Raw genomic sequence first — 86052 nt, forward strand, 5'->3', positions numbered from 1 at the left:
CAGCAGACCTTCGTATACCTTGCGGACATCCTTCTCTTCCATGCATTCTTCTTGCGCCAGAAACCTCTCCCACTGGGACAGCAGCTCCAGGAAGCGCTCGTTCGCCTCCTCCCTGAGGGCAGACTTCATCTGGCTTAAATAGGCATCGGCCTGTCTATAGACGTGCTCACCCTTCTGTTTCAGATGCTGATAATAAAAGATCGACGTATCCGGGTGGTAGAATCGATGGGACAGCGCTTTGCCCGCCTGCTCGTAGCCCGTCCGAATGCCGTCGAAATCGGCAAACCAGTCGCTGATGCCCAGCACGATGTCGATATTGACAAACCGCTTGAGCGCCGAACTGATCATTTGCACCATTTTATTGACGCGCGTCAACGAGGCCAGCAGGCTTTTCAGCTCGCTGTTGCTGATGAATACGGCACTGCACTGTTCATCCAGCTGAAGATATTCGACTTCCTTCTCCGTGGACAGAATCTCGCTGACGACGTTCTGCACCGTATTCGGCAGGATCGACTCGGTTTCCTTGGCGTACCTTTTGATAACCGTGTGATAATCTTTGATTCTGAAAAGGACGACGTACATATTGCCCTCTTTGAGCTCCGTTTCATGCAGATCATGAACATGGCCTCGGAGAGCGTCAAATAATATCTGCTCCTTCCGGTTGCCCGCCGTAGCCGGCCCGACTTGAGCCGGAATCCCCCGGCTCCCAAACTGCTCCCGGACGCTCTTCAGCATCGCAGTCAGCTCGCGTTCATTCATGTCGGGTTTGTGGAAATAATCAAAAGCCCCCAGTTTCAACGCTTCCTTCACGTAGGCAATATCATCGAAGCTGCTCAACACGACCGTTTGAACCGGGATCTGCCGGTCCTTAATCGTCCGGAGCACCTCGAGCCCGTCCATCTTCGGCATTTTGATATCCAGCAGAACCACGTCCGGCACCGTTTCCGTTATCAGACGCAGCGCTTCTTCGCCGTCGCCCGCTTCACCGACAATGTCCACGCCCTGAGCTTCCCAGTCAATCGCCGATTTGATCCCGATCCGAACGAGCGGCTCGTCATCTACTATAAGTATTCGCACTTTCTATCACCCTGCTTCTTCTGTGATGATCGGAACCCGAAGCCATGCGACCGTTCCGCCCTGTTCTCCCCTTTGGATACACAGGCCGTACTCGGGCCCGAAATGAAGGGATATCCGGTTCCGTATATTGTTCAGTCCGATCGAGTTGAAGGTATCCTGCGGACCTTCCTGCTCCACCTTCGCCTGTCCGCCCTCCGGAAAACCGCGCCCGTTATCGCATACCTTCATGATCAGCGCATCCGATTCCTCATAAATCGATATGACAAGGCTGCCCTTGTAATCGATGCCTTCAAAGCCATGGAAAACCGCGTTCTCCACAAGGGGCTGAAGCAGAAACTTCAAGGTCCTATGATTCATTACGGCCGGATCCACCTCGTACGTGACATCAAATTTATTAAAATAGCGGAAATCGAGAATTTTCGTATAGTTCTCCATGAATTCGACTTCCTCTGCAATGGTCACGTAGTCGCCTTCCTTCTTCACCGTAAACTTGATGACCGAAGAGAAAGCCTGCAGCGCTTCTTCAATGCCCGTTGCCCCCTGAATCTTGGCCATCCACTTGATCACGTTCAGCGTGTTGTAGATAAAATGCGGACGAATCTGCGATTGCAGCGCATTCATCTCCAGGTTCCGCTTCTCCTCTTCCTCCACGTAAATCCGCTCGATTAAATCGCGAATTTCGTGCAGCATCTGGTCCACGGTATGACTAATCACCCCGATTTCGCCGTGCTGCTTCGTATCAAAGCTTACGTCAAGCTGACCTTGGGAGACAAGCTTCATTTTGCTGTTCAGCACCGCCAGCGGCTTCATGATCGTGGTGGCGATCCGGGCCGAGATCAGGATGGACAGCACGAGCAGCAGGATCAACGCACCGATCAGAATAGCCACCATCAGGTACACGATCGAGAACAAATCCTTCTTCGGGATGACCGTGACCGCCTTCCAATTCGCCATGGAAGAGGAAGAAGAAATCATGTAGGTATCCCGACTGATCTGCGTGTTGACCTGGCCGTCCGCGTTATATTGAAAGTCGCTTCCCAATACCTCGGACGCCGCCAGTCCGATTTCCTCGGGGTGAACGCTGTGCACGATATGATCGGTTTCGTCGATCAAGTAAAAATTCGTATTCTCGGAAAATGCCGACTCGCTCCACAGCGTCTTGAGTTTATCCACCGAAATATTAAAAAGGATAAACCCGAGATCCTCCTTCGTGTACGGATCCAAGATGGCCCTGCCCACTGACACGACCGGAATTCCCTTCGTTGACAGCAGTCGCTCCTGATGAATCCCTACCGGGACAAAGCCGCCATATGCTTCCCTGATCTTCCGGACAAAAGGCTCGCGGGTAAACTGCTCCTTGAAATAAGCGAAGTTCATATATTCCCGGTTGCTTCGGCCGATGATGGACCGGCTGTTCTCGTGGTAGATAACCACGGAGTCAATCAAGTCCGAATACAGCATGATCCCGCTCTGGATCAAGCCGTTCACTTTATCGAAATCCTGCCCCCGCTCCAGCAATGGATACGTCACCTTGCCGTAATCCTTCCGCATAATGGGGTACACCGTGGAGTCCTGGATCGGGAACATGGACAGCCGGAGCAGCGGCTGCAGGGAGGTATCGATATTTTTCATGATTTGTTTGTTGTTCTCCACGGCGGCATCAATCATCGTGCTCCGATTATTCTCCACGTAGACCCAGGATACGATGCCGCCGATCAGAAGGAGGGGAACGATGATGAAGGCGGAGAACGCCGCAATCAGTTTCTTCTCCAGACTTAAGTGAAGCATTTTCTGCTTTAGTTTCTTCATGGGCCGCGTCTCTCTTTTCTCGTTGTTCGATAGGATCGTCCTTTACCGCGCCGTTCCGCTTATTCGGAATTTTCTCGGCGTCATTCCCGTAAAATTCTTGAATAATTGCGTATAATAACTCTGGCTGCAGAACTTGAACGTAAACGCGATTTCGGATATCGACTGGTTCGTATTAGCCAGCAAATGCTTGGATTCCTCAATCTTCCGCCGATTAATAAAGGTGGTTATGGCTTCGCCTGTCTCCCGCTTGAAACGATCGGACAGGTAGCTCGGGTGAACCTTCAAATATTCCGCGACCCTCTGCAGGGTCAGCTCCTCGAAAATATGCTCCCGGATGTAATAGATCGCCAGGTTCACAATGTGAGAGAACGACACGTCTTCCTTCTCGGAGCGGATCATCGACACAAACTGCACCAGCATCTCATATTCAAAATGAACCAGCCGCTCCACATCGCTCATTCGCTCGATCTCGAGGATCAGCGTGTCGCTTAAATGAAAGGCGATCTCGGGATCCACGCCGCCTTTGATAATGGCCCGGGTAAATAAGGTGCAGGAGGCAATCAAGGCATTCTTCTTCGATCGAAGCGGATACGTCGCCAGCACGGCCGCTTCCAGCTCGTTAATTTTGCGCAGCATGTCCATGGCTCTATTCTCATCGCCGAAGCGGATCGCTTCCAGCAGCTCGTGCTCATAGTCGAACGGGGGATGGATAAAATTCTCGCGCAAATAATGCATGCGGGAAGAAAGGTAAAAGGGTTGGTTTCCAGAACGTGAAGGCTCTTTCATTATTTCCCCACCACCTAAAAATATTGATAAAAACCTTGATATTTTAGTATAACATAACTCCGATTGGCTCTAAAATTCAAGCATAACCATGCTAGGAAGGAAGTGTAGACCATGACCTGGAATATATCAAATCCTGATTTGTCGCAGCAAGCCCTGCTGAATATGGAAAGTATTTTTGCACTCGGCAACGGTTACCTGGGTGTGCGCGGCAACTTCGAAGAAGGCTACGGAGATCGCCTGTCCACCATTCGCGGCACCTACCTGAACGCTTTCCACGACGTGATTGAAATCCCTTACGGCGAGAAGCTCTTCGCCTTTCCCGATACACAGCAAAAGCTCGTTAACAATATTGATGCCCAAACGGTCCTGATCTATTTAGGCGACGAGAAAGAACCCTTCCGCCTGGATCACGGAACGATCACTGCCCATGAACGCCGCTTGCATATGGACAAGGGGTACTCCGAACGAATCGTGCAGTGGAAATCGCCCGAGGGCAAAGAGATCAAGCTGACCTTCCGCCGTCTGGTGTCCTTCTCGCACCGGGAGCTGTTCGCCATCGACGTTCGGATGGAGCCGGTCAATTTCAACGGCCAGGTTCGCATCGTTTCCACCGTGAACGGCAAAGTGAAGAACTACACCAATGCCAACGATCCCCGGGTAGGCGCAGGGCATGCGGAACGGATGACCGTCATCGATGCCGGCGTCAAGGGCAGCGATGCCTATGTCGTAGACGAGACGATGGCGTCCATGCTGCGTGCCGCTTGCGTGACCCGTCATCGCTTGAATGCCGATGCGGACATTCAGCTCGAAGCCGGAACCGGAGAGGTTACGTTCACGGCTGTCCTTCCATTGACCGGACCGATCCACTTTACGAAATACAATCTGTATACCGACAGTCTTCGTCACGGGCAAGAGATGATCGAGCGCAGCATTCAGCTGCAGGAGGAGTTGAAGGATACTTCGTTCGAGCAGTTGCTTGCCGAGCAGGGCGAGTATCTGAACGACTACTGGAAATCGGCCGACGTCGTGATTCAGAACGATGACCAGCTCCAGGAAGGCATCCGCTTCAATCTATTCCAGCTGCTGCAATCCGCCGGACGGGACAAGCACAGCAACATTTCCGCCAAAGGACTGAGCGGCGAAGGTTATGAAGGCCATTATTTCTGGGACACGGAGATTTACATGTTCCCTGTATTTCTGATGACGCAGCCGGACATTGCGCGCCAGCTGCTGCTGTATCGTTATTCCACGCTGGAGCAGGCGAGAGACAGAGCGCGGGAAATGGGACACCGGCAAGGGGCGCTGTTCCCGTGGCGCACGATCTCCGGAACGGAATGCTCCTCCTTCTTCCCTTCGGGAACGGCGCAATACCATATCAGCGCAGATATCGCCTACAGCTATATTCAGTATTATCTCGCCGAGCAGGACCGGGATTTCCTCTTGTCCTACGGGGCCGAGGTGCTGATCGAAACCGCCCGCCTGTGGGCCGACATCGGCCACTATTATAACGGCGCTTTCCATATCGATGAGGTGACGGGGCCGGATGAGTATACCTGCTGCGTGAACAACAACTATTACACGAACGTCATGGCAAAGCATAACCTGAAATGGGCCGCCAAAAGCTGCGCCATTCTGGAATCCCACGATGCGCAAGGCTTCAAATCCCTGTGCGGCCGACTTGGCGTAACCGCGGATGAAATTTCCGCTTGGGCGAAGGCGGCGGACGCCATGCTGCTCCCGTATGATGAAGCACTCGGCATTAACCCACAGGACGATACGTTCCTTCGCAAAGCGGTATGGGATTTCGAGAACACGCCGGAGGACAAATATCCGCTGCTGCTGAACTATCACCCGCTCACCATTTACCGTTATCAGGTGTGCAAACAAGCCGATACGGTGCTCGCCCACTTCCTGCTGGAAGACGAGCAAAGCTTGGAAACGATCCAGCGTTCGTATGATTACTATGAAGGCATCACGACGCATGATTCGTCGCTGTCTTCCTGCATCTTCAGCATCATGGCCTCAAAGATCGGCAATATGGACAAAGCGTATGAGTATTTCATCGAGACGGCACGCCTCGACCTGGACAATACGCACGGCAATACGAAGGACGGCCTGCACATGGCCAACATGGGCGGTACCTGGATGTCGATCGTCTACGGCTTTGCCGGCATGCGTCTGAAGGAAAGCGGACTTTCCCTCTCCCCGGCCATTCCGAAGGACTGGGAGAAGTATGCGTTCCGCTTGAACTTCCGCGGCCGTCTCATCGGCGTATCCATCGAAAAGGACGGCGTGACCTTGGAGATCGTCGAAGGCGATTCCATCGAGATCAAGCTGTACGACGAGGCCATAACGCTTGAAGCCGGGAAACCTGTGAAACATGCGCTGCAGAGCAAATAACGATGTTTAGGCATTAGATGCTTGCCTTCCCTAAACGTAGGGCATCACTCCCGGTTTGCGAGGAAAACGATCGATCGTCAAATTTTTCGACATAGTTTTCTATGAAAACAGACCGCGATAAACCGTCATTTTTCTTGCGTTATCCGGAAGTCCCCGTCTCGGGCTTATACTTTCTGATATCTCAAAAAGGAGCTATAAGATATGAATGAAACACGCAAGCTGAAGGCTGTCATCTTTGACTTGGACGGCGTCATTACCGATACCGCGGAATATCATTATCAGGCATGGAAAGCCACGGCAACCGAGCTGGACATTCCCTTCACGAGAGAATTCAACGAGAATCTCAAAGGGGTATCCCGCATGGATTCCCTGAAGCTCCTGTTAAGCCAGGCGGAGACGCCTGTAAGCTATTCCGATGAAGAGCTGGTACGGCTGGCTGACCGCAAAAATAAGCGGTACGTCGAGCTGATCGAAACGATCACGCCAGCCGACCTGCTGCCAGGGATTACGGAGTTTGTCTCAGACATCCGGTCGGCCGGCCTGAAGACCGGCATCGCGTCCGCCAGCAAAAACGCCATCGCCGTGCTTACACGGCTTGGGGTCATGGACCAGTTCGACGTGATCGTCGACGTAACCAAGCTGAAGAACAATAAACCGGACCCGGAAATATTCCTCACCGCTGCCGCAGAGCTTGGCGTAGAGCCTGCCGACTGCATCGGCGTGGAGGATGCCGCCTCCGGCGTTGACGCCATCAAGGGCGCCGGCATGTTCGCCGTCGCGATCGGCAACGCCGCGCATTTCCCGCATGCGGATATCGTGCTGTCCAGCACGAAGGAGCTGAATTTCCGTGAGCTGGCGCAGAAATTCGAAGGTTGATAAAGAAATGTAAGGGTGCTCCTAAGGGAGCGCCCTTTTTCGTATGCCCTCCCATTTTTTGCAACCTCCCGCCATCTTCGTTAGACTGTAGTTGGTAGTGAGTACAGTAACCTTCCGGTATGTAAGCATGAGCATCATATCGAGAATACGATAAAGGGGACTTTCCATGGAACAGGCTGTCTTGGATCAAGGGGCCGAACGATTCGGCCGAGGTTCTTATTCGCTGAAGTTACTTGGGGGATTCGATCAGAATGTATTTGAATACAACGGTGAAGACGGACGACGCTTCATTATGAAATTCCTGGACGCGTCCAAATACCGCAAAGCCTCGATCATTCGCGAGCTAACGTGGATGGCCTATCTCGCCGAGCAGGGTCTGAACATGGCGGTGTCCATTCGATCTGCTCAGGATCTTCTTATTGAAGAGGTAACCCATGAATCCAAGCGATACCATGTCATTGCCTTTACGAAGGCTCCCGGCAGCCCGTTAACGGATGTAACATCGGATTTTGCGATAATCAAGCAGTGGGGACGCGGGATGGGCCGTATGCATAAGCTCGGCAAAAAGGACGCCACCGCTTCCTCACTCGTGCATCGAATGGCGTTTCCCCAATGGAATGATCATGTGATTTTTACCGATGCGTTCCCGGAGGCTGCAGGTGAAAGAGTCCATACGCAGTGGAAGCAGTATCTTAAGGAATTGGAGTCCCTCCCGCAGGATGAGGAAGGCTACGGCATCGTCCACAATGACCTCCACCATCACAACTTTCACGTACATAACGGGGAGATCATCTTTTTCGATTTCGGGGATGTCTCGTACCATTGGTTCGCCTACGATATCGCCATCGCCATCTATCATGCGGTTCAGACGGTTCCGGAAAACCGGAAAGCCGAGTTTGTGGCCCGATTCTTCGACTCGTTCTTGTCCGGCTATCTTCAAGAGAATACGCTTAGCGAGGAATGGATCCAGCGGATCCCCTTGTTCATCGACTTTCGCAATATCTACTCCTATGTCTACTTCGCCAAATTCGTAAATTGGAATGAGATGGATGAACGCACCCGGAAATATCTGTTAGCGATGAAAGCGGATATTGAGGCAGGCAAATCCGTTGTAAAGCTGTCTATTTAATAAGAGAAGGAAGATTGCTCTGCCATGAAACCTAAATCCAAACATCTCCGCCGGCTCGGGTATTGGGGCCTGGGGCTGCTCCTCTCGGCCATCCTTCTATACCTGCTGTTCCTTCGCCCCACGCCCATCAAGGTGGGTGGATTTACGTCCTCTGCGGATGAAAATACCATGATCTTCGAAGTGATGAATAAGGGATTCGCCGATGTGAAGCTGCTGGACGTGCGGGTGAATAATGGCATGAAGCCCGCCAAGGCCGAGCTGGGCGTCAGTTATTCCCTTCATCTGGTCGGCGGCGAAGGCCTTGATGAAGATCCAGATATCGAATTCGTCGATATTCGGGAGGTGCCGTTAAAGCCCGAGCTCATGCCGGACGAGAAGAGAGCCGCGCTCGATCAAGGTTCGCGGATTCCGCTTAATTACGGCATCCGTCTTTATAACAATCAGCCCATCACCCAGATTGAAGTGAAATATAAGTATGGGTGGATCACTTTTACGAGAGAGATGCCGATGGGGCGATTTTTCAATAAACCTTAATCATCATCGATGTGTTGCTGATAGCTTTCCTATGATACAATCTCCGCCCAGCGGGATAACGTCTCCTCAAAAATAAGATTGGAGATTTATGGACGATAAAAAACCGGGCTGCAGCAGCCCGGTTCATGATCCAACTAAGATGACACAACATAATGATTCATAAAATCCCGCAGTGCAGCCTCCATACCAGGCTCCCCACCGTCTTCGAGCCATGAATCCTGAAGAACAAGATAGCGGCAGGCGCTGCTCTGCAAATAGCTGTAGATGATTTGTGCAGCATCGATATCTTCCCGGGTAACCTCAGTAGATTCGCATTCCAAATCACTCGTGAAATAGCTGAGGATCAAGGCTTTGACCCTCAGCCTCAACGTTTCAATGTCCGCCGTGGTAGCCACAGAGCATCGCTCGCTGTGCAGCACAACGTTCCCCTTAATCAGGAATAACTTGATCGTATCTTCGTTTAAATACTCATAGACAACGATGCTGTGATTCTCTACGGCGAACTCGATCACATGCCGTTTACTTAAGAGCAAGTTCACCGCCTCCATGCCGTCCCTGTATTTTGCAGCCTGCTCAAAATCGAAACGCTCTGCGGCGCCCAGCATGGTTCGCTCCATTTCATCATATAAACTTCGGTCGTCCCCTTGAAGCAGAGCAATGAATCGATCCATGATTTCATCAAATTGCCGCGCGGTTTCGCCGCCAAGACACTTGCCAAGACAGAGGCCAATCGAATAATTCAAGCAGGGAGTATTTGCCGAAGAAGCGGCAGGTGCATGATTGCAGGCGATTTTACAGCATTCCTTAACCTTCTGAACTGCATGTTCAAGACTATGTCTGCTGGCTGTATAGGGGCCGAAACAACGAGACGGTTTGTGACTGCCTTCATCCAATGTATCTGTAATTTCCAGCCATCGCCAATCTCGTTTTTGCCGCAATACGATATAACTATAACCTAGCGGATTTTTCATCTTGCGGTTATACATCGGCTTTATGTCCTGAATGAGCCTGCATTCCAGCATGAACGCCTCAAATTCCGTGTCGGTGACGATATGCTCCAGGTCTTTGACATGCTGAACCAGCCTCTTCACTTTGGGGGAGTGCGATTTATTGTTGTAAAAATACGATTGTACTCTTTTCTTGAGACTTTTGGATTTGCCAACGTAAATGACCGTTCCCCGCGAATCTCTCATGAGATATACGCCCGGCGACAGCGGCAGCTCTTGTATTTTTGTTTTCATTTTGACTGTCGATCCTCTCAACGAATCTATCAAACATGGCGTTTTCGTCACTTCCAAGATACCATAAACACACCAAAAAGCACCACATTCACGGGCTGATTCAACTCGCTGAACGTGGTGATTTTATTAGGGATTAGGGCTACAGCCTCTATGCGCAGAAAACTGAGCCATGCACAAAGTCTGGGCTAACTCCTCGCTGCAATAACATAGAGAGACTATCTATTATTATAATATAGCTTTTTCTAGTACACCTGAAAGAAGCATAGTCATATTCCTCTACCTTCGCATTCGATACTGCTGCCGGTATGTCCTTGGCGACAGCTGAACCGTCCGCTTGAACATCTTCCCAAAATGGGAGAAGTTGCTAAAGCCCGATCGCCAGGCGATATCCGTGATGGAATCATCGCTCTCCCGCAGGAGACGCTGCGCTTCCTTGACCCGAAGCAGGTTGAGATAATCGCTGAAGGTAAATCCCGTCGTCTGCTTGAACAGCCGGCTGAGATAGTGGGGGCTGATCCGGAACGCCTCCGCTACCTCGGGCAGCGTTAAGGCCTGCCGGTAATTGTCGTTAAGATACCGGACGACCGCCTGGGTCTTCGGATGAAGGACCGGCTCCGTATCGGCCGAACGGACCGTGCCCAGATGCCGGCTGCGGTAGGCAAAGAGCAGTAATTCGACCGTTCGGTGCCGAAGCAGCCAGCTGCTTCCGGCTTGAGGATGGATCATCTCATTCACCATGTCGCCGACCATTCGCTCCACCGCTTCACTCGCTGGCGAAGGAAGTCTTAGAATCGGAACATCCCAACCGAACGGCTCCTTCAGCCCCTCGGCTAGTTCAGGCGGTACGGTCAAATCCGCGAACAATTCCGGGCTTAAGTAGAGGACAAGGCGATCATGGTCGGGCCGCCCGCTGTCCAGCGTCTTATGAACGGCATTTCGGTCCACGAAGACAAGATCGCCGGCTCGAACCCGGTAAGAACGGTCCTTGATGAAGTAGATCCGCTCGCCCGATAACAGGTAATACAGCTCGTAATGATCGTGAAGGTGGTCAACCGTCATCGAGAAATATCCAATACGGCGGTCATATTCAATGTTCAAATATCCGGTGGGATCATGGTAATCCGCTCGAAACGGCTTCGTCATGTCGCTGCCCCCTTTTCTTGGATTATAGCAAAATATGCGGCATTTGAAAGCGATTACGCATAAAATGCGGCGAAATCAGTGCTCCCTTGTTATAGGCTAGAGCTATATTTAAGGAGGCGATAGAGATGAGTGACAAGAAACGCTATGTATTGGTCGGTACCGGCGGCCGCGCCGAATTTTTTTATGGCGCCCTGGCCCAAAACTTCCGCGACAAATCCGAGCTTGCTGCCTTTTGCGATATCAATCAAACCCGCATGAATTACGCGAATCAGCTGCTGCGGGAAAAATATAAATACGCCGAGGTGCCTACCTACCCCGCGGACCAATTCGACCGGATGATCGAGAACGAGAAGCCCGACTTCGTCATCGTGACCAGCATCGACCGGACCCATCACAAGTATATTATCCGCGCGATGGAGCTTGGATGCGATGTCGTGACCGAGAAGCCGATGACGATCGACGAGGAAAAATGCCAGGCCATCCTGGATGCCGCCAAGCGGACCGGACAGAACATCAGGGTCACCTTCAACTACCGTTACGCCCCCCACCATACCAAGGTACGGGAATTGATCATGAACGATACCATCGGCCAGGTGACCTCGGTTCATTTCGAATGGCTGCTGAATACCCGCCACGGCGCGGACTACTTCCGGCGCTGGCACCGGGACAAGCGGAACAGCGGCGGATTGCTCGTCCATAAATCCACCCATCACTTCGACCTGGTCAACTTCTGGATCGGGTCCCATCCTGAAACCGTTTTCGCATTCGGCGATCTCATGTATTATGGTAGAGAGAATGCCGAAGCGCGGGGCGTTACGCAATTCTATAATCGCGCGACCGGCAACAAGGTTGCGAAAGAGGACCCTTTTGCGCTCCATCTGGATTCCGATGCGCATCTCAAAGCCATGTACCTGGATGCCGAGCCGGAGGACGGCTACCAGCGGGACCAAAGCGTATTCGGGGACGGCATCAACATTGAAGATACGATGGGCGTCCTCGTGCGATATCAGAACAAGGCCATTTTAACGTATTCGCTGGTCGCCTATCAGCCGTGGGAAGGCTATCGCATCGCCATCAACGGCACCAAAGGCCGGATCGAGATGAACATCGTCGAACAATCCTACGTCAATTCACTGGGCGACAAGAGCCTGGAAGGCGCGTTAATCGGGAAAACGCTGCGGGTGCTTCCGATGTTCGATGCCCCGTACGAGGTTCACGTCGAGGAGCAGCAGGGCGGACATGGCGGGGGCGACCCGGTGCTGCTGAATGATCTGTTCGGGGAACCGGTGGAAGATCCTTATGCCCGCGCGGCCAACCATATCGATGGGGCGAGATCCATACTGACAGGAATTGCAGCCAACCGCGCCATCGCCACCGGCATGCCTGTACGAATCGGTAATTTGGTTCGTTTCTAAGCCGTACACGGCTGCTCCAAGCATTTTTCCTTCAAAGGCTGCGTATTTTGCGCAGCCTTTTTTTCACATGTCGCAGACCGCCTAGAAATCCGCTTTTCGAAAAGGAGGAAATGGATGTTCTTCTCATTAAAAAGCCGTTTGATCGCCTTTATCGTCGCACTCTTCGTCCTCTCTTTCGGCACGCTCTCCTTCCTGCTGTTTACGGAATCGCGCACCGTGATCCGCTCCTACATCGAATCCTCGGCCCTTGAAAAGATGGAGGAATACGGTTCCTACGTGGATATGGTCCAGATGCAGATTTATGACGTCGCTTCCCTGGTCTTTAACAGTGACACGGCCAAGAACTGGGATAACGCCATCGGCGATCCGCTGCTGCCCGAAGGGGAGAAAATGCTGGCCAATCTTGCGATGAGCCGATTTCTGACCCAAGCGACCAACAGCTACACCAGTATCTCCGACGTATCCATCTACCGGCGCAGCGGGCTTCGGGTCGGCGGCGAGAACCAAGTCGAAACCGACCCTGCCTTTTTGCGGGAATCGTGGTACACGAACTTCTTCGCGTCCGGAGACCGCTGGCTGCCAGCGCATACGGACCAGCATGAACGCGTCCGGGATCACGGCAATCCCGTCGTCAGCCTGCTGATGCCCATCGGGACCTTCCATCATGCCACGGCGCAAAACGTGATGAAGGTTAACGTCAGCGAGTCTTATTTTCTGGAGCCGCTCACCCGGATCCATTTGGCCAAGAACAGCACGATTTTTCTGTTGAACGAGCAGGGAAGCCCGATTCTATCCCAGCAGGCGCATGAACTCGGCGCCGGAGCCCTATCGGAGATCGATCGCATTCGAAACGGCCCGCTGAAATCGGGCGTCGTCTATCTGACCAACGATGAGGGGCAGCGGGACATTCTGGTTTACAAGAAACTGGGGCGCACCGGCTGGATGCTGGCCGGCCTGGCGCCGGAGAAGGAGCTGTACTCCTCTCTTCACAAGCTTCAGAGCACGATTCTGGTGGTCACGGTCGTTCTGATCCTGGTCTCCCTGTTTGCCGCCGCATGGCTCTCCTATGGCGTCACCAAGCCTTTAACGCGTCTGGTGCTGGCGATGAGGCAGGTGCAGCGCGGAGCCTTCGACCAGGCCGAGTCCGTTCTGCCTCCTGACAAAAACGTTAAGAACGAGGTCAGTTACGTCATCTCCACCTTCCGCTATATGATCAGCCGTCTCCGGCAGCATATCCAGAACGAATTCGAGCTGAAGCTGCTCCGCCAGCAGGCGGAATATAAAGCGCTGCTCATGCAGATCAATCCCCACTTCATGTTTAACACCCTGGAGCTGGTGAGCAGTCTTGCCATGCAGCGCCGGACGGACGATACCGTGCAGGTGATCGAGGACCTGGGCAAAATGATGCGCTTCTCCATGAATACCAGCGACGACCGGGTCCCCTTAACCGAAGAACTGGCTTATGTCCGCCACTATATCTCCATTCTGCAAACCCGCTTCGGGCATAAACTCGACATCTCCATCCACGAGGAAGGCCGGCTGGATTCGCTGGTGATGATCAAGTTCATTCTGCAGCCGCTGATCGAGAATGCGGTCAAATACAGCTTTCAGCGTCAAACCACGGCACAGGTGGACATCCAAATCAGCAGGCAGGACAACCGCCTGTTTCTCCGCGTCGCGGATAACGGTCCCGGCATGCCCTCCGAGATCATCCGCAAGCTCCAGGATCCCGCGGCGGCCTCCCAATTGGAGCCGATCCTCCGAAGCGAGAGCTGGCACATTGGACTCGGCAACGTAATTGCTCGCTGCCGCTTGCATTACGGCGACTTATTTGCCGTTCATATTCGGAACGGGAGCGAAGCCGGCACATGCATCGAACTGATTCTACCGGTACAGGAGGAATATCATGTACAACGTATTGATCGCAGATGACGAGATCGAGGTTCGCGAAGGGCTGAAGCTGAAAGTCGACTGGGAAAGCATGGGCTTTGCCATTTCGGGGGAGGCCGGGAACGGCCTGGAAGCTGAAGAGCTCTTGAAATCCCATTCGTATGACCTGCTCATTACCGACATGAACATGCCTGTCATGGACGGCGTCCAGCTGCTGGACGTTTGCCGGAGCCACAATCCGACTATCCAGATTATCATCATTACAGGATACGAGGATTTTCAATACGCCAGAGCGGGCGTCCGCAGCCAGGCCATGGACTACTTGTTGAAGCCCGTTGCCCGGGACGACCTGAAATCCGCCTTAAGCAAAATCAAACACGAATTGGATAAGAACCGCAAGGTACGGGACGACTCGGAAATGCTGCAGTGGCGGTTATCCCAGTATTACAAAGAAATGAAGGAACGCTTCCTGCTGGATCTCGTGCGCGGCAACCGCCTGCCCCCCGCCTCCATGCCGGAACGGATTCGACTGTTTCATTTGGAGGATTGGCAGGATGGCCGCGTATGCTTCATCACCGCGGGCATGAGGGAATCCGGCATGCAGAAAGCACCCGAAGGCCGAGCGCCGGAGCAGCTCCGCCTTCCGTTTCAAATGGTCTGCCATGAAATCGCCGAGTCTTATCCGGGCGGCGTTCAAGTGTTTCATGATGCAGCTCATCCCGGTATCATGCATTTCATTGCGCTTGACGGCATTCAGCATGCATTCGCGGATAAACTCGCCTCGCAGGCATCCTCGTATTTAACCGTGGAGGTGCAGGTAGGATTAGGGCTGCCCGTGTCGGGACTTGAGCGCTGGAAAGAGGGTTATATCCACTCCCTCCTGGCCTGGAATCTGGCAGGACGCCAGAACGGACCGGATCAGGCACCCGTAACCGACCAAAGTCCGTTGCTGCCGGACGAAACAAGCCGCGCGCTTCATCGCTGCCTGATCCGGGGCGAATTGGAATCCTTCCGCAGCATCATCCGGAGGGAGCTGGGCGAGTCATTCCGGCTATCGCCTGCCCGCTTGGTACGGAGCCTTTTTCAAATCACGCTGATTATGGAATCCGCCGCTTTCGACAACATACGGCATTCACGGGGAGCGGGGCCTTTATGGATTTCACCCGAATGGGTTTTATGGCTGGAGACCCCGGAGCAGGCGGAACGCCTGCTGATGCAGTGGGCACAGGATTTTGTTGACAACCTCCCAGAATCCGGAGACGGAGACGCTACCCTGATTGAATCCGCCAAGCGGTATATCGAGGAAAATTATATGCAGGAATTATCGCTGACCTCGCTGGCCGAGCAGTATAACTACCACCCTACCTACTTCTCGGAAATGTTCAAGGAAGGGGCTGGGGTCTCGTTCATCCAGTACGTTACGGAGGTTCGGATGAAACACGCCGTACGCCTGCTGCAGGAGACCCGATTGACGGTATGGGACATAGCCGAGCTGACGGGTTTCTCTTCACCCGGCTATTTCAGCTCCAAATTCAAAAAAATGTTCAATCAAAGCCCTTCCGAGTTCCGACTGTCGCAATCCGAAAAAATCGAACACGATGATCCGAAGAAATGAGATTCCGCCCTCTCTCCTCCCCCGGTATGATGTGTTTACCGGGCGCACCGACATACCGATTGTAAGCGCTTCAGGCCATCAGGTAACCGCTCATGCTCATTCATCCTGAAGGGAGGCACATTATGAGAAAGCTGTCCAAGCCCTTATACGGCCAGCAGAATAAGACAGCCTACTTGTTTCTTCTGCCTTGGCTCATCGGCTTCTTCTGTCTGACGCTGGGGCCGATGATCGCATCGCTGTACTTGTCCATGACCAAATTCAACCTGCTGTCATCGCCGACTTGGACGGGACTCAGCAACTATGTCCAGATTTTTACCGAAGACGATACGTTTCAACGATCCTTGTGGCTAACGTTCTACTATGTGTTCTTGTCCGTGCCGCTGAGACTTGCGTTCGCGCTGCTGATCGCCATGGCCTTGAACAAGGGCATCCGCGGACTCGGCATTTACCGGACCGTTTATTACATCCCCTCTCTATTGGGAGGCAGCGTTGCCATTGCCATCGTCTGGCGCCAAATCTTTGACGGCAGCGGGCTGGTCAATCAGTTCCTCGGCTGGTTCGGCATCACGGGCCCCTCGTGGATCGCCCACCCCGACTATGTGGTGTATACGATTATCACGCTGTCCGTCTGGCAGTTCGGATCGGCCATGGTCATCTTCCTTGCCGGTCTGAAACAGATTCCGACTGATTTATATGAAGCATCCGGCGTAGACGGTGCCGGAAAGATCCGTCAATTCTTCGGCATCACGCTGCCGATGCTGTCACCCGTTATCTTTTTCAATCTGATCATGAGCATGATCAATTCGTTCCAAGCCTTCACGCCGGCCTACGTCATCGGAGACGGGCGGGGAGGACCGCTCGACGCCACGATGTTCTACACCTTGTACCTGTATCTGAAAGGCTTCTCGTTCTTCGATATGGGTTATGCCTCGGCACTGGCATGGATCATGCTGGTCATCATCGGGGTGTTCACCGGGATCGTTTTTCTTACATCAAAATTCTGGGTCTTCTACGGGGATAACCAGGAAGGGAGGTAATGGATATGCCGCTTAAGCGACAACTGGTTCAAGCCGGGAGGCATGCCGCCATTATCCTCCTCGGCCTGCTCATGCTGTATCCGGTGCTGTGGCTCGTCTTCAGCTCGTTTAAACCGAATCATCTTATCTTCACCAACAGCAGCCTCATTCCGACTGCCTTCACGCTGGATCATTACGTGAACGGCTGGAGCGGGCTCCAGGGCATTTCCTTCGGCCGATTCTTCGGCAACTCCGTGCTGATCTCGGTCATGAGCGTCATCGGGAACATCGTCTCCTGTTCCCTGGCAGCCTACGCCTTCTCCCGATTGAAGTTCAAATTCAAAGGCCTGTGGTTCAGCATCATGCTGGTGACGATTATGCTGCCTTACCACGTAACGCTCGTGCCTCAATACATTCTGTATAACGAGCTTCATTGGATCAATACGTATTTCCCGCTCATCCTGCCCAAATGGCTGGCGCATGACTCTTTCTTCATTCTGCTGATGGTTCAGTTCATCCGCGGCATTCCGCGGGAGCTGGACGAGAGCGCGACCATCGACGGCTGCGGACAATCGCAGATCTTCTTCCGCATCGTGGTGCCGCTTCTCGTCCCTGCGCTGATTACGACGGCCATCTTCACCTTCATCTGGAGTTGGGACGACTTCTTCAGCCAGATGATTTATTTAAGCAAGATTGATTTGTTCACTGTACAGCTTGGGATCCGATCCCTGTTCGATCCCTCGGGGCAATCGGATTGGGGGGCGCTGCTCGCCATGTCCACGCTGTCGCTGCTGCCTGTGACGATCATTTTTCTGGTGTTTCAACGGTATTTTCTCGAAGGCATTGCCACGACCGGCCTGAAGTAGCCTCAGAAGCTGCCTGCCGACGTGCGAGGGCGTGCTGCAAATGAACCAATTATGATTAGACTGGGGGATTATCCATGTTGAAGAAATGTTTCGTTGGCATGTTGGCTTCGCTCCTATTATTCGTCACCGCCTGTTCCGGAACGGATCACACGGGAGAAGGCGGGAATGCGGACGCAGGGGCCGAGCCGAGCGGCCAAGTTGAGCTGCGCATGATGTGGTGGGGCGACCAGAAACGGGCCGATATTACGAACGAAGCCCTGAAGGTGTTCCAGAACAAACATCCGAACATCAAAATCGTCGGCGAATTCTCGCCTTCCTCCGGATATTTCGATAAGCTGAACACCCAGCTCGCTTCCGGCACCGCGCCGGATATCTTCTTCCTGGGCGGAAACGTCGTGGACTATGCCAAAAAAGATGTGCTGCTGAACCTGGATCCGTATGTCGGCAGCGAACTGAAGCTGGACGGCATGGATGCCACCATGGTGGAATACGGCCGCCTGGATGGGAAGCTTCAGCATATTTCGGCCGGCGCAAACGCCCGGGGAATCGTCATCAACAAGGCACTGTTCGAAAAGGCAGGCATTCCTCTGCCGGAGCAGGATTGGGATTGGGAGGACTTTGCCGCCATCAGCAAAGAATTGTCCGATAAGCTTGGCGACGGCGTATACGGTACCTATAATTTCACCGTCGACGGAATGGATATCTTTCTGAAGCAGCGCGGAAAACAGCTGTATGATATGGAGAACGGAAAGCTCGGCTTCGCGAAGGAAGACATTCAGGAATGGTTCGAGTATTGGGAACAGGCTTCGAAGGCCGGCGTTGTCGTTACGCCTGAACTTCAGGTGTCCAATCCGCACGATGATACCAGCAAATCCTTGTTGATTACGGGTAAAGCCGCCATGAGCCTCCTCCCTTCCAATCAGTTGGCCGCATTCCAGAGCCTGACGGAAGATCCGCTCATCCTCCATCCGGTACCTAGAGGTCCGAAGGGTACGGGCGTGGTATTCGAGTCCAGCCAAGGACTATCCGGATATGCCAACACCAAGCATCCGAAGGAAGTCGCCACGCTCATGGACTTCTGGATCAACGATCCCGAAGCGGCCAAAATCCTCGGCAACGACCGCGGCGTGCCGGTGACGGAAGCCAACCGCAACCTTCTCCAGGAGGAAGCGGGTCCTGTGGAAGAGATTGTGTACAATTATACGAGCCTCGTATCGGAAGCCACGAAGACCGAGCCTTTTGACGTGAGTTATAATCCGCCGGGATTCGCCGAGTTCTCCAAGCTGGCCCAGACGACGACCCAGGAGATCGGTTTCGGCCGGAAAAACGTCGAGCAGGCCGTTGCGGACTTCTACAACGGCACCGTGCGCATATTTGAATCGAATCAATAACAAAGCTTTCAAGGAGGCGGACATGACAGAAGCTATGCTGGACCGGCTGCGGCGGATTTCGATACCGGATCGGGTGCAGCCGGGCAAACCGGAAGACCGGAGGCTGCTGCAGGAGTGGCAGGCGACAGGCGTCCGATTCGCGGCATCGGGAGGACGGCTGGAAACGGCTTATTATACCGCGCTGGAGAAGCTGCTGGCCTGCATCGTGCCGATGAACGGCACCGATCCGATTCTGCAGGAGGGCGGTATCTATCTCGGCTGCTGGCTGGAGAGCACCGGCACCATCAACGCGGAACTGCTATCGCGACTGATCCCTTCGGTCTCGGAAACAACCTACCTCGCCTTTGCCGATCAGCAAAGAGAGGATGGGCTGCTCCCTTATAAACTGACGGAGAAGGGCCCTTCATTCCGCCAGATCCAGCTCGTCACGCCGCTGGCGCGCTGCGTCTGGAACCACTATGAGCTTCATGGAAGGGGTCTCTCCTTCCTGAAGACCATGTACCAAGCCATGTCGCGTTACGACGATTGGATCGCGCGTTACCGCAACACCCGGGGGACCGGCTGCGTGGAGGCTTTCAGTACCTTTGATACCGGGCATGATCTGTCGCCCAGGTTCTGGCATGTTCCGGACACACCTTATAGGAACGATGCCGCAGCCTTCCACCCGGACTCCCCGGTTCTGCCCTTCCTGGCACCGGATTTGACGGCCAACATCTACTGCCAGCGCATGTATTTGGCCCGCATGGCCGAAGAGCTCGGCGAATCCGGAGCCGATTGGAGGACCAAAGCCGAAGCCAGCCTGGACAGCCTCTTCCGTTACTGTTATGACGAAGACGATCAATTCTTCTATGACCGGGATCGGAACGACGAGCTGGTCCGGGTCCAATCCGACGTGCTGCTGCGCGTGATGGCCTGCGAGGTGGGCGACGACGAGCTGTTTGGCAACATGCTGCGGCGGTATTTGCTGAATACCGGCAAATTTTTCGCCAAATATCCGTTTACGTCCATGGCGATGGACGATCCGCGGTTCGATCCGTCCTCCTCTTATAACAGCTGGGGCGGGCCGTCCAATTTCCTGAGCTTGATCCGGGCGCCGCATGCCTTTGAACATCACCACCGCTATGTCGAGCTGACCTGGGTGCTGCAGCCGATTCTGTCCGCCTTGTCCAAGGCGAAGCGCTTCCCGCAAACCTTGAGCCCTTGGACAGGTGCAGAGGGCTTTACCGAGGCGTATTCCCCCTCCATTCTGTGCCTGCTGGATTACGTGGAACGGCTCTGCGGCATCATGCCGATCGGATCGGATCGCCTGTGGTTTACGGGATTGCTTCCGGTCGATATGGACCATGGGGAAGAAGTCGCCGGCAACACGGCCTATAGCCGAACCGTGAACGGGCTGCACTACGAACTGGTGAATACCCCGGACAACGTCACCGTATACCGGGAAGGCCGCGTTCATATTCAAGGGCCCGCCGGGATTCGGCTGGTCACGGACCGCAGCGGACAATTGGATGGCGTGATCGGCATGAGCGCGCGAACCATTGAAGGCGAGCTCCGCTATCAAGGCACATCCATTCCGATCCGGATCAAAGGCAATGAAATGCAGCAGTATTCAGACGGAGATTTGAAGACGGAGAGGGATATCGGCATCATCTATCCTAGCTATCGTTAATTGAAGGAGGTGAACGCTTAAGCGTGAAAATTGCAGACATTCAGCTTCGGGACCCCTACGTACTGCCTGACCCGACACAGCGAATATACTACATGTACGGCAGCACCGACAAAAATATATGGAAGGAAGGAAACGGCTTCGATGTCTATATCAGTCGGGATCTAATCGATTGGGAAGGCCCTTATCCGGTCTTTCGCAAACCGGACGATTTCTTCGCGGACGTGAACTTCTGGGCGCCCGAGGTCTACTATTACCATGGGCGTTACATCATGTTTGCCACCTTCCGCCGAAAAGATAACGATCTGCTGGGCATTGCGGTGCTGTCGGCTGAGCAGCCGACAGGGCCCTTCTCCCTCTATAGCGATGGGCCCGTGACCCCTGTCGACTGGAGTTCCCTGGATGGTACGCTGCATATCGACGAAACGGACCGGCGGTGGATGGTGTTCTGCCACGAGTGGCAGCAGGTCGGCGACGGCGAGATTTGCGCCATGCGCCTGAGTCCCGATCTCACGGAGGCCGCCTCGGAGCCCGTGACCCTGTTCCGAGCCTCTGAAGCCGCTTGGGCCACGCCGTTCCACTCGCCCCGCTTTCCCGGATCGGGCAATTATGTGACGGACGGCCCGTTTCTTTTTCGGACAACATCGGGGAGTCTGCTCCTATTATGGGCCAGCTTTGTGGATGGCCGATACGCGCTCGGCGTTGCCAAGTCGCCAACCGGCAAGCTGACGGGTCCCTGGCTTCAAGAGCCCGAACCCTTATATTCCAGCGACGGCGGGCACGGCATGGTGTTCCGTACCTGGAACGGCCAGCTGATGCTGACCGTGCATACCCCGAACCGCACGCCGGATGAACGGCCGATCTTCATCCCCGTCGCGGAAGATGGTGATAGCATCAAGGTGGATAGGATGTATCGGACAACACGTATGCCCAAGTAAAATCCCTATACAAAAAGGCCGCTCTCCATGAAGATGGCAGAGCGGTCTTTTAATAGTTTTTTTGCATTCCTAAGCTAAGCTATGCTTTGCTTTGATTTGCAGTACAAACAAAAGGAAGCCGTACGCATACGGCCTCCCTCTACTCATTTATTACAGCTTCACGATTTTACCGGTCTCTTGGGATTCGAATGCACCCAGGATCACGTTCAAAGAACGAAGTCCTTCCTCACCGGAAATGCTAGGCGGCGTGTTCGTGAGAATGGATTCGACGAAAGCGTCGATGACGCCGCTCGGTACCTGTTTCTCATTGGTTGCCATGGCGCCTACCTTGTAGGTCTCCACCGTACCGTCTGTCAGCTCTACAACCACCTCGTCGCCGTTAACGGTACCGATCTTCATGGCACCTTTCTCGCACCACAATACCGTTCCGTTATCGCCGGATCTGTAATGCGTCCAGCTTGCCATCAGCGTGCCCACGGCCCCGCTCTTCATGCGAACGATGCACGTCGCGTTGTCGTCTACATCGGTTCCTTCTTTATGGACCGTTCCGATAAAACCTGCCACTTCCACGATCTCATCGTTCAGCAGGTAACGGATAAAGTCGGATTTGTGCACGCCGAGATCGCCCATGGCGCCCATAATCGCTTCTTCCTTGCGGAAGAACCAGCTGTCGCGTCCATCCAGGCTCCAGCTCTCCGGACCGCCGTGGCCGAAGGAAGTACGGAAGGTAAGCACTTTGCCGAGCTTGCCGGAATCCAGAATCTCCTTCGCTTTTACGTGCGGTGGCATGAGGCGTTGATTGTGGCCTACCATCATGTACACCCCGTTCTTGCGGGCGGCCTCGATCATTTGCTCTCCTTCTTCAGCCGTCGTAGCCATCGGCTTCTCCACCAGCACATGAAGGCCGGCATTCGCAGCCGCGATGCTCATCGGAGCATGCAGATAGTTCGGCGTACATACGCTAACGGCGTCCAGCTTCTCGTTCTTCAGCAGTTCTTGGTAGTCTGCGTAGGCTTTACCGCCATACTGGGCTGCCATCTCTTCGGCGCGTTCCTTCACCGGATCGGCAAAAGCAACCAGCTCCACGTTAGCATTGTTCGCGTATTCAGGAATATGTCTGCGCTGGGCGATCGCGCCGCAGCCAAACACTGCCACTTTAATTTTGCTCATTGAAAGTCTCCTTTTTTTGCTTATAGATTAAAATTGGTTCAGGTAGTTCTGCTTCAGCCAGTTCATGCTGTTCTCCACGCTTTGCAGCGGCGGATTCTGACATACGTCCTGCTCCACGATCAGCCATTCCGTGCCTGCATCGGATGCAGCCTGAATGACGCCCGGCAGATTAACCGAGCCTTGGCTCAGCTCCAGCGTCTTCATATTGCCTTCCGCATCCTTGCTGAAGTCTTTCAGGTGAAGCAGCGGAAGACGTCCGGCGTATTTCGGAATGTAAGTGAGCGGATCTTGTCCGGCGAATTGTACCCAGCATACGTCCATCTCCACTTGCACGGCTTCCGGCGTCGTTGCGGAATACATCGCATCAAAAACGAACTGGCCATCAACCTCGGCTTCGAATTCGAATGCATGGTTATGGTATCCAAAGATCAGTCCCTGCTTGCGGGCTTCGGCCCCTACTTCCTCCAGGAAGGAGAAGAGGTTCTTCCAATCCTCGGCATCTTTACGATCTTCTTCGGCCACGTATGGACACATCATATATTTAGCGCCAATGGTTTTCAGGTAATCAATTTCCTTCTGCAGGTCTGCTCGAAGCAGATGCAGGCCCACGTGACTGCCGATCGCTTTCAGGCCAAGCTCTTGAAGAAGCGTTTTCATTTCCTCGGCCGGAATGTCTCCATAACCTGCGAACTCCACGCCTTCATAACCCAATTCAGCAACTTTGCGTAGCGTACCGCGGAAATCCTGTGCCGTTTCATCGCGCAGCGTATACATTTGCAAACCAATGTTCATTCTTCTCATTATAGCGCACCTCGATTCCAAAAATGAGTTACTGCTCTATCTGCTACTATCATACATGCAAATAGGCTAAAATGAACATAAACAATATTGCTGCAACATGAACTATCTGCTTATATTTTTACTGGGGGTTGTTACCATTATGGAAGCTAGGCTGCTCATCTGCGACTATTCCTATCACTTTCAGCAATTCAGCAACAGCCATCGGGGCGGCTTGACGACCTATCTGTTCCGACTTCAAACCGAAGGCTCCTGCGAAATCTATTGCAACGGCATCGAGCACCACGTACAGGCAGGCGACCTGCTGCTGCTGAAGCCAGGCGATGAATACGAGCTGCGGGTGAAGGAAGACGGCGAAGATGGCCGCGTGTCCAGCGGGGATTATTTTATATTCTGCGACGGCTCCTGGATTGATGATTGGTGGAACCGCATCCCCCGCCCTGTCGTCAGTCACGTCGGGCTCGACGATTATTTGCTCGGTCTGTGGAGACAGATGCTGCTGGAGAAGCGGCGCGGCCTTGAAGGGGAAATCGGGGAACTGACCGACTACCTGCTGCGCAGTCTCTGCCTCTGCCTGGACCGCGCCATCACCGAGATCAAGCCGACCGATCGCCTTGCCTTCACCGCCCTGCGGCTGAAGCGATTCGTGGAGGAGCACGCCACCCTAACCTTCAAGCTGGAGGAGGCTGCTTCCCATGTCGGGCTTAGCTTATCCCGGGCGGTTAAACTGTTCAAGGAGTATTACGGAAAAACCATGATCCAGTACGCCCTCGAGATCAGGCTGAACGCAGCCGTAGAGCGCATCAAATACAGCACGATGACGCTGGAGGAAATCGCGGAAACCTGCGGCTTCGCAAGCTACTCTTATTTTCACCGGGTATTCCGGGCCAACTATGGCGTGTCCCCGGTGAAATTCCGGGAAACGGCAACGGTGCCGGCAAGGCCGGGGCAGGAGAAAAGCCCCCGCTAATTTTTTTCTACTATAATATAAAGAAGCAGCCATGCTCCTCCTCAAAGGCAGGGGCTAGGCTGCTTTGTACTTTAGTAACTCGAAATATTCTCCAAAATGCCATTATAGAAGTAGAGATAATGGTCTGAGCCATACGAGGATTCATAGACCCACATGTCGGTCGTTCCCCATGAATAGATATCTTCATAGTGACGATCATATAATCCCCATGACAGATAAACCATCTCGGTCGTCATTCCTGTGCTGATTACGGATTCCCTGATTTTTTTCCAATATTTCTCCGGAAAATTAAATTGCTTATACGGACTAGTTGTCATGAAGCCGGATTCAAAATCGTAGGCATCCAGTTCGGCATAATAGGTCCTGCCGTTATGTGTAAAATAAACGTTCAACCAATCGCCAAGAACGCCGTCGCGTTTGATCTTGGTTATTTTCACCTGGGCCAGATTGCCGACGCCGTTTGCTATGCTTCCCTGGGCATTATTGATTAGCATGTTGTGCTTAAAAATCCACGCTGTCTTTCCAATATATTTATGATGCGATTCGTAAAGATCGTTTACCGGCACTGTGACTTTATGTGTTTCGCTTTGGAGCGTCACGTTCTTCAAGTAGTCATGCAGCAAATCATAATCTGCCGAAACTTTGATTTTGAAGGCATCTTTCAGCAGCTGGACCGGAATCATGAGTTTGCCCTCGACCAACTGGACAGGCGCAGTATAAGACGTGGCAACGCCGTTGATTTTCACGTATTTCGAATTCTTTTTTGCCACCACCTTCATCGTACCCTTCCAGATGGAAACTTGCCCGGTTTTGTTATTCATTTCAAAATTGATATCCAATGCCTTGGTTACAGCTGCCGCCGGAACCATCGTGTTATTCTTGAGAATCACGCCCTCTTCTTTTAGCTTTGAAGCTGTGATGTTCCCCGAGCTTGCTGCGGTGCCAACCCCCGGCAAACTGCACAGGGCAACCAAGAAAACCAGAAAAAACAACATCTTTCTCACAGAATAATCCTCCAGTATATGTATAATCTTTCCTCCAAGATGAATCCGGAATATTATAACATGTTTCGACAACATATATAGGTAATTTGAACCAAATTAAAATAGCCCCGGTTTCCCGGAGCCAGCTATTCCTATATCCGAACCCTCATATCTTCATTCATAGCATCGCAGCCCCAGCGGCGGCAAAGACCAGCGCGAAATAAACGCCGACCCCTATCAGATGATTGCGATTCCACTCCCGCGGCTTGATCTCGATAATGTACGGGAGCAGCCACAGGAAGCTGGCGACAAACCATGCAGCGGAGGCCAATCCGATAAACAGCAGTTTCTTTCCTTGCTCGTATTGGAAGACAGGGTCCATCCCGTTAAAACGGATCAGGGAGCCGCTGGTCAAGGTACCGGAATAAGCCAAAACCATGAACACGGCCACGATCAAAAGCGTGCCGATGGCCTTGAGACCGTCCGAAGTCAGGAAATTCGGCCGTCTCCCCTTCTTTCCGGAAAAGCCGATCAAAAAGAATACAAACCCGACCAAAATGGCCACACCTGCTCCTGAAGCGACAACGCCCCCCGAAACGGCTGCCGCCAAAGCTAGAATCGGAATCATCATGTTCTCTTCCACTCACTCTCGTACCTGCTGAACCATGCGGTCTTAGCATAAAATTGTTGAACTCTTGATCCAACACGCTTTCGATGAACAGGAACCGATGTAACAAACGTCCCGTTTCAGAAACAGGCATCTTGAAACCAGATAGGGACATTCCAAATTATAGCATAGAGCTCCTGTATCCCGGGCTTACTTTATAGCTTATCGTCACCAGCAGGGATGGAGGCGATAAGCCGTGTGCCTGGATAATAATGACAGGTTACTCCAGAGAATTGGTTAGACCGCTGCCCTTAAAAATATCAAATCCGAGTTCCTGAAGAACCTTCACGGCATCTTCAACAGGCAGTTTGGGGAGATGAAACTCCTGATCGATGACCTCTCGCAGCTCGCTGAGCCCGGATAGAATCCGCTTTTCCACCTTCCCGTCTGCATACCGGATACTCAGCACATTGTCGACCAGGGACAGCGAGCGCTGCTGATCCAATTGCCACAGCTGGCAGCGTAATGTAGAGGTGAAGAGATCATTAGGCTTGAAGTACTCTCTTATGGCAGGTTGGAAGTCATCGAATTGATACGTTTCCCTCGTATCGAATGACCAAACCAACTCTGTCAGCAGTCGGCCATCTACATACCGATAATAAGTATACGTTCCCGGTTCATCCCCCGAACGCAACCTCACTTCGATTCCAGCATACTCGGAAACTCGATCTGAATCGGTCTCCAAACGAACGGGTTCGAAAAAAGGTGCGGAGTTTCCACAATCCACGTACACTTCTTCGCTTTCGTTGGGCAGACGAACAAGCAATCCGACATGCCCTCCGCCCAGCAACGTATAACGGGTTTGGAAACCAAGCCGGTTCAACAGCTGATGGAGACTGCTGTTAATCATATAACAAGTGCCTCCCGCATTCAGCTGCCACAGCTGATCTACGAATCTCTTCTCATCCTGCTCCAATCTTCCTTTTTGATGATATTCTCGATACTGCAGCAACGTGGTAACGTTCTCGAACGGTACACGCTGATGATGTGCGGTGCAAATTTCAGTTAAATATTCCAATGAAGCTTCCCTTATCGGGACTTGAATATATTGCAAATAGTTATTTGCCCACTGAGGCAGTTGTCCTTGATTCTGCACAAAGTTCACGCTCCCTTTCTTCTGATGTAAGGTATGCTCTTTATTTTAAAGATTCTATATATCATTACGTCATACCAATGACTGCACGATTTATACAAAAATGGTCTTACCTATAGGTAAGACCATTTTCTACGACGAAAGTCCACTATTCATGAATGGTTCCGGCACTCATGGACTGCTCATGATGCAGCAACCACTGCTTTCGCGATAAGCCGCCGCCATATCCGCCGAGCTCACCGCTCGTATTGATCACGCGGTGGCATGGAATGACAATCGCAAGCTGATTGGCGCCATTCGCTTGGGCAACGGCACGATACGCGGTCGGTCTTCCCATCGCCGCTGCGATTTCGCCATACGAAGATGTTTGGCCGGGGGGAATCCGCAGCAATCGGCCCCACACTTCTTGTTGAAACGGCGAACCCCGCAAGAACAAGGGCGTCTTGAATTCCGTTAACTTCCCTTCAAAATACGCTGCGAGCTCCAGCTCGATCGAACGGATCGGAGCCGTATGGCCCGGAATGATCGCCGACTTGGTTCTCTGCCGGAGACGTTCAACCTCACGCTCCAGGCCCCGGCGGTCCACGAATTCGAGCAGATACAGCGCCTCTTCATCCGCGATGGCCATCATCGGCCCGAGACGCGTGTCGATCCATGAAGCTTTTAAAATGTTATGGTGCCCCGATCGGCTAGGCGCCGCGCCCATGATGCGGGAAAATGCATCCCTAAAACCGCTGCTCGACTCGTAGCCGGTCGACAGCTGCGCATCGATGACGGCATGCCCCTCCCGGATTTGCTTCAGGGCAAGTCCCATTCGCCGTGCCCGTGCGTATTCAACGAAGGTCATCCCGAACCGTTTCTTGAACTGGCGCCTTGCCGTTGAAGCATCGACGGACAGCTTCTGGAAATCCTGGTTGGTCCACCTTTTCTCCGGATTCTCCTCAACGGCTTCTACAAGCAGCCGGACCAGGTCCGATACCTGATTGGGGTGCGATAGCGGACGGCAGCGTTTGCAAGGCCTGAAGGATGCAAGCAGCGCTTCTTGAGCCGTCTCGTAAAATTCGCAGTTTTCCATCTTCGGTTTCCGGGCCGGGCATGTCGGGCGGCAGAACACTCCTGTAGTCTTCACGCCTACATAAAACACGCCCTCGTACTCCGATTTCTTTTCCAGCAGCGCCTGGTAATACTCCTGCTGATTGGCAGCCGATATCACTTGGGTTCCTCCCCGCTCTGATGTACTTTCTAAGGGGCCATACGCTTGTTGGCCTTAATCATCATGCTCTCTTGTTCTCGTGTTTCTATTATATTTCTTTTGCCGGCATGACGTGGCCGAAAAACGTGCACGAATATTTTCGAGAGGAAAAAGCACCGACTCCGTAACCCTGATTGACCAATCATACGAAAAGCCCCTTCCGTTGACCGGAAGAGGCTTTTTTCTTTCAAGAATATGATTTTCGCTTGAAGTTTAACCTTTGATGGATCCTGCCACCATGCCCTTCATGATTTGCTCCTGCAGGATCAGGTAGGCCGCGATCGTCGGAATGACCGCGATCGCCATCGCTCCCATCGTCAGGCTGTAATCCGTGCCGAAGCCGTCCGAGAACAGGGACAAGCTGAGTGGGAGCGTCTTCAGCGCCTGCGTATTGATGAATACGAGGGCGAAGGAGAAATCATTCCAGAATCGGAGGAATGCCAGAATCGATATCGTTGCCACAATCGGCGTACAGAGCGGCAGAATCATTCGGCCGAAGATTCCCCACCAGCCGCTGCCGTCGATCATGGCCGCTTCTTCAATCTCTCTTGGAATGGATGACATGTACGCCATCGCCAGGAAGATCGCGATCGGCAGCTCAAACGCCGTATATGGCAGGATGAGTGCGCCGTACGTGTCGAGCAGGCCGATATTTTTCATCATAATGAACAGGGGCACCAGCGTACTATGGATCGGAATCAGCAGCCCCGTCGTAAACAATACCACCACCAGCTTTTTAAACCGAAACTGGAATCTGGACAGCACATACGCCGCCAGCACGCTGAGCAGGATGGTCAGCACGACGGCCGTAATCGTTACAACCGTCGAATTGATCATCGCTCGGCCCATATTTCCGAGCTCCCATGCCCGGAATAAATTCTCGGTCATCCACTCCTTCGGCAAGCCGTAAGGGTTGTTGAAGAAATCCTGGTTCGATTTAAACGCGCTCGTAAAAAGCCAGTACAAGGGATAGAGCGTAAGAATCGCATACACAATCAGCAGCAATTTTACGAATCCGGTTAACCCCTTCGTGATGACGCGTTTCCCTGAGGTGCTTCCGGTCCCGGTCGTCTGTAAATTCACATCGCTCCCTCCTTCATGTTAACTTGACTTTCTGCGCGTTGCGAAATAGTTAAGCGCGATAAGAATGGCGCTGACGACCATGATCATCGTGGAAACGGCGGAGCCGTAACCGTAACGGTATACGCTGAACGTGCTGTTGTACATATAAGTAGCAAGAAGCTCGGTCGACTGCGCCGGTCCGCCGCCTGTCATCACGATGACATGGTCAAAAGCTTTCAGGCTTCCCGAGATACAGAGCACAATGGTTACGACCACCGTGCTCCAGACCATCGGCAGCGTGATTTGCATCAGCTTGTTCCAGCCGGTGGAGCCATCGATTTGGGCCGCATCGTGGATCTCTGGCGAAATATTTTGCAGCGCTGCGATAAAGATGACCAGATAAGGGCCGATGTTTGCCCAGTTAATCGGGATCGATATCGCCAGCATGTTGACCTTCGGATCGGACAGCCAAGCACGGGTCCATGACTCCAGGCCGAGCATCTCCAGCACATAGTTGGCAATCCCGAACTGCGGGTGGTAAATGTAACCCCAGATGAGACCGACAACCACCGTGGAGAGAACCATTGGCATGAAGACGGCGGACCGGATGAACCTGGAGAAGAACGAATTCTTGAACAATACGATAGCCAGAATCAACGCGATCGGAACCTGGCCGATAATGGACGATACGACCAGAATCAGGTTGTTTCGAAGCGCCCGCCAGAAGATCGGATCCTTGAACATCTCTCTATAATTGTCAAGGCCGACGAACGTGGCGTCTCCGAACCCTTTCCAACTGAAAAATCCGTAGTAAGCTGACCAAAAAACCGGAATGATGACAAATATCAGAAACAACAGAAGCGCAGGAAGAAGAGCTATGGCTATAAATCCTTTGCTTCTCATCGCTGTAGGCATGGCAGCCTCCTCCCTCCTAATCCTTATGCAGCGGGTAATCTATTCTTATGGAGTAGCGGATCGGGCTTGCGCATCCTGTAGCTTCTGGGCCACGCCTTCGACGGCACCGCCCATCATGATTTCCTGCAGGCCGTTGTTGATGACTTCAGCCGCTTCTGCAGACAGATAAGCATCGTATACCGGCGTAATGCCTGTGGATTTCACCAGGTTAAAGGCTTTGTAGTACAAGGAAGTAACTTTCGACTCATCGATTTCGGTATCGTACATGACCATGGAGTTGCTCTCGGCAATCGCTTTTTGCGCTTCCGGTCCACTCACGGCATAAATCAGTTCGAGCGCCAATTCTTTCGCTTTCCCTTCCGTTCTGCTGCTAAGGGCTAGACCGCCGCCAGCTCCGCCGGAAATGGTGTTAGCCTCGCCTTTGCCACCAGGGATCGCAGGCAGAGTCGTCACTTCAATATCCTTCATCTGCTCTTCGGAGGAAGAAGCCGCCAAGTTGGTGAGCGTCCACGCGCCGCTGATCATCATTGCTGCATTGCCTTGGATGAAATACTGCTCGGCTTGCGTGTTGTCGATGCTGTTGGCACCTTCTTGGAATGCTTTGTTGTCGACGAGCTCTTTGAAATAGCCAAGTGCTTCGATAAACTCAGGATCGGTGAATTTCGCGCCATCCTGTGCTGCCGCTTTTTTGAACCATTCGGTGCCGGTCACGCGGTCGGCAATCGATCCGATAATGGTGGATTGCGCAACCCACGGCGCTTTGTTTCCGAGGGCGATCGGCGTAATGCCGTTATCGTTGAACGTTTTAACCGCCGCCATCATTTCTTCCCAAGTCGTCGGAACTTTTACGTTATGTTTGTCAAACAACGCTTTGTTGTAGTAGAGAATCGATGTTGCGGACATGCCCAGTGGAGCGGAGTAAATCTGGCCGTCCTCGAACTCGTATGGATCAAATGCGCCCGGCAGGAATTTGTCCTTCCAATCGGAATGGGCGTCCAACACTTCCGTGATCGGTTGAAGCAGCTTCGCTTGATGAAGCTCGGCCGACTGACTTCCCGCATAAACGAAGAACACGTCCGGCATTTCATTCGCAGCCGCAACGGTGCTCAGACGCTGACGGTAACCGTCCGGCGGAATCGCTTGCGCGTCGAGCGTAACTTCAGGATGGTCCTGAGCAAATTGATCGATAAAACTCCGGACTGATTTCGCGCGCAGGTCGTCACCGGCAAAGTTATGCCAGATGGTCAGCTTGACCTTTTCTTGATCGCCTTCGTTCCCTCCGGCCTGCTCTTTGCTTTGCCCGCCTCCGCAAGCTGCAAGAACCAGTGTCATCATCAGCAGTACAAGACCTATTTTACGTTTTGGTCTCATGGTCAATCCCCCTTTTAATATACGAAAATGATGAAGCTTCAAGATGATTAGCCCAAGTATAAAAGAGGATGTAACGCTTACATAGGGGATATAATTCAGTCCATAGAGGGACAAAATTCAGGATTCGGGATTTGTCCGATACTCCGAAGGGGTCAGTCCGGTCCACTTTTTGAACAGGCGGTTAAAATATTTGATATCCTCGTAGCCGACTTCATTCGCGATTTCACTGATTTTGGCCGGCGTTTCCCGCAGCAGGTGCATCGCTTTCCGAAGCTTCGCCTGGGTTACGAATTCGATGTAATTCTGTCCGGTCTCCTTCTTGAACATTTCGCTGAAATAGTTGGGGTTCATATGAACATGCTTGGCTACTTGTTGGAGCGACAAGCTCTGTCCCAGATGCTCATGAATGAAGGAGATCGCTCGCTGGACGGGACTTGTCGTCGACACCATATCACGGTACTCCTTCATGATGAGACCGAGCGAATCGACCAGCACCTTCTCCGGATTCTTGGTCAACTCGCGGATATCGTACGTCTCTTCCACTTTCAACGGACTGGTATAGCCGATAGACGTCGCAGCCCGTATGAGCCAGCGCTGTGCCGAAACGATCAGGGAATGCAGGTAAGCCTGAACCGAGCCGGGCGTTGCCTGGCTCTGGCTTTGGATACGCCGCAGCAGATCCGCCACCCATGCCTGCAAGTCGGCGGATTCCCCCGAACGCAGCAGGGATGACAGCTTGGTCTCTTCTTCCATCGAACATACCGTGCGGATGCCTGTACGTCCTTCGATATCTTCATAACGGATATGCCGTTCCGATTGCAGCAGCCACTCGTAGGAGCTGGCCTCTACCGCGGTAGCCAGCGCAATGTGCAGCTCCCTGGCGCTTGCGACCCGCCGGCCGCTGGCAGCCGTGATGCGGCAGGCATGCGTGGATTCCATCTTATGCAGAGCGGAATCTACCCGCCCCCAGCCATGATTCGGCTCTGCCCGCACCAACAGAAGCAGGGAGCCGTTCCATTCCAGCCACGCGCATTGCAGCACTTCGGCCAGCTCCGTGCCGATTAATCGATGCAGCTCGCTAACGTTCGATTGCTCCGCCTCTTCTGGATGCAGCGGATATACCGACAGCATCCAGATCTGCAGCACCGAACCGTTAGATTCCAAACACAGCTCCGGGTATCGCTCACACAATTCGGCCTCGGCATGCTCATCCAGCGGAGTGCCGGAAGCAAGCAGCCTTCGCAGAAAACCCCGGTTGACCACCATTTCCTGGGCCTTCCCCTTCGCTTGTGTAAGCCTGCGCTGCAGCAGCCGTTCCCTGGCTTGGACAGCAGCCTCGATAATTTCCCCGGGCCTGCTCGTCTTCAGCAGGTAATCGCTCACGCCTTCCCGCATCGCCTGCTGCGCATACGCGAATTCATCGTATCCCGAGATGACGATGATCTCGATCTCGGGATGCTGCTGCTTGACTTGATGCGCCATGTCCAATCCGCTCAGGCCTGTCATGCGTATGTCCGTAAATATGATTTCGGGCATTTCAACGGGAATACGCTGAAGGGCTTCCTCCGCCGAAGCCGCGGGCGTCAGCACCGTAAAGCCGTTATCCGCCCAATTGATCACGGTACTCAAACCGTTTCGAATGATCACTTCATCATCAACGATCATGACCTTCAATGTCGCCATCCCCTTTGCCGGATATTTCCGATTGTTGAATTTCAGGTAAATCAGGTATCGTAAACATCACCCGTGTCCCGGCACCCTCGGTGCTCTCCACTCGCAGCCCCGCATCCTTCCCGTAATGAAGGAGCAGCCGCTTATGGACGTTCCGCAGCCCGTAGCTGCCGCGCGGGGCTTGTCCCTTCTCGTACTGCAGCGGATTTTCGACCAGCTGCTCCTGGAGCCATTTCAGGCGCTCCGCCGTCATCCCGATGCCGTCATCCTCCACCACGAAGCGGATCCCTTCGGGTTCGCGGTGTCCGCGAATCGTAATCGTCCCTATCCCGTCACGGCTCAGGATGCCATGCAGCATGGAATTCTCCACCAACGGCTGCAGCAGCAGCTTCAGCATGGTGTGCTGATACAGTTCCTCTTCCACATGATCCTTAAACTCGAATTTTTCCGGATAGCGGATGGTTTGGATATTCACGTAATGGCGGACATGCATGATCTCCTGCTGTATCGTGCAGTATTCCTGCCCGTTGTTGAGGCTGAACCTCAGAAAATCGCTGAGCGACCCCACCATCTCGGCAATCTTCACATCTTGGTTCATCAGCGCCAGCCAATGGATCGATGACAGCGTATTGTAGAGGAAATGCGGATTGATCTGCACCTGCAGCGCATGCATATCCGCCTCCTTCTTCAGCGACTCGTTCAGCTTCACTTCATCGGTAAGCTTCACGATCCGGGAGCTGAGCCGGTTATAACTGATAATCAGCTGCCCGACCTCGTCGACCGTCTTGACCGGCAGCGCCGGCAGCGGCTCTTCCGGGCTTGAGTTCTTGAGGAATTTCGTTAAGACGGACAGAGGGTTCGTAATCTTCTGGATCAGGAAAAGAACCAGCGCAATGGCGAGCAGGATGGCCACCGTGACCGCAACCGCCGTCAATTTGATGAAATACTGGTTCTGGGAACGGTATTCCTGCGAGGGAATGATGCCGACGAGCTTCCAGTTCACGCTGGACATTTTCTTATAGAGAATGGTCTTCTTGCTGCTTCCCTCGCCATAGTCAATATTGCCGCTAAGCCCCTCGAACTCTCCAATCGCAGGATAATAATCCGCCAGCGTCAAATTGGTCTCCATATCCGGCGGACCGGCGATAATCCGGTTATTCTCGTCAAGAAGAAGGACGAATCCGGTCTTCTCCAGGACGGCCTGCCGGAACTGATTGGCAATGACGCCCTGATCCAGATTGATCTGCAGGTTCCCGATCGGCTTGTATTTATCCGTGCTCCGAATCGGCCTGGCCAGCGTGATGACCTTCCTGACGCCTTCAAAGGTCCACTGCCGGTGAACGAATGACCACCATTTGGGATGGTGTTCGTAATAATCGGGAACCGTTTCGGTAATATTCCGGAACTCGGAGCGTACCAAGGATTTATGCGAAATCGCATCTTTGCTGCCGAGCGGTTCAACGATGATGTTGGCGATATAATCTTTGGAAAAGGCCAGGTTCGTCAAAAAATTAATAACCGTCGTCTGCTGAACGTAGTTGCTCTGCTCGGTCTTCAGATAGGCCTGAACACCGGTATGCCCGATGAGAAACAGCGAGATATTCTCCACGTCCTTGACCATCGTATCCAGGTAAGCTTCCAGCTGGCGGAGCGTATTCATCCCCGTAATTTTGGCCTTCTCTTCGGTCAGGCTTTTGGCTATGTTAAAAGAGAAAATACCCAGAAACAGCAGCGGCACCAGCGTAGCGATAATGATAAGCAACGACAATTTATGCTTTAGCGATTTCCCAAGCCATTGCTGCATACATACACCCCGTTCAAAGCTCCCATGGTATGAGCTTGTTATATTACTTAACATTGAATGCGTTTACTTCAAAATCAATCTCCATTCTTCGCTAAAATGTGTCAGGTTTATTAACTATCTTAGAGGAATCTTAAGACTCAAGTAAATGGTAATAAAGTCCTATGAGAAGGGATGAAATCTTCTTGAAGCATATGGTATACGCCCCATTTCGGCGATCGGCTACGGAGATGAAAACGGCGTTGAAATCTATAAAGGCACAGCACAAAAAGGGCGCCGCAGCGCCCTCACATTCGGAATTCACATCATCCGACCGAAACCTCCCGCTTCTAACCCATGTTGATCGCATCCCGCCAACATGCGTTTATGTGTAGTCCTAAAGATTTATAATGAAAAACCGTTATTGCCCTCGCTCTTCCAAGCGACGATATTCCATGTCATCCACCTCAAACCGGTTCAGCTCTTCATTAAATCGGTATGTTATTCGGAGATCCCCGGCAAAACCGGCCGGGCTCGTGCTTCCTGCCGCTTCCGTAAGAAGCCGTCCTTCCGCCAAACGATGTCTGACAACGGCTCCGAAGCCAAGCTTATCAAATAGATAGCTTTTATCTTTGGAATCGTCCTTGAACTTCTGGACGCTTTCCTTTCCGTCAACCGTAACCTTAACCGTAAAGTGATCCGCTTCCTTCTCGATGCTGGATTTCACATGGCTCGATACGGCCTGCTCCAGCGATTCGATCGGGATTTCCTCCAGAGAACCGGCGTCCACTACATGCATCTCCCCCGCGTACAGACCGGTGCCCGTCCCGTCCACGTAGAACACAACAACGTCCGGCTTGCCATCGCCTGTGACATCCTGGTAATGAATGACGGGTTTACGCGTAGCCTCTCCTCCATGCCAGTCCTTAAAGACCCGCTTCCTGCCTTCTACCTCGACCACCATGCCTTCGTATCTGCCATATTTCGATGCGCTGACCGTATACAGCTTCACATTGCTGTTCTCCTCCGCCGTCAACAGGTCAACCTCCGGCGTATAAATGTAAACCATGCCATCCTTCGTATCCAAGCGGACTTCAGCATCGTACAGCTCCGTCATGAATCGGGCGGGAACCATGACGCGACCAGCCATAAGCTGCGCGGGAACGGACAGGGCGTAGGTCTTCTCTTTTCCCTCGGCAACGTCGCTTCCCATTTTCAAGGTGACTTGATCGGTGCCCGTGTTGACGGTTAGCGTCTTATTCTTGTTATTCCAGCGGAGCCCCATGGGCTTCAAGTATTCCTTGACCGTGTTCAGGGGGACCAGCACTGTGCCGTTCACGATGACGGGTTTGACATCCGGCGTCATTACATAATGATTGACGTTTAAAAATTCCAAGTCCTGCTTGTGCGCGGCTTGGGCCTGTACCGCCGTACTTAACAGCATTGCGGCCGCTATAGCGCCGCTTGCAGCCATTTTCGTCCATTTCCGGGTTATCATGTTCGCTAATCTCCTTGGCTTGTAATATTCAGTAATGCATCTATTAACTAAGACGCAAGGTGAACGCAATTGGTTCGTGCATATCCATGAAAAATGACGAAAAACGTCTCCATTTCGATTTTTTTCGATAATCATCAATAAAAATTGCCGCTTATAAACTTAAATTCATGACCATATTCCAGATGATATGTTAGAATCAGAAATGATTGTTATATTATGGAACATACTTAATTCAAGGTTAATGGCATTCATTCGGGATACCAACGATCAGTATGTCATGGATCGGGCACGAACTCACCTGTATCCGAGCTCCGAGCATAAGCGGGGAGTTAAGACATCGCCTGGTCTTAAGGATACGACAGCAGGAATCTTCGATATGATTCGTAAAACAGTACCTTGAAGGGAGGTGAGCTCCTTGAACCAGGGGATATCCTTTTTCGGCATGTTTTCCATGCTTAGCATTATCGTATACGGGCTATTCGCACTTCTCGGTTTATATGCATTGTATCTCCTCATCAAATTGATGATCCGGGCCATAACCGCGCTTGAACTCTACATCGACGAGAAGCGCAACCGACGGTTGTAAAGGCAAACTTCGGATAAACCGAGGTTGAAACCACGGAATATCCTATGGTAAAGTCTAGGCAACCAGAAATGAAAGGGTGAACCAAAGCCAATGATCTACTAATCCTGTCCCAAGCATTTGGAAAACACTTCGATTTCACGATACGAGGTTTTCGGGATAGGATTCGTGCGGCTTTTTTTATATGTGACGGGTGGATGTTTGAGACTTCTCCATGTAGAGTCCGCATCTTCTTTGTTCGTATTCGCCTCCTATTCCGAAATCTCGGAGTGGGGGGTTTTTCTATTTTATCAACACCAATTGAGAGGCTAGAGATTATCGATGACAGGAACTCATCTAAGCATCCAAGGGAGAGCCTTCCCCATTCCGGGAAAGCCGAACGCGAGATTTGAACACGCTCAATCAAATGAAGAATCCGCTTTAAGCATCCTAACAACTTCTACAAGGAGGCATGTTCGCATGCAGATCACGATACAGGAGTACAAGATAGCGAACCGGGAGTCGGGACCTTATGGCATTGCGGCAGGACGAGACGGGGCCATCTGGTTCACGGAGCAAAAAGGAAACCGGATCGGACGAATCACCAAGGGAGGGGATATGCGTACTTTCGATGTCCCGACGCCGGATGCGGGGGTCATGTCCATCCTCTCTGCCCCTAACGGGGACCTCTGGTTCACGGAGTACAAAGCGAATAAAATCGGACGGATGACAATGGAAGGGGCATTCACGGAATTCGAGCTGCCGGAAGCAGGCTCGTCTCCTTACGGCTTGACGGAGGGCCCGGATGGAGCCATATGGTTCACCGAGCTAATCGGCAATCGGATTGGCCGGATTACGCCGGCAGGCGTTATCACGGAATACGACTTGCCGCGCGCAGGCTCGTACCCTTCCTATATCACGGCCGGTCCGGACGGCGCGCTGTGGTTTACGGAAAACCAAAACAACTGCATCGGCCGGATTACGGTAGACGGGGAGATCGCCGAGTACCGGATTCCAACCGAGCAATCAGGGCCTGTCGGCATCACGGCAGGTGCCGATGGCGCCCTGTGGTTCGTTCAAATCAACGGCAATCAAATCGGACGGATCACGACGGCCGGGGAGATTACGGAATTCAAGCTCCCGTCCGGGAATGCCAGACCCCATGCCATCGCGGCGGGAGCTCGCGAAGATTTATGGTTTACGGAGTGGGGAGCCAACCGGATCGGACGAATGACATGTACCGGGGACATTACCGAGTACCCGATCCCCACCCCCTCAGCCGAGCCTCACGGCATTACCGTGGATTCCGGCGGCGAGGTATGGTTCGCCGAGGAATGCGACCAGATCGGCCGTTTCATCGTTCAATATGAGGAGTCCTGATCGAACGCTCTACGCCGAAAAGTCCGTGCAGCCTGCTGCCGGGCTTTTCCAGCGCGAAGCTGCTCCGGCTGGTTTCTTCATCTAGGGGAATATGATAGATTAAATGGATACTTAGAATTATTTCTCTTAGGAGACTGTACGATGATGAACCCAAACCTAACTTTAGATGATCTGCAGTGGCAAACGCTCATTCAGCAAACTGCCGGTTATTTCAGCGATTTGACCATTAAACGGGGATTTCAATATTATAAGCAGGGCCGTGTCCACGCAAGCGAAAAGGCGGATCCGTCCGGTGTGATCGAGGCTTCCGTGGATGGAACGGAAACCTACCGCATCAGGCTTCAGCTGCATTCCCTGAGCGACAGCGAATGCAGCTGTCCCGTTAACGAGGGCTGCAAGCATATGGTGGCCGTTCTGCTTGACTATGCCCAGCTTCAGGGCCGATCCATCCATGCTTTGGTTAATGCGCATTCGACTACGTATGCCGCATCTTCCTCGTATGACCGAAGCGATTCCGGCTTGAGCCAAGGCCATGAACGGCCGCCTGCCGGAGTTTCGAAATGGAGAGTCAAGGCCGACCATTTGCCCGAGCTGCCGATCTCCGCATGGCATGAGCTGTTCGAGGTTTGCACGGCTTCGCTGGGAGCTAATACGCAGAATTCGTTTTACGCCAAAAACGCGCTGGCTTCCCTCCATCACATTAAACCGCCGCTGCCGCCGGATATGGATCCGTTATACGAGCTCCATGCCCATCTCTTCATTCTCGAGAAGCTGGTCAAGCAGCCAGCCAGCGCTTGGAATGCCTCAGGCTCTTACATCGGCTATCATACGCAGGTGGCGGCGGATCATATCCTGGCCAGAATCGAGCGAATCCTTCATGAAGGGCTGGAGGGCAACGAGCCCGAAGAGGCATTCGGACAGCGGCTGACCGAGACGATTTCGTTTGTCCGGCGGAGCATGCTAAGCGAACCGCGGAACCGTAAATTTTACGCCCAGGTCTATATGCAGCTCTGGAGGTACTGGATTCATCCGTTGGCGAAAAAAAACGACGGCTTGATCAAGGAGGAATTGGAGCAGCTGCAGGCAGCCGAATCGGAACTCGGCAGCAGCCTTTCGCGCGCCTCATGGTATATGGCGCAGAGCTTCATGTCCTTCTATCTCGGAGAAGACGAATCGTCCTGGGACCTGATCAGGGCAGCGGACAAGGTCAGCAGCCTGCCCCCGGCTTCCGTCCTGGGCTTCTTCGACATGCTGCATTCGGGACAAGACTGGGACCGCTTGGCCCGCTGGCTCCCGGAGATCGGCCCGCTGCTTGGCAGTCACCGCAACGAGCACCTCAGCAGCTATCAATTCTACTGGGATGCCGTCATAGAGCACCTGCCCGGGGAAGCGGAACGGATGTGGAGCAGTCTTGCCGACATGCTCCCTTATTCGAAGGACATCTATCAGAATGCCTTGATCACGCACGGCAGATGGCGGGAATGGATCGACTATCAATTAAGCACAGGCCGGGAGCCGCTGGAGCTCCGGGTCAGCGAGCTCGCGCCGATTGAGAAGAACGCGCCCGAGCTGCTGCTGCCTTTTTATCATCAGGCCGTCGAGCGATACATCCTTCATAAGAACCGGGCCGGCTATAAAGCAGCCGTCAAGCTGCTCAAACGGCTGGCTAAGTTATATAAAAAGCTCAAACAGCAGGAGCGCTGGGATCTGTTCATTATTTCCCTGTCCGTACGCAACAGCCGGCTTCGCGCATTCCAGGAAGAGCTTCGGAGAGGAAAGCTGATATCATGAGCAGATACACGGAAACCATCACGGTCCATATGGCATTAAGCGAATACGGAGATGCCGTGATCTACGGCTCTACCGTCATGCGGGGTTACGTATCCGGACAATACCTGAAGCACCGTTTATTCGCTTGGCATGAAGCCTCCTTCTACGGAACGGAGCTTATCGTCCAATCCGTTCAGGATATGGAAGTCATCATCTTGCCTTCCGAGCAAGTCATACCGTTCTTTGCGGACGGCCGGCTGCTCGAACATATCGAATGGGTTTGGGACGAGGATTGCCTTCCTTTCATTGAACTTGCGCCTTCGCTGGCAGCCTGCATTCAGGATAAGCAATACGCACCCAGCTTGAGCGCCTTCAAGTCGGGCAAGCTGCAATGGATCTGGGATGCGGAGGCTTTCTCAGCCGAAGAGCAGGCCCGCCTCTCCGTCTTGAATGAAGACGAGATATGGAATGAAGGCTTGCGCGCCGCGTTCTCCGCCGCCGTTCAAGAACAGTGGTACGGCAGCGAAGAAGCCGCGGCTGACCTGCGCAGGGAGTATCCCCTGCTGTTCTCGCCGAGTCGTACCGCTGTCGAAGGGATGGATGACAAGTCCTGGCTGATCGCCATCGGATGGCGGCCGGATACCGCTCCGTTCCGGCCCCTGCTGCAATTGCTGGAGCCGGACGAAGAAGAAGCCGAGTGGCGTCTTCGGCTCGTATTGCAGGACAAGCTGGACGCAGCGGCGCTTGCAGCCGTTCGTCTGGCCGAAGACGGGCAGGCATACGGATCGTGGCCGGAGGCATGGACCGCCCATATCAAGGAGCGGTCCTCCGGCTGGCTCCAAGGTTTGCGGGCAGCCCTGCCGGCCCGGGTGCTTCACGCTCCGGCTGAAGACATGCTAGGCGCCCCGCTGTCCGACGAGGCCGCGTGGCAGTTCCTGACCGTCGACAGCCAGCGGCTGCTCCAGTCCGGCTGGCTGGTGCTGCTTCCGGCTTGGTGGGAAGCCGCCAGCAGGAAGAAGCCCAAGCTGCGGGCGAAAGTCCGCTCCGGCGAAGGCGAGAGCGCGGAACGAAGCAGCGGGGGGTCCCTGTTCGGCTTGGATTCGCTGGTCAATTTCGATTGGCGCATCGCCATCGGCGAAGCTACCCTTTCCGAAGCGGAATTCGCCGAGCTTGTTGCCCGGAACGAACGACTGGTTCGGTTCCGGGGCCAGTGGATTCCGCTGGATCCCGCTCTGGTCGCCCAAATCCGCCAGATGATGGCGGGCGTAGACCGTGAGGAAGGCCTGTCGTTTCAGGATATTCTGCACTTGCATCTGCTCGGGAACAGCGATGAGACGGAGCAGGTTCATCAGGATGCGGAAGAAACGCGGGATCCGGAACGGATCAAACTGGAAGTGGAGCTGAACGAGCATCTCGTGAAGCTCATCGGCCAACTCGGCCGGCAAAGCGAATGGCCGAGCCTCCCTGTCCCCGCCGGTCTGAAAGCCGAGCTCCGGTCGTACCAGCATGACGGCTTTGCCTGGCTTGCCTTTTTGCGGCGATACGGGCTCGGTGCATGCCTTGCCGATGACATGGGCCTTGGCAAAACCGTGCAATTTATCGCCTACCTGCTGCACGTGAAGGAGACGACGATGGCGCGGGAAGAGAGACGCCTCCCTTCCCTGCTGATCTGTCCGACCTCGGTGCTTGGCAATTGGCAGAAGGAGCTTGAACGGTTCGCTCCGTCGCTCCGGGTCATGCTGCACTATGGCGGGAAGCGCAGCAGCAGCGAGGATTTCTATCATGAGGCTTACCAAGCGGACATTATTCTTACTTCCTATGCGACGGCAACGCTCGATCAAGAGATGTTAAGAGACATGAAATGGGAAACGATCGGCATCGACGAGGCCCAGAACATCAAGAATGCCGACACCAAGCAATCCGCCGCCGTGCGAAGCTTCCCGGCAAGGCACCGCGTTGCGCTGACCGGCACACCGATTGAGAACCGGCTGTCCGAGCTGTGGTCCATCTATGACTTCATCAACCCTGGATATCTCGGCAGCCTGCGGGCATTCAATCTCCGGTTCATCCAGGCCATCGAAAAAGACAAGAACGAGCAGCGCACGGCCGATCTTCAGAAGCTGATCAAGCCCTTCATGCTCCGCCGCAAGAAAAAAGATCCGGCGATTCAGCTCGACCTGCCGGACAAGAACGAGATGAAGACCTATATCCATCTCACGGCCGAGCAAGGCGCGCTTTACGATCAGACCGTGAACAGCCTCCTGGAACGCATGCAAAAGCTCGAGGGCATCGAGCGCAAAGGCGCCATTCTGGCAGCTCTGACGCAGTTCAAGCAGCTCTGCGACCATCCGGCTTTGCTCACGAAGGAGCCGCTCCCGGAACTGCCGGGGGGAGGCGGCTTGCTTGACACCGAGGCCGTGGTCAACCGTTCGGCCAAGCTGGAGCGGCTGCTGTCCATGGTGAAGGAGCTGCGGGACGAGGGCGAACGCTGCCTCATCTTCACCCAGTATATCGGCATGGGCGAGATGATGCGGCAGGTGCTGCATCAGGAGCTGGGTGAGCCGGTGCTGTACTTGAACGGCAGCACGCCGAAGCGGACGCGCGATCGCATGATCGAGCAGTTCCAGTCCCAGACCCTGCCGCCCGAAGAGCAGCCGAATGTCATGATTCTCTCGATCAAGGCCGGCGGCGTCGGCCTGAATCTGACCGCGGCGAATCACGTGTTCCACTTTGACCGCTGGTGGAACCCCGCCGTGGAGAATCAGGCAACCGACCGGGCCTATCGGATGGGACAGACCAAGGACGTCCAAGTGTACAAATTCATCTCCATGGGAACGCTCGAAGAGCGGATCGATGAGATGCTGGAGAGCAAGCAGCAGCTAAGCGATCAGGTTATTGCAAGCAGCGAGGGCTGGATTACCGAGCTGTCTACCGATGAGCTGAAGGATTTGTTCACGCTGCGGCGCGATTGGGCGTAATCGCTGCGTCAAGGAGCGAGCTGTTAGGCGATTGTGGACAGTCGCCCCCTTGGAGCACAGTGCGGAATGCCTGTGGAACGCCTAGACGGCTTCCAGTTGTTGCTCTATAACAACATCATTGCGCGTAGCAAAAAGCCCCGTGTGCAGACACGGGGCTTTTGTTATATGCGGGGTTGACGAGCTACGAGAAGATTTACATTGTTACGCGTTTGAAGCTTGTATGACAGGGCGATGTTTTCTATTAACGGACACAGAATACGCTATTAAGCCAAAACCCATGATACTGGAACACGAACCGGACTGTGAGTCCGTTATTTGCTCCAAAATACGATGAATATGCCGGTTATGAGCCCAATAAAGGATCTTGTGTCCGATAAAGTTGTAATTAGGGCGTAATCTCGTCAAATAACGGAACTGGAGTCCGATTAGTCGGGAACAACAAGTAGTTTGGCTACTTCAAGAACAGTAAGTGTCGGCGCGGAGTCTGTAATTACTGGTGCAGCAAGCGCAAAAGGCACGGGACCCCATTCTTTCTGGCATAACAAGTACCATCAGTATCGCAATCCGTCACATCAAGCACCAAGCGCAAACGGCATGGAGCCCTATTACTTCGGCGCAACAAGTGTATCCCGCATCCGTTACCTCTGGCGCAACGAGTGCACTCGCTCCCCTTACTTCTCCTCCATCAGCTGCCGCAGCTTCGCTTCCGTGGTCGTGTCGGGAGCCGGCGTATAGATGCTGCACCGCAGGTCATCATTTCCGTACACTTTGAGCGACGTGAGCTCATATACCATTTTCCCGGCCTTGGCATGCCGGAATTCCAGATGCACCTCCGGGGCGTAGCTGACCTGGCTCTGCTCCCACATGCGGTTGAAATCCGGATGCCCGTTCTTCATTTCCTCCAAAAAATGATCATACCATTCATCCTCGACATATTGACCGTAATAGCTTCGGAACATCGACAGGAAGCCGCTGGCAAACTGCTCCCAGTTCACCGCCAGCCGCTGGAATTCCCTGCGGGTAAAGAGCAGCCGGATCATGTTCCGCTCCTCGGGCGGGATCCGGTCAAAATCTAGGAACACGTACGCGGCCGCGCGGTTCCACCCCACGATATTGCACTTCCGATCGGATATCATGACGGGACAATATTTTAGCTCGGTGATGATTTTTTGCAGGGACGGGCTGATCTGCACCGCTTCGTGTTTGACCGTATACGGCTCCGCCCCGCTCTCCAGCGCCAGGGAGTACAGATATCTGCGCTCGTCCGCGTTCAACTGCAGCGCACTTGCGACGCAGTCCAGCACGGATGACGACACCTGGATGTCGCGCCCCTGCTCGAGCCAGGTGTACCAAGTGGTACTGACGCCGGCCAACTGGGCGACCTCCTCCCTGCGCAAGCCCGGTGTTCTCCTCCGGGTACCGGGCGGCAGCCCGACGGACTCGGGAGAGATTTTGGCACGCTGCCCTTTCAAAAAAGCGGACAACGCTTGCAGCCTAACCTGGGAATTCATCTATCATCCTCCTTCCTTCAACAAGGATAGCAGTTTTTATACTAGGATAAACGATATCTTGTAATAGGATACTACACGTGACATTATAACCTTAAGATTGACAAGTTATAAAGTCCTAAGGAGGCTGTTCATCCATGGAAAGAGTCGTTATCACCGGTATGGGCGTCATATCGCCGCTCGGCCATGATGTTGATACGTTCTGGTCCCGGCTTGTACGAGGAGAATCCGGTATTGCACATATAGAAAATTTGGACACATCAAGACAAAAGGTACAAATAGCAGGCGCCGTGAAGGGGTTTGACGCAAACGCGCTGTTCGGTGCGAAGGAAGCCCGGCGGTTGGACCGCTTCTGCCAGTTTGCGCTGGCTGCGGCGGATCAAGCGATCAGCCAGTCGGGCCTTGATCTTGATCAGATCGATCATGAGCGCATGGGAGTCTACGTAGGCTCCGGCATCGGCGGCATCCAAACCCTGATGAATCAGAGCGGCACGCTGTCGTCGCGGGGTCCCGAGCGGGTCAGTCCTACCCTGGTACCCATGATGATTCCCAATATGGCGGCCGCGCTCATCAGCATTAAATACAAGGCGCTGGGCTCCACGCTGGCACCGGTTACGGCATGTTCGATCGGCAATACGGCGATCGGCGAGGCTTTCTTTAACATCCAAGCCGGCCGGTCCGACGTCATTATCGCGGGCGGATCCGAAGCCGCATTGACCGACATCTCGCTGGCCAGCTTCGCGAATGCCACCGCCCTGTCCTCCCGCAACGAGGAACCGGGCCGTGCCAGCCGGCCGTTCGATGCGGACCGCGATGGATTCGTCATGGCGGAAGGAGCCGGCATCCTCATCCTGGAGTCGCTTTCCCATGCCTTGCGCAGAGGCGCCGTCATACTGGGCGAAGTTATCGGTTACGGTGCCAGCTCGGATGCCTATCATATGGTCGCAACGCCGGAAGACGGCAGCGGCGCGGCACATGCGATGAAGCTGGCGCTGGCCGAAGCGGACCTCTCCCCGGCCGACGTGGATGTCATCAGCGCCCATGCCACCAGCACGGTCATCGGCGACCGTTCGGAGACGGCGGCCATCAAGCAGGTGTTCGGCGAGGAGGCATACCGTATCCCGGTAACAGCCAACAAGTCGATGACCGGACACATGCTGGGCGCATCCGGCGGCGCGGAGGCCATTGCCCTCGTGAAATCCCTGCAAGAAGGCATTATACCGCCGACGATCAATCTCGATCATGCCGATCCAACCTGCGATTTGGACTATGTACCCAACGAGGCGAGAAGCGCCAAGCTCCGCATTGGCATGTCCAATTCCTTCGGCTTCGGCGGACATAACTCGGCGATTATCCTCAAGAGATATGAGAGCGAATAACGATGAGACTAAAAGCCCCCAGTGAAAACTGGGGGCTTTTTCTTGTTGCGATTGTTGAAGGATAAGTTGAATATGAAGACAGAAACGCCTTTAGAAATTTTTTTTCGCAGAATCAAACTTTTTGAAAGACTCGCACGTCTTGCTTCCGTAAGTCAATTGCAATTGATGGTTACCCGCGCGGGCCCAAAGGAGTGTCATATTTACATGAGAGGCGGCCGGAAGCTTGAGAAGCTTCTTATCCAATGCATAACCGAAAATCAGGACAGCGCCTACCGGCTGGCATACAGCTACGTCAGAAATAAAGAGGATGCCCTCGATATCGTTCAGGATGCGATCCACAAAGCATTTTTATCCATGGAAAAGCTGAAGCAGACGGGTTCACTAAAAAGCTGGTTTTTCCGAATTATTGTCACAACCTCCCTGGATCTCATTCGAAAACAGAAAAAAGTCCGCGTCATGGACGACGAGAACCTGGAGTTCATCTTACCCGGCAGTCATGACCACTATCCGAATCTGGATCTGGCCCAGTCCTTGGAGGATCTGCCTGACAAGTATCGGGTCGTCATTATTCTCCGGTTTTTCGAAGACATGAAGATTGACGAAATTGCCGAGGTGCTCCATGAGAATGTCAGCACGGTGAAAACGAGGCTATACCAAGGACTGCAGAGACTGCGGGTGAACCTAAGCGAGGAAGACCAAGAGGAGGCACAACGATAATGCATGACAAGCTGAATAGGATGAAAGAGCAGTACGAGAGCACTCCTATTCCCGACGAACTAAGCTCGGTGGTCAACAAAGCCATTGCAGCCAGACGAACAAAAAATAGAGCCCTGCCCTGGCTCGCCGGCGTGGCCGCTGCATTCGCACTGCTGTTTGCCGGCGTGAACGCAAGTCCCGCATTCGCCAAGGCCATGTCCGATGTGCCCGTTCTGGGCGAGATCGTCAAGGTGATGACCATCCGCGAATATGCCGAGCAGGACGGCAGCACGGAAGTGCATATCGAAACGCCCGGCATTGCCAACCTGGGCAATCCGGAGCTTGAGCAAACGCTGAATAACAAATACCTGGAAGAGAACAAGAAGCTGTATGAGGACTTCAAAGACGAAGTCGCCCAGCTAAATCATGAAGGCGAGGGGCATCTCAGCCTCGATAGCGGTTATGAAGTCATCACCGACAATGAACAGCTGCTGACGCTTTCCCGCTACGTCGTAGAGTCCGCAGGTGGCTCCGCCGAGTCCAGACAATACGATACGATCGACAAGATCAACCATTTGGTGATCACGCTGCCAAGCCTGTTCAAGGATGATTCCTACATCCAAGTCATCAGCGACAACATCAAGGAGCAAATGCGCCGGCAGATGCAGGATAATCCCGAAATCACCTACTGGGTAGAGCAGCCTGGCGTCGAATCCGTAATACCGGAGGATCTATTCCAATCGATCGCCAAGGATCACAATTTCTATATTGATAAGAATGGCAAACTGGTCATCAGCTTCAACGAATACGATGTGGCTCCCGGCTATATGGGCGTCGTGGAATTTACGATCCCTACGGAGGCCATCGCGGATCAGCTCGTCAGCAACGAATACATTCGATAGATCCGCCATTCATCACCAACCTACGAGTGCAGATCGTTCTTCCGATCCCCGTTGCCCCCGAATTTTCTTTTGAAATTTTATGAGTCCGTGGGAATCCGGAGGACAAGGAGACCGCTTCGCTTCTCCAAAACGCTTCTGTCTTCTCACTTTAAAGATATCAAACCTAACCCTGGAGGTAATCACGATGAAAACAATGAAGCATACAAGCCCACTGGCCAAAACACTCGCGGCTGCCGGATTAGCGGGCGTCCTGATGATTTCCGCTTCGGGTCTGCCATCCGCTCATGTCCATGCCGAAACCAAAACTGCAGCGAGCACCGATCAGGTGAAGGCTTCGACTGCTGCCCCGCAACGGATAACGTTCAAAACACTGCACTCCAAGGAAAAATGGCTCGAAACGGATATCAAGATTCCTGTATTCCAGGGTCTGGCCGATACCAAGTACCAAGATCAGCTAAATGACATCATCGAATCCCATGCTTCCAAGGATATCGCCAAATGGGAAAAGGAGGCCTCCGAGGCTGCGGCAAATGCGGAACTGAACGGCTATACCATGCACCCTTATCAGCTGACGATCACCTATGAGCTTACATCGGATGGCACGGACGACAGCCTGATATCCCTTAAGGTCATCACGGAAGGCATGGGAATGAACAATGGCGATCCCCGCGTGGATACGTATAACTTCACGAACGAAGCCGAAGCCCAGCGCGTGACGCTGGAGGACCTGTTCGGGAAGAATTACAAATCGATCGTGGATACGGCGGTCAAAACCGCGATTGCCGCGGATCAGGACCATTACTTCGCGAACGAAGACGGATTTCAGGGCATAGACGCGGAGCAATCCTTCTATGTCGCGGACGGAACAGCCTACATCGTATTCCAAAAATACAGCATCGCCCCAGGATCCACGGGAACGCCGGAATTTGCCGTGAAGCTGCCGGATACAGCACCCGAAGAAAAGCCCGTTTCCGCCGTCTTGAAGCCAGGCGCTTACTACAAGGATAACAACGGCAAGATGATGGTTCCCGCAGCCCGCGTGCTGCGTCAGCTCCAATTCGACGTCAAGTGGAACGGCAAGAGCAAAACCGCGGAAATCTCCAAAGGCGCCGTCTGGAGCGCGGTGACGCTGAACAAGGATGCATACGCTTCGGGCAAAATGGCTCCGCGGTCGCTAGGCGCTTCTCCTGCAATTAAAGACGGCCATGTCTATGTTCCGCTCGCTTTCCTCACGGACATTCTGCAGCTGCAGGCTGACCAAAGCCCATATGGCGAGATTATGGTGACGGCAGCACAATAGCTATTTTCCACGCAGTCAGATCGTTTCTGCTTTCCATAAAGAGCTGGTAAAGTCGGGACAACGGCACAGCAGCATGGCGGCAACAAAAGAGGCCTCTCCTACACGGAGAAGGCCTCTTCTTATATCAATAATAGGGAGAATTGCCTGACGCGGCCTTCAGTACCCCGTTTTCTGCAATGAATTGGTCAACAATACCCCTCCGCCAAGGCTTCTCCAGCCCTGCCGCCCCATTCATCGTCCATCAAAAATCGGGCTTGGACATACTCTCCTTCACGCACGAAAGTCAGACGGTAATACACCTCTTCATCCTCGCAAATCTCAAAATACAAGGCATACCGCCCTTCTTGCAGCGGAAGCTCGATGACGGCGTCCGACATGACGGATAGCAGCTCCAGCTTGCCAGGATCCAAAACGTCAAACGGCACGACCATTCGGCGCTGCGCGTTCGGGTCTTCCGTGAACGCCTCTGTCAGGGCCAGCTTCACCCAAGCGCCGAAAGCATCGTCAGGAATCGGATCAAAGGTCAGATAACCGGGATGAATGACCGCGCCCTGATTGATATTGATTTCTCCCCACTGGCACAACTCCTCGTCAAAATCCCGCGAGCGGATTTGAATCTGATGGTGCGAGATGGTGAGATCCACCTCTTGGGTCAATTTTGTATGCTGCATTGTACGGCACCTCGTTTTGAAAAAATTCTATTTAAGCTGCTCCATATGGATCGTGGCCAGCCTGCGCTCTTTATCCACCTGAACCCGCATACTGACGCCCAGCTTCTCCTCGAACAATCGGGTAACATTCAGATACTTATCCTCCACCACGCCCGACCCTCCTTGGCCGTTGGAGCGCGTCATGCCTGCGGTGATAATCTCCTTCACCTTATCCCCGTCCGCTTTGGCTGCCGGGTCGTATGTAAATATGGGCTCTTTACGGTCATTATAAAAGATGATGTCCTGCCGATATTCCTTTGCGTTCACATACTCTTTCCGGGTCTCGATATAGTCCTTCTCAAGATGGTCATACTGGACCCTCCCCGCCAAGAACGGATTGTCCTCCGAAGCCTCTACCTCGAACTGCCCATATGCCAATTGATACAGCATGTTGAGGTCCGACCCTTCCAGTCTGTAATAGAGCGGGCGCAGCTCCCCCTTCTTATCGGTTGCGGCGAAGCCAGCCAGCAGCGGCCAAGCATCCACTTGTTCACCATCCACATCAACGGCGAGCTGGTATTTGGTCAAGACGACCTCATGCTGAAAAAGCCCATACGTGCGCGCAATAAAATAGCCGGGTGTCAACAACACGGCCGCCACCAACAGGATGGCTCCCCAGAGGACCCGTCTGTTGTTCATGCTGTCACCTCCCCTCGCTGGTTCTTCATCCGACTCCTAACACACCGCCTTTAGGCAAAGTTATGGGCATTAGGAGTGGTTCTATGTCTTCTGCTTCAATTAGTAGTCCACTTCTTCAATGTCGGTGCGCAGATTGCGGTTGGACGCCTGAAGCAGCTCCGTGAAGGAAGGCGCGATATAGTACACAAAATCAGGATCATGCACGTACATGATGATCTGCCCGGACGTTCCCGGCTCAGCCGGATCGAAATCCAGCATCAGATACAATGAGCCGCCCGCCATCGTGGCAAACGGATACCATGCCTTGTGGAACAGGTACGGTTTAATTTCCGGATCCAGCCGCTGTACCTCCTCTGGACCGTAGTATACATCGAGCCGTTCGTCCCGCTCGCAGAAATATGATTTGATTTCCCTCATCTCATCCAGGCTCATCAGATAGAACGGGGTGTATTCGCCATCTCCCTCGTTACCGGGATAGAGCACGTGGAATGCGTACCCGCTGCCGTCCTTCTTGCTGTAGAACGAACGGAAATCCTCCGGCAAAGCGATCCCGAAATCCTCTTCAAATTGCTTCAATCGATCCGAGGGCGCTCCCTCCAATTGTTTATACTCGCCCAGCAGATCCCGAAGATCTTCGGCCACCTTCTCCTCCAGCAGCTGCTCCAGCTCGGTCATCAGACCATCGATGACAGCATTCATATAAACATCCCCTCCGTTTTAGAGCATGTCCGCTCATTCCAAGCGGCAGGCTTTCCCTTTACTAAAAAGTATATAGAACCCGCCCCAATGAAAACAACATGTCCAGCGGCATGCAAAAAAAGGGACAAAATCCCTGTTGAGATGTCCGTTTTTGTTCTTTTATGAAAAAACCCCGGGTATCTTCGCTTCCGGCTGCTGCGCTTGTCATCCATACATAAAAGGCCGATAATGGAAGCAGATTTCGATCACGAAGATAACTTGGAGATGGGGAGGCTAAACGATGGAATACGTCTACTTGGGAAGAACCGGACTTGAAGTATCCCGCTTCTGTCTGGGAACCATGACTTACGGAGATTGGGATTTGGACGAGAAGACCTCGCTCGGCATTATCGACAAGGTGCTGGATTCGGGGATTAATTTTATCGATACGGCAGATACCTATGGCAAGGGTACGAGCGAAGAAATTATAGGCAAAGCCCTTCAAGGACGAAGAGACCGGGTGATCGTCGCGACCAAATTCAAGGTACGGACCGCCGAAGGACCGAACGGAGAAGGCGCCAGCCGTTACCGCATCATGAGACAGGTCGAGGCCAGCCTGAAACGGTTGAATACGGATTACATCGACCTCTACCAAGTGCATAGACCGGATCCTCATACCCCGCTGGACGAGACGCTGCGCGCACTCGATGATCTGGTTGCCCAAGGAAAGGTACGATATATCGGCTGCTCGAACTTCGAGGCTTGGCGTATCGTCGAATCCCTGTGGACCAGCGAGAAAATGAACCTCGAGCGCTTCGTTACCAATCAGCCTTCATACAGCATCTTCAACCGATATATCGAGCAGGAAATCCTGCGGGCTTCACAGCGCCACGGCCTGGCTACGCTGGCCTACTCCCCGCTGGACGGCGGCTGGCTGTCCGGCAAATACCGTGCCGGGCAGCCGCTGCCGGTCAATTCGCGGGGCGAGCGCATGGATTTGGATGCTCCCGGCAACCGTGCCAAACTGGACAAGGTTGAATGGCTCGCCCGGCGTGCAGAGGACAAAGGGATCACACTGGGGCAGTTCGCGCTGGCATGGCTGCTGCAGCGCAGCATCATTCCCGTCGTCGGCATCCGCAGCGAGCAGCAGCTTGCGGACAATCTGAATGCACTGAACGTGCAGCTGACCGAAGAAGATTTGAAGCTGGTGGACGAGGTGTCCCCAAGCCCATACCGGGACTTCTCCCAGGACGGCAGCTTCTGGTTCAATGAACCGCGTGCTTACCGGTTTAAGTAAGCTTAAGCGGGACCCGTAAGGCATCACCAAACCAAAAAAGCTATTTTCAATGCTGCACGCCCGGCATCGGTCAATCGATTCCGGGCGTGCATGCTATGTGGCATCCACAAACTCCAGCCTTCCGAAACGCGAGGGGATATGGTAATTGACCTCTCCGGTGGGGCTCCATGCCTGATATTCCCGGTTTCCTTGGTCGTCCTCGTCAATGCGGTAAAAATTCACGTTCCAGCATCGTCCCGCTTGCGGGGGATTCTGAAAGTTCTGCGCCGGAATGCGAATCTCGTAAACCAAATTTCCCTTACCGTCGTTCTCTACCGTGGTCAGAAGGCCGGTAAGGTCCCACTCGACATCGCTGTCCGTGATCGACTTTTGCCCATCGTTACGGATCCGCGCATCAAATACAACATTGTTCGGGCTCACCTCAAGCTCGATATATTCCAAACCTTCCCCTGCTTCATCCATAAACAGCTCCACGACATCCTGCTCATACAGCGGGTCATCCCGATGCCGATACTCCGAGACGATATGTGAATCCTGGCAAACAAACTGCACGTAGAAGCATTCGGCACTCCAGCAGGCGCGCACCTCCGTCGCTTCCTTCGCGGCAAGCCCGGTCACGGTGTCGCTCAGGGCCACAGCTTCATAGCGGCTCCAATCGACGCTTCCCCGATTCTCTCCCTGTTGAAGGTATATGGCGGGCTTGCATGGGTAAATGGCGGTATAACGCATGATCATCCCTCCGAAACATTTTCAATTGTAGTCATGATATCCTCTATGATAAGTCATACAGATTCGGTTCGCTATTCCGTGGTAAGAATAAAGATCATACGGAAATCCCATCTTTTGTTCTATGCTCCCATAGTGAAAAGAAGCGCATGCTGTGCTACAATAATAAAATTGCAAACTCTAGGGAGGGTTATGGATTCGCCATGCTCATAATTGGTATCGCCGGCGGCACCGGATCGGGCAAAACAACGGTTGCCCGCTCTGTCATTGACCGTCTTGGTTCAGATAAAGTCACGTTTATTTCGCAGGATAACTATTACAAGGATCATAAAGAGCTCAGCTTCGAGGAACGCGAAGCGATTAACTATGATCATCCGTTCGCTTTTGACAACGAGCTGCTCGTCGAGCATCTCGGCATTTTAAAAAGCGGACAACCGGCTTTCGCGCCGGTATATGATTTTACCGCCCATGCCCGCTTCACGGATCAGACCATCGAGCTGAAGCCGAACAACATCGTCATCATCGAAGGCCTGCATGTGCTGTCCGATGAGAATCTGCGCAAGCTGCTTCACATTAAAGTGTTTGTGGATACCGATCCCGATGTGCGCCTGCTTCGCCGGGTCGTACGCGATATTGAGGACCGCGGCCGAACCATCCAGTCGATCCATAATCAATACCTGACAACCGTCAAGCCGATGCATGAGGCGTTCATCGAACCCTCCAAGAAATACGCCGACCTGATCATTCCCGAAGGCGGAGAGAATGAAGTCGGCATTCGCCTGCTCTCCGTCTTGACCGAGAAATATCTGACCGGCGACCGCACGCTGTCGGGCGAATCATAAGACAAGCTTGTACGTCAGCCTTTAGGCATGTTGGCAGAATGAAAAAAGCCCGCGGATCTGTAATGACAGGTCAGCGGGCTTCTTGACGTTGTCCGTTCGCTTACGCGCTAGTAAGCCAGCCTGCTCGTATGGCTTGCATTCTTCCGTTTCCGAGCGTTCTGCGGTCTGTGCGTTCTTTTTCTCCGGAATGTACGTCCGGTGTTTTTGTTCTCCGGAATGTTGCGTTATCCGCATTATCCGCGTTTTCTGCGATTCCTGCGTTTACTGCTTTTCCTGCACTTTCAGCATTCCCAAGTCTCCTGCGTCACCGGTCCCCTCAAAACATTCAGTTCCCGGCGCTTCAGCCGTCATACGCGCGGATCGTAATCCGCAACCACGAGCACGTCCATATGCCTTGAGGATCGCAGCAGGCTCCTGATCCATTTTCGCCGAGCGAACAGCTTCCATCCGTCCATCTGCGGCTGGCCGATAATGAATTGGGTCGCCTTGACCTCGTCTGCTGCGGCGACCAATCGGCCACAACAGGCGCATGCCGGTTCCCTTTTTACCGGCAGCGGCAGCATCGTGAAGGTGCCTCCAAGACGCTCCGTTAACGTCTGAAGCGCCGTCAAGCGCTGCTCGTCGTCATGAGACAGGCTGTCATGACGCTCCAGAGGGAATGCCACATACCAGGCTGCCTTCAGCCGATGGGCGATCCGGAAGCCGCGGCGAATGAGCCGCTCCGCTTGCGGCTCCCTGCCGACCACGACATAGATAATTTCCTCGCGCCGCCACGGCCCCCGAAGCGAGCCGCTGCGCTGCCATGACTCCAGCCTTTCGTCCACATCATCCGCAATCTCCCTTAAGGCAAGCTCTCTTAGGGCGATCAGGTTTCCCGTCTTGAAAAAATGGCTGAGCGCCTGATGAATTTTCTCCTTCGCATAGATGTTCCCATCCTTCATCCGCTGCCGCAGCGACTCCGGCGTCACGTCGACCAGTTGAACCTCATCGGCCGATTGCAGAATATGATCCGGTATCGTCTCGCGGACACGGACGCCTGTAATCTGCTCGACGGCATCATTCAAGCTCTCCAGATGCTGCACGTTTACGGTCGTAATGACGGAGATGCCGGCCGACAGAATATCCTGCACATCTTCATACCGTTTCTTGCGCTTGCTTCCGGGCACATTCGTATGCGCCAGCTCATCCACGAGGACCACGTCCGGCCTCCGGCGAAGGATCTCATCGGTATCCATCTCCTCAAGGCGCGATCCCCTGTAGTCCACCCTTTTTCGCGGAAGGGCCTCCAGATTGCCCACCTGGGACAGCGTATCCTTCCGGCCGTGCGTCTCCAGCAGACCGACGAGAACCGTCAATCCCTTCTTCAGCAGATCGTTGCCTTCCCGCAGCATCGCATAGGTCTTCCCTACGCCCGGGGAGGCGCCGATATATACCTTGAACCGTCCCCGCTTGACCTGCTCAATCTTCTGATCCAGCTCCTGTTCGTTCAAGCGGTGAAACGATTCGGAAGGGAGCCGCAGCGGATGAAGCCGGGCCGGAATGATCCGCTCCCCGTCATGTTCCGCCCGATCCGCCACCATAAAAATATCAATCCCGCGCGTTTTCTTGAGCAGATCCTGAATAATCGAACCCTGCCAAAGCTCTTGCATGCGCGTCTGCTTCGAATGGCCAAGCACAATGCGTGTAACGTGGTGCTCCAGCGCATACTGAACCAGCATGTCAGCGAGCTCCCTCCGGGAACGGAGGGGCAGCTCCTCCAGCTTGGCGCCGATCCGCACCGCGAGCTTCGCCATGGAGCGCTTAAAGGCGGCCTGTTCTTTCGTAAGCTCTACTTCCGGCTTCACAAACGTAACAGCCAACAGTTCGCCGTTTAAACGCTTCGCGATCTGCTGCCCGCGCCGCATATAGATGGAACCGTTCCAATGGTATTGGGTGGACACCAGTATTCGCTCATCGGCTCCCGATGGGCCGACGAGTCCCTGTTCTTTGCGGTACCGCTCCAGGGAATGGCTCACGCCTTCGGCAACGAGGCGGAGCGTCAACTCCCGGAGCACCGCCAGATTGCCCTGCTTCCATAGGCTGCCGTCTCCAAGCAGGCCGCCTTGTGCCCGTTCCAGCATCGTTTCGGGCGTTACGTCAATAAGCACCACTTCGTCGGCGCTCTCCAGCGTATCGGCCGGTACCGTATGGCTGGCTTTAATGCCCGTCAGCTTGGAGGCAATGTCCTGCACATCCTCAAGCTCATACACGTTGACCGTTGTGATGACGCTGATTCCGCGGCTTAACAGGAATCGGATATCATCCAGCCGCGCAGCATGCCGCGCTCCCTTCCGGTTGCGATGGGCAAGCCCATCGACAAGCACTACCTCAGGGTTGCGCTGCACCAGCAGATCAAGATCAAGATCCTTCTTCTCTACGCCGTCCTCCATCCAATGAATGCTGGGCACCCGTTCCAGATCACGGACCTGCTCCACCGTTTCCGGCCGCTGCATCGTGGATACCGCGCATATGACAACATCGATGCCTTGCAGCCTCAAGGTCTGCCCTTCTCGAAGCATATGATAGGTTTTTCCCGATCCGCTCACAGCCCCGATATATACCTTGAGCCGTCCCTGATGGAGCTTGGAAATCGACCTTAAGAGCTCCTCCGGCGATTTTCTCCGAAAGGGATCCATGATCAGTCAAGGTTAAGAAGCTTTTGGAGCCCCAGATTCAGCTTCAACACATTCACGCGCGGTTCACCGAATACGCCCAAATCCCGTCCCTCCGTATGCTCCTTTACCAGCTGATCAAGCTCTGCTTCCGCAATTCCGGTTTGCTTGCTGATCCGCGGAATCTGAATATACGCGGCCTGCGGCGATAGGTGAGGATCCAACCCGGAGCCGGAATTCGTTACCAGATCGATCGGCACCTCGCTCACCGGAACGTCCGGGTTGTTCTCCGTCCACGCTTCAATTGATGCCTTCGTTCGTTCAATCAAATCCGGGTTGGAAGGGGCATAGTTATTGCTGCCTGAGCCGGCCCCGTTGTATTCAATGCTGGACACCCTGCCGTGAAAATATTGCGGCTCCGTAAAGTCCTGGCCGATCAATTCCGATCCGACCACCTTTCCGCCCCGATCCGTGACCAAACTGCCGCCGGCTTGCTTCGGCATGAGCAGGTGCGCCGCTCCCGTCGTGACCAGCGGATAAAGAATTCCGCATAACACGATAAATACAAGACTTGTTCTCAGGGCCATGCCCAGCGAGACACGGGCCGCGCCCACCCCAGCGAGAGGGGCCGGCGATGATTTCTGCAATGGCTTATTCATGGTTCCTCGATCCCTTCTTTCATATTTTCCTCAAATAGCAGCCTCCGGGATATCTCGATAGGACGGCTGCTGTTTCCGGCCTAAATCCAGAGATGCACGATCATATCGATCAGCTTAATCCCGATGAACGGCACGATCACGCCGCCTAATCCGTAGACCAGCACATTGCGCTGCAGCAGCTTCGACGAGCTCATCGGCTTATAGGCCACACCCTTCATCGCAAGCGGAATCAGCAGCGGAATGATAATGGCATTAAAGATCAGCGCCGACAGAATCGCCGACATGGGAGAACCCAGTCCCATGACGTTCAGAACGTTCATGCTAGGAATAGCAGCCGCGAACATCGCCGGAATGATGGCAAAATATTTGGCGACGTCGTTCGCGACGCTGAAGGTGGTCAGCGCGCCGCGCGTCATCAGCAGCTGCTTGCCGATGGCAACCACCTCGATAATCTTCGACGGATCCGAATCCAGATCCACCATATTGGCCGCTTCCTTGGCTGCGGTGGTACCGCTGTTCATCGCCAGCCCGACATCGGCCTGGGCCAGCGCCGGGGCATCGTTCGTCCCGTCCCCGGTCATCGCCACCAGCTTGCCTTCGGCTTGTTCTCGGCGGATGACGGCAATCTTATCCTCGGGCTTGCTCTCCGCGATGAAATCATCGACGCCCGCTTCACGGGCAATCGTCGCCGCGGTGAGCGGGTTGTCGCCCGTGCACATAATCGTCTTGATGCCCATCCGGCGCAGCTGGTCAAACCGTTCCTTCATGCCCGGCTTCACGGTATCCTTCAAGTAGATCAAACCAAAGATGCGGTTATCCACGGCGACCGCAAGCGGGGTTCCCCCCTCTGTGGCGATGGCGTCGCTATTTGGCGACAAATCCGAAGGGATGGGGCCTCCTTGCGACTGCACCCACGCCTTGACGGCATCCACAGCGCCCTTGCGGACTTTCCGGCCATCCCTCAGGTTCATGCCGCTCATCCGGGTCTCCGCCTTAAATCCGATGAATTCCGCCCCATCCGCCATGCCCTCATCCACTGCGAAACCTTCCTTCCTCAGCAGCTCCAACACCGACCGTCCTTCCGGCGTCTCATCCTGCAGCGAGCTCACCGCGGCCCACTGGGACACCGATGCCAGCGACTCGCCGCCGACGGGAATCAACCGGCTGGCCATCCGGTTACCAAACGTAATGGTACCCGTCTTATCCAGAATCATCGTGTTGATGTCACCGGCGGCCTCAACCGCTTTGCCGGACATCGCCAGCACGTTGAACTGCGTTACCCGGTCCATGCCGGCAATCCCGATCGCTGACAGCAACCCCCCGATCGTGGTCGGGATCAGACATACCAGCAGCGAGATCAGCACCGGAACGGTCAACTCGATGCCAAGATACTTCGCGATCGGTGCCAGCGTCACAACCACGATCAGGAAGATCAGCGTTAAGACGATCAACAGCGTATTCAGCGCAATTTCGTTTGGCGTCTTCTGCCGGGAGGCCCCTTCGACCAGCGAGATCATCCGGTCGATAAACGATTCCCCCGGATCGCTTGTAATCCGGATGCGGATCGTATCGCTGACAACCCGGGTCCCCCCCGTGACCGAGCTGAAATCGCCGCCGGCTTCTTTAATGACGGGGGCGGATTCCCCGGTAATCGCCGATTCGTCAACGGATGCAAGGCCCGCAATCACTTCCCCGTCCCCGGGAATCATCTCGCCCTGCGCGACCATCACGATATCTCCTTTGCGCAGAGCCGTGGACGACACGGATTGTACCCCGCCGTTCTCCATCACTTTGCGAGCCGTCATTTCCTGCTTCGACTGCTTAAGGGAATCGGCCTGCGCCTTGCCGCGCCCTTCGGCAAGCGCCTCTGCGAAGTTTGCGAACAGCAGCGTGAACAGCAGGATGACGAACACGGTCAGGTTAAATCCGATACTGCCCTCGGTACCGAAATAGGACGGAAATATCGTCATAAGCAGCACAACCAGAGTCCCGGCCTCCACGACAAACATGACCGGATTTCTCATCATCAGGACGGGATTCAGCTTCGTGAAGCTGTCCTTCAGCGCCTGACGGACCATCTCTTGGGACATCGCTTTTTTTCTCGTATTATTCATGGTAATAGGCCACCTTTTCTATTTAACGAATCGTCAGATGCTCGGCAATCGGTCCCAGCACCAGCACAGGCAGGAAGGTCAAGGCACCGATGATCAGGACCACCGCGATGAGAATGCCGGCAAAAAGCTTATTATCTGTCCGGAACGTTCCGAGCGTCTCGGGAACCCACTGCTTCCGCATCAGAGAGCCGCCCACCGCCAGCAGGGCAATCATCGAAATATAGCGCCCGATCAGCATGACCAGTCCGGTGCTGATGTTCCAGAACGGCGTGTTATCCGCAAGGCCCTCAAACCCGGAGCCGTTATTGGCAGCGGATGACGTGTATTCGTAAAGCACCTGCGAGATGCCGTGAAAGCCCGAATGGGCAATGCCCGCCTGTCCCGCATCCGTCATGAGCGCGAGCGCCGTCGGAGCAAGGATGATCAATGGGTGTACCAGAATGACAATCGCGATCAGCTTCATCTCCCGGGCCTCGATTTTTCTGCCGAGAAATTCGGGGGTACGGCCAACCATAAGACCGGCCAGGAACACCGCCAGGATCGCGTACATGAGCATGTTCATCAGCCCGACGCCTTTTCCGCCAAAAACGGAATTCAGCATCATCAGGGACAACGGCGAAATCCCGCCGAGCGGCGTGAGCGTATCATGCATGTTGTTGACCGACCCGGTCGTGGCCGCAGTTGTCACCGTCGTAAACAGGGAGGATTGGGCGATCCCGAACCGGACCTCCTTGCCCTCCATGCTGCCTTGCGAGGCGTCGATGCCCAGCTGGTTTAATGCCGGGTTGCCGTTGGTTTCCGCGGCATAGTTCAAGGACAGGAAGCCGATAAACAAGGTCATCATTACCGAGAATATGATCCAGCCCTGCTTACGGCTCTTCGCGAACAAACCAAATGTGTAAGGAAGCGCCGCCCCGAGACTCCACATGGACAGAATCTCGATCACATTGGTCAGCGGGGACGGGTTCTCGAACGGATGCGCCGAGTTGGCCCCCATAAAACCGCCCCCATTGGTGCCCAGATGCTTGATCGATTCGAGCGCAGCCACCGGACCCACCGCTATTTGCTGCTCGCTTCCTTCCAGCGTCGTGACGCTGAGCGTAGGCTTCAGGGTCTGCGGCACCTGCAGCGCCACCAGCACCATCGCAATGATGAAAGCAGCCGGAATGAATACCCGGGTATGCGCCTTAACGAAGTCCTCAAAAAAGTTGCCGACGGTCGTGCCCTTGCTGGTCACCGCCCGGATAAAAGCAATCGCCACGCACAGCCCGGTCGCCGCGGACGTAAACATCATCATCGTAATGACGGCCATCTGGGCCAGATAAGACAATCCCGACTCCCCGCTGTAATGCTGAAGATTCGTATTGGTCATGAAGCTGATCATCGTATTGAACGACAAGGTCGGTTCCATATGGCCGATGCCGTTCGGGTTCAGCGGCAGCACCTTCTGCAGCCGCAGAATCAAGTAGCCCGCCGCAACCAGCACGATATTCGTTAACACAAAGCTGACGGCATATCCTTTCCATGTCATCCCCTTGCGTTCTTTCAAGCCGATCAGAGCAAAGATCGGTTTCTCCGCCCAGGAGAACCATCTGTCCGTTCCATTGCTTTCATAACGAAACACCTGATATAGATAAGTTCCCAGCGGCTTGACCAGCAGCACTAGAACGAGTATAACGATGGCAATTTGTAAAATGCCCATGACGATGCCTTCCTCCTTCAGCCGTTTCCCTAGAATTTTTCAGGGTGAATCAGCGCATAAATCAAATAGAGAAAAATAAAAATCGTGAATATCAACATGATCATCACGGCTGATCAGCCTCCGGTTCCGAAACCACGCGCCCGCACCAGGACATAAACAGCATGAGCAGTCCGTAGGTTCCTCCCAAAATGAGCACCATAACTAAATCCTGCATGAATGTAACCTCCCCTAACTCTTGTGGCGTCAGTCCAAACGCTTAGCTCATAACGGATGCCATCAGAAAGGACACCTGATGATGATTCGTATGAAGCACCACATCGGCACCCAGCCCTTTGTATATCAAGCGCGGATTGCCGGAATGGGTGATCACGTAAATCGACTCCGAGGTCCATGTCCGGCAGATCCGCAAGTAGCGGCAGCACAGATTCAAGCTGCTTTCGAACAGAAACACCTTGCTGACGGGAAACTCGGGAATGATCCAGGTCTGCTCGTCTCTTGTATCAATCAAAATGATGGGTTTGCAGCCCAGTTCTCGCAGCCTCTGCTGCTCAGCCCGGTTGTTGGCTATAGCCGCAAACGGAACACGTTTGTGAATCAGCTGGCGGACGAATTCCTCCCCGGCCTTGTTCGGCGCGGATACCAGGATGAATTCCTGTGGTTTCTCCATCTTCGTTTCTCCTCCTAAGGTCAGAAAGAGAAGGCAACAACAAAGAAGCCTGCGGAAAGAGAAGAACTCTTCCCGCAGGCTTCTTACAGGACACGGTGAAATACACCGTGGCCCAAGTCCACGACAATCGTTGCCTCTCTCGATACGCTTACGAGGTTAGCTGACGGATTCGGGCGTGAGAGTCGCCCTACCCATAGACCGTTATCTTGTCTACAGGATTCACCCCAGAGAGATCAGGTTCATCTCCCGACTGGTTCCCCCGTTCCTTTTCCATTCAAGGACTCAGCGAAAATTAATAACGAGTAGCATGTTATTCTATTAGCCATTGACTTGTCATCCAGACTGGGCATAACAGCACAGCAACAGGAGGTTCACGCGGTGAGAGTCGCCTCTACCTTCAAATCTCAGCAAGGCCCATGGTGCCTTCGCCATCGATCCATAAAGGCTTAGGGGCAGCTCTCACACTGCCTTTAGACCTTCATGAAACGGCTGCCCGTATGCCTTGGTCGTTGATGACCGTCAATTCATAGTTCGTATCATACGTCCGGCCCCGCAGGATGTAAATGTGAGCAAAAACACATCTAGCGTTATGTCGAACAGGAACCAAGCAGTATTTCGTCTTTATCTTCCGAATACTGCTCTATACTATGTATTTCTCTTGTTTTCTCTTATTTATCGCAATCCAACGAGATACCGAGATTTTGCCACGATAATAGATGACACGGCCGATTGTACGCGTTTTCTTTTACCGTTTTCATCACATTTCGGAATCTATTCGTCCCATACGGTCATTTACTTTTCGTTTCCTCCGGCGTATGATTCATCCATCTATCCGAAACACGTGATACGCCGAGCTCCCGACAGACCGGGAGACGGGGGAACCAAAGTCACCAGTCTTCGATTGGTGAATGGGGTGAATCCGCTGCGCCTAGGATCGAAGGGCCCAGCGGTAGGGTGCTCTCAGTCCGAATCCGTCAGCTAACCTCGTAGGCGCGTTGTTGAGAGAGAATACCATCCAAGCTTTGGCATAGCGGCCGCCGGAATTGGGGCTCTAACCATAAATAGGCCTGGAGAGCGGGGTTTCTCTGCTCACCAGGCCTATTTGCCGTGCATATAACATTCTTATAAAGGAGCGTAGATCATATCATGACGAAACTCATCGAGGCAGCGCTTACACCCGTCATCGAAACCGCAGTGCCTGCATTAGGTGAAGAGACTATCCGCCATATGGAGATATTTCGTTTCGACCGGGGCTCGGCCGAACGCTTTATCCCATGGAGCGATCATGGCTGGAACTGCGGCTTGTTCAAAGTCAGCTGCAAAGACGCGGCAGGATATGTCGAATATGCCCTGCCAAGCAAGAGAGAATTTTCGGACCTGGTCCGCTGGGCATCCGTCTTCTCAAGGCTGAGAGGCATGTCCGTGACTGAGGCCATTCGCTATGCCCGAAAGCAGCAGCAGTGGGGACCCGCACGGATGCAACTTGCTGTATCGGCCCTCGCCGATCTGGAGATCAACCTGCATCGGCACATCACTCGAGAGCGTTTAGGCGGACTGCCGCTAGAGCGCTCCTTCCTTATGAATTGCTCGGAGGCGTATTATCATTTCTAGGGGCAGCAGCTACAGAGAGCTGCTGTACCCGTTTCCTTTGGATCGGGCACTTCTAAGCAGCCTGATGTTTTTTGAAACCATGAAGAACCCCGTCAAAAAGCCACTTATTTCATCAGGCATTTTGACGGGGTTCTGCAATCGGATCCCGCTCACTTGAACATATTTTTGAGCACCATCATCAGGTTGGCCGGCTTCTCTGCCAACCTCCGGGTGAAATACGGGTACCACATCGTTCCATAGGGCATATAACACCGGATACGGTAGCCGTCCTGCGCAAGCGCTGCTTGATCGTTCATTCGCAGTCCATACAGCATCTGAAATTCATAGTCCTGTTTGTCTATGCGGCTCTGCTCGGCAAATACCTTCACCCAGTCGATGATGTTGTCATCATGCGAGGCAATCGCGACGTAGGCTCCTTGGTCGAAATGCATTTTGACCAATTTCTTGTAGTTGTCAATGACCTCCCGCTTCTGCTGAAAGGCGATGGTTCCCGGCTCTTTGTACGCGCCCTTTACCAGCCGCAGATTAACGCCGGCCCTTAACAGATTCTTCACGTCCTCCTCCGTACGGAACAAGTAGGCCTGCATCACGGTCCCCACATTGGTCAGCCCCTCCTTATGAAGGCGGAGCGTCATATCGATGGTTGCCTGGGTATACGGCGAATCCTCCATGTCCAGGCGAACGAAGTTGCGGTGCTCTTTAGCCTTTCTTACCACCGACCTGATGTTTTCGTAAGCCTTCTCGGGGTCCAGGGCCATGCCCATTTGCGTCGGTTTCAAGGATACGTTCGATTGCACTTCGCGCCTCGCAATCCCTTCCACCAGCTTCAAATATTCCTCCCGGTACCCGGCCGCTTCATCCAGCGTCGTAATGCCCTCCCCCAAATGATCCAGCGTAACGAGAATGCCTTTCGCGTTCAGCCTCTCGATTTCGTCCAGCGCCTCATCCAAGGTATCGCCGGCAATGAATCGGCCAGCCAATTTCCGGCCGTACTTGATCGACAGCCATTTCACGAGTTTATTGCCGGACACCGTCAGGATCACTTTACGGTACAGCTCGGTTCCGTCCATGCGCGCGCCCCCTTTGCCAGGTAAACCAAAATGCACTCTATCTAACTCATATGCAAAAATCATGACGGCATGCAGGAAGACATACATATTTAAATAGAGGTTTTCACCAGGAGATCCTAACCATGCCACCATGACGATCCGCAGCTGGACCATTGGCCTGAAGCTTCGATTCATATCATGTTAAGGAGGGGCCTCCCCATGCGAGCACCTTTTCGGAACGAACCATTTATGGACTTCAACAACGAGTGGAACAACAAGTTATACGATGCGGCGTTATCCGGGGTCGAAGCCGAGCTTGGCCAATCGTACCCCTTGGTTATCGGCGGTGCCAAAATCCATACGGAGCGTACCGCAAAGTCGGTCAATCCGTCGCGCAAGCGCCAAGTCATCGGCGTCGTGTCCCAAGCGGATACCGAGCTTGCCGAGCAAGCCATTCAGACGGCGGCGCGTACTTTTGAGACGTGGAAGCACACCGAGGCGAACGAGCGGGCACGCTACCTGTTCAAGGCCGCGGCAATCATGCGGCGGCGCAAGCTGGAGTTCTCCGCGCTGATGACCCTCGAAGCCGGCAAGACGCGTGCCGAAGCGGACGCGGATACGGCCGAAGCGATCGATTTCATGGAGTTCTATGCCCGCGAAATGCAGCGCCTGAGCGCGCCCCAGCCGCTGACGGTCCACGAGGAGGAAGAGAATCATCTCGATTACATCCCGCTTGGCGTCGGAATCGTCATTCCGCCTTGGAACTTCCCGCTCGCGATTATGGCCGGTATGACTACGGCGGCCATCGTCTCCGGCAACACCGTTGTGCTGAAACCGGCGAGCACCACCCCGGTCATAGCCGCCAAATTCGTGCAGCTTCTGGAAGAAGTCAGCCTGCCTCCGGGTGTCGTTAACTTCCTGCCTGGTCCGGGTCAGGAAGTGGGCGACTATTTGGTGGATCACCCTTTGACCAGGTTTGTCAGCTTTACGGGTTCTCGCGACGTTGGACTGCGAATTCAAGAGCGTGCGGCCAAAACGCAGCCGGGGCAGCGATGGATCAAGCGCGTCATCGCCGAAATGGGCGGGAAAGACGCCATCATCGTGGACAACGAAGCCGATTTGGACCTTGCTGCGGATGCGATTACCGCTTCGGCCTTCGGCTTCTCCGGCCAGAAATGCTCCGCCTGCTCCAGAGCCATCGTGCATAAGGACGTTTATGATACCGTGCTGCAGAAGGTCATCGAGCGCTCCAAGAAGCTGGTGATCGGAAGCCCCTCCCATGCCGAGGCTCAGGTGGGACCCGTCATCGACGATAAGGCGTACCGTAAAATTCTCGACTATATCGAAGTCGGGAAAAGCGAAGGCAAGCTGGTACTTGGCGGATTTCCGGGCGATCCGGAGGGGTATTTCATTCAGCCTACGATTTTTGCGGATGTGGACAGCACTGCCCGTATTTCCCAGGAGGAAATCTTCGGCCCGGTGGTGGCCTTCACAAAGGCAGCCTCCTTCGACGAAGCGATTCAATTCGCCAATAATACCGATTATGGGCTGACCGGCGCGGTGATCTCGAACAACCGCGCGCATCTGGAGCAGGCACGGCGCGATTTCCATGTCGGCAACCTGTATTTGAACCGGAAATGCACCGGCGCCTTGGTGGGCACCCACCCGTTCGGCGGCTTCAATATGTCCGGAACGGATTCCAAAGCCGGCGGCCGCGACTACCTGCTCTTGTTCACGCAGCCGAAGGTGGTGTCGGAACGGTTCTGAATACGGCATGCCAAAAAAACCTCTCCATGATCATGGAGAGGTTTTTACTGTACCTTGTTTTGTCGGCATTATGCCCTGGCTTTGCCCTTCATCTCCCGGACCACCTTGCCTTCGAAGGATTGGTTCATCCAGTAGGCAAGATGAATGCCTTCTTCGCTGAAGGTGCATTCCGTCGTTAAGTAGAACGGCGTCTCGGTCAGCCTGACGGTCAGCTGCAGCGTCCGGTCATCCTTCCAGGTCATGGAGGCAGCATACGCTTGATCCGTCATCATGATCAGCTTCGTGGTTCCCGACTTCCACTCGCTCCGGCCAAGGGCAATCGAGTTGACGCCATGTTCCCCCGTAAGCTCCATCACCCCGCCATCCTCTTCAAACCGGACGGAGAACGAATGCAGCTTCTCCTCGTTCTCTTCGAGATCATAGACGATCCCGGATACGTCCTTCTCCATCGGAGATAAAGCCTCCTCGCTTGGCGGATCCAGCTTAAGCGCTTGCAGCGTTCCGGCAAGGGATGAGGCCGCGTCCGCATCGGCCGGCAGCGGATCTGCTCCCATCGCCGGCAGCAAATGCTCCCATACCTCATTCAGCACGTCCTGCATATCTCCAAGGCCGGAGGTAATCGCCAGGACCGCATCCTGCTCCGGGATCACGATGCAGAATTGTCCGAACGCGCCGTCGCCGCGGTATGCTCCATGGCGGCACATCCAGAATTGATAGCCGTATCCTTCGGTCCAGTCCGAAGAGGAATCCGCAGGTCCGTTGGATATCTGCTTGGAGGTCGCTTCTTCAATCCAAGCCTCCGGAATCAGGCGCCGGCCATCCCATTCTCCCTTCTGAAGATAGAGTTGGCCAAACTTGGCGATGTCCTCGGTCTTCAGCTTAAGACCCCAGCCGCCGGTGTTGATTCCCTGCGGGCAGCTTTCCCATGCAGCCCCCTGAATGCCGAGCGGTTCGAACAGACGGGGCTGCAAATAATCCAGCAGCGTAATGCCGGTGACCTTCTGCAGAATGGCCGAGAGCATGTACGTCGCTGCGCTGTTATATACAAAGTGGGTTCCAGGTTCATGCTCGACTGCTTGCTTGAAGAAATCATCCACCCAAATATCGGACTGGATGGCAGGCTCCTGGGCATGTCCCGTGCCCATGATCAGCAAGTCGCGTATCGTCATCGCGGACAGATTCGGGGACGGATCCTCCGGTTTGTTTTCCGGGAAAAAGCCGATCACCCGATCCTCCAGCGTAATCCGGCCCTCCTGGACCAGGAGTCCAATCGCGGTAGAGGTAAAGCTCTTGCTTAGCGAGAACAGCATATGCGGTTTGTCCGAGTCGTACGGCTTCCACCAGCCCTCCGCGACGGAATGCCCGTGCCGAACCAGCATGAAGCTGTGCAGCTCAAGCTCCTTCTCCTGAATCGAGCCGATAAAACGTTTGATGGACTGAGATGAGATTCCTTGGTTTTCGGGGGTACTTCTTGGCAATAATCGAACCGTGTTCGTGTTCATCCTATTCCGCCTCTCCCTGTATAACAAGATAAATTCATCATGACCCTTCCATTATACACCAGATATCGGCGCCGCTTCATCATATCGCACGGCACGGAAGCCCCAACGTTCGCTAATCTCGTTCAAGTCCTCCCGAGCAAGGAAAGCGGCCTCCTGATCACGCCCTCGCGCCAGCTCCTCCCCATCCACTTGAGCATTGCCGCACTGCACCATTTCCTCCGAATACAGCGCCGGATGGGACAGGAAGAAGTACTGTTCGTCCGTCAGGCCGCCAAGCAGCCTTTCAAACGACTCGGCCCCGTCCGGAACGCCGCCAGGGAAAAAGTTGTAGTAATATCGGTGGTTGATGAGCCCCTTCGCTTCCATCCAGCGGTCCAGCTCCTCTTGCAGCCCGGGAATGAAGCGCTCGGGCAGCATATGGGAATCCGCGTAAGAAATGTTGAAGCCAGCCGCAGTCAGTTTATCCAGCTGCGCTTCGCACTCCATAAGGATCTCCTGCAGCGAAGGCGGATGATGTTGAAACAAGCTCGGGTCCTGATAGAAGTACCCGGCCCGATCGACAAGCGAAGGAACCTGTTCCTTCGCGGCAACAGGTCCCCAGCGTACGTTATCCCATTCGGCGTTCAGCGTCATATGGAAGCCGAAGCAGATGTCCTTGCGATGCGCCAGCAGCTGCGCGGCCTCGGCAAGATAAGGACCGGGCGCCATAATGGACACATTTTTGATGAATCCGGCCTCAACGGTCCTGGCAATCGCAGCATTGGCGGAACGGCTGGAAGCATAATCGTCGGCTCTCGTAATGATCCGCCTCATTTCACAGCACCTGCGGCAATCCCTTTGATAATGTATTTCTGCGCGAAAACGTAGAAAATGACAACCGGGATGATCGTCAGCGTCAGGCCGGCCATCGCCTGGTTCCACACGATCGTGAATTCTCCGAAGAAATAGAAGGTCGAGAGCGGGATTGTCCGCAGCCCTTTGTCCGACAGCGTCAGCGATGGAAGCAGATAGTCGTTCCACAGCGCGATGACGTTCAGGATCGCGATGGTCACGCTGATGTTCTTCAGCAGCGGGAACACGATCCGCCAGAACACGCCCAGCTTGGAGCAGCCGTCAAGCGTAGCCGCCTCCTCCAGCGCGACGGGCACGGATTTGATGAACCCGTGGTACAGGAAGACCGCCATACTGGACGTAAAGCCGACGTTCATATAGATCAAGCCCTCATGGGTGTTGAGCATCGGAATGTGCAGATTGGTGCGAATCCAGTCCATCACCTGCATCAGCGGCATCATCAGCGTCTGGAACGGAATCAGCATGGTCGCCACAAACGTGAAGAAAATGACCTTGCTCAGCTTATTGTCCGTCCGTACCAGCATCCATGCCGTCATGGAGGCGAGCACGATGACGATGATCACCGAGATGACGGTGACATACAGCGAGTTACCTAGTGCCGTGAAGAAATTCATCTTCTCCATCGCGGATTTATAATACTCAAAGCTGAAGGAAGAAGGCAGCGCAAGCGCATTCTCATACAGCTCGGCACGATCCTTAAAGGAGTTGATCAGCATGATGAAGACAGGAGACAAGAAGACCAGCGAGGCGAGGAACAGCAGGATATCGAGCAGCCATTTGCCTGATTTCTTCATTACATCTGCACCTCTCTTCTCTTCGTGATGATGACTTGCGTCAGCGTGAGTCCGGCCACAATCAGGAAGAAGATGATCGCTTTCGCCTGACCTAATCCATAATTACCGTAAGCGAAAATTTCGTTGAAAATATTCATCGCAAACATCTCCGTCGCATTGCTCGGACCGCCCTTGGTCAACGACAGGTTCACGTCATAGATTTTGAACGCCCCGGACAGCGTCAGGAACAGACAGATCGTGAACGAAGGCATTAACAGCGGGAACACGATGCTCTTCAGTCGCTGCCACAGGTTGGCGCCATCGACCTTCGCCGCTTCCATTAGTTCATCCGGAATCCCCTGGATGCCCGCGATGTAGATGATCATCGTATAACCTGCCAGCTGCCAGGTGAATACCGCAACGATCGCATACAGCGCAAACTGCGGATGCAGCAGCCAGTTAAAGAACACGCTGTCGAATCCGGTCTTCTCGCCCAGGAAGCTGAACGCATCCGTAAAAATAAACTGCCAGATGTAACCCAGAATCAGGCCGCCGATCAGGTTCGGCATGAAAAACATCGTCCGCGCAGCATTTCTCGAGCGGAGCTTTGTCGTCACCAGCAGCGCAAAGCCCAGTCCCAGTACGTTGACGCATACCAGCGCGAGCAGCGTGAATTGAACCGTATGCCAAGCCGATGACAGGAATCGGTCGTCCTGGAACAGCTGAACGTAATTGTCGAACCCTACGAATACTTTCGGATTCGCCGGAATGCCGTCCCAATTGACGAAGGAGTACACGATCCCGATAATGAACGGGATGATGACCACGGTCGTGAAAATAAACAGAAGCGGCACCGTAAACAGGGCAAACCAGGCTTTATCCTTTCTTTTGCTCATAATCCATACCTTCTTTCCGTTCCGGATGATTCCCGCAAGGCGGCATCAAACCTTGAAGTCGTGTTAGAAAAAACAAAAGCCTAACGCTCATCATCAGAACGTCTGAGGCTAGGCTTTCGTTTTCATGGAATTGTGATGTCAGATGATTGCCTTTCGGCTTCAATTAGATTACTTCGATGCTTTCGCCCATACTTCATCGAGTTTCTGCAGGAACTGCTCGCCTGTCATGCCCGGATTCATGAAGTACTCCTGCGTAGCCGGAGCCAAATCGTTGGTGATGATACCCGATGGGAAGTAGTTCAGCGCCCAAGTGATCGTCTCACCCTTCGTGGTTGCTTCGTGCACCGCTTGAGACAACGGATCCAGATCGCCTGCTTCAATGTTCGTTAAAGCCGGGATGAATTTGAAATCGTCCACAATGGCCTTCTTGCCCGTCTCGCTCGTGAAGAGCCAGTTCAGGAAAGCGTTTGCGGCTTTGACTTCCTCAGCGTCCGCCTGATTGTTGACGACCCAGTAGCTGGCGACGCCTACGGCGATCTTATCGTTGCCGGCGAGCGGGAACGGCATCATGCCGACTTTGGAGCCGAAATCGCCGAAGTCCGCAAGCATGGAATAACTCCAGTTGCCCTGATGCACCATAGCCGTTTTTTCCGTTGCAAAGTCGCCCATCTGGCTATCGTATTTCACTTCCAGCGGATTCTTGGTGTTGGCCTTGATGGCATCCATGAATTTCGCCCATTCCTGGAACTCCTTCGTGTCGGCCATCTTCACTTCGCCCTTGTTCAGCTGGTCGATGAAGGCCAGCGGATCGGATTGAAGCGCAAACGGCGTGTTGATGATGTGTCCGATCAGGAAGTAAGCCTCCTGGGACAGGCTCAAACCGTTCTTGCCGTCAGCCTTCAGCTGCTCCAGCGTCTTGGTGAAGGAGTCCAGGTCCTTCATGTTGGCCGGATCCACCAGATCCTTGTTATATACGAGACCGAAGCCTTCTACGCCGTACGGAACGCCGACGGTCTTATCTTCGACCTTCAATTCCATGTCGGGCGCAATGTTCTTAACATACTCTTCACCGCTCAAATCGGAAAAATAGGACTTCAGCTTCTCGGACTCGGGTCCAGGAGCCACGCTGAATATCGTTGGGCCCTGGTTGCTGCTGAGCTTCGCCACCAGCTGCTGCGAATAAGCATCGCCCGCGGCACCCCATACCTCAACCTCGTTGCCGGTTTCTTCTTTATAGGTTTTAACCAAGGCTTCAAGAGGTTCCGTAATTTCGACTTTCGATTGGAAGAGGGTTATCTTCTTCAGCTTATCTCCCCCATCTCCTCCGGCTGCTGCTCCAGAATCTTTGTCAGATGTACCGCCGCAGGCCGCGAGTGTCGCAACCAAAGCCGTTGCCGTAAGTATGCTCAATACCTTTTTTACTTTTTTCAAGTGACACGCCTCCCCCTCAAGGACTCTATAAAGTAAAACGTTTACAAACCCATCATAGGGCGGTTTACCTAGAATGTCAATAAAAAATGTACACGTTTTCATAAAAATACTAAGTAAAAAAACTAGTAAAATCTATGATATTTTACTAGCTGTAAAAATAAAGTTTATCTCACCGTTTTTCTCCACTGGATCGTGGCATTCAGTTTAAAGGGCTCCCTGCCCGTCGTGCCCTTGATCATCTCGAGCAGCTCCTTCGCCGCCAAATAACCGCTTTCATAACGCGGGATCGCAATGGTCGTCAAGCCGGCCATCGCCGCCGCGTCCGAATTATCGAAGCCGGTGATCGATATGTCCTCCGGCACCCGTATGCCATTCTCCTCCAAAGCTTTGATTGCGCCCAGAGCCATATTGTCGTTAGCGCAGACCAGCACTTCCGGCAATGCGTTGCTAAGGATCAGGATCTTGGCCGCCTGATATCCGCTTTCCTCGCTGTAATCGCCATGGAAGTAATTCCGCCTGTCAAACGCGATGCCATTCTTCGAAAGCGTATCCATAAATCCGGCGAAGCGTTCCTTATGATCCAGGGTAAACTCCAGTCCGCCAATGTATCCAAAGGTTCTGAACTGTTTATCCACCAGCGCCTGGACCATTTCGCACATCACGGGGTAATTGTCCACGATCACGCTTTTGGTATTGGCATACTCGTTATCGATAATCCGGTCCATGAGAACGACGGGGAACTGCGGCGTGGCTACCGAGACTAAATATTCGTCCGTCATGTTCCGGTCGAGGCTTATGGTACCGCTTGCAAACTTGCTGCGCATAAAATTGGTGCTGGATTTATTCGTGCAGATGATGAGGTCGTATCCATTCTCCGTGAGGCAATGGCTGATCCCCTTGATGATTTTTAAATAATAATCGCGATCAAAGTCGCTGAAGACGAATATAATCGTGTTGCTTTTATCGGATTTGGTTGACTTATGCGGAAAATAGCCGTGCTCCGAGCATAACCTCAGCACCCGCTCCCTCGTCTCCCGCCCCACGTTCTTGCGCCCGTTCAGCACGTTGGACACCGTAGACACCGAGACCTCCGCGAGCTTTGCAATTTCCTTCAAACCACTCATGAATCCTATCCCCTCTCCAAAGGCGTTAGTAAATTTAATATAACATGGATTTATTTTTAATAAAATTTACTTATTTTGCTGGGACAAGATTTTTCTTCGATTTTCCCCTTGTCATAACTTATCGTGATACCTGCTCAGGCCAGAAAACCTTTGCATGTCATGGCAAAAAGCAGGCCGCACGAATGGCATCGTCGCGACCTGCTAAATTCGATTATATTACAATTCTTGCCCTTTATACGGTACCGCACCGCTCCTTGATCATGAATGGATCCTTTGTGGCGTCCACTCGTCCAGGCCGGTTCACCAGATAAATGCCAAGCCCAATGCACACTGTGCCAGCCAAAGTGTACCAGTGCAGCTGCTCGCCCAGTATAAGCCATCCGGATAATACGCCAAACACGGGAATGAGGAATAGATAAACGTTGGCTTTATTGGGATCGCTGTTGCGCAGTACATAATACCAAGTGACGAATTGGGCAATCGAGCTCATCAGAATCATCCAGCCCAGAACAAAGAGCTCCTTCAAGATCTGAGATTCATCCCATACAAAATGCGGCTGCTCCAGCAGCGGGCTTGCGATGAGCAGGAGGATGCCTCCGATCAGCATCTGATAGGCAGCCATGACCCAAGCGTCAAACTCCTTGCCCCAACGGGAACTTAGCAGCGTCGCCATGCCCCAAGCCATCCCCGCGCCCAACGCAAACCAGAATCCGCTCTCCATCTGCATCTCCAAGCCTTGCGTAATGAACACGCCGACAAAACCGATGATTACGCCCGCCCACTGAAGAAGACGGTACCTTATACCGAAAATCAGGAAGCTGAACACGATGAACCAGATCGGGTTGCTGGAGGATAAAACCGAGGAGCTGCCGGAGGAAATGGTCTGCATGCTCAGGTAGATGCCACTCATCACGAGTGCCGATTGAAACAGACCGATCGTGGCCAGCTTCAGCCAGGCAGCGCCGCTCCCGGGATGGGGCCGTCTTACAATGAAGGGCAGCATCAGAAGCCCCGCTCCCACGAACCGGATCGCCAGCAGCACGAATGGGGAACCGAAGGACAGCGCAATTTTGCCGATCGGGAAATTTAGTCCCGCGACCAGCATCGTAAATATCGTCAGAAACAGCATACGCGGTTTGCTCATGCCAATGATTTCCCCTCTCCTTAACCAAGTGTACCCTCAGTTTATTCCGACCTTCGTATCATGTAAAATAATTAAATAAGATTCGAACCATCACTGTGAATGATGGATATAAGGAGGCTGCTAAGGTGGAGAGTGGGGATCTGAAGATATTCCAGGCCGTTGCCCGTGAAGGAAACATAACCAAGGCTGCCGCAAGCCTGGGTTACGTGCAATCGAACGTGACCGCTAGAATCCGGCAGCTTGAAGCCGAGCTGAACACGCCCCTTTTCTATCGGCTCAGTCGCGGCGTTGCCTTAACCTCGGCCGGCTGTAATCTGCTCAAGTATGCCGATCAGATTACGCGTTTGCTTGACGAGGCCGTGAAATCGACGCAATTTTCGGAAGAACCGTCGGGGCCGCTGCGGATTGGCTCATCGGAAACCACAGCGGCGGTACATCTTCCCGGTATCATGCTGGATTATCATAGACGGTACCCTAATGTGAAACTGTCATTGATTACAGGCCACAGGGCCGACTTGATCCGAGCCCTGAACGAATATGAACTGGACGGGGCGTTTATCAGCGGACCTCTGGATTACCCGGACTTTAACGAAATCCGGGCCTTTGACGAGGAGCTTGTCCTCATCTCGGAACCCACGGAGGCTGCGCTTCGCGATTTGCTCACCAAACCGCTGCTGTTCTTTGGCAAGGGCTGCTACCACCGTAAACGGTTGGAGCAATGGCTCCATGAGGAGAATGTGGGGCCCATGAACATTATGGAGTTTGGCACGCTGGAAGCCATCATGGGCGGTGTGGCCGCCGGGCTGGGTATCTCGCTGTTAACGCGTTCTTCCGTCCAGGACTGGGTGGATGCCGGGAAATTGCAGGCCTTCCAAATTCCCAAGCGTTACCGCAGCTCCAAAGTCCATTTTGTATTCCGACGCGACCTGTTTCGCACCAGCGCCTTTAATCATTTTATTGAGCCGTTTGAGAAGACCGAATAAATACTTCGACCGGAACAGGAAACAAAGAAACCGTGGCCCTAAGGGTCACGGTTTCTTGATGAGCCAAGCACGCTTATCCCGGAATTCGATTTGCCGAAGGCAACAGAAAATCCGACACCTCGGGAGCCAGCACTTCCGGCGCCATCACGACGGCAGAATGGTCCTGACCAGGCAGCATTCGGTGCTCGCACTGAGGGAGCAAGTCGACCAATGCGCTCGCGGCCCCATGGAACATGGCTCCGCTGTTCTCGCCCGTCATCACCATGACCGGGACATCGACATCCCAGCGATCCGTCGGCAGCGGTTGACCGGATTGCGTGCTCCCCATAATCATGCCGTCATAGGCCAATGTATGCGCCATGCCCTCCATGACCTGCCAAGAAGGATCTGCCTTCATGAATTCTACATATTCCGCCGGGATCCCCAGCGCGGCTGTCATGAAATATTCTACGGCTTCGCTGCGCCGATTTCCTGCCATCAGCGCATTCAAACGCTGCACGTATTCCGCCGGTACGGGTGCACGGCTGTCGTCAATGATAAACGGCGGCTCATATAGAAACAGTTTACTAACTTTACTGCCGCCAAGTCTGCTCGCCGCATCCAGGGCCAGAACAGCGCCCGAGGAACTTCCGAATACATACGCGCTGCCGCCCGCCTCCTGAATAAGGGCATCGATATCTTCGATCTCACGTTCAACGGCATACGGAGCCGCATCCGTACTGCTGCCCCGTCCTCGCCGATCATAATTGTAGACGGTGATATGTTCAGACAGAAACTCTCCAAGACGCGTTGTGTCGTTGTGATCCGAAGCTGCGGCAGCTACAAGAATGACAGCCGGACCAGTCCCTTTCTTTTCATAAAAAATACGGGTACCGTCATTAGACATCACGTAATTCATGATCATCTCTCCTTTTATTGTCCTTTATGTACAAACTTATTTCGTTCTCAAACCGTTCCAGCGTATCCGCGTATCCTTCCACCATTCCCATGCCTTCAGCAGCCTCAAGCTGCTCTTCGCTCACAAAATGGGTGATGATGCTTAATCGGGTCCCGTCCTTGACTGCTTCGAATGTAACCGAGGTCAACATGTCGCTGCCTTCAAAGGGGTTCCAGTCCTGATCGGTAAATGTATCCGTATAGACGAGCTTCGAAAACTCCGCCACTTCGGAGTAAGTCGCCTTGCAGAAGGCTTCTTTCCCTTCTCCCGTCGCATCGGGAGCCAGTCTGTAGCGCCATACGCCGCCCGGTCTGACATCCATCTCATATACCGTGGCATTCCAGTTTTTTGGTCCCCACCAGCGTTCGATGTGTTCCGGCTTAGTCCATCCCTGCCAGGACAGCTTCAGAGGTAGCGATACGACACGCTCCACGGTCAGCTTCCGCTGCTCCCGGTCTTTCGTGATGATGGTCTTCCTGCCCATGTGAATTCCTCCTATCTGTGAAATCGGCTCTGCGTGCAGAGCCGCATCTTCCTGTGGAGCTAGTAAAAGAATTGGCTTAACTCTCCTCTCCGTTAAAGTCGCTCATATAGTCCTCGAACTTGTCGAGTCGCTCCTCCCACAATCGGCTGAAGGAATCGAGCCAGACGTCCAGCTCCTGGAACGGCTGGGCTTCGAGACTATAAATGCGCTGCTGTGCGTTCTTGCGGACTTTTACGAGCCCGGCCTCGTTCAGTATCCGCAGATGGCGGGATACTTGAGGCTGGCCGATACCCAAAGCCTCTACGATGTCGCTGACCGATCTCGACCCTTGCTTTAAGAGTTCAACAATGTTGAAGCGGTTCGGCTCCGAGATCGTGAAGAGGGTTAATTGCATAGCTGAAGTATTCATGGCTATAATATACACTAATGCGTATATACATGTCAACGTATATAATATTTTTTCAACATGCTTTTGACATCAAAAAACAAGACAGCACATCAACTCCTCTCCTCTCTCGCAAGCCGTATGATCTATCCGGATGCCCGACGAGGATGATCATGAACCATTGGCTGGTTAACCCTATCTCCTGTCCCAGCACCGAACAACATCAAAAAAGAGGCCCCCGGATAGGAGCCCTCTTGCTGTAAATCCTCTTTATATCATGACGATTCAAAGCTATAAAGCTTTCAGGACATCCTTATGGCTGAATGGACACTTGGTGCAGCTGCATGATGCCGTTCGGATGCCGCCAGAAGCCTTCCACCTTGCTGCTGACTCCGTTTAAATACTCCTGATGATGGATATACAGCATCGGCGCTAACTCAACCAGCTTCTCCTGCGCCTGTTTATAGATGAGCTTGCGTTGCTCCGGATCGTTCTCTTTACGCCCGGCATCCAGCAGTTCATCCAGTTCCGGATCCTTCGTGAAGGTACGGTTGCCCGGCTCCCCTACATTCTTGGAATGGAATAACTCATACATGCCATAATCGGCATCGGCCGTTACCGTGGACCAGCCGAGAACAAACATGTCGTGCTTGCCTTCTGCGGTTTGGGCCAAATACGCACCCCACTCGACCACTTCGATTTTGACTTCGACGTTCAATTCCTTCAACTTGGATTGTACGTACTCGGCGATCTTAATTCGTTCCGGGTTGTCATTGGTCCAGATGGTCGTTGAGAAGCCACCCTCGTATCCGGCCTCTTTCAACAGCTCTTTCGCTTTGTCGATGTTATGTTCGATCGGCTTAACGGTAGCATCATAGCCGTTCACGTCCGGTGCCAGCGGACCGACGGCAGGAATGCCCGTGCCTTCGTAGATGCCCGAGATGATCTCATCCTTATTGATGGCCATCGACAAGGCTTGCCGCACCCGCACATCGTTAAACGGCTCCTTGTTGTTATTAAATCCGATATAAGACAAGCTGAGCGAAGCCTGGCGGTTCAAGGACATGCCGTCCGTACTCTCGATACGGCTGATGCTGCTCGGCGACACCGGGTCGATAATATGCGCATAACCGGTTTCCAGCTCCGCGATCCGCGTTCCCTCTTCGCTCACCACCTTGAACGTGACCCGTTCAACCTTCGCTTTATCTCCCCAATAATCGGCGTTCGCCACCAGCTTCACTTCCTGTCCCGGGTTCCAGCTCTCTAGTTTGAATACGCCCGTGCCAACAGGGTTCTGCGCCAGATAAGCGCCTGCCTTCTCGCCTGCCTTCAGCTTCTCGTAATCCAGCTTGATGGCTTCCGCACTAACCATGCTGACCGCAGAGTGGGCCAGATGGGCAAGCAGCGGCGAGAAGGCATACTCGGTCACGAGCTGTACCGTATATTCGTCAACGACTTTAACCTCTTTAATCATGCCCACAAGCGAAGCGCGCGGAGAAGCAACCTCCGGATCCTGCATACGGTCGATGTTGGCTTTGACCACCTCTGCATTGAATGGAGAGCCGTCCGTAAACTTCACGCCTTGTCTCAGCTTGAATTCCCAGGTCAATTCATCGATTGCCTTCCAGCTCTCGGCGAGCCCCGGTTGAATATTCAGATCCTTATCATGAATCACCAACGTGTTATAAATATGCGTTGTCATTACGCTCGTTTGCTGGTCCGTCGACATATGAGGGTCCATGGATGGCGGATCAGAAAGCCAGGCAATCACAAGCTCATTCGCACCGGTGTCGGTTGTTCCTTCGGGAGGATCTTTAGCCCCCGGTTCAGGTGCCGGCGTATTGGTGCCGCTTGGCGGCGTTTCCGGGTTACTGCTCTTGCTTGGACTGCCGCACGCCGACAGCAGTACGGTAAGCATGACCAGAATGCAGACAAGCCATTTGAATCTTCTATTACCTGTCATGTGAAACAAACTCCCCCTTCTCAATCAAAATAGGAAAATATTTTATACACAGTTAACATATATTTTACTATTTGATATTTATACCAGAAGAAGCCAGATTTACCTCACGTTTATACGACACCAATTCTGACATCCATACTTGGAGAAAGGATGATTTCACGTGCCTAACATGACCGCTGATGCCAGAACACCAGAATCGCTCCCTAGTGGAACCCGCCTTGTACAATGGAAATCTTTCTACCACCGTCTGAAGAAGAACAAAGCGGCCTTATTCGGGGGCTATTTTCTCCTGCTGATGATCCTTATCGCGATTTTCGGCCCCCTGCTCACCCAGTATGATCCGACCAAAGTGGATTATTCTACGAAACTGCTGAAGCCGTCCGCCGACCATTGGTTTGGTACGGACCACAACGGTCGAGATATTTTCACGCGGATTATTCATGGCATGCGTCTCACGCTCTCGGTCGGCTTTATCTCGGTGATCATCGGTGCAGCCTTTGGTGTCGTGCTCGGAATCATCTCGGGCTATTACGGAGGTAAATGGGATGCGCTCATTATGAGAGTGACCGATGTCATGCTGGCGTTTCCCGGCATTCTGCTGGCATTGGCGGTTGTCAGCGTCCTTGGAAAAAACCTGTTCAACGTGATCATTGCCGTCAGTATTTTTTCGATCCCTACCTTTGCCAGAGTCGTTCGGGGCTCCACGCTGGCCGTCCGTAAGCTCGAATATGTTGATGCCATGCGTTCGCTGGGCGCCAGCGACGGCCGAATCATCTTCGGGCATATTTTGCCGAATATCACATCCCCTATCATCGTGCAGGCGACGCTGCGGATTGCGGTAGCGATCCTGACCGCCAGCGGCCTGTCCTTCCTCGGTCTTGGCGCGCAGCCGCCCACGCCGGAGTGGGGAGCCATGCTGAATGATGGGCGCAACTATATCATGGACCACCCTCATGTGGCCCTGTTTCCCGGCTTGTCGATCGTGTTCGTTGTCATCGCATTTAATCTGCTGGGTGACGGCTTGCGGGATGTCCTTGACCCGAAAATGAAAAAATAATGAAGGGAGCTGCCGGGCCATGCTCATCTATTCCATTCGAAGGCTGATTCAAACGATACCTGTCGTCATTGGCGTGACCATCGTTGTCTTCCTGCTGATGCACCTCATTCCGGGAGATGCGGCGCAGGTCATTATCGGGGAAGGGGCGCCTAAGGAGCAGGTCGAGAAGATCCGCGAGAACCTCGGATTGAACGATCCGCTGCCGCTTCAGTATTGGAACTACGTGAGCGGCTTGCTTCAGGGGGATTTGGGAGATTCGATCCGCAGCAGCCGCCCCATCGCCGATGAAATTTTCAAAAGCCGGTTCTGGATCACCATTGAGCTTGCCGTGTACTCAACGATCCTGGCCGTATTTCTCGGCATTCTGGCCGGCATCATCTCCGCCGTCAAAAAAAGCTCCCCCGCCGATATCGGCGTCATGTTCATCGCCCTGTTCGGGCTGTCGATGCCGAATTTCTGGCTGGGGCTCATGCTGATCCAATATTTTGCCGTGGATCTGGGCTGGTTCCGTCCCTCCGGCTGGGGCACGTGGTCGCAAACCGTCCTGCCCGTGATCACGCTCGGGACCGGGGGCGCCGCGATTATTGCCCGAATGACCCGGTCCAGCATGCTGGAGGTCATCGGCCAGGACTACATCCGTACCGCCCAAGCGAAGGGCGTCCGGGAGCGCGTCATCATCTACCGGCATGCCTTGAAAAATGCCATGATTCCCGTCATTACCGTCATCGGCCTGGAATTCGGAGGCCTGCTGGGCGGGGCGGTGCTGACCGAGTCCGTATTTGCCGTGAACGGCATGGGACGGTACGTCATCGACTCGATCCGGGCGCGGGATTTCCCGGTCGTACAGGCAACCGTGCTTGTACTCTCGATCATGTTTGTACTCGTGAATCTGCTCGTGGACATCTCCTACCGGTACTTCAACAAGCGCATTGATTTCGATTGATTGGCGATTTTTCGTCGATCGCGGGTTGAGTGTAGGCGGACACGGCGGGATTCACTGTCTGCCGAACATCGAGCTGTTTGGGGCCCATTGCGGACTTATATTATAAACCGCTGATTACTGTAATCGAGCCGTTTGGGGAGCCCGTCCGGACACACGATCCGCTATTTGCCGATAATCCACCTATTTTCGAATCCACGCGGACACACGATCCGTTAATGTACCCAAGATCACGGATTAATCCCGGAATATCTCGCAATAGCGGATCTGGTGTCCTCAACCTGCTGCTTATAGGCGAAAAATCAAGAAATAGCGGAACCAGAGTCCTCAACTACGCTAATGCGGCCAACTGAGTTCATTTTAAGTCCATGCACACCCGAGATTACAGAAGCTACGGGCCACTGCGGAACATTCAACCCACTAATCACTGTAATTGATCCGTTTGGGGAGCCCATCCGGACACACCATCCGCTATATGCTGATAACCGACCTATTTTTCGAATTCATGCGGACATTCAACCCACTAATTACTGTAATTGAGCCGTTGGGTAGCCCGTGCGCACTTACGATCTGCTAATCGAGCCATTTGGGGAGCCCGTCCGGACACACGATCCGCTATTTGCCGATAATCGACCTATTTTCGAGTCCACGCGGACACACGATCCGTTAATACGCCTGAAATCCCGGATTAATCATGAAATATCTCGCAATAACGGATCTGGTGTCCTCAGCCTGCTGCTAAAAGGCGGAATTTAATGAAATAGCGGAACCAGAGTCCTCAACTACGCTAAAGCGGCCAACTGAGCCGTTTTCAGTCCATGCACACAAAAGCGGAAAATTAAAAATAGCGGAACCAGAGTCCTCATAATCGCAAATACAGTCAGACCAATTGAAAGCGAAGGGAGCTACGACAGATGGAAGAGCACGCATCAAATCTGCTGACGATCAAGAACCTGCGCACCTCTTTTTTTACCGAACTGGGCGAAGTGAAAGCCGTGGATGATATCAGCCTAACCGTACGCAAGGGGAGGACGCTCGGGATCGTGGGCGAATCCGGTTCAGGAAAAAGCATACTGTCCCTGTCCATCCTGCGGCTGATCTTTGATCCGGGGCGAATCGTCGGAGGCGAAATCCTGTATAACGGCGAGAATCTGCTCAAACAATCGGACCGGCAGATGCGGAAAATCCGGGGCAATCAAATCTCGATGATCTTCCAGGAGCCGATGACTTCGCTCAATCCGGTCTTCACCGTCGGCGACCAGATCGCGGAGGCCTATCAAATCCATGAAAATCTGAGTAAAAAACAAGCCATGGACAAAGCCGTCGAGATGTTGAGGCTGGTCGGCATCCCCTCCCCGGAAAAAAGAGTCCGGCAGTACCCTTTTCAGCTGTCCGGGGGTATGCGCCAACGTGTCATGATTGCCATGGCGCTGGCATGCAATCCGGATCTGCTCATTGCAGACGAGCCGACCACGGCGCTCGATGTGACCATTCAGGCTCAAATTTTGGAGCTGATGAAGGAGCTGCAGCGGAAGCTGCAGATGTCGATTATTTTTATCACCCATGACCTGGGCATCGTCGCGGAAACCTGCGATGACGTGGCGGTCATGTACTGCGGAAAGGTGGTGGAATATTCCGATGTGCGGACCCTGTTCAAGCATCCGAAGCACCCCTACACCATCGGCCTAATGAACTCGCTGCCGCGGCATGATATCGATAAGGAAAAACTCGAGCCGATTAAGGGCTCGGTTCCGAGCCCCTATGATCCGCAGGAAGGCTGCCGCTTCGCCCCACGCTGCCCCCATGCAGCCAAGCTGTGTTACGACAAACTGCCGGAGCTTCAGGTACTGGATGATAACCAACAAGTCAGGTGCTGGAAATACACCGATCAGTGGGAACCGGAAAGCGAGGTGAACGTTCTGTCATGAGCAAAGAGCTGTTAACCGTCAAAAACCTCAAGCAGTATTTTCCGATCAAAGGCGGCATCCTGGGCCGTACCGTCAACGTCGTCAAAGCCGTGGATGACATTTCGTTCTCTGTGCACGAGGGGGAAACGGTCAGTATCGTGGGTGAATCCGGCTGCGGTAAATCAACCACGGGCCGGGCTATTCTGAGACTGGACGAACCGACCTCCGGCGAGGTGCTGTTCGAGGGAACCGATCTGCTCACCCTGAACAAAGCGCAGATGACCCGAAGGCGTAAAGACCTGCAGATGATTTTTCAGGACCCCTACGCTTCGCTTAATCCCAGAAAAACAGCCCTCCAAGTACTCGAAGAAGCGATGGACATCCAAAATGTCGTGCCAAAGAAGGATCGTCGGTCCCGTGCCATTGAGCTTTTGGAAACGGTCGGCCTGGCGGCCTATCAAGCCAATCGGTACCCTCATGAATTCAGTGGCGGACAAAGGCAGCGAATCGGGATCGCCCGTGCCTTGTCCGTGAACCCCAAGCTGATCATCAGTGACGAAGCGGTCTCCGCGCTCGACGTGTCCATCCAGGCACAGGTACTCAATCTGATGAAATCGCTGCAAACCGAATTCAAGCTGACCTATCTGTTCATCTCTCATGATCTTGGGGTCGTCCGGCATATTTCGGACCGAATTATCGTGATGTATCTGGGGACGATCGTGGAAATCGCGGATAAACACTCCCTCTTCCGGCGGCCGCAGCATCCCTACACCCGCGCTTTGTTATCGGCCATTCCCACAATGGATCCCAAGCGCAAAAAGGAACGAATCATTCTCAAGGGGGATGTTCCGTCCCCGATCAACCCGCCTTCCGGCTGCCGGTTTCATACCCGCTGCATGTATGCCACGGATCGCTGCCGATCCGAGGCGCCGTTACTTCGGGAAGTCGAAGAGCAGAGAGGCCATCAGGCGGCCTGCCACTATATTGAAGAGATCGCGGCCGGTACGTTGGAGAAGGTGTAGCTTATACGCCACCGAACGAATGATGACGCTTCTCTATAAACGAGAAAAAAGCGAGAGCCCAAGATCTCGCTTTTTCTTTTAATAAATTTTAGCCTGCTAACCGAAATCGAAGAATGATCTTCAGCGACCTTCACTAAGCTACCTTCATCGGAGCCGCTTCTCCCACCTCGCTTGGGATCATGTTTTTGCGTCTGTAAATGGAGAGAAGCAGGCCGACTGCCGCCATGTCCAGGATTTGGTTCATCCCGCTGTAAGAGAAGAAGGGTGGATCCAATGTAACCCTTGGAAGTATGCCGAGCCCCATGAGCAGCGGCCATAGCAGCCGAAATCCAAAGACAACGATGAGTAATGCAGCGATATGCTTCGCATAAGGATCCTTGTGAACCGTATAAATATTCCATAGTCTAACGAGGAACAGCAGAATCAGTACGCCAACCACAACCCCGAACAACCAGCCGAAGCAATAGATGAGGTATGGAAATACGTTATCATAAAGGACATATGGGATCTTCGGTGTGGCTTGACCAAAACCTTTTCCTAACCAGCCTGCTGTTTGGATAGCATCGGCGTTATTCCCCATATACCACATTTCATTTGCAGAAGGATTCATAAATTCTCTCCACCGAAACAGTAAATGATCCATCTGAGTGAAGAGAAAGCTAAGTAGTACTGCAAGAGGCAGCGCGGCGATCATAACGAATTGCTTCATGCTGTTACTTGTTCTCCATATCAAAACCAGGAACCCGATGACATAGATGTACGTGTATATAATAGAGCTGCTCATGCTATAGAGGACTACAGGGAGTACTCCTCTATAGAGGATGTTCAATAACGTCTCCAACCGTCCCCATTGGCTGGCAGGCTTCATCCCTGCCAAAGCAAGCAGAAGCGGTATCAAGGAAAAAGTGATGATATTGACTCCAATGTGACCTATGTTAATATAGGCAGTTCTCATATTGTGCAGTTGCCCATAGACCAATGAAACGGCCATTAAAATAACGATAAAGAAAAACACAGGGGCCGCGTATTTCTTTAGCTTTCGATAATCCAGAAAATAAAAGCCTATCAGTAATAAAACTCCGATTCCGAAGTAAAACAACTTCCTCTCTATAAGACTAACGGAATACCTTACATCCCCGTAATAAACACTCAACATGCCAACCAGTCCAATGATTAAAAACAGAGCCAGCATAGCGAGCAGCTTCCAATCCAACTGTGGCCGATGAGCCATATGCAGGTTTTTGCCGATATCCCCCGGATCCCCCATTTTTTCACCGCTTCCTGCACAGCGATCTCTTCAGGAAGTCCCTCCAGCATCAACAGTTCGGCCCGATCCTCAATATGCCCCAACAGCTCCTCTCGAATCTCGGGATGCATTTGCCTCGTGCGCACTTGCTTGCACACACGGTCCAAAAATTGCCGGACAACTATATTTCCCTCCATTTGCCGCATGCGGTTCCTCCTTGACCAGAATGTAAGTTATCGTTTGAATTCCATAAATTTCGACGGCATAGGCTCAAATATAAATAGGGGTTATTAGTTTAAAAATGAATATTTATATAATTTTTTATGATAAAAAAAGATAACTCCTCAAGATCGATACGGTGCTCAATCAAACCTCGGATGAACATCCGTGGTTTATTGAATCCCGTACCTCCCAATCCAATACGAAGAGAGTTATCTGGTCATCATGTAAGTTAAAAACAGCAGGTGTTATTCGATAAGTCTGTCGGATTAAAATAGATATTGACCCTCCACTAAGCTACCTTCATTGGAGCCGCTTCTCCCACCTCGCTTGGTATCATGTTTTTGCGTCCGTAAATGGAGAGAAGCAGGCCGACTATGACTAAATCCAGCATGTTGTTGACGCCGCCATACGGGATACAAGGAAAGTCAGAGCCAACAATGGGGCACCCTCCCCGTCCAACCAGACATCACATAAGAAGGCGCAGTCCCATGACCACTCGTACGCCGGTCCCCATATTTTTCCCGTTGTAATATCAGTATACCTTGACGATACACAACAATACTGCAATGATGACA

At 53.4% G+C, this 86052-nt stretch carries 72 protein-coding genes and 2 riboswitches (1 of these 74 running past the window's edge); of the genes, 30 read left to right on the top strand and 42 right to left on the bottom strand.

Features of this window, described 5'->3' with window-relative positions; translation table 11 throughout:
* The 3 genes in view from RB298_RS26180 to RB298_RS26190 are tightly spaced (at most 42 nt apart) and all read right to left on the bottom strand, a layout consistent with a single transcriptional unit that may run on beyond the window.
* Positions 1 to 1077: the 5' portion of a response regulator gene (locus tag RB298_RS26180; protein ID WP_486049268.1), read on the bottom strand. 480 nt of this gene lie to the left of the window's left edge; the window shows 1077 of its 1557 coding nt (coding positions 1–1077); its start codon is at positions 1075 to 1077; its stop codon lies beyond the left edge, outside the window.
* Positions 1078 to 1083: 6 nt separating this feature from the next.
* Complete coding sequence (locus tag RB298_RS26185; protein ID WP_277747670.1) at positions 1084 to 2886, bottom strand: sensor histidine kinase; 1803 nt, start codon at positions 2884 to 2886, stop codon at positions 1084 to 1086.
* A gap of 42 nt (positions 2887 to 2928) precedes the next feature.
* Entirely contained in the window at positions 2929 to 3672 is a 744-nt protein-coding gene (locus tag RB298_RS26190) for a helix-turn-helix domain-containing protein (protein ID WP_096774748.1), read from the bottom strand.
* A 111-nt stretch (positions 3673 to 3783) separates the two neighbouring features.
* On the opposite strand from RB298_RS26190, the gene RB298_RS26195 reads away from it, so the two are divergent.
* From RB298_RS26195 to RB298_RS26210, 4 genes are all read left to right on the top strand, one after another.
* Positions 3784 to 6072, top strand: a complete 2289-nt coding sequence (locus tag RB298_RS26195; protein WP_486049270.1) for a glycoside hydrolase family 65 protein — start codon at positions 3784 to 3786, stop codon at positions 6070 to 6072.
* A gap of 201 nt (positions 6073 to 6273) precedes the next feature.
* Entirely contained in the window at positions 6274 to 6948 is a 675-nt protein-coding gene (gene pgmB / locus RB298_RS26200) for a beta-phosphoglucomutase (protein ID WP_486049272.1), read from the top strand.
* 166 nt (positions 6949 to 7114) lie between these two features.
* A complete protein-coding gene (locus tag RB298_RS26205) occupies positions 7115 to 8077 on the top strand; it encodes a phosphotransferase enzyme family protein (RefSeq protein WP_486049274.1) in 963 nt (320 codons plus the stop codon).
* Between the two features lie 24 nt (positions 8078 to 8101).
* Complete coding sequence (locus RB298_RS26210) at positions 8102 to 8611, top strand: hypothetical protein (protein WP_486049276.1); 510 nt, start codon at positions 8102 to 8104, stop codon at positions 8609 to 8611.
* 134 nt (positions 8612 to 8745) lie between these two features.
* On the opposite strand, the gene RB298_RS26215 is transcribed toward RB298_RS26210, so the two are convergent.
* Together RB298_RS26215 and RB298_RS26220 are read right to left on the bottom strand one after the other, a co-directional pair.
* Positions 8746 to 9852 (bottom strand): GIY-YIG nuclease family protein, encoded by a 1107-nt coding sequence (locus RB298_RS26215; protein ID WP_486049278.1) that lies wholly within the window; start codon positions 9850 to 9852, stop codon positions 8746 to 8748.
* Positions 9853 to 10128: 276 nt separating this feature from the next.
* Positions 10129 to 10995: a helix-turn-helix domain-containing protein gene (locus tag RB298_RS26220; protein WP_486049280.1), complete on the bottom strand. Its 867-nt coding sequence runs from the start codon at positions 10993 to 10995 to the stop codon at positions 10129 to 10131.
* Between the two features lie 125 nt (positions 10996 to 11120).
* Here RB298_RS26220 and RB298_RS26225 point away from each other — a divergent pair, with 125 nt between their 5' ends.
* The 8 genes from RB298_RS26225 to RB298_RS26260 all read left to right on the top strand — a co-directional run bounded on the left by RB298_RS26225 (position 11121) and on the right by RB298_RS26260 (position 21792).
* On the top strand, positions 11121 to 12410 hold the full coding sequence (locus RB298_RS26225) for a Gfo/Idh/MocA family oxidoreductase (RefSeq protein ID WP_096774755.1): 1290 nt from the start codon (positions 11121 to 11123) through the stop codon (positions 12408 to 12410).
* Between the two features lie 114 nt (positions 12411 to 12524).
* The gene (locus RB298_RS26230; protein ID WP_486049282.1) at positions 12525 to 14342 is read left to right on the top strand and encodes a cache domain-containing sensor histidine kinase; all 1818 of its coding nucleotides are present in this window, start codon (positions 12525 to 12527) and stop codon (positions 14340 to 14342) included.
* Positions 14317 to 15915: a response regulator gene (locus RB298_RS26235; RefSeq protein ID WP_486049284.1), complete on the top strand. Its 1599-nt coding sequence runs from the start codon at positions 14317 to 14319 to the stop codon at positions 15913 to 15915. The genes RB298_RS26230 and RB298_RS26235 overlap by 26 nt, the downstream gene beginning before the upstream one ends.
* A gap of 122 nt (positions 15916 to 16037) precedes the next feature.
* Positions 16038 to 16952: a carbohydrate ABC transporter permease gene (locus RB298_RS26240; protein ID WP_009595490.1), complete on the top strand. Its 915-nt coding sequence runs from the start codon at positions 16038 to 16040 to the stop codon at positions 16950 to 16952.
* Between the two features lie 5 nt (positions 16953 to 16957).
* Entirely contained in the window at positions 16958 to 17797 is an 840-nt protein-coding gene (locus RB298_RS26245) for a carbohydrate ABC transporter permease (RefSeq protein ID WP_012818681.1), read from the top strand.
* A 74-nt stretch (positions 17798 to 17871) separates the two neighbouring features.
* Complete coding sequence (locus RB298_RS26250; protein WP_486049286.1) at positions 17872 to 19188, top strand: ABC transporter substrate-binding protein; 1317 nt, start codon at positions 17872 to 17874, stop codon at positions 19186 to 19188.
* Positions 19189 to 19210: 22 nt separating this feature from the next.
* Positions 19211 to 20857, top strand: a complete 1647-nt coding sequence (locus RB298_RS26255) for an MGH1-like glycoside hydrolase domain-containing protein (protein ID WP_096774759.1) — start codon at positions 19211 to 19213, stop codon at positions 20855 to 20857.
* Between the two features lie 23 nt (positions 20858 to 20880).
* Positions 20881 to 21792, top strand: a complete 912-nt coding sequence (locus RB298_RS26260; protein WP_486049288.1) for a glycoside hydrolase family 43 protein — start codon at positions 20881 to 20883, stop codon at positions 21790 to 21792.
* 150 nt (positions 21793 to 21942) lie between these two features.
* Here RB298_RS26260 and RB298_RS26265 read toward each other — a convergent pair whose 3' ends face one another.
* Positions 21943 to 22962 (bottom strand): Gfo/Idh/MocA family protein, encoded by a 1020-nt coding sequence (locus RB298_RS26265; protein WP_486049290.1) that lies wholly within the window; start codon positions 22960 to 22962, stop codon positions 21943 to 21945.
* Between the two features lie 27 nt (positions 22963 to 22989).
* A complete protein-coding gene (locus RB298_RS26270) occupies positions 22990 to 23763 on the bottom strand; it encodes a sugar phosphate isomerase/epimerase family protein (protein ID WP_012818676.1) in 774 nt (257 codons plus the stop codon).
* 139 nt (positions 23764 to 23902) lie between these two features.
* Between RB298_RS26270 and RB298_RS26275 the strand changes: the two genes are divergently transcribed.
* On the top strand, positions 23903 to 24730 hold the full coding sequence (locus RB298_RS26275; RefSeq protein WP_071222296.1) for a helix-turn-helix domain-containing protein: 828 nt from the start codon (positions 23903 to 23905) through the stop codon (positions 24728 to 24730).
* Between the two features lie 71 nt (positions 24731 to 24801).
* Here RB298_RS26275 and RB298_RS26280 read toward each other — a convergent pair whose 3' ends face one another.
* From RB298_RS26280 to RB298_RS26325, 10 genes are all read right to left on the bottom strand, one after another.
* On the bottom strand, positions 24802 to 25725 hold the full coding sequence (locus RB298_RS26280; protein ID WP_486049336.1) for a copper amine oxidase N-terminal domain-containing protein: 924 nt from the start codon (positions 25723 to 25725) through the stop codon (positions 24802 to 24804).
* Positions 25726 to 25891: 166 nt separating this feature from the next.
* Positions 25892 to 26356, bottom strand: coding sequence for a hypothetical protein (locus tag RB298_RS26285; RefSeq protein ID WP_255250545.1), 465 nt, complete (start codon positions 26354 to 26356; stop codon positions 25892 to 25894).
* Positions 26357 to 26600: 244 nt separating this feature from the next.
* Positions 26601 to 27476 carry an arylamine N-acetyltransferase gene (locus tag RB298_RS26290; RefSeq protein WP_176502462.1) on the bottom strand — a complete coding sequence of 292 codons (876 nt, stop codon included), beginning with the start codon at positions 27474 to 27476 and terminating at the stop codon, positions 26601 to 26603.
* A gap of 145 nt (positions 27477 to 27621) precedes the next feature.
* Positions 27622 to 28686: a bifunctional transcriptional activator/DNA repair enzyme AdaA gene (locus RB298_RS26295; protein WP_277747659.1), complete on the bottom strand. Its 1065-nt coding sequence runs from the start codon at positions 28684 to 28686 to the stop codon at positions 27622 to 27624.
* 252 nt (positions 28687 to 28938) lie between these two features.
* Positions 28939 to 29808 carry a carbohydrate ABC transporter permease gene (locus RB298_RS26300; RefSeq protein ID WP_486049293.1) on the bottom strand — a complete coding sequence of 290 codons (870 nt, stop codon included), beginning with the start codon at positions 29806 to 29808 and terminating at the stop codon, positions 28939 to 28941.
* An 18-nt stretch (positions 29809 to 29826) separates the two neighbouring features.
* Complete coding sequence (locus RB298_RS26305) at positions 29827 to 30702, bottom strand: carbohydrate ABC transporter permease (protein WP_096774767.1); 876 nt, start codon at positions 30700 to 30702, stop codon at positions 29827 to 29829.
* A gap of 45 nt (positions 30703 to 30747) precedes the next feature.
* A complete protein-coding gene (locus RB298_RS26310) occupies positions 30748 to 32073 on the bottom strand; it encodes an extracellular solute-binding protein (protein ID WP_009595478.1) in 1326 nt (441 codons plus the stop codon).
* Between the two features lie 117 nt (positions 32074 to 32190).
* Positions 32191 to 33738 (bottom strand): response regulator transcription factor, encoded by a 1548-nt coding sequence (locus tag RB298_RS26315; RefSeq protein ID WP_255250559.1) that lies wholly within the window; start codon positions 33736 to 33738, stop codon positions 32191 to 32193.
* Positions 33728 to 35548 (bottom strand): cache domain-containing sensor histidine kinase, encoded by a 1821-nt coding sequence (locus RB298_RS26320; protein WP_486049296.1) that lies wholly within the window; start codon positions 35546 to 35548, stop codon positions 33728 to 33730. Before RB298_RS26320 ends, RB298_RS26315 begins: the two co-directional genes overlap by 11 nt.
* Positions 35549 to 35945: 397 nt before the next feature.
* Entirely contained in the window at positions 35946 to 37022 is a 1077-nt protein-coding gene (locus tag RB298_RS26325; RefSeq protein WP_486049298.1) for a copper amine oxidase N-terminal domain-containing protein, read from the bottom strand.
* Positions 37023 to 37428: 406 nt separating this feature from the next.
* Here RB298_RS26325 and RB298_RS26330 point away from each other — a divergent pair, with 406 nt between their 5' ends.
* From RB298_RS26330 to RB298_RS26345, 4 genes are all read left to right on the top strand, one after another.
* Positions 37429 to 37608, top strand: coding sequence for a hypothetical protein (locus RB298_RS26330; protein ID WP_228468805.1), 180 nt, complete (start codon positions 37429 to 37431; stop codon positions 37606 to 37608).
* A gap of 456 nt (positions 37609 to 38064) precedes the next feature.
* The gene (gene vgb(C), locus RB298_RS26335; RefSeq protein ID WP_277747656.1) at positions 38065 to 38964 is read left to right on the top strand and encodes a streptogramin B lyase Vgb(C); all 900 of its coding nucleotides are present in this window, start codon (positions 38065 to 38067) and stop codon (positions 38962 to 38964) included.
* A 141-nt stretch (positions 38965 to 39105) separates the two neighbouring features.
* Positions 39106 to 40755 (top strand): SWIM zinc finger family protein, encoded by a 1650-nt coding sequence (locus RB298_RS26340; protein WP_486049300.1) that lies wholly within the window; start codon positions 39106 to 39108, stop codon positions 40753 to 40755.
* A complete protein-coding gene (locus RB298_RS26345; RefSeq protein ID WP_486049302.1) occupies positions 40752 to 43712 on the top strand; it encodes a DEAD/DEAH box helicase in 2961 nt (986 codons plus the stop codon). The genes RB298_RS26340 and RB298_RS26345 overlap by 4 nt, the downstream gene beginning before the upstream one ends.
* Positions 43713 to 44383: 671 nt before the next feature.
* Here RB298_RS26345 and RB298_RS26350 read toward each other — a convergent pair.
* On the bottom strand, positions 44384 to 45223 hold the full coding sequence (locus RB298_RS26350) for a helix-turn-helix transcriptional regulator (protein ID WP_012818663.1): 840 nt from the start codon (positions 45221 to 45223) through the stop codon (positions 44384 to 44386).
* A 134-nt stretch (positions 45224 to 45357) separates the two neighbouring features.
* Between RB298_RS26350 and fabF the strand changes: the two genes are divergently transcribed.
* From fabF to RB298_RS26370, 4 genes are all read left to right on the top strand, one after another.
* Positions 45358 to 46599 carry a beta-ketoacyl-ACP synthase II gene (gene fabF / locus RB298_RS26355; RefSeq protein WP_486049304.1) on the top strand — a complete coding sequence of 414 codons (1242 nt, stop codon included), beginning with the start codon at positions 45358 to 45360 and terminating at the stop codon, positions 46597 to 46599.
* Positions 46600 to 46803: 204 nt separating this feature from the next.
* On the top strand, positions 46804 to 47316 hold the full coding sequence (sigV, locus tag RB298_RS26360; protein WP_012818661.1) for an RNA polymerase sigma factor SigV: 513 nt from the start codon (positions 46804 to 46806) through the stop codon (positions 47314 to 47316).
* Positions 47316 to 48197, top strand: a complete 882-nt coding sequence (gene rsiV, locus RB298_RS26365; RefSeq protein WP_486049306.1) for an anti-sigma-V factor RsiV — start codon at positions 47316 to 47318, stop codon at positions 48195 to 48197. The genes sigV and rsiV overlap by 1 nt, the downstream gene beginning before the upstream one ends.
* A gap of 184 nt (positions 48198 to 48381) precedes the next feature.
* The gene (locus RB298_RS26370) at positions 48382 to 49497 is read left to right on the top strand and encodes a stalk domain-containing protein (RefSeq protein ID WP_486049308.1); all 1116 of its coding nucleotides are present in this window, start codon (positions 48382 to 48384) and stop codon (positions 49495 to 49497) included.
* Positions 49498 to 49682: 185 nt separating this feature from the next.
* Here RB298_RS26370 and comJ read toward each other — a convergent pair whose 3' ends face one another.
* From comJ to RB298_RS26385, 3 genes are all read right to left on the bottom strand, one after another.
* Positions 49683 to 50168 (bottom strand): competence protein ComJ, encoded by a 486-nt coding sequence (gene comJ / locus RB298_RS26375; RefSeq protein WP_486049310.1) that lies wholly within the window; start codon positions 50166 to 50168, stop codon positions 49683 to 49685.
* Positions 50169 to 50195: 27 nt separating this feature from the next.
* Positions 50196 to 50846 carry a hypothetical protein gene (locus tag RB298_RS26380; protein ID WP_486049312.1) on the bottom strand — a complete coding sequence of 217 codons (651 nt, stop codon included), beginning with the start codon at positions 50844 to 50846 and terminating at the stop codon, positions 50196 to 50198.
* Between the two features lie 99 nt (positions 50847 to 50945).
* Positions 50946 to 51545, bottom strand: coding sequence for an SMI1/KNR4 family protein (locus RB298_RS26385; RefSeq protein WP_486049314.1), 600 nt, complete (start codon positions 51543 to 51545; stop codon positions 50946 to 50948).
* 280 nt (positions 51546 to 51825) lie between these two features.
* On the opposite strand from RB298_RS26385, the gene RB298_RS26390 reads away from it, so the two are divergent.
* Positions 51826 to 52821 (top strand): aldo/keto reductase, encoded by a 996-nt coding sequence (locus RB298_RS26390; RefSeq protein ID WP_486049316.1) that lies wholly within the window; start codon positions 51826 to 51828, stop codon positions 52819 to 52821.
* Positions 52822 to 52914: 93 nt separating this feature from the next.
* On the opposite strand, the gene RB298_RS26395 is transcribed toward RB298_RS26390, so the two are convergent.
* Positions 52915 to 53550 carry a carbohydrate-binding family 9-like protein gene (locus RB298_RS26395; protein WP_090910183.1) on the bottom strand — a complete coding sequence of 212 codons (636 nt, stop codon included), beginning with the start codon at positions 53548 to 53550 and terminating at the stop codon, positions 52915 to 52917.
* Positions 53551 to 53750: 200 nt separating this feature from the next.
* Between RB298_RS26395 and udk the strand changes: the two genes are divergently transcribed.
* Positions 53751 to 54389 (top strand): uridine kinase, encoded by a 639-nt coding sequence (gene udk, locus RB298_RS26400; RefSeq protein ID WP_012818654.1) that lies wholly within the window; start codon positions 53751 to 53753, stop codon positions 54387 to 54389.
* 347 nt (positions 54390 to 54736) lie between these two features.
* Here udk and RB298_RS26405 read toward each other — a convergent pair whose 3' ends face one another.
* From RB298_RS26405 to RB298_RS26430, 6 genes are all read right to left on the bottom strand, one after another.
* On the bottom strand, positions 54737 to 57064 hold the full coding sequence (locus tag RB298_RS26405) for a histidine kinase (RefSeq protein ID WP_375121261.1): 2328 nt from the start codon (positions 57062 to 57064) through the stop codon (positions 54737 to 54739).
* Between the two features lie 2 nt (positions 57065 to 57066).
* Positions 57067 to 57699, bottom strand: a complete 633-nt coding sequence (kdpC, locus tag RB298_RS26410; RefSeq protein WP_192569949.1) for a potassium-transporting ATPase subunit KdpC — start codon at positions 57697 to 57699, stop codon at positions 57067 to 57069.
* Between the two features lie 80 nt (positions 57700 to 57779).
* Complete coding sequence (gene kdpB, locus RB298_RS26415) at positions 57780 to 59813, bottom strand: potassium-transporting ATPase subunit KdpB (protein WP_375121262.1); 2034 nt, start codon at positions 59811 to 59813, stop codon at positions 57780 to 57782.
* A 22-nt stretch (positions 59814 to 59835) separates the two neighbouring features.
* A complete protein-coding gene (kdpA, locus tag RB298_RS26420; protein WP_192569951.1) occupies positions 59836 to 61515 on the bottom strand; it encodes a potassium-transporting ATPase subunit KdpA in 1680 nt (559 codons plus the stop codon).
* A gap of 29 nt (positions 61516 to 61544) precedes the next feature.
* Complete coding sequence (locus RB298_RS26425; protein WP_009595876.1) at positions 61545 to 61619, bottom strand: potassium-transporting ATPase subunit F; 75 nt, start codon at positions 61617 to 61619, stop codon at positions 61545 to 61547.
* Between the two features lie 152 nt (positions 61620 to 61771).
* Positions 61772 to 62182 carry a hypothetical protein gene (locus tag RB298_RS26430; RefSeq protein ID WP_090910188.1) on the bottom strand — a complete coding sequence of 137 codons (411 nt, stop codon included), beginning with the start codon at positions 62180 to 62182 and terminating at the stop codon, positions 61772 to 61774.
* A 129-nt stretch (positions 62183 to 62311) separates the two neighbouring features.
* Positions 62312 to 62480: riboswitch (cyclic di-AMP (ydaO/yuaA leader) on the bottom strand.
* Between the two features lie 539 nt (positions 62481 to 63019).
* A riboswitch (cyclic di-AMP (ydaO/yuaA leader) is annotated at positions 63020 to 63192 on the top strand.
* A gap of 136 nt (positions 63193 to 63328) precedes the next feature.
* On the opposite strand from RB298_RS26430, the gene RB298_RS26435 reads away from it, so the two are divergent.
* A complete protein-coding gene (locus RB298_RS26435) occupies positions 63329 to 63793 on the top strand; it encodes a hypothetical protein (RefSeq protein ID WP_213580028.1) in 465 nt (154 codons plus the stop codon).
* Between the two features lie 149 nt (positions 63794 to 63942).
* Here the strand turns inward: RB298_RS26435 and RB298_RS26440 are convergent, their stop codons facing one another.
* On the bottom strand, positions 63943 to 64863 hold the full coding sequence (locus tag RB298_RS26440) for a proline dehydrogenase family protein (RefSeq protein WP_452516482.1): 921 nt from the start codon (positions 64861 to 64863) through the stop codon (positions 63943 to 63945).
* A gap of 198 nt (positions 64864 to 65061) precedes the next feature.
* Here RB298_RS26440 and pruA point away from each other — a divergent pair, with 198 nt between their 5' ends.
* Positions 65062 to 66609 (top strand): L-glutamate gamma-semialdehyde dehydrogenase, encoded by a 1548-nt coding sequence (gene pruA, locus RB298_RS26445; protein ID WP_486049320.1) that lies wholly within the window; start codon positions 65062 to 65064, stop codon positions 66607 to 66609.
* A gap of 68 nt (positions 66610 to 66677) precedes the next feature.
* Here pruA and RB298_RS26450 read toward each other — a convergent pair whose 3' ends face one another.
* The 7 genes from RB298_RS26450 to RB298_RS26480 all read right to left on the bottom strand — a co-directional run bounded on the left by RB298_RS26450 (position 66678) and on the right by RB298_RS26480 (position 74331).
* Complete coding sequence (locus RB298_RS26450) at positions 66678 to 68111, bottom strand: serine hydrolase domain-containing protein (RefSeq protein ID WP_486049321.1); 1434 nt, start codon at positions 68109 to 68111, stop codon at positions 66678 to 66680.
* Between the two features lie 51 nt (positions 68112 to 68162).
* Positions 68163 to 68924 carry a polysaccharide deacetylase family protein gene (locus RB298_RS26455; RefSeq protein ID WP_192569956.1) on the bottom strand — a complete coding sequence of 254 codons (762 nt, stop codon included), beginning with the start codon at positions 68922 to 68924 and terminating at the stop codon, positions 68163 to 68165.
* Positions 68921 to 69757 (bottom strand): carbohydrate ABC transporter permease, encoded by an 837-nt coding sequence (locus RB298_RS26460; protein ID WP_009595886.1) that lies wholly within the window; start codon positions 69755 to 69757, stop codon positions 68921 to 68923. The genes RB298_RS26455 and RB298_RS26460 overlap by 4 nt, the downstream gene beginning before the upstream one ends.
* Entirely contained in the window at positions 69757 to 70632 is an 876-nt protein-coding gene (locus RB298_RS26465; protein ID WP_012818642.1) for a carbohydrate ABC transporter permease, read from the bottom strand. The genes RB298_RS26460 and RB298_RS26465 overlap by 1 nt, the downstream gene beginning before the upstream one ends.
* Positions 70633 to 70800: 168 nt before the next feature.
* Positions 70801 to 72063, bottom strand: a complete 1263-nt coding sequence (locus RB298_RS26470) for an ABC transporter substrate-binding protein (protein ID WP_375121268.1) — start codon at positions 72061 to 72063, stop codon at positions 70801 to 70803.
* A gap of 164 nt (positions 72064 to 72227) precedes the next feature.
* Positions 72228 to 73187, bottom strand: coding sequence for a LacI family DNA-binding transcriptional regulator (locus RB298_RS26475; protein ID WP_012818640.1), 960 nt, complete (start codon positions 73185 to 73187; stop codon positions 72228 to 72230).
* Between the two features lie 232 nt (positions 73188 to 73419).
* Positions 73420 to 74331 (bottom strand): DMT family transporter, encoded by a 912-nt coding sequence (locus RB298_RS26480; protein WP_486049325.1) that lies wholly within the window; start codon positions 74329 to 74331, stop codon positions 73420 to 73422.
* A 125-nt stretch (positions 74332 to 74456) separates the two neighbouring features.
* Between RB298_RS26480 and RB298_RS26485 the strand changes: the two genes are divergently transcribed.
* The gene (locus RB298_RS26485) at positions 74457 to 75314 is read left to right on the top strand and encodes a LysR family transcriptional regulator (protein WP_096774794.1); all 858 of its coding nucleotides are present in this window, start codon (positions 74457 to 74459) and stop codon (positions 75312 to 75314) included.
* Between the two features lie 73 nt (positions 75315 to 75387).
* Here RB298_RS26485 and RB298_RS26490 read toward each other — a convergent pair whose 3' ends face one another.
* The 4 genes from RB298_RS26490 to RB298_RS26505 form a co-directional block, all read right to left on the bottom strand.
* On the bottom strand, positions 75388 to 76212 hold the full coding sequence (locus tag RB298_RS26490; protein WP_486049327.1) for an alpha/beta fold hydrolase: 825 nt from the start codon (positions 76210 to 76212) through the stop codon (positions 75388 to 75390).
* The gene (locus RB298_RS26495) at positions 76193 to 76735 is read right to left on the bottom strand and encodes an SRPBCC family protein (protein WP_486049329.1); all 543 of its coding nucleotides are present in this window, start codon (positions 76733 to 76735) and stop codon (positions 76193 to 76195) included. Before RB298_RS26495 ends, RB298_RS26490 begins: the two co-directional genes overlap by 20 nt.
* Before the next feature lie 76 nt (positions 76736 to 76811).
* A complete protein-coding gene (locus tag RB298_RS26500; protein WP_249732835.1) occupies positions 76812 to 77144 on the bottom strand; it encodes an ArsR/SmtB family transcription factor in 333 nt (110 codons plus the stop codon).
* Positions 77145 to 77433: 289 nt separating this feature from the next.
* A complete protein-coding gene (locus tag RB298_RS26505; protein WP_486049331.1) occupies positions 77434 to 79083 on the bottom strand; it encodes a glutathione ABC transporter substrate-binding protein in 1650 nt (549 codons plus the stop codon).
* A gap of 160 nt (positions 79084 to 79243) precedes the next feature.
* Between RB298_RS26505 and nikC the strand changes: the two genes are divergently transcribed.
* From nikC to RB298_RS26525, 4 genes are all read left to right on the top strand, one after another.
* The gene (nikC, locus tag RB298_RS26510; protein ID WP_096774799.1) at positions 79244 to 80140 is read left to right on the top strand and encodes a nickel transporter permease; all 897 of its coding nucleotides are present in this window, start codon (positions 79244 to 79246) and stop codon (positions 80138 to 80140) included.
* A gap of 19 nt (positions 80141 to 80159) precedes the next feature.
* Positions 80160 to 81083: an ABC transporter permease gene (locus RB298_RS26515; RefSeq protein ID WP_096774800.1), complete on the top strand. Its 924-nt coding sequence runs from the start codon at positions 80160 to 80162 to the stop codon at positions 81081 to 81083.
* Between the two features lie 911 nt (positions 81084 to 81994).
* On the top strand, positions 81995 to 83008 hold the full coding sequence (locus tag RB298_RS26520; RefSeq protein WP_096774801.1) for an ABC transporter ATP-binding protein: 1014 nt from the start codon (positions 81995 to 81997) through the stop codon (positions 83006 to 83008).
* Positions 83005 to 84009 (top strand): ABC transporter ATP-binding protein, encoded by a 1005-nt coding sequence (locus RB298_RS26525; protein WP_404563689.1) that lies wholly within the window; start codon positions 83005 to 83007, stop codon positions 84007 to 84009. Before RB298_RS26520 ends, RB298_RS26525 begins: the two co-directional genes overlap by 4 nt.
* Before the next feature lie 133 nt (positions 84010 to 84142).
* Here RB298_RS26525 and RB298_RS26530 read toward each other — a convergent pair whose 3' ends face one another.
* Both RB298_RS26530 and RB298_RS26535 read right to left on the bottom strand, forming a co-directional pair.
* Positions 84143 to 85276 (bottom strand): FtsW/RodA/SpoVE family cell cycle protein, encoded by a 1134-nt coding sequence (locus RB298_RS26530; RefSeq protein ID WP_404563690.1) that lies wholly within the window; start codon positions 85274 to 85276, stop codon positions 84143 to 84145.
* Positions 85183 to 85461, bottom strand: coding sequence for a permease prefix domain 1-containing protein (locus RB298_RS26535; protein WP_404563691.1), 279 nt, complete (start codon positions 85459 to 85461; stop codon positions 85183 to 85185). The genes RB298_RS26530 and RB298_RS26535 overlap by 94 nt, the downstream gene beginning before the upstream one ends.
* Between the last annotated feature and the right edge of the window lie 591 nt (positions 85462 to 86052).

This window comes from Priestia sp. BR_2 (assembly GCF_041954005.1).
GTDB lineage: Bacteria > Bacillota > Bacilli > Paenibacillales > Paenibacillaceae > Paenibacillus_AQ > Paenibacillus_AQ lautus_A.

Coding starts and splice junctions, on each gene's coding strand:
- rsiV (WP_486049306.1), top strand. CDS start 47,316: ATGCATGACAAGCTGAATAGGATGAAAGAGCAGTACGAGAGCACTCCT.
- RB298_RS26395 (WP_090910183.1), bottom strand. CDS start 53,550: ATGCGTTATACCGCCATTTACCCATGCAAGCCCGCCATATACCTTCAA.
- RB298_RS26315 (WP_255250559.1), bottom strand. CDS start 33,738: ATGATCGTTGATGATGAAGTGATCATTCGAAACGGTTTGAGTACCGTG.
- RB298_RS26480 (WP_486049325.1), bottom strand. CDS start 74,331: ATGAGCAAACCGCGTATGCTGTTTCTGACGATATTTACGATGCTGGTC.
- RB298_RS26490 (WP_486049327.1), bottom strand. CDS start 76,212: ATGAATTACGTGATGTCTAATGACGGTACCCGTATTTTTTATGAAAAG.
- RB298_RS26280 (WP_486049336.1), bottom strand. CDS start 25,725: ATGTTGTTTTTTCTGGTTTTCTTGGTTGCCCTGTGCAGTTTGCCGGGG.
- pgmB (WP_486049272.1), top strand. CDS start 6,274: ATGAATGAAACACGCAAGCTGAAGGCTGTCATCTTTGACTTGGACGGC.
- RB298_RS26245 (WP_012818681.1), top strand. CDS start 16,958: ATGCCGCTTAAGCGACAACTGGTTCAAGCCGGGAGGCATGCCGCCATT.
- RB298_RS26500 (WP_249732835.1), bottom strand. CDS start 77,144: ATGAATACTTCAGCTATGCAATTAACCCTCTTCACGATCTCGGAGCCG.
- RB298_RS26270 (WP_012818676.1), bottom strand. CDS start 23,763: ATGAGAAGAATGAACATTGGTTTGCAAATGTATACGCTGCGCGATGAA.
- RB298_RS26435 (WP_213580028.1), top strand. CDS start 63,329: ATGACGAAACTCATCGAGGCAGCGCTTACACCCGTCATCGAAACCGCA.
- pruA (WP_486049320.1), top strand. CDS start 65,062: ATGCGAGCACCTTTTCGGAACGAACCATTTATGGACTTCAACAACGAG.
- RB298_RS26380 (WP_486049312.1), bottom strand. CDS start 50,846: ATGAACAACAGACGGGTCCTCTGGGGAGCCATCCTGTTGGTGGCGGCC.
- RB298_RS26305 (WP_096774767.1), bottom strand. CDS start 30,702: ATGCCTACAGCGATGAGAAGCAAAGGATTTATAGCCATAGCTCTTCTT.
- comJ (WP_486049310.1), bottom strand. CDS start 50,168: ATGCAGCATACAAAATTGACCCAAGAGGTGGATCTCACCATCTCGCAC.
- RB298_RS26475 (WP_012818640.1), bottom strand. CDS start 73,187: ATGAGTGGTTTGAAGGAAATTGCAAAGCTCGCGGAGGTCTCGGTGTCT.
- RB298_RS26390 (WP_486049316.1), top strand. CDS start 51,826: ATGGAATACGTCTACTTGGGAAGAACCGGACTTGAAGTATCCCGCTTC.
- RB298_RS26190 (WP_096774748.1), bottom strand. CDS start 3,672: ATGAAAGAGCCTTCACGTTCTGGAAACCAACCCTTTTACCTTTCTTCC.
- RB298_RS26310 (WP_009595478.1), bottom strand. CDS start 32,073: ATGAGACCAAAACGTAAAATAGGTCTTGTACTGCTGATGATGACACTG.
- RB298_RS26320 (WP_486049296.1), bottom strand. CDS start 35,548: ATGCAGCAATGGCTTGGGAAATCGCTAAAGCATAAATTGTCGTTGCTT.
- RB298_RS26345 (WP_486049302.1), top strand. CDS start 40,752: ATGAGCAGATACACGGAAACCATCACGGTCCATATGGCATTAAGCGAA.
- RB298_RS26265 (WP_486049290.1), bottom strand. CDS start 22,962: ATGAGCAAAATTAAAGTGGCAGTGTTTGGCTGCGGCGCGATCGCCCAG.
- RB298_RS26255 (WP_096774759.1), top strand. CDS start 19,211: ATGACAGAAGCTATGCTGGACCGGCTGCGGCGGATTTCGATACCGGAT.
- RB298_RS26405 (WP_375121261.1), bottom strand. CDS start 57,064: ATGGATCCCTTTCGGAGAAAATCGCCGGAGGAGCTCTTAAGGTCGATT.
- RB298_RS26185 (WP_277747670.1), bottom strand. CDS start 2,886: ATGAAGAAACTAAAGCAGAAAATGCTTCACTTAAGTCTGGAGAAGAAA.
- kdpB (WP_375121262.1), bottom strand. CDS start 59,813: ATGAATAATACGAGAAAAAAAGCGATGTCCCAAGAGATGGTCCGTCAG.
- udk (WP_012818654.1), top strand. CDS start 53,751: ATGCTCATAATTGGTATCGCCGGCGGCACCGGATCGGGCAAAACAACG.
- RB298_RS26370 (WP_486049308.1), top strand. CDS start 48,382: ATGAAAACAATGAAGCATACAAGCCCACTGGCCAAAACACTCGCGGCT.
- RB298_RS26325 (WP_486049298.1), bottom strand. CDS start 37,022: ATGATAACCCGGAAATGGACGAAAATGGCTGCAAGCGGCGCTATAGCG.
- RB298_RS26460 (WP_009595886.1), bottom strand. CDS start 69,757: ATGAAGAAATCAGGCAAATGGCTGCTCGATATCCTGCTGTTCCTCGCC.
- sigV (WP_012818661.1), top strand. CDS start 46,804: ATGAGAGGCGGCCGGAAGCTTGAGAAGCTTCTTATCCAATGCATAACC.
- RB298_RS26535 (WP_404563691.1), bottom strand. CDS start 85,461: ATGCGGCAAATGGAGGGAAATATAGTTGTCCGGCAATTTTTGGACCGT.
- RB298_RS26350 (WP_012818663.1), bottom strand. CDS start 45,223: ATGAATTCCCAGGTTAGGCTGCAAGCGTTGTCCGCTTTTTTGAAAGGG.
- RB298_RS26235 (WP_486049284.1), top strand. CDS start 14,317: ATGTACAACGTATTGATCGCAGATGACGAGATCGAGGTTCGCGAAGGG.
- RB298_RS26520 (WP_096774801.1), top strand. CDS start 81,995: ATGGAAGAGCACGCATCAAATCTGCTGACGATCAAGAACCTGCGCACC.
- RB298_RS26195 (WP_486049270.1), top strand. CDS start 3,784: ATGACCTGGAATATATCAAATCCTGATTTGTCGCAGCAAGCCCTGCTG.
- RB298_RS26440 (WP_452516482.1), bottom strand. CDS start 64,863: ATGGACGGAACCGAGCTGTACCGTAAAGTGATCCTGACGGTGTCCGGC.
- RB298_RS26530 (WP_404563690.1), bottom strand. CDS start 85,276: ATGGGGGATCCGGGGGATATCGGCAAAAACCTGCATATGGCTCATCGG.
- fabF (WP_486049304.1), top strand. CDS start 45,358: ATGGAAAGAGTCGTTATCACCGGTATGGGCGTCATATCGCCGCTCGGC.
- RB298_RS26495 (WP_486049329.1), bottom strand. CDS start 76,735: ATGGGCAGGAAGACCATCATCACGAAAGACCGGGAGCAGCGGAAGCTG.
- kdpA (WP_192569951.1), bottom strand. CDS start 61,515: ATGGGCATTTTACAAATTGCCATCGTTATACTCGTTCTAGTGCTGCTG.
- RB298_RS26250 (WP_486049286.1), top strand. CDS start 17,872: ATGTTGAAGAAATGTTTCGTTGGCATGTTGGCTTCGCTCCTATTATTC.
- RB298_RS26385 (WP_486049314.1), bottom strand. CDS start 51,545: ATGAATGCTGTCATCGATGGTCTGATGACCGAGCTGGAGCAGCTGCTG.
- RB298_RS26215 (WP_486049278.1), bottom strand. CDS start 9,852: ATGAAAACAAAAATACAAGAGCTGCCGCTGTCGCCGGGCGTATATCTC.
- RB298_RS26455 (WP_192569956.1), bottom strand. CDS start 68,924: ATGAGGCGGATCATTACGAGAGCCGACGATTATGCTTCCAGCCGTTCC.
- RB298_RS26340 (WP_486049300.1), top strand. CDS start 39,106: ATGATGAACCCAAACCTAACTTTAGATGATCTGCAGTGGCAAACGCTC.
- RB298_RS26430 (WP_090910188.1), bottom strand. CDS start 62,182: ATGGAGAAACCACAGGAATTCATCCTGGTATCCGCGCCGAACAAGGCC.
- RB298_RS26505 (WP_486049331.1), bottom strand. CDS start 79,083: ATGACAGGTAATAGAAGATTCAAATGGCTTGTCTGCATTCTGGTCATG.
- RB298_RS26230 (WP_486049282.1), top strand. CDS start 12,525: ATGTTCTTCTCATTAAAAAGCCGTTTGATCGCCTTTATCGTCGCACTC.
- RB298_RS26525 (WP_404563689.1), top strand. CDS start 83,005: ATGAGCAAAGAGCTGTTAACCGTCAAAAACCTCAAGCAGTATTTTCCG.
- kdpC (WP_192569949.1), bottom strand. CDS start 57,699: ATGAATAAGCCATTGCAGAAATCATCGCCGGCCCCTCTCGCTGGGGTG.
- RB298_RS26220 (WP_486049280.1), bottom strand. CDS start 10,995: ATGACGAAGCCGTTTCGAGCGGATTACCATGATCCCACCGGATATTTG.
- RB298_RS26210 (WP_486049276.1), top strand. CDS start 8,102: ATGAAACCTAAATCCAAACATCTCCGCCGGCTCGGGTATTGGGGCCTG.
- RB298_RS26240 (WP_009595490.1), top strand. CDS start 16,038: ATGAGAAAGCTGTCCAAGCCCTTATACGGCCAGCAGAATAAGACAGCC.
- RB298_RS26225 (WP_096774755.1), top strand. CDS start 11,121: ATGAGTGACAAGAAACGCTATGTATTGGTCGGTACCGGCGGCCGCGCC.
- RB298_RS26465 (WP_012818642.1), bottom strand. CDS start 70,632: ATGAGCAAAAGAAAGGATAAAGCCTGGTTTGCCCTGTTTACGGTGCCG.
- RB298_RS26450 (WP_486049321.1), bottom strand. CDS start 68,111: ATGAACACGAACACGGTTCGATTATTGCCAAGAAGTACCCCCGAAAAC.
- RB298_RS26205 (WP_486049274.1), top strand. CDS start 7,115: ATGGAACAGGCTGTCTTGGATCAAGGGGCCGAACGATTCGGCCGAGGT.
- RB298_RS26515 (WP_096774800.1), top strand. CDS start 80,160: ATGCTCATCTATTCCATTCGAAGGCTGATTCAAACGATACCTGTCGTC.
- RB298_RS26275 (WP_071222296.1), top strand. CDS start 23,903: ATGGAAGCTAGGCTGCTCATCTGCGACTATTCCTATCACTTTCAGCAA.